The 114404-nt window shown below is 58.8% G+C and carries 107 protein-coding genes, 1 tRNA gene, 1 pseudogene and 1 riboswitch (2 of these 110 cut by a window edge); of the genes and pseudogenes, 38 read left to right on the top strand and 71 right to left on the bottom strand.

Translation table 11 applies throughout. The features are described from left to right. Window positions 1–33: the end of a hypothetical protein gene (locus BLR72_RS01055; protein ID WP_091946418.1), read on the top strand. Its footprint begins 2043 nt before the window's first position; only the last 33 of its 2076 coding nucleotides appear in the window; the start codon falls outside the window, past its left edge; it ends in the stop codon at window positions 31–33. Between the two features lie 2 nt (window positions 34–35). Here the strand turns inward: BLR72_RS01055 and BLR72_RS01050 are convergent, their stop codons facing one another. Then, window positions 36–548 (bottom strand): GNAT family N-acetyltransferase, encoded by a 513-nt coding sequence (locus BLR72_RS01050; protein ID WP_091946415.1) that lies wholly within the window; start codon window positions 546–548, stop codon window positions 36–38. Window positions 549–835: 287 nt separating this feature from the next. Between BLR72_RS01050 and BLR72_RS01045 the strand changes: the two genes are divergently transcribed. Beyond that, a complete protein-coding gene (locus tag BLR72_RS01045) occupies window positions 836–1831 on the top strand; it encodes a glutathione S-transferase family protein (protein WP_091944236.1) in 996 nt (331 codons plus the stop codon). A 5-nt stretch (window positions 1832–1836) separates the two neighbouring features. Here BLR72_RS01045 and BLR72_RS01040 read toward each other — a convergent pair whose 3' ends face one another. Then, window positions 1837–2307 carry an NUDIX domain-containing protein gene (locus BLR72_RS01040; protein WP_091944233.1) on the bottom strand — a complete coding sequence of 157 codons (471 nt, stop codon included), beginning with the start codon at window positions 2305–2307 and terminating at the stop codon, window positions 1837–1839. A 117-nt stretch (window positions 2308–2424) separates the two neighbouring features. On the opposite strand from BLR72_RS01040, the gene BLR72_RS01035 reads away from it, so the two are divergent. Further along, the gene (locus tag BLR72_RS01035) at window positions 2425–3366 is read left to right on the top strand and encodes a metallophosphoesterase family protein (RefSeq protein WP_091944230.1); all 942 of its coding nucleotides are present in this window, start codon (window positions 2425–2427) and stop codon (window positions 3364–3366) included. Here the strand turns inward: BLR72_RS01035 and BLR72_RS01030 are convergent. From BLR72_RS01030 to putA, 8 genes are all read right to left on the bottom strand, one after another. Next, window positions 3360–3974 carry a hypothetical protein gene (locus BLR72_RS01030; RefSeq protein ID WP_091944227.1) on the bottom strand — a complete coding sequence of 205 codons (615 nt, stop codon included), beginning with the start codon at window positions 3972–3974 and terminating at the stop codon, window positions 3360–3362. The genes BLR72_RS01035 and BLR72_RS01030 overlap by 7 nt on opposite strands. 127 nt (window positions 3975–4101) lie before the next feature. Then, window positions 4102–5808, bottom strand: coding sequence for a 2-isopropylmalate synthase (gene leuA / locus BLR72_RS01025; RefSeq protein WP_244506590.1), 1707 nt, complete (start codon window positions 5806–5808; stop codon window positions 4102–4104). 302 nt (window positions 5809–6110) lie between these two features. Continuing rightward, window positions 6111–7058, bottom strand: coding sequence for an alpha/beta hydrolase (locus BLR72_RS01015; RefSeq protein ID WP_244506589.1), 948 nt, complete (start codon window positions 7056–7058; stop codon window positions 6111–6113). Window positions 7059–7345: 287 nt separating this feature from the next. Continuing rightward, window positions 7346–7927 carry an NUDIX domain-containing protein gene (locus tag BLR72_RS01010; protein ID WP_091944224.1) on the bottom strand — a complete coding sequence of 194 codons (582 nt, stop codon included), beginning with the start codon at window positions 7925–7927 and terminating at the stop codon, window positions 7346–7348. Window positions 7928–7955: 28 nt separating this feature from the next. After that, window positions 7956–8864: a cation diffusion facilitator family transporter gene (locus BLR72_RS01005; protein ID WP_027233464.1), complete on the bottom strand. Its 909-nt coding sequence runs from the start codon at window positions 8862–8864 to the stop codon at window positions 7956–7958. A gap of 31 nt (window positions 8865–8895) precedes the next feature. Further along, window positions 8896–11079 (bottom strand): anthranilate synthase, encoded by a 2184-nt coding sequence (locus BLR72_RS01000; protein WP_091944222.1) that lies wholly within the window; start codon window positions 11077–11079, stop codon window positions 8896–8898. A gap of 231 nt (window positions 11080–11310) precedes the next feature. Further along, on the bottom strand, window positions 11311–12990 hold the full coding sequence (locus BLR72_RS00995) for a formate--tetrahydrofolate ligase (protein WP_091944217.1): 1680 nt from the start codon (window positions 12988–12990) through the stop codon (window positions 11311–11313). Between the two features lie 98 nt (window positions 12991–13088). Further along, window positions 13089–16208, bottom strand: coding sequence for a bifunctional proline dehydrogenase/L-glutamate gamma-semialdehyde dehydrogenase PutA (gene putA / locus BLR72_RS00990; RefSeq protein WP_244506588.1), 3120 nt, complete (start codon window positions 16206–16208; stop codon window positions 13089–13091). Between the two features lie 82 nt (window positions 16209–16290). Here putA and BLR72_RS00985 point away from each other — a divergent pair, with 82 nt between their 5' ends. After that, a complete protein-coding gene (locus BLR72_RS00985) occupies window positions 16291–16752 on the top strand; it encodes an Lrp/AsnC ligand binding domain-containing protein (RefSeq protein WP_027233468.1) in 462 nt (153 codons plus the stop codon). Window positions 16753–17090: 338 nt separating this feature from the next. Here the strand turns inward: BLR72_RS00985 and BLR72_RS00980 are convergent, their stop codons facing one another. The 5 genes from BLR72_RS00980 to BLR72_RS00960 all read right to left on the bottom strand — a co-directional run bounded on the left by BLR72_RS00980 (window position 17091) and on the right by BLR72_RS00960 (window position 23920). Continuing rightward, window positions 17091–18212 carry a DUF2333 family protein gene (locus BLR72_RS00980; protein ID WP_027233469.1) on the bottom strand — a complete coding sequence of 374 codons (1122 nt, stop codon included), beginning with the start codon at window positions 18210–18212 and terminating at the stop codon, window positions 17091–17093. A gap of 146 nt (window positions 18213–18358) precedes the next feature. Further along, a complete protein-coding gene (locus BLR72_RS00975; protein ID WP_091944214.1) occupies window positions 18359–19642 on the bottom strand; it encodes a DUF6638 family protein in 1284 nt (427 codons plus the stop codon). 76 nt (window positions 19643–19718) lie between these two features. Next, the gene (locus tag BLR72_RS00970; protein WP_091946404.1) at window positions 19719–21629 is read right to left on the bottom strand and encodes an AAA family ATPase; all 1911 of its coding nucleotides are present in this window, start codon (window positions 21627–21629) and stop codon (window positions 19719–19721) included. 47 nt (window positions 21630–21676) lie between these two features. Further along, window positions 21677–22828 carry a hypothetical protein gene (locus tag BLR72_RS00965; protein ID WP_091944211.1) on the bottom strand — a complete coding sequence of 384 codons (1152 nt, stop codon included), beginning with the start codon at window positions 22826–22828 and terminating at the stop codon, window positions 21677–21679. 3 nt (window positions 22829–22831) lie between these two features. After that, window positions 22832–23920 (bottom strand): coiled-coil domain-containing protein, encoded by a 1089-nt coding sequence (locus BLR72_RS00960; RefSeq protein WP_091944208.1) that lies wholly within the window; start codon window positions 23918–23920, stop codon window positions 22832–22834. 184 nt (window positions 23921–24104) lie between these two features. On the opposite strand from BLR72_RS00960, the gene BLR72_RS00955 reads away from it, so the two are divergent. Further along, a complete protein-coding gene (locus BLR72_RS00955; RefSeq protein WP_091944205.1) occupies window positions 24105–24488 on the top strand; it encodes a winged helix-turn-helix domain-containing protein in 384 nt (127 codons plus the stop codon). On the opposite strand, the gene modC is transcribed toward BLR72_RS00955, so the two are convergent. The 3 genes from modC to modA all read right to left on the bottom strand — a co-directional run bounded on the left by modC (window position 24482) and on the right by modA (window position 27111). Further along, window positions 24482–25558, bottom strand: a complete 1077-nt coding sequence (modC, locus tag BLR72_RS00950; RefSeq protein ID WP_091944202.1) for a molybdenum ABC transporter ATP-binding protein — start codon at window positions 25556–25558, stop codon at window positions 24482–24484. The genes BLR72_RS00955 and modC overlap by 7 nt on opposite strands. Continuing rightward, on the bottom strand, window positions 25555–26256 hold the full coding sequence (modB, locus tag BLR72_RS00945; protein WP_091944199.1) for a molybdate ABC transporter permease subunit: 702 nt from the start codon (window positions 26254–26256) through the stop codon (window positions 25555–25557). Before modB ends, modC begins: the two co-directional genes overlap by 4 nt. Window positions 26257–26322: 66 nt before the next feature. Next, a complete protein-coding gene (gene modA, locus BLR72_RS00940; RefSeq protein WP_175492288.1) occupies window positions 26323–27111 on the bottom strand; it encodes a molybdate ABC transporter substrate-binding protein in 789 nt (262 codons plus the stop codon). Between the two features lie 136 nt (window positions 27112–27247). Here modA and BLR72_RS22635 point away from each other — a divergent pair, with 136 nt between their 5' ends. Genes BLR72_RS22635 through tsaA form a run of 3 tightly spaced genes read left to right on the top strand, consistent with a single transcriptional unit; the run spans window position 27248 to window position 28782 of the window. Next, entirely contained in the window at window positions 27248–27466 is a 219-nt protein-coding gene (locus BLR72_RS22635; protein WP_244506587.1) for a hypothetical protein, read from the top strand. 2 nt (window positions 27467–27468) lie between these two features. Then, window positions 27469–28248 (top strand): ABC transporter substrate-binding protein, encoded by a 780-nt coding sequence (locus BLR72_RS00935; protein ID WP_244506586.1) that lies wholly within the window; start codon window positions 27469–27471, stop codon window positions 28246–28248. Between the two features lie 9 nt (window positions 28249–28257). Then, window positions 28258–28782 (top strand): tRNA (N6-threonylcarbamoyladenosine(37)-N6)-methyltransferase TrmO, encoded by a 525-nt coding sequence (gene tsaA / locus BLR72_RS00930; RefSeq protein ID WP_091944193.1) that lies wholly within the window; start codon window positions 28258–28260, stop codon window positions 28780–28782. A 6-nt stretch (window positions 28783–28788) separates the two neighbouring features. Here tsaA and BLR72_RS00925 read toward each other — a convergent pair whose 3' ends face one another. Both BLR72_RS00925 and BLR72_RS00920 read right to left on the bottom strand, forming a co-directional pair. After that, window positions 28789–28995, bottom strand: coding sequence for a TOBE domain-containing protein (locus BLR72_RS00925; RefSeq protein ID WP_027233480.1), 207 nt, complete (start codon window positions 28993–28995; stop codon window positions 28789–28791). Between the two features lie 81 nt (window positions 28996–29076). After that, entirely contained in the window at window positions 29077–29679 is a 603-nt protein-coding gene (locus tag BLR72_RS00920; RefSeq protein WP_091944190.1) for a thymidine kinase, read from the bottom strand. A 189-nt stretch (window positions 29680–29868) separates the two neighbouring features. On the opposite strand from BLR72_RS00920, the gene BLR72_RS00915 reads away from it, so the two are divergent. The 3 genes from BLR72_RS00915 to choV all read left to right on the top strand — a co-directional run bounded on the left by BLR72_RS00915 (window position 29869) and on the right by choV (window position 32807). After that, on the top strand, window positions 29869–30810 hold the full coding sequence (locus tag BLR72_RS00915; protein ID WP_027233482.1) for a choline ABC transporter substrate-binding protein: 942 nt from the start codon (window positions 29869–29871) through the stop codon (window positions 30808–30810). A 114-nt stretch (window positions 30811–30924) separates the two neighbouring features. Beyond that, window positions 30925–31767, top strand: a complete 843-nt coding sequence (gene choW, locus BLR72_RS00910; RefSeq protein ID WP_091944188.1) for a choline ABC transporter permease subunit — start codon at window positions 30925–30927, stop codon at window positions 31765–31767. After that, window positions 31764–32807, top strand: coding sequence for a choline ABC transporter ATP-binding protein (gene choV, locus BLR72_RS00905; RefSeq protein WP_091944185.1), 1044 nt, complete (start codon window positions 31764–31766; stop codon window positions 32805–32807). The genes choW and choV overlap by 4 nt, the downstream gene beginning before the upstream one ends. Window positions 32808–32810: 3 nt before the next feature. Here the strand turns inward: choV and BLR72_RS00900 are convergent, their stop codons facing one another. The 6 genes from BLR72_RS00900 to BLR72_RS00875 form a co-directional block, all read right to left on the bottom strand. After that, complete coding sequence (locus BLR72_RS00900) at window positions 32811–33077, bottom strand: hypothetical protein (protein WP_091944182.1); 267 nt, start codon at window positions 33075–33077, stop codon at window positions 32811–32813. 103 nt (window positions 33078–33180) lie between these two features. Continuing rightward, entirely contained in the window at window positions 33181–34014 is an 834-nt protein-coding gene (locus BLR72_RS00895) for a dipeptide ABC transporter ATP-binding protein (RefSeq protein WP_027233486.1), read from the bottom strand. Continuing rightward, window positions 34011–34865 carry an ABC transporter ATP-binding protein gene (locus BLR72_RS00890; protein ID WP_051615418.1) on the bottom strand — a complete coding sequence of 285 codons (855 nt, stop codon included), beginning with the start codon at window positions 34863–34865 and terminating at the stop codon, window positions 34011–34013. The genes BLR72_RS00895 and BLR72_RS00890 overlap by 4 nt, the downstream gene beginning before the upstream one ends. Window positions 34866–34867: 2 nt before the next feature. Then, window positions 34868–35728 (bottom strand): ABC transporter permease subunit, encoded by an 861-nt coding sequence (locus BLR72_RS00885; protein ID WP_051615420.1) that lies wholly within the window; start codon window positions 35726–35728, stop codon window positions 34868–34870. A 64-nt stretch (window positions 35729–35792) separates the two neighbouring features. Then, a complete protein-coding gene (locus tag BLR72_RS00880) occupies window positions 35793–36800 on the bottom strand; it encodes an ABC transporter permease subunit (protein ID WP_027233488.1) in 1008 nt (335 codons plus the stop codon). A gap of 53 nt (window positions 36801–36853) precedes the next feature. Next, the gene (locus BLR72_RS00875; RefSeq protein WP_027233489.1) at window positions 36854–38458 is read right to left on the bottom strand and encodes an ABC transporter substrate-binding protein; all 1605 of its coding nucleotides are present in this window, start codon (window positions 38456–38458) and stop codon (window positions 36854–36856) included. A 335-nt stretch (window positions 38459–38793) separates the two neighbouring features. Between BLR72_RS00875 and BLR72_RS00870 the strand changes: the two genes are divergently transcribed. After that, complete coding sequence (locus tag BLR72_RS00870; RefSeq protein ID WP_091944180.1) at window positions 38794–39555, top strand: 3-hydroxyacyl-CoA dehydrogenase; 762 nt, start codon at window positions 38794–38796, stop codon at window positions 39553–39555. 170 nt (window positions 39556–39725) lie between these two features. Then, window positions 39726–40115 (top strand): DUF930 domain-containing protein, encoded by a 390-nt coding sequence (locus tag BLR72_RS00865; protein ID WP_091946402.1) that lies wholly within the window; start codon window positions 39726–39728, stop codon window positions 40113–40115. A gap of 52 nt (window positions 40116–40167) precedes the next feature. Here BLR72_RS00865 and BLR72_RS00860 read toward each other — a convergent pair whose 3' ends face one another. Continuing rightward, window positions 40168–41133, bottom strand: a complete 966-nt coding sequence (locus tag BLR72_RS00860; protein WP_244506631.1) for a cell wall hydrolase — start codon at window positions 41131–41133, stop codon at window positions 40168–40170. A gap of 242 nt (window positions 41134–41375) precedes the next feature. Between BLR72_RS00860 and BLR72_RS00855 the strand changes: the two genes are divergently transcribed. The 3 genes from BLR72_RS00855 to BLR72_RS00845 all read left to right on the top strand — a co-directional run bounded on the left by BLR72_RS00855 (window position 41376) and on the right by BLR72_RS00845 (window position 43243). Beyond that, window positions 41376–41567 (top strand): hypothetical protein, encoded by a 192-nt coding sequence (locus BLR72_RS00855; protein WP_027233493.1) that lies wholly within the window; start codon window positions 41376–41378, stop codon window positions 41565–41567. Between the two features lie 75 nt (window positions 41568–41642). Next, the gene (locus BLR72_RS00850; protein WP_091944178.1) at window positions 41643–42422 is read left to right on the top strand and encodes a HugZ family pyridoxamine 5'-phosphate oxidase; all 780 of its coding nucleotides are present in this window, start codon (window positions 41643–41645) and stop codon (window positions 42420–42422) included. Next, the gene (locus BLR72_RS00845; RefSeq protein WP_091944176.1) at window positions 42419–43243 is read left to right on the top strand and encodes a TrmH family RNA methyltransferase; all 825 of its coding nucleotides are present in this window, start codon (window positions 42419–42421) and stop codon (window positions 43241–43243) included. Before BLR72_RS00850 ends, BLR72_RS00845 begins: the two co-directional genes overlap by 4 nt. On the opposite strand, the gene BLR72_RS00840 is transcribed toward BLR72_RS00845, so the two are convergent. Together BLR72_RS00840 and BLR72_RS00835 are read right to left on the bottom strand one after the other, a co-directional pair. Next, window positions 43199–44260: a coiled-coil domain-containing protein gene (locus tag BLR72_RS00840; RefSeq protein ID WP_091944173.1), complete on the bottom strand. Its 1062-nt coding sequence runs from the start codon at window positions 44258–44260 to the stop codon at window positions 43199–43201. The two genes, BLR72_RS00845 and BLR72_RS00840, sit on opposite strands and share 45 nt — an antisense overlap. Before the next feature lie 110 nt (window positions 44261–44370). Then, the gene (locus BLR72_RS00835; RefSeq protein WP_228019372.1) at window positions 44371–44928 is read right to left on the bottom strand and encodes a DUF1134 domain-containing protein; all 558 of its coding nucleotides are present in this window, start codon (window positions 44926–44928) and stop codon (window positions 44371–44373) included. A gap of 335 nt (window positions 44929–45263) precedes the next feature. On the opposite strand from BLR72_RS00835, the gene BLR72_RS00830 reads away from it, so the two are divergent. The 3 genes from BLR72_RS00830 (at window position 45264) to BLR72_RS00820 (ending at window position 46969) form a co-directional block, all read left to right on the top strand. Then, the gene (locus BLR72_RS00830; protein ID WP_091944170.1) at window positions 45264–45893 is read left to right on the top strand and encodes a histidine phosphotransferase ChpT; all 630 of its coding nucleotides are present in this window, start codon (window positions 45264–45266) and stop codon (window positions 45891–45893) included. Window positions 45894–46019: 126 nt separating this feature from the next. Then, complete coding sequence (locus tag BLR72_RS00825; protein WP_228017854.1) at window positions 46020–46376, top strand: response regulator; 357 nt, start codon at window positions 46020–46022, stop codon at window positions 46374–46376. Beyond that, on the top strand, window positions 46376–46969 hold the full coding sequence (locus tag BLR72_RS00820) for a YdeI/OmpD-associated family protein (RefSeq protein WP_091944167.1): 594 nt from the start codon (window positions 46376–46378) through the stop codon (window positions 46967–46969). Before BLR72_RS00825 ends, BLR72_RS00820 begins: the two co-directional genes overlap by 1 nt. 58 nt (window positions 46970–47027) lie before the next feature. Here BLR72_RS00820 and BLR72_RS00815 read toward each other — a convergent pair whose 3' ends face one another. Beyond that, window positions 47028–47729 carry a response regulator transcription factor CtrA gene (locus BLR72_RS00815; RefSeq protein ID WP_027233501.1) on the bottom strand — a complete coding sequence of 234 codons (702 nt, stop codon included), beginning with the start codon at window positions 47727–47729 and terminating at the stop codon, window positions 47028–47030. A 477-nt stretch (window positions 47730–48206) separates the two neighbouring features. On the opposite strand from BLR72_RS00815, the gene BLR72_RS00810 reads away from it, so the two are divergent. Next, window positions 48207–48590, top strand: a complete 384-nt coding sequence (locus BLR72_RS00810) for a flagellar export protein FliJ (protein ID WP_091946396.1) — start codon at window positions 48207–48209, stop codon at window positions 48588–48590. A gap of 12 nt (window positions 48591–48602) precedes the next feature. Here BLR72_RS00810 and BLR72_RS00805 read toward each other — a convergent pair whose 3' ends face one another. Continuing rightward, window positions 48603–48887 carry a GNAT family N-acetyltransferase gene (locus BLR72_RS00805; RefSeq protein ID WP_175492287.1) on the bottom strand — a complete coding sequence of 95 codons (285 nt, stop codon included), beginning with the start codon at window positions 48885–48887 and terminating at the stop codon, window positions 48603–48605. A 74-nt stretch (window positions 48888–48961) separates the two neighbouring features. Further along, window positions 48962–51073, bottom strand: a complete 2112-nt coding sequence (locus BLR72_RS00800) for a carboxy terminal-processing peptidase (RefSeq protein WP_091944162.1) — start codon at window positions 51071–51073, stop codon at window positions 48962–48964. 285 nt (window positions 51074–51358) lie between these two features. Here BLR72_RS00800 and BLR72_RS00795 point away from each other — a divergent pair, with 285 nt between their 5' ends. Then, complete coding sequence (locus BLR72_RS00795) at window positions 51359–51820, top strand: paraquat-inducible protein A (protein WP_091944160.1); 462 nt, start codon at window positions 51359–51361, stop codon at window positions 51818–51820. A gap of 70 nt (window positions 51821–51890) precedes the next feature. Here the strand turns inward: BLR72_RS00795 and BLR72_RS00790 are convergent, their stop codons facing one another. Continuing rightward, a complete protein-coding gene (locus BLR72_RS00790; protein WP_081816000.1) occupies window positions 51891–52166 on the bottom strand; it encodes a CtrA inhibitor SciP in 276 nt (91 codons plus the stop codon). Window positions 52167–52467: 301 nt separating this feature from the next. Here BLR72_RS00790 and mnmA point away from each other — a divergent pair, with 301 nt between their 5' ends. Next, on the top strand, window positions 52468–53658 hold the full coding sequence (gene mnmA, locus BLR72_RS00785; protein ID WP_175492248.1) for a tRNA 2-thiouridine(34) synthase MnmA: 1191 nt from the start codon (window positions 52468–52470) through the stop codon (window positions 53656–53658). A 73-nt stretch (window positions 53659–53731) separates the two neighbouring features. Here the strand turns inward: mnmA and BLR72_RS00780 are convergent, their stop codons facing one another. Beyond that, the gene (locus BLR72_RS00780) at window positions 53732–54853 is read right to left on the bottom strand and encodes a DegT/DnrJ/EryC1/StrS family aminotransferase (RefSeq protein WP_091946390.1); all 1122 of its coding nucleotides are present in this window, start codon (window positions 54851–54853) and stop codon (window positions 53732–53734) included. 154 nt (window positions 54854–55007) lie between these two features. Then, on the bottom strand, window positions 55008–55991 hold the full coding sequence (locus BLR72_RS00775) for a Gfo/Idh/MocA family protein (RefSeq protein WP_027233509.1): 984 nt from the start codon (window positions 55989–55991) through the stop codon (window positions 55008–55010). Between the two features lie 568 nt (window positions 55992–56559). Here BLR72_RS00775 and BLR72_RS00770 point away from each other — a divergent pair. Further along, a tRNA-Met gene (locus tag BLR72_RS00770) sits at window positions 56560–56636 on the top strand. Window positions 56637–56866: 230 nt separating this feature from the next. Here BLR72_RS00770 and BLR72_RS00765 read toward each other — a convergent pair. Then, on the bottom strand, window positions 56867–58531 hold the full coding sequence (locus BLR72_RS00765) for an arylsulfatase (protein WP_091923916.1): 1665 nt from the start codon (window positions 58529–58531) through the stop codon (window positions 56867–56869). 170 nt (window positions 58532–58701) lie between these two features. Here BLR72_RS00765 and BLR72_RS00760 point away from each other — a divergent pair. After that, window positions 58702–58881, top strand: a pseudogene (locus tag BLR72_RS00760) (sulfatase-like hydrolase/transferase); the annotation flags it as partial. A 36-nt stretch (window positions 58882–58917) separates the two neighbouring features. On the opposite strand, the gene BLR72_RS00755 reads toward BLR72_RS00760, so the two are convergent. After that, window positions 58918–59193, bottom strand: a complete 276-nt coding sequence (locus tag BLR72_RS00755) for a hypothetical protein (RefSeq protein WP_091944156.1) — start codon at window positions 59191–59193, stop codon at window positions 58918–58920. Window positions 59194–59359: 166 nt separating this feature from the next. Between BLR72_RS00755 and BLR72_RS00750 the strand changes: the two genes are divergently transcribed. Further along, complete coding sequence (locus tag BLR72_RS00750; RefSeq protein WP_091944153.1) at window positions 59360–59989, top strand: LysE family translocator; 630 nt, start codon at window positions 59360–59362, stop codon at window positions 59987–59989. On the opposite strand, the gene BLR72_RS00745 is transcribed toward BLR72_RS00750, so the two are convergent. Both BLR72_RS00745 and BLR72_RS00740 read right to left on the bottom strand, forming a co-directional pair. Further along, entirely contained in the window at window positions 59986–60564 is a 579-nt protein-coding gene (locus BLR72_RS00745; RefSeq protein ID WP_091944150.1) for an alpha/beta fold hydrolase, read from the bottom strand. The two genes, BLR72_RS00750 and BLR72_RS00745, sit on opposite strands and share 4 nt — an antisense overlap. Window positions 60565–60613: 49 nt before the next feature. Beyond that, window positions 60614–61534, bottom strand: a complete 921-nt coding sequence (locus tag BLR72_RS00740) for a LysR family transcriptional regulator (RefSeq protein ID WP_091946387.1) — start codon at window positions 61532–61534, stop codon at window positions 60614–60616. Between the two features lie 104 nt (window positions 61535–61638). Here BLR72_RS00740 and BLR72_RS00735 point away from each other — a divergent pair, with 104 nt between their 5' ends. Together BLR72_RS00735 and BLR72_RS00730 are read left to right on the top strand one after the other, a co-directional pair. Continuing rightward, on the top strand, window positions 61639–62262 hold the full coding sequence (locus tag BLR72_RS00735; RefSeq protein WP_091946384.1) for a pyridoxamine 5'-phosphate oxidase family protein: 624 nt from the start codon (window positions 61639–61641) through the stop codon (window positions 62260–62262). A 160-nt stretch (window positions 62263–62422) separates the two neighbouring features. Next, a complete protein-coding gene (locus BLR72_RS00730) occupies window positions 62423–64996 on the top strand; it encodes a DNA translocase FtsK (protein ID WP_091944147.1) in 2574 nt (857 codons plus the stop codon). Between the two features lie 62 nt (window positions 64997–65058). Here BLR72_RS00730 and BLR72_RS00725 read toward each other — a convergent pair whose 3' ends face one another. The 4 genes from BLR72_RS00725 to BLR72_RS00710 all read right to left on the bottom strand — a co-directional run bounded on the left by BLR72_RS00725 (window position 65059) and on the right by BLR72_RS00710 (window position 68552). After that, window positions 65059–66081, bottom strand: a complete 1023-nt coding sequence (locus BLR72_RS00725) for a Tim44 domain-containing protein (RefSeq protein WP_091944144.1) — start codon at window positions 66079–66081, stop codon at window positions 65059–65061. 485 nt (window positions 66082–66566) lie between these two features. Continuing rightward, window positions 66567–67340, bottom strand: coding sequence for a molybdopterin-binding protein (locus BLR72_RS00720; protein WP_091944141.1), 774 nt, complete (start codon window positions 67338–67340; stop codon window positions 66567–66569). After that, a complete protein-coding gene (locus BLR72_RS00715) occupies window positions 67337–68203 on the bottom strand; it encodes a cytochrome b/b6 domain-containing protein (protein WP_091944138.1) in 867 nt (288 codons plus the stop codon). The genes BLR72_RS00720 and BLR72_RS00715 overlap by 4 nt, the downstream gene beginning before the upstream one ends. A 70-nt stretch (window positions 68204–68273) precedes the next feature. Further along, window positions 68274–68552 carry a hypothetical protein gene (locus BLR72_RS00710; RefSeq protein WP_051614385.1) on the bottom strand — a complete coding sequence of 93 codons (279 nt, stop codon included), beginning with the start codon at window positions 68550–68552 and terminating at the stop codon, window positions 68274–68276. A gap of 288 nt (window positions 68553–68840) precedes the next feature. Between BLR72_RS00710 and BLR72_RS00705 the strand changes: the two genes are divergently transcribed. Further along, complete coding sequence (locus tag BLR72_RS00705; protein WP_091944135.1) at window positions 68841–69398, top strand: sigma-70 family RNA polymerase sigma factor; 558 nt, start codon at window positions 68841–68843, stop codon at window positions 69396–69398. After that, entirely contained in the window at window positions 69385–70026 is a 642-nt protein-coding gene (locus BLR72_RS00700; protein WP_091944132.1) for an NrsF family protein, read from the top strand. Before BLR72_RS00705 ends, BLR72_RS00700 begins: the two co-directional genes overlap by 14 nt. A gap of 23 nt (window positions 70027–70049) precedes the next feature. Here the strand turns inward: BLR72_RS00700 and iolB are convergent, their stop codons facing one another. The 6 genes from iolB to BLR72_RS00670 form a co-directional block, all read right to left on the bottom strand. Next, window positions 70050–70847, bottom strand: a complete 798-nt coding sequence (iolB, locus tag BLR72_RS00695) for a 5-deoxy-glucuronate isomerase (protein WP_091944129.1) — start codon at window positions 70845–70847, stop codon at window positions 70050–70052. 3 nt (window positions 70848–70850) lie between these two features. Continuing rightward, window positions 70851–71063, bottom strand: coding sequence for a hypothetical protein (locus tag BLR72_RS00690; protein WP_091946381.1), 213 nt, complete (start codon window positions 71061–71063; stop codon window positions 70851–70853). Beyond that, on the bottom strand, window positions 71063–71947 hold the full coding sequence (gene iolE / locus BLR72_RS00685) for a myo-inosose-2 dehydratase (protein WP_091944126.1): 885 nt from the start codon (window positions 71945–71947) through the stop codon (window positions 71063–71065). Before iolE ends, BLR72_RS00690 begins: the two co-directional genes overlap by 1 nt. 105 nt (window positions 71948–72052) lie before the next feature. Continuing rightward, window positions 72053–73903, bottom strand: coding sequence for a 3D-(3,5/4)-trihydroxycyclohexane-1,2-dione acylhydrolase (decyclizing) (gene iolD / locus BLR72_RS00680; protein ID WP_091944124.1), 1851 nt, complete (start codon window positions 73901–73903; stop codon window positions 72053–72055). Window positions 73904–73953: 50 nt separating this feature from the next. Then, window positions 73954–75882 carry a bifunctional 5-dehydro-2-deoxygluconokinase/5-dehydro-2-deoxyphosphogluconate aldolase gene (gene iolC / locus BLR72_RS00675; protein ID WP_091944121.1) on the bottom strand — a complete coding sequence of 643 codons (1929 nt, stop codon included), beginning with the start codon at window positions 75880–75882 and terminating at the stop codon, window positions 73954–73956. Between the two features lie 176 nt (window positions 75883–76058). After that, the gene (locus tag BLR72_RS00670) at window positions 76059–76892 is read right to left on the bottom strand and encodes a MurR/RpiR family transcriptional regulator (protein WP_091944118.1); all 834 of its coding nucleotides are present in this window, start codon (window positions 76890–76892) and stop codon (window positions 76059–76061) included. Between the two features lie 133 nt (window positions 76893–77025). Here BLR72_RS00670 and BLR72_RS00665 point away from each other — a divergent pair, with 133 nt between their 5' ends. Continuing rightward, window positions 77026–78135: a Gfo/Idh/MocA family protein gene (locus BLR72_RS00665; RefSeq protein WP_091944115.1), complete on the top strand. Its 1110-nt coding sequence runs from the start codon at window positions 77026–77028 to the stop codon at window positions 78133–78135. Window positions 78136–78201: 66 nt separating this feature from the next. On the opposite strand, the gene iolG is transcribed toward BLR72_RS00665, so the two are convergent. The 4 genes from iolG to BLR72_RS00645 all read right to left on the bottom strand — a co-directional run bounded on the left by iolG (window position 78202) and on the right by BLR72_RS00645 (window position 82979). After that, on the bottom strand, window positions 78202–79191 hold the full coding sequence (gene iolG / locus BLR72_RS00660; protein ID WP_091944113.1) for an inositol 2-dehydrogenase: 990 nt from the start codon (window positions 79189–79191) through the stop codon (window positions 78202–78204). A 182-nt stretch (window positions 79192–79373) separates the two neighbouring features. Beyond that, on the bottom strand, window positions 79374–80402 hold the full coding sequence (locus tag BLR72_RS00655) for an ABC transporter permease (RefSeq protein WP_091944111.1): 1029 nt from the start codon (window positions 80400–80402) through the stop codon (window positions 79374–79376). Between the two features lie 22 nt (window positions 80403–80424). After that, window positions 80425–81966, bottom strand: coding sequence for a sugar ABC transporter ATP-binding protein (locus tag BLR72_RS00650; protein WP_091924049.1), 1542 nt, complete (start codon window positions 81964–81966; stop codon window positions 80425–80427). 83 nt (window positions 81967–82049) lie between these two features. Next, window positions 82050–82979: a sugar ABC transporter substrate-binding protein gene (locus BLR72_RS00645; protein ID WP_027229569.1), complete on the bottom strand. Its 930-nt coding sequence runs from the start codon at window positions 82977–82979 to the stop codon at window positions 82050–82052. A 503-nt stretch (window positions 82980–83482) separates the two neighbouring features. On the opposite strand from BLR72_RS00645, the gene BLR72_RS00640 reads away from it, so the two are divergent. Continuing rightward, window positions 83483–87331 carry a GH92 family glycosyl hydrolase gene (locus BLR72_RS00640; RefSeq protein ID WP_091944108.1) on the top strand — a complete coding sequence of 1283 codons (3849 nt, stop codon included), beginning with the start codon at window positions 83483–83485 and terminating at the stop codon, window positions 87329–87331. Between the two features lie 128 nt (window positions 87332–87459). Here BLR72_RS00640 and BLR72_RS00635 read toward each other — a convergent pair whose 3' ends face one another. The 5 genes from BLR72_RS00635 to BLR72_RS00615 all read right to left on the bottom strand — a co-directional run bounded on the left by BLR72_RS00635 (window position 87460) and on the right by BLR72_RS00615 (window position 94073). Then, complete coding sequence (locus BLR72_RS00635; RefSeq protein WP_091944105.1) at window positions 87460–89478, bottom strand: S10 family serine carboxypeptidase-like protein; 2019 nt, start codon at window positions 89476–89478, stop codon at window positions 87460–87462. 291 nt (window positions 89479–89769) lie between these two features. Continuing rightward, on the bottom strand, window positions 89770–90249 hold the full coding sequence (locus BLR72_RS00630; protein WP_091944102.1) for a hypothetical protein: 480 nt from the start codon (window positions 90247–90249) through the stop codon (window positions 89770–89772). 1 nt (window position 90250) lies between these two features. Then, complete coding sequence (locus BLR72_RS00625) at window positions 90251–91603, bottom strand: S10 family serine carboxypeptidase-like protein (RefSeq protein ID WP_175492247.1); 1353 nt, start codon at window positions 91601–91603, stop codon at window positions 90251–90253. A gap of 472 nt (window positions 91604–92075) precedes the next feature. After that, complete coding sequence (locus BLR72_RS00620; RefSeq protein WP_091946379.1) at window positions 92076–92891, bottom strand: TIM barrel protein; 816 nt, start codon at window positions 92889–92891, stop codon at window positions 92076–92078. Between the two features lie 150 nt (window positions 92892–93041). Beyond that, a complete protein-coding gene (locus BLR72_RS00615) occupies window positions 93042–94073 on the bottom strand; it encodes a LacI family DNA-binding transcriptional regulator (protein WP_091944096.1) in 1032 nt (343 codons plus the stop codon). Between the two features lie 153 nt (window positions 94074–94226). On the opposite strand from BLR72_RS00615, the gene BLR72_RS00610 reads away from it, so the two are divergent. From BLR72_RS00610 to BLR72_RS00595, 4 genes are read left to right on the top strand one after another with little or no spacing between them, the layout of a single operon-like run. After that, entirely contained in the window at window positions 94227–95330 is a 1104-nt protein-coding gene (locus tag BLR72_RS00610; RefSeq protein WP_091944095.1) for a fatty acid desaturase family protein, read from the top strand. A gap of 39 nt (window positions 95331–95369) precedes the next feature. After that, complete coding sequence (locus BLR72_RS00605) at window positions 95370–95684, top strand: MocE family 2Fe-2S type ferredoxin (protein WP_091944092.1); 315 nt, start codon at window positions 95370–95372, stop codon at window positions 95682–95684. Window positions 95685–95689: 5 nt separating this feature from the next. Continuing rightward, the gene (locus BLR72_RS00600) at window positions 95690–96922 is read left to right on the top strand and encodes an NAD(P)/FAD-dependent oxidoreductase (RefSeq protein WP_091944090.1); all 1233 of its coding nucleotides are present in this window, start codon (window positions 95690–95692) and stop codon (window positions 96920–96922) included. A gap of 12 nt (window positions 96923–96934) precedes the next feature. Further along, window positions 96935–97732, top strand: coding sequence for a 3-methyl-2-oxobutanoate hydroxymethyltransferase (locus tag BLR72_RS00595; protein WP_091944088.1), 798 nt, complete (start codon window positions 96935–96937; stop codon window positions 97730–97732). A gap of 18 nt (window positions 97733–97750) precedes the next feature. Here the strand turns inward: BLR72_RS00595 and BLR72_RS00590 are convergent, their stop codons facing one another. The 13 genes from BLR72_RS00590 to BLR72_RS00530 all read right to left on the bottom strand — a co-directional run bounded on the left by BLR72_RS00590 (window position 97751) and on the right by BLR72_RS00530 (window position 110841). Beyond that, window positions 97751–98842: an FAD-binding oxidoreductase gene (locus BLR72_RS00590; RefSeq protein ID WP_175492246.1), complete on the bottom strand. Its 1092-nt coding sequence runs from the start codon at window positions 98840–98842 to the stop codon at window positions 97751–97753. Then, window positions 98843–100084 carry an aromatic ring-hydroxylating oxygenase subunit alpha gene (locus tag BLR72_RS00585; RefSeq protein WP_091944085.1) on the bottom strand — a complete coding sequence of 414 codons (1242 nt, stop codon included), beginning with the start codon at window positions 100082–100084 and terminating at the stop codon, window positions 98843–98845. A gap of 116 nt (window positions 100085–100200) precedes the next feature. After that, window positions 100201–100400, bottom strand: a riboswitch (cobalamin riboswitch). Window positions 100401–100532: 132 nt separating this feature from the next. Beyond that, window positions 100533–101816, bottom strand: a complete 1284-nt coding sequence (locus BLR72_RS00580; protein WP_091944082.1) for an L-fuconate dehydratase — start codon at window positions 101814–101816, stop codon at window positions 100533–100535. Between the two features lie 58 nt (window positions 101817–101874). Further along, window positions 101875–102720, bottom strand: coding sequence for a fumarylacetoacetate hydrolase family protein (locus BLR72_RS00575; protein WP_091944079.1), 846 nt, complete (start codon window positions 102718–102720; stop codon window positions 101875–101877). Between the two features lie 15 nt (window positions 102721–102735). Further along, window positions 102736–103470 (bottom strand): SDR family oxidoreductase, encoded by a 735-nt coding sequence (locus BLR72_RS00570; RefSeq protein WP_091944074.1) that lies wholly within the window; start codon window positions 103468–103470, stop codon window positions 102736–102738. Between the two features lie 33 nt (window positions 103471–103503). Next, window positions 103504–103959, bottom strand: coding sequence for a MaoC/PaaZ C-terminal domain-containing protein (locus BLR72_RS00565; RefSeq protein ID WP_091944071.1), 456 nt, complete (start codon window positions 103957–103959; stop codon window positions 103504–103506). Next, window positions 103960–105039, bottom strand: coding sequence for a Gfo/Idh/MocA family protein (locus tag BLR72_RS00560; RefSeq protein WP_175492286.1), 1080 nt, complete (start codon window positions 105037–105039; stop codon window positions 103960–103962). A 6-nt stretch (window positions 105040–105045) separates the two neighbouring features. Further along, on the bottom strand, window positions 105046–105375 hold the full coding sequence (locus BLR72_RS00555; RefSeq protein WP_091944065.1) for an L-rhamnose mutarotase: 330 nt from the start codon (window positions 105373–105375) through the stop codon (window positions 105046–105048). Between the two features lie 2 nt (window positions 105376–105377). Next, window positions 105378–106490, bottom strand: coding sequence for a mandelate racemase/muconate lactonizing enzyme family protein (locus BLR72_RS00550; RefSeq protein ID WP_091944062.1), 1113 nt, complete (start codon window positions 106488–106490; stop codon window positions 105378–105380). Between the two features lie 4 nt (window positions 106491–106494). After that, window positions 106495–107592, bottom strand: a complete 1098-nt coding sequence (ugpC, locus tag BLR72_RS00545; protein ID WP_091944059.1) for an ABC transporter ATP-binding protein — start codon at window positions 107590–107592, stop codon at window positions 106495–106497. A 5-nt stretch (window positions 107593–107597) separates the two neighbouring features. Next, a complete protein-coding gene (locus BLR72_RS00540; RefSeq protein ID WP_091944057.1) occupies window positions 107598–108464 on the bottom strand; it encodes a carbohydrate ABC transporter permease in 867 nt (288 codons plus the stop codon). 1 nt (window position 108465) lies between these two features. Next, window positions 108466–109362 carry a carbohydrate ABC transporter permease gene (locus tag BLR72_RS00535; RefSeq protein WP_027229551.1) on the bottom strand — a complete coding sequence of 299 codons (897 nt, stop codon included), beginning with the start codon at window positions 109360–109362 and terminating at the stop codon, window positions 108466–108468. A gap of 162 nt (window positions 109363–109524) precedes the next feature. Beyond that, on the bottom strand, window positions 109525–110841 hold the full coding sequence (locus tag BLR72_RS00530; protein WP_027229550.1) for a type 2 periplasmic-binding domain-containing protein: 1317 nt from the start codon (window positions 110839–110841) through the stop codon (window positions 109525–109527). A 171-nt stretch (window positions 110842–111012) separates the two neighbouring features. On the opposite strand from BLR72_RS00530, the gene BLR72_RS00525 reads away from it, so the two are divergent. The 3 genes from BLR72_RS00525 to BLR72_RS00515 all read left to right on the top strand — a co-directional run. Beyond that, window positions 111013–111816, top strand: a complete 804-nt coding sequence (locus tag BLR72_RS00525) for an IclR family transcriptional regulator (RefSeq protein WP_027229549.1) — start codon at window positions 111013–111015, stop codon at window positions 111814–111816. Between the two features lie 19 nt (window positions 111817–111835). Then, window positions 111836–112687, top strand: a complete 852-nt coding sequence (locus BLR72_RS00520; protein WP_244506585.1) for an amidohydrolase family protein — start codon at window positions 111836–111838, stop codon at window positions 112685–112687. Window positions 112688–112774: 87 nt separating this feature from the next. Further along, window positions 112775–114404 carry the 5' portion of a monovalent cation:proton antiporter-2 (CPA2) family protein gene (locus tag BLR72_RS00515; protein WP_027229547.1) on the top strand. 203 nt of this gene lie beyond the right edge of the window, so 1630 of the gene's 1833 nt are visible here — the first part of the coding sequence; the start codon lies at window positions 112775–112777; its stop codon lies beyond the right edge, outside the window.

Here is a 114404-nt window from a genome sequence, read left to right as displayed (position 1 = left end):
CTCGGCGGCATGTGGTACCGCGAAGGCAGGTAAAGCTACTGGCCTGCCATCGCGGCGTGGATGACCTTGCCTTCGACATCCTGCAAAGCCCGTGGTGCGAGTTCACAAGCGAGGAACCGCGCCGGATCAACCGGCGCCGGCAATACGATCCGGTGGCCTGGTATCTGGCGGAAGCCGAAAGGAGCGTAATAGGGCTCGTCGCCAACGAGGATGACGAGCTTGTGTCCGGCCACGCGCGCGGCTTCCATGCTGGTGCGCATAAGCGCAGCGCCGATGCCCTGTTTCTTCCATGCCGGGCGCACGGCGAGTGGGCCGAGAAGCATCGCCGGGGTAGTGCCGATGCGGATGGGCGTCAGCCGGACCGACGCGATGACGTGTTCGCCATTGAGCGCTACGAAGGAAAGGCTGCGATCATGCGGTCCGCCCTCGCGAATGCGATAGGCCGCCCGGGCAAACCGCCCCGGCCCGAAAGCTTCCCGGTTGATGTCTTCGATTGCAGCATCGTGCACCGGTTCTTCCGGCGCGTAGGTCACGACATGGTTCAGCATGTTGGATTTCTTTGAAGAGAGTGGTCGTTCGCCTCGGCAAATATCGCCATTGGCCAGCACAGGAGCTTCCGTCGCACGAGGCGCCGGTTCAGGTTTCATCGTCGGATGATCAGAAGTCCTGCCACAAATCTCTCCTTTTTCGTTCGCCTAACATCAATCTGTCGCGACGTAAACCAAAATCTAAACAGACATTGTCGAAGAGTTACGCTCTGTTCACCACCCGGGGGCTGAATTAACAATCCTGCAGCGCCAGCTATAGGCTCAGTAACCAATGGAGATTTGAAACGATGGGTTTGTTGATCGACGGCGTATGGCAGGACAAGTGGTACGACACCAAGGAGAGCGGCGGGCGCTTTATTCGCACTGAATCGCAATTTCGCAACTGGGTGACAGCCGATGGAAGCGCCGGACCGTCCGGCCGCGGCGGCTTCAAGGCGGAGCCGGGACGCTACCATCTATATGTATCCTTTGCCTGTCCCTGGGCGCATCGCACGCTGATCTTCCGCGCGCTGAAGCAGCTTGAGGATGTCATTTCCGTATCGGTGGTCGACCACTTCATGGGTGCTGAAGGCTGGACATTCCTCGAACGGGATGGCGCGACCGGTGACCAGCTTTTCGGCTACGACTATCTGCATCAGGTCTACACGCGGGCCGATCCCAAATATTCAGGCCGGGTGACCGTGCCGGTGCTTTGGGACAAGAAGCAGGACACGATTGTCTCGAACGAATCGTCGGAGATCATCCGCATGTTGAATTCGGCATTCGATGCCTTCGGCGATCACGCCCTGGATTTCTACCCGGAGGCGTTGCGACAGGAAATCGATGCTGTAAACGCCCTCGTCTATCCCAACATCAACAATGGCGTCTATCGCGCCGGTTTCGCCACCACGCAGGAGGCCTATGAGGAAGCCTTCACCCAGCTTTTCGGCGCGCTCGATCAAATCGAGGCGAAGCTCGCAAAACAGCGCTATCTCACCGGCGACCGCCTGACTGAAGCTGACTGGCGCCTGTTCACGACGCTGCTGCGCTTCGATCCGGTCTATGTCGGGCATTTCAAATGCAATCGCCAACGCATCGCGGACTATCCGAACCTGTCGAACTATACGCGCGAACTCTATCAGGTGCCGGGCGTCGCGCCGACGGTCAATCTCCTGCATATCAAGGCGCATTATTATGGCAGCCACCGGACAATCAATCCAACCGGTATCATCCCTGTCGGCCCGGCTCTCGATTATGGCGCGCCGCACGATCGCGACCGGTTGAAAGCGTCAGCGTCTAACTGAGCCCGCTACCAGGCGGTCGGAATCTCCGCGCCGTCGAATATTTCGGCAAGGCGCTGCCGGGTTGAAGGCGTCGTGTCCTTGGGCAGGTCGTCGAGGCTGAAGAATCGAGCCTCGGCGATCTCGCGGTTGGGGAGGAAGGGCGCTGTCTGGCGGAACGACCGGCATATGTAGAGCGCAACATGATCGCGTTTCGACGCATGAGCATTGTGATATATCGCAAAGAGCTCTGGCCGGCCGGTCAGTTCGATGTTGCCCTCTTCCATGAGTTCCTTCTCCAGTGTCTCTTCCATTGTGTGACCAGTCTCTACCCCCCCGCCCGGAAACTGCCAGCCATGCACATATGTGTGGCGGATGAGGAAGACCGTACGCGCTTTTTCATCGATGATGACCCCGCGGGCGCCGAGGGTCATGGGGCGCTGCAGCAGGAAATAGGCATGGAGCACACGGTGGCGCCAGGTGGAACGCTTGTCGGTCATTCTTTCCTTCTTCAGGTGGAACAGTCTAACCTCGCGACTGTTTTGTTATCGGGTGCGCCATTCGCGCGAAACGTTCTACCACTGGATTTAGCTGTCATACTCTCCTAAAGCTGAAAAATGTTCCGTCTTGCCCACATCTCAGACATACATTTATCGCCGCTTCCTGCACCGAACTTGCGGGAACTGATCTCCAAGCGCATCACCGGCTATATTAACTGGCGTTCCAACCGCAAGGGAACGATGACCGGCAGCACGCTCGATACGCTCGTTGCCGATATCAAGGCGCACACGCCCGATCACATTGCGGTGACCGGCGACCTCGTCAATCTGGCGCTCGATGAGGAACTGGAGACGGCAGAACGCTGGCTGAGGACTCTGGGCGACCCGGCCAATGTGTCGGTCGTTCCCGGCAATCACGATGCCTATGTGCCCGGCGCGCTGAAGAAGGCACGGCGCCTTTGGCAGCCGTGGATGCGCGGCGATATCGAAGCCGCCGAAAACAAGCCTGTCGAATTTCCGTATCTTCGCGTACGCGGCGACGTGGCGCTCATTGGCGTCTCCTCAGCCCGCGCGACCGCCCCCTTCATGGCGACGGGCGACATTCGCGAACGCCAGGCGCGCAAGCTCGGCGAGGTTCTTGATGAGACCGGCAAGCGCGGGCTCTTCCGCGTGATCATGATTCATCACCCGCCGGTTCGCGGTGCGGCGCCCTCGCACAAGCGCCTTCTCGGGATCGGTCTCTTTCAGCGAACGGTTGCGGAATACGGCGCTGAACTCGTCCTCCACGGCCATACGCATCTTGCGACGCGCTACACGATCAACGGACCGGACTGGGAAATCCCCGTAGTCTGCGTGCCGGCCGCAAGCCAGGGTTTCGAGCTTGGACAGCACAAACCACCAGCGGGCTTCAATCTTTTCACGATCTCGAAGACCAATGCCGGATGGGAGTGCACCATGGTGGAGCGTGGCATCGTCGACGCGCAAACGACGATCCGTACGATCCGCGAGCACAATCTTAAGGTAGGCACAAGGTGCTCGCCGGGATCTGAGGCTCAGTAAGTTGGCTTGATGATGCTCCAGAGGTGGGCAAGCATGCCGCTTGCGCCGATTGTCGCGCCTATAGCAAGGCAGACAATCGCGATCAAGAAAACGGTCAACCCGGCAGTCCTCGGCGCGGCGGCAGCCGTAATCTCAGCTGGTCGCGCGATTGCATTTCCGGGGTCGATACTCGATTCCGAACGCAAAGAAACCCGCTCGCCTTCCATCAGGCGCTGCCGCTCGACGATACGCTCGGCGATATAGGTCGTGACCGCTTCGGAGACGGGCTTCACTTCGGGTGATTCTGCGAGCACGATCCGGCCAAGGCGCGTATCGCGCACGAAACGATAGGTGCGCCGATCGCGCGCCATCATCACATGGGCGGTAGCATCGATCCAGAGCCGCGGCTGCACTCCCCTGAAAATGGCAAAGTCCCACTGCGGATCGTCGGCAGGCACATCAGCGAAGACCGGCTTCAGATCTTCGGCAAGAATTTCGATGCGCGCCAGATCGGCTTCCTTCATGTCGACGACGACATCGCCGCGATCCGCGGCCGCAATCTGAACACCCCGAATTGCTTCGGCGAGCCGGCGTTCGTCGGTCGTTCTCTTCTCGCGCATTTCATTCATCGGCGTTTTCCGGCAACGAGGCGATTTTACCAATCCTTAACGACAAGTCGCGGCAATTGCATCAAAAACGTACCCTTGCCTCATCGCGTGCCCAGAAATGGGTGAAGGGCCCGAGGGGCCCTTCCATTTATTTGCCGATGATGCGGTTGGCGGCAGAAATGATCCCTTCAAGGGATGCCGTCACGATGTTCTTGTTGATCCCCGCGCCGAAGAGCTTGCCGCCCGGATATTCGATTTCCATATAGCTGATTGCGGCTGCGTCGGACCCGTGCTGCAGCGAGTGTTCGGAATAATTCACCACCGACAGCTTGATTCCGAGATAGTGGGACAGTGCATCGATAAAGCCATCCACCGGCCCCGTTCCACGCCCCTCGATCCGTTTCGTTTCGCCGCGATCCGTGATTTCGGCCGAAAGAATCCGCATGCCCTTGCGCTCCGTATCGGGATAGGTGTGGTGGTCGACAAACTTCAAACGCGCGTCCGACTGCTCGACGTAGAGTTCCTGGAAGCGGTCATAGATCCGCTTCGAGGCCATTTCCTTGCCTTCCTCGTCGGTGATGTGCTGAATGTCCTCGCGGAACTCCACCTGCATGCCGCGCGGCAGATTGAGGCCGTAATCAGCCTGAAGGATATAGGCGATGCCACCCTTGCCCGACTGGGAATTGATGCGGATGATCGCCTCATAGCTGCGGCCCACATCCTGCGGATCGATCGGCAGGTAAGGCACCTCCCACAGGGTCTTGTTGGCCTGCTTGATCGCCTTCATGCCCTTGTTGATCGCGTCCTGATGCGATCCGGAGAAAGCCGTGTAGACCAGTTCGCCGACATAGGGGTGACGCTCGGGGATGACGAGCTGGTTGGAATATTCGTAGACTTCCTTCATACGGTTGATGTCCGAGCAGTCGATCTCCGGGTCGACGCCTTGCGTGAACATGTTCAAGGCCAGGGTGACGATGTCGACATTGCCCGTGCGCTCGCCATTGCCGAAGAGCGTACCTTCGACGCGGTCAGCGCCAGCCATCAGGCCGAGTTCCGTAGCAGCAATGCCCGTACCGCGATCATTATGCGGATGCAGTGAAATGATCAGGTTCTCGCGATTGTCGAGCTGGCGGCACATCCATTCGATCCGGTCGGCATAGATGTTCGGCGTCGACATTTCCACCGTCGAAGGCAGGTTGATGATGAGTTTGTTATCCGGCGTCGGCCTGACGATCTCGGTCACCGCATTGCATATTTCCAGTGCGACATCGAGTTCGGTCCCGGTGAAGCTCTCCGGCGAATATTCAAAACGGTAGCCGCCACCGGCTTTGGCAGCCATGTCGGTGATCATCTTGGCAGCATCGGTCGCGATCGACTTGATGCCGTGGACATCCTTGTTGAAGACGACGCGGCGCTGCAATTCGCTGGTCGAATTGTAGAAATGGACGATCGGCTTGTGCGCGCCCTCTAGGGATTCAAACGTACGCGTTATGAGTTCGGGGCGGCACTGGACCAGCACCTGCAGCGATACATCGTCGGAAGCATTGCCCTCCTCGACACACCAGCGGGCAAAATCAAAGTCGGTCTGGGACGCGGAGGGGAACCCGATTTCGATTTCCTTGAAGCCCATGTCGAGCAACAGCGCGAACATACGCACCTTGCGATCATGGCCCATGGGGTCGACCAGCGCCTGGTTGCCGTCGCGCAGATCGACAGAGCACCAGATCGGCGCCTTTTCAATACGTTTCGACGGCCACTGCCTGTTGGTGAGTTCAACGAACGGATAGGGTTCGTACTTGTTGCCGGCATTGGGCATGCCGGCGGTCGGTTTCCTCGGAGCGATCATATCGGTCATTGTGCTTCTCGTTTCCGGCCGGATACGCGACAGTTTCAAGCGATCTCGGCACTTTTTTAAGCGTTACATCGGACTTGTAAAGGGTAAGGAGCAGAAGCCTGGCGGCACTTTCGACCGCCGGACGCTCCTCTCAACGAGCCCGGCGGTCGCCGATAAGGTCGAGGAGAAGCGGAAGGAGGAAGGCGCGATTCGTCAAGCCCGCAAAAGCGGACAAGGCGAAGGACTTGTGGGTCGGGCGCGTTCTCATGGGCCAGACAAATAAACGACTGTCTGGCCAGATGCAAGGATGAGTTTCGAGCGGATCAGTTCTTTTTAAGCTGGGCCGTCATGCCGGACAGCCATTCGCTGACGACTTTGACGTCTTCCTTGCCGAGGCCATGATCGGACTTGATCGACCGGGCCTCGACGCGGGCGCCGTGCGAGCGCAGCATGTCTTCGAGCGCCGGCGCATAAGGCGCATAAAGCTGGTCCGTGGCGCCCGAAACCGTCAGGACGCGGGCGTTGGTAAGGTTCGCCTCGGTCGATCCAGTCAGCACCGGCATCGAGCGCAAAAGCACGGCCTGCTTGACGAGGTCCGGATAAAGCATCATCACCGCGTTGACGAGGTTCGCGCCGTTGGAATAGCCGAGGAAGGTCGTGCGCTTCGGATCGATCTTGTATTGCAGCGCGGCCTGCTTGAAGAAATCGGCAAAGGCCTTCGCCTCGGAACGGATATCCTTCTGGTCGAAGCTGATCGGGGTTAGACGGCGATACCATCGGTTCGAACCGTCCTGCACCACACGCCCGCGCACGGCGAGGAGCAAAGCATTCGGCGCGATCTTGGCGCCGAAGGAAACCAGGCTCGTTTCATCTTGCCCAGAACCATGGAGAAGCACAAGCGTATCGCCGTTGGGCGCGTCGGGGCGGTAGATGCGGTATTTGAATGGAAGATCGGCGTGAATCATGCCGTCGCTTTGCGGAATGATTTCACCCTTGATCGCCTTGTTCAAGATCGTGGCCCCACCTGTTGTGAGCGTATTGACCGGCGTCGCCTTGATCTGCATCGCTGGCATGGCCTTGCCTTTTTGCGAGCAGGCATCGGCAGCGGTATTCTTATCGATGTCGGGCGTCGGATCAACCGCGTTCGAACGCACCTCGGCCTTGCCGGATTGCGGTTTCTCACAATCCGCTATCCCGATTGCGTGCGCCGATTGGGCCGCAGCAACAAGTGAAAGGCCTGCGATGAGTGCGTAGAGATACGGTTTACCCATAAGTTAATCCTAAAAGTTAAAGGTTAACCAAGATTGTAAACAGCCGCGGTCGTCCGCTGGGCGCTGCCATGCCTATTGGCGCTCGATTCTCAGAAACTGGAATTGATGCGTCCCGCCAATTTATGTTCCCTGACGTACGCCCCCTGCGTCGCATCAAGATGAATTCGCATTGCTGGGCAATCACTCGCCCAAGCACCTGCTCTATGTCAACATAATTGTAACGAAATCATGACGAACTGAAACAGTCCGTTACATTTTGTTGCGGTCGTGCATCGGTTTCCGGCAATTCAGCCGATCACGCCCCTGAGCTTGACATGCTGGAGCAGCATGACGGTCTTGGCGTCGACGATCTCATGGCGCTCCACCCGGGCAAGCGCATCATCGAGGGTCATCTCCAGAACTTCGATGTCCTCCCCTTCGCCCTCGTGCCCGCCGCCATCGGAGATGCGGTCCGAAGCGTCGTAGACGGCGACGAAGAAGACCAGCCGCTCAGTAACGCTGCCAGGGCTCATGAACACGTCGAAGACACGCTCGATGTCGCGCAGGCGATAGCCGAGTTCCTCTTCGGTTTCCTTGCGCGCGGTCGTCTCAGCATCATTGTCGTCGAGAAGCCCGGCGCAGGCTTCGATCAGCATCGGATCGTGTCCCGTCACATAGGCTGGCAGGCGAAACTGCCGGGTGAGCAGCACCGTCCCACGCGATGGATCATAGGGCAGCACCACCGCGCCGTTGCCGCGATCATAGACTTCGCGCTTGTGCTCTTCGATGCGCCCGTCGCGTCGCGCCATGTCGTAGGTATATTTTTTCAGCGTGCCCCAATTATCAGAAAGGAGTTCGACCGACTTCATGCGCACGGGACTGTCGTTCATCGAAACGCTCCTGGAAAGGATGGAAATATCAGGCAAAGGGAACGGCGGCCGTTCCGATTGGCAGCTTGGCTTCGTCCTCGGGTTCAACATGAATGACGACGCTGGCCTCGGGGATCTGTTCCATCAGGGCATTCTCGATCCGGTCGCAGATCACGTGGGCGTCGCCGACGCTCATCTTGGCATCGACCACGAGATGAAACTCGATGAACGTTACCCGGCCGGCAACGCGGGTCTTCAGGTCGTGTACTTCGAGTGCGCCGCCGGCATTGGCAGAAATGACGTCGCGGATCTGGATCGTCTCTTCGGTCGCAACACCCATATCCATAAGCCCCTGCACCGAATTGCCGATGACATTCCAGCCTTGAAACAGGATATTGACAGCAACGATTACGGCAAGGAGCGGGTCGAGGATCGTCCAGCCGGTAAGAACTGCACCCACCAGGCCAGCGAAAACACCGACCGACGTGACGACGTCGGTCATCAGATGCTTGCCATCGGCAAGGAGCGCCGGCGACTTCGCGATACGTCCGCGATTGATGAGAACGGTCGCCCAAATGGCGTTGATGGCAGACGCGCCGCCGTTGATGGCAAGACCGAGCCACGGCTGGTCGAGCGTCTTCGGCGTCTGCCATGCGAACCAGACCTCGCGCAGGATCAAGAGTGCAGCCACGATGATCAGTGCGCCTTCGAGCACAGCCGAGAAATACTCGGCCTTGTGATGACCGTAAGGGTGATTCCGGTCGGCAGGGATATGGCTGACGCGGATCGCCCACCAGGCCGCCAGGGCCGCAACGACGTTTACGATCGATTCGAGCGCATCGGAATAAAGCGCGACAGAGCCGGTCACGTGGTAAGCGACGTACTTCAACGCCAGCACAGTGCAGCCGATGATGATCGACCAGAACGCCAGTCGCTGAACTGTAGTTTCTTGGCTCATGCTCAAGCTGCTCGTTGCTTCGCTGCCCGTATCAGGCAGCGCGTTCCTTGGCGCGTCGCGGCAGATGCGCCACGACATTCTCGATCATGCGCATACCAGCATTGTGGCCGAGTGTCATGATGGATTCGGGATGGAATTGCACCGCTGCAATGGGTTCGCTCTTGTGCTCGAACGCCATGATAACACCATCCTCCGTTTCCGCCGTGACGACGAATTCGTCCGGAAGCCGGACCGGATCGGCAAAGATCGAATGATAACGGCCGACCGTCACTTCCTTCGGAAGGCCCGAGAACACCTTGCCCGGCTTGGTAATGCGAATGCGCGAGGGCTTGCCATGCATCGGCACGTGCAACTGTCGCAACGTACCGCCATAGGCTTCTGCCAACGCCTGAAGGCCTAGGCAGACGCCGAAAATCGGCAGCTCACGTTTGCGCGCCTTCTTGATCGTCGCCTTGCAGTCGAAATCCTCCGGCGTGCCAGGCCCGGGCGAGAGCACGACGAGATCAGGCTTGATCCGGTCGAAAATCTCATCCGGAACCGGGGTTCGCACCGTGGTCACGGTTGCCCCGGTTTGGCGGAAATAATTCGCCAATGTGTGCACGAAGGAATCCTCGTGATCGACGAGCAGGATCTGCAGGCCCTCGCCCACGCGCGCCACGGCGCGCTCTTCGGCAAGAATGTTGGTCTTGTGCGCATCCCGCACCGCGGCGATCATTGCCGAGGCCTTGAGTTCGGTCTCGGCCTCCTCTTCCTCGGGAATGGAATCGAAAAGCAGGGTTGCGCCGGCGCGAACCTGCGCAATGCCATCCTTGATGCGAATAGTGCGCAGCGTCAGGCCCGTATTCATATCGCCGTTGAAGCTGACCATGCCGATGGCGCCGCCGTACCACGCGCGCGGGCTGCGCTCGTTTTCTTCGATAAAGCGCATTGCCCAGAGTTTTGGCGCTCCGGTAACAGTTACCGCCCAGGCATGCGACAGGAACCCGTCGAACGCATCCATATCCTCGCGCAGACGACCCTCAATGTGGTCGACCGTATGAATGAGGCGGGAATACATCTCGATCTGGCGACGGCCTATGACACGGACCGACCCCGGCTCGCACACGCGGCTCTTGTCGTTACGGTCGACGTCCGAACACATGGTCAGCTCGGACTCGTCCTTCTTCGAGTTGAGCAACTTGATGATCTGCTCGGAATCGGCAATCGCATCCTCGCCGCGCTTTATCGTACCCGATATCGGGCAGGTCTCGATGCGGCGACCAACGACGCGCACGAACATTTCGGGCGAAGCACCGACCAGATACTCGTTGTCGCCGAGGTTGATATAGAACGAATAGGGCGACGGGTTGATGGCCTTCAGACGCCGCGAAATGACCGACGGCGAGGTTTCGCAGCGTTCATAGAATGTCTGGCCCGGCACCACCTCGAAGAGGTCGCCGCGCTTGAAGCTCTCCTTGGCCTTTTTTACGAGTTCGGCATAGTCGCCCGGATTGTGATCGCCCCGGCCCGGTATCGTGGCGGTCGGCTTGAACGGCTTTGACTCGGTTTCGCGGGACAAGCCTTCGGTCGAAAGGTCGTCAAAGGCGTAGTCGTAACGATCGAGCCATGCCTTGGCCGCATGGTGGTCGACAACCAGAATCTCGTCCGGAAGATAAAGCACGATGTCGCGCTGGTCGTCAGGCCGTTTCAGCTTGTACTGGACCGGATCGAACTGGAAGGCGAGATCATAGCCGAAAGCGCCGTAAAGTCCGAGGCTTGCGTCATCCTCGGTGAAGAAGAGGCCGACGATGGCACGCAGCACCGTAAAGACTGACGGAATGCGCGAGCGCTCTTCCTCCGTGAAGTGACGGGTCGGCGGCGCTATCTCAAGTTCTATCTTTGTGGCACTTGTGGCAGCGACCGATACCTCTTCCAGTGCCGCAACGGTCTTGCCGATGGCAACGAGCAGGACCTCGCCGCGCTTGTTCAGCGCCTCGATGGTCATATGCCGGCCATTCGAGGTGATGACAACGGGCGGATCGACGATCGCCGTATCCCAACGTGTGTAGCGCCCGGGATACTCGTAGTTGGAAGAAAACACCGCGCCGCGGCGCTCGTCCAGGGCATCCACGTAGCTATCGATGGCGCTGGCGTAGGCCGTGCCGATGCGCTGGCGCGAAATTGTTATGCCGCCTTTGGTGTCGAAGATTTCGACGTCGCCCTCAATTCTATGCATCTTGTTCTCCGTCTCGTTGCATTTGGCCTTGGGGGCTTCTGGCGATAAACAAAAAGGCCGCCCGGAAAACCCGTTGCGGCCCTGTTCCCTTTACGCATGCAAAAGGCTGTGCGGCCGCTAAGAGCGGAGCCACCACCAACCAGTGCTGTTAACGTGCGTATTCATGCGCTGATTGTTAGCGGCAGCCGAGGCTGCTTGCAACTGCAAAAACGCGAGGGCTTTCGCGGATTATCAGAAGAGCCCCTCGATCAATCCGTCTTCATTGAGATGGATACGTTCGGCGGAGGGCGATTTCGGCAATCCCGGCATGGTCATGATCTCACCGCAGATGGCGACGACGAAGCCGGCGCCGGCAGCAAGGCGGACCTCGCGCACATGCACCACGTGATTGACCGGCGCGCCCCTGAGATGGGGATTGGTCGAAAAGGAGTATTGGGTCTTGGCCATGCACACCGGCAGATTGCCATAGCCCGCGTCTTCCCATTGCCGGAGTTGGTCGCGCACGCTCGAATCGGCATCGGCCTCGGCACCCCGGTAAATGCGTTTGACGATGGTTTCGATCTTGTCGAAAAGCGGGAGTTCATCCTCATAGAGCGGCGAGAACTGCGCCGATCCGCTTTCTGCAAGTGCGACGACCTTGTGCGCGAGTTCCTCGATGCCGGCCGAGCCTTCGGCCCAGTGGCGGCAAAGCACGGCTTCAGCGCCGTGGGCGGCGACGAAGGCCTTCAGCGCATCGATTTCGCCTTGCGTATCGGCGGTGAAATGATTGATGGCGACAACGACGGGCACACCGAATTGCCTGACATTCTCCATATGCCGGCCGAGATTGGCACATCCCGCCTTGACGGCTGAGATGTTTTCCCGGCCGAGATCCTCGCGGGCAATGCCGCCATGCATTTTCATCGCCCGGACGGTTGCGACAATGACGGCGGCAGCAGGTTTCAAGCCGGCCTTGCGGCACTTGATATCAAAGAATTTCTCGGCCCCGAGATCGGCACCAAAACCGGCTTCGGTCACCACATAATCGGCAAGCTTCAAGGCCGTCGTCGTCGCGACCACTGAATTGCAGCCATGGGCGATATTGGCAAAGGGACCGCCATGCACGAAAGCGGGGTTGTTCTCCAGGGTCTGCACGAGGTTCGGCTGCATCGCGTCTTTCAGAAGCACGGCCATGGCCTTGTCCGCCTGGAGATCGCGTGCATAGACCGGCGTCTTGTTGAAGCGATAGCCGATGATGATCTCGCCGAGGCGCTGTTCGAGGTCAGCAAGGTCGGTGGCGAGGCAGAGAATGGCCATGACCTCCGAGGCGACGGTGATATCGAAGCCGGACTCGCGCGGAAACCCGTTGGCGACACCGCCGAGCGACGTCGCAATGTCGCGCAAGGCGCGGTCGTTCATGTCCATCACCCGACGCCAGGTGATGCGGCGAGTATCAAGATTAAGCTCGTTGCCCCAATAAACATGATTATCGATCATCGCCGCGAGGAGGTTATGCGCGGCGGTGATCGCATGGAAATCGCCGGTAAAGTGCAGGTTTATGTCTTCCATCGGAATGACCTGCGCATAGCCGCCGCCAGCCGCACCTCCCTTCGTGCCAAAACAAGGGCCCAGCGACGCTTCGCGGATACAGACGATCGCCTTCTTGCCGACGCGGTTCAAACCGTCGCCGAGCCCGACTGTCGTCGTGGTCTTGCCCTCGCCTGCTGGTGTCGGGCTGACGGCCGTCACAAGAATGAGCTTGCCATTCTTGTCCCCCCGCTTGGAGCGAATGAACTCTGCTGAAAGCTTGGCCTTGTCATAGCCGTAGGGAGCGAGGTGCTCGGGTGGAATGCCGATCTTCGCACCGATTTCCACGACCGGCTTTTTTGCCGCGTGACGGGCAATCTCAATATCGGATTTGACGACAGTCATCGCATTCCCCCCATATTGCTATTCATCAAATAGCATTCCGGGAAGAAAATGGGGATAGTCCGATCGTACTATCCCCATTGGCATCGGTTTTGCGCTGACTATTCGCCCATGGCGATCAGGCTGGCATTGCCGCCGGCCGCGGCAGTATTGACGGAAACGACCTGCTCAAGCGCAAAACGTGCGAGATAGGCGGGCCCGCCAGCCTTTGGCCCGGTACCGGAGAGACCCGACCCACCGAAGGGCTGCGTACCGACGACGGCGCCGATCGTGTTGCGATTCACGTAGACGTTGCCGACGTCGAGCCGGTCCACGACCTTGTTCACGGTGGATTCGATGCGGGTGTGCAAGCCGAAGGTCAGGCCATAGCCGGTCGATGCAATCTGGTCGAGCACCTTGTCGAGGTCCTTGGCCTTCCAGCGCACGACGTGGAGCACAGGTCCGAAAACCTCGCGCTCCAGCACTTCCGGCCGATCGAGCTCGACAATATGCGGCGCAAAGAACAGCCCGTCATTCGGGGCGTCGCCGGCATAATGCACCTTCTGGCTCTTGCGCATGGCCGCTATGTGATCGCGCAGCATCTTGCGCTGGTCGTCGTCGATAATCGGCCCGATATCCGTCGAAGGCAAAGACGGATCGCCAACGGTAAGCTCCTTGGCTGCACCCTCGATCATCTCCAGCATATTGTCGGCGATGTCCTCCTGGAGATAGAGGATGCGAAGTGCCGAACACCGCTGGCCGGCCGACCGGAAAGCCGACATCACCACATCGTCCGTGACCTGCTCCGACAGGGCCGTGGCGTCGACGATCATGGCATTGAGCCCGCCGGTCTCGGCGATGAGCGGAACGATCGGTCCCTTCTTCGCAGCAAGGGCACGGTTGATTGCCCAGGCTGTATCGGTCGAACCCGTAAACGCAACGCCGGCAATCTCGGCGTGCGACGTCAAGGCCGCGCCGACCGAGCCATCGCCCGGCACATAGAGCACGGCGTCCTTTGGCACGCCGGCTTCGTGCAGGATGCGAACTGCCTCATAGGCGATCAGCGGCGTCTGCTCGGCAGGCTTGGCAATGACAGTATTGCCCGCAGCCAGCGCTGCGGTTACCTGGCCGAGGAAGATCGCCAGCGGGAAATTCCACGGGCTGATGCACACGAACGCGCCCCGGCCGCGATGACGAAGCTTGTTGTCTTCGCCGGTCGGTCCCGGCATGACCTTGTCGGCACCGAATTGCCGGCGCGCCTCGGCGGCATAGTAGCGGCAGAAATCCACTGCCTCGCGAATTTCGGCAATGCCGTCATCGATCGTCTTGCCTGCCTCGCGCGAAAGCAGATCGAGCAGGTGATCCCGGTTGTCCTCAAGCAGGTCGCCGGCCCGCTCCAGCATCTTCGCGCGTGTATCGACAGCAACTCGCGACCATGCGGAAAAACCCTTGCGCGCAATCGTAACAGCTTTTCCGGCCTCTTCTGCGGTGGCAAACACGACCGAGCCGACCTTCGCGCCGTTGACGGGCGAGATCACATCCTGCGGCTTGCCCGAAGGCTTCAACCCAACGATCAGCGGAACGGCGTTTACCGGGCGCGATGCCTTCGCGATCCCGCCGAGAAGCGCCGCAAGTTCCGTGCGCACGCCGAGTTCGACGCCGGCCGAATTGGCGCGCTTGCCATAGATTTTCGGCGGCAACGGAATGTTGGGATGCCGGTAGCCCTTGCCGTCATTAAGCTTTTCGGCCGGACGGACGAGAAGATCGGCAATTGGAATGTCATTGTCGCCCACGACCGAAACGAAGGAAGAGTTGGCACCATTCTCGAGGAGGCGGCGCACAAGATAGGCAAGGAGATCGCGATAGCCACCAACCGGCGCGTAGATCCGGCAGGCGATCTTGTCGCCCTTTTCGGTTATCTGCTTGTAAAGGCTTTCACCCATTCCGTGCAGGCGCTGGAACTCGAAACCGGTCTTGTCGTCACCGGCCATTTCCAGAATCATCGCGACCGTCAGTGCATTATGGGTAGCAAATTGCGGGAAGAGCCGCGGTCGCGCGGCCAGCATCCGCTTGGCGCAGGCAAGATAAGACGCATCTGTCGCCGGCTTGCGCGTAAACACCGGATAGTCGGCGAGCCCGCGTTCCTGCGCACGCTTGACCTCCGTATCCCAATAGGCGCCCTTGACCAGGCGCACCATCATCTTGCGGCCGTGCCGGGCCGCGAGGCGGTCTACATGCTCGATAACGTCGAGCGCCCGCTTCTGGTAGGCCTGGATGGCGAGCCCGAATCCGTCCCAGCCTGCGAGAGAGGGATCCCCGAAAACCCGGTCGATCACATCGAGCGAAAGTTCGAGCCGGTCAGCTTCTTCGGCGTCGACAGTGAAATTCAGATCGTAGGATTTCGCCTTTTGCGCCAGCGCCAGCAGGTCAGGCACGAGTTCGGCCATGACCTGGTCGTGATGGGTGGCAAGGTAGCGCGGGTGTAGCGCCGAAAGCTTGACCGAGATGCCCATGCGGTCGGGAAGCCGCTTGTTGCCAGTCGCGCGGCCGATGGCGTCAATCGCATCGGCATAGGACTTGAAATAGCCGCGTGCGTCTTTCCGGGTGCGTGCGCCCTCGCCCAGCATGTCGAACGAGTGGCGGTAGCCCTTCGCCTCGTTGGTGCTGGCGCGTTTGAGGGCATCCTTGATGGTCTCGCCGAGAACGAAGTGGTGGCCGAGATAGCGCATCGCCTGCTTGGTTGCGGTACGAACAGTCGGCAGGCCGATGCGCTTGACCAGCGATGAGATGACGCCTTCCGGCGTCTCACCCGGCTTGATGACCTTGGCGGAGAGACCCAGCGCCCAGGCGGACGCCGAGACAAACCAGGTGTCGCCGCTCGGCTCGTGTTCGGACCAATGGCCCTGCTTGAGCTTGTCCTCGATCAGCTTGTCCTGCGTCGCAGCGTCTGGAACCCTCAGCAGCGCTTCGGCGAGCACCATCAATGCCAGCCCCTCGCGGGTCGACAGGCCGTATTCGCGCAGGAAATCCTCGACGCCGCCAATGCCGCGCGCTTCCTTGCGGATGGTGGCGATGTATCTGCTGGCGCGTGCGTCGATACGGCGGTTAACATCCTCGGGCAGCGCAATAGTCTTCAGAAGCCTGGCGACAAGTTCCTGGTCGTCGACCGCATAAGGCGCGGAAAAATCATTGGTTGTGGGCATTTGAACGGTCATCATGGTCCCCTTATTGATTTTTCCCATATAATCTATTCTACTTGGTCATTCTCACCAATGAGTGACACATATTTGATTAAAAAGACCAAAAACGAGGTATAATTTAGTGATGAAGAATCTGGATAGCCTGGATCGCAGGATCTTGCGCGAGTTGCAGAAGGACGGCCGCCTTTCCAACACTGAACTTTCCGAGCGTATCAGCCTTTCGCAAACGGCCACAACCGAACGGGTAAAGCGCCTGACTCGCGATGGCTATATCCTTGGCTATACGGCAAAATTGTCGCCCAAAAAGCTCGACCGCGCAATGCTGGTCTTTGTCGAAATCAAGCTCGACCGCACGACGCCGGACGTATTTGCTACCTTTGCCGCAGCCACGCGCCGCAACCCCGATGTAATGGAGTGCCATATGGTCGCCGGCGGCTTCGATTATTTGATCAAGGCCCGCGTCGCCGACATGGAGCACTACCGGCGGTTTCTGTCCGATGCCCTTCTTTCCTTGCCTGGAGTGCGCGAAACGCACACCTACGCGGTCATGGAAGAGGTGAAGGAATCATCGGCCTTGCCAGTCTGACCCCTCAACTGCCTACCTCACGACGCACAACCGTGCATGCGTGGTGAACGCGGACGATTTGCTCCATGACTTGAGAGTTGAAGGCAGAAGCACCCGCGCCGGGCCAGCGGTGTATCGGACAGGATAGGCTTTTCCGACTGAGGCAACAGCCTTGCCATCAAACTTGGAGGTGTATGCTCATGCGGAGTTTGCCGTTTAGCATCACCCTGGTCGTGAAAAGGATCCGGAATCGCTGGCAAGTGACCATCCGGATCCAATTCAACTAACCAGGAAAGAGGGTGGGCGAAAGCTCGCCCTCACTCCAGCATCAAATATAGCAATTTACCAAGCCAAGTCCACTACTGCTGCAGCACCTGCTTTATGTCGATAAGGTTTGAACGCACCCGCAGGATGTAGAAGCCCATCGTCGTCAGATGGTTCGGCAACAGCCAGCCGCCCTCGCTTCCATTGGCGATGATCCACGGCTTGATGTTGAGCGCCGAACGCAATTGTCCGTCCATGCCGTCCCAAAGCGGTGCCAGATGCTTTTCCTGCAGAACCTGGTTGAAGTCGACCTGCGCCGCGTTCATGAGACCGTAATAGGCATAGAGCTGCCCGTAGGCGAACCAGAAGCGGTCGTCGGCGCGGAAATCGAACCAGCCGTAATTATTGTTTTCGGATCTGTCCTTGAGAATGGCGGAAGTTCCGCCGATGTCGTTGGCGATGCGGTCGATGAACTGGATAAGATTGTCGGCGCGGGCATCGAAGATGGCGTTGCAACTCTCAAGCTTGGCGTTGAACGTGCGCAGGTCGCGCACGGCCGAGCGATAATAGCTCGGCGTCGGCGTCTTCGGACCGAATGGATTGAGGCCGAAGTACCAGGAATCTTCCGCAAACTGCAGGTTGCCGCGTGCCTTCTGCAGGTCTGCATCGATCTGCGACGTGCCGCGGATACGGCCGAGCGTATCGACGAGTTCGACTGCGGTACGCCGCACCGCATTGTTGATGCCGCGCTGGAACGAAGCCTTGTTGTCCATGAAGGGCGTGTCGTCCCAATCCTTGCCGAAAAAGCCGAGCTTATAGAGCAGCATGGATGATATCCATCCATTCTGGTTCACGTTGAAGTCGGTCAGATCGGCCGTCACTTCGACGATGGCCGAACGTGCGCATGTCTTTGCGCCGGTTGCAGCCGCCTGCGCTATCGGCTCGCCCGCGGGGACGTTGCGGCTCTTGAAATCATAGACATTGACGTAGTCGGGATTGAAATTGGTCCAGACCTGCGTGTTGTAGAAGAAATAGCCGTAGAGCCCCAGCCAGACCAGGACCAGAACGCCAAGCACTGCCTTTAGAATGAGTCCGCGCTGGCCATACCATTTGCCGATCCAGATGAAGGGCCAGAGGATAAGACCGATCAGAAAACCGATCCCGCGCCCGATATAATAAAACAAACGGCTGAAAAAATTGATCACGGGCTCGAGCATCCTGTTTCCTCGTTACTGTTCAAGTCCATAGAGCCGTTTGTGCAGCCCCTCAGGCTTCTCACATAGGCGGTTTTGAAGGTGCGGACAATGTTGCGTTGCGAATTAACACCGCTGCCATGAGACGGGTAATCGTCTAATGTACAAAACTACGACAACCCGTACATCTTCTTTCGCAACCCTTCCTTGTCCTTGAGATACTTCGCCTTGAGTATGTCGACGACGTGCTCCTGATAGGCCGGGTTCCACGTCTGGTAATCGGTATAGAACCCGGGCTTGTTGAAGACATAGCGGGCGAGGAAATCGAAGGGGACGAAATCGCTGATCAATTGATTGACGAGCCAGGCGTCGGCGTGGCGTGGTGCGGCACGTACGACGAGGAACCGTCGCTTCGGCTCGATCTCCGCCATGTTGAGCTGGCCGGTCTGGCTGATCTCGCGCTTGGCGGCATTGAGGAACGGCCAGGTGCCGTCATGATTGATTGAAGCGGCATTGGCGTGGATCCAGGTCTGCAGCCAGATATGGTCGATGTTGCGCAAATCGCGGTCGGGTTCCAGCGTCTGGATGAGATGGCGGATGACCATCTCACCGCGATTTTCGAGGTATCCGGACTGTTCGATCCAGGATGCGCGCGGCAGTTCTAGCCGTGAGGTCGTTGCGAGAAACTGGAAAACCGCTTCGGCATCCCGGATCGAGATATAGTTCACTTGCCACGGGCGCGAACGGCGAAAGCCGGGGGCTGACGGATCGCCGATGACGGTCGTGGTGTTGTCATCGACGAAGATATATGTGCCGCCGAAATGGCTGGTCCAATAGGCACGGTGGCGGAAGATCACCTTGTCGGGCACGAGCGAGTTCTCGCGTATGTCGCCTGTGACCTTGGCAAGCGCTACCATGCGCGTGATCATGGCATCGTCGCGCCATGCGTCCGGTTCGTTCTGCAGCCGGTCGACGAGGAGCCGCAGTTCCGCTGCCTGGCCCATGACATTTTCGGCCGAAAGCACGCGGAATTCCACCTGATTGATCGAAAGCAAATCCTCGATATCGTTGACCACCGACACCGAGTCTTCGATCTCCCCGTAGATGACGTCCTTGATCGTCAGCGCATTGATGGCGCGGGCATTGTTCGAAAAGAATTCGTACATCAATTGCGATGTGTTGGAGAACTGCGTGTGGACCACAGGAAGGTCGGCCTGCGCCGGCGTAAGGATGATGAACCGGCGATTGACACCGTTCGGATCGAGATAGGACGGATCCTTCAGTTCAGCGGCAATTTCCGGCGAGAACCCGGTGCGGTCGATATTGAAGGCACTGAGCTGCGTTGCGGCAAAACCAAAGGCTGCGAGCGCGCGATTGTAGCGTTCGATCAGATGCGGCTGATCGACCTGGAGCAGGCGGCCATAGATCAGTTCGTTTTCGTAGAGCAGATCCACCGATCACACCCCTCTGCGCTGCCGCGCATCTTCCCCACAAGTGGGAAGATCGGCTTTGCCTGAAAGCGACGCGAGATTAAACATCCCACTGTCCTTTCGCCTTCAAGGTCTCGACTTCGCGCACCGCTCGCTCGCGCAGCCTCGCGTCGCGGACCATTTTTTCCACGGCAGCATCATCGGACTTGTCGGCGTAGCGGAATTCGGAATCCGCATAGCGGTTGGTTTCCTGCAGCACCATTTCCATCGTGAACGGCTTGCGCAATTCCTCGATCATCGCTTTCTTCTCGTCATAACCCTTGTGCATGAAGGTTTCGGGTTTCTCGAACCATTCGTCAGGTAACTCGACATCCATCGCCCGCATCTTGATGGCATCGGTGACATTCTTAATGGCGCGGCCGGTAAATCGCGGTTCGCGCTCCTTGATCATATGCAGGTAGGTGCCGATATCGGCGAGCGTCTCCGGCGCACCGTTTTCGGCAATGAAGCGGTCATATACAGAGCGAAGCCCGTCCTCCTGTGGCTCCGAAAGTTGATCATAGGCGGTCTCGACAGCGCGTTCGATCTGCTGTGCCTCAAAGAGCTTGTGGTCGCCTAGCGGAATCTTATGATTCTTGCCGGCGAGCAGCGCAAAAATGTCGATATAGTCGTCGCGGGATTGTGGGCCGTCCACGAGCCAACGGGCACCTGCCCGCTGGCGCAGGGCATCGTCGACATTCTCCGGGTAGTTGGAAAACATGCCGAACGCGCAATTGCCGCGCACAACGGTCGAGGCGCCGGAAAATGCCTCCATCAAAACACCGGTGATTTCGTGCTGGCCGGACGAGGCGCGATCATCGGAGCGCTTTGCCGCCACTTGGTCGATATCATCGATCGTCCCGAAGCCGATGGCGCGTGGGTTGAGCACGTTGGTGACGAACTGCTTGCAGTTCTGCCCTGACTTGCCCTGATAGGACGAAATCTGGTCGACGCCGAAATTCTCATAATGGAAGGGATAGCCCGCGACCTGGCAGTAATCATTGACGAGGCCGGCGATCATCTGGATTAGCGTCGTCTTGCCCGTTCCCGGCGCGCCGTCGCCGATGAAAGTGAAGAGAAATCCGCCAAGCTCGACAAAGGGATTGAGCTGCCGGTCGAAATCATAGGCCATCAGCATTTTTGACAGTTTCAGGGCCTGGAACTTGGCGATGTGATTACCGACGACTTCATCGGGTTTCTTGAAAGTCATCGTCAGCGGCGTGCGCTTCTTCGATGGCGCAACGTCGAAACCGTCCAGCGTGAAATCATCGCTGTCCAGCCGCAAATGTGTGTTTTCGAAATTGCCCAGCCCATCGAAGCGCGCCTTGCGACGCAGCAGCCCTTCGATCGACTGCGCAGCGAACGCCTTGGCTCGCGAGAGCATGGCCTGTTCGTCACTGGCGCCGGAGATCGTCCCGTCGAGCCCGGCAATTACCGATTTCAGCGCATCCTGCGCCGTATCGAAATTGAAATCGGGTTCGGCAATATCGCTGACGGGTTCCGCATCGGATTCGACAAACTGCGCAAGGTAGGCCGCAAGTGTAAAAGCCGCAACGTAAGCCGCAGCCGACAAAAGCCGCTTGAAGTGGCTTGCATCCTCACCCTGCAGCGGTGCTGACGCATTGCGGGCACCAAGGCTCTCAAGGTCGCTCTGACGCCCGAAAATATCGGCAACCGCAAGCGCGACGGCGACACCCCGGCGGGCGCGAAACAGCAATGTATGCTGCGCGATCGACAGCATCTGGTCGTCGGGTCGCACGGACTGGATCGACTTTGCCAATTCGACTTCGCGCGTCTTCCGTAAACCACCGGTCGAAATGGTAGGAACGAAACGTCGGCCGGTTCCTGCGATTTCGGTGCCGGCTTTGCCCTCGCCGGTCTCAAGAGAGACAAAACGCGTCACCATCGCCTGCGCCACCGCCAGATGCCGGGCAATGTCCTGTTCGCTGATGGTCGTCAGACCGATATCCATGGCCGTCTCCTCAAATGCGGCATCGCCTGCCGGCAAAACCCGGGCATCTAGATGCCGCTTATCACCTGGCCGTTGGACAGGATATGCGTCTGGAACCCCGTGAAGATGCGCGATGCTTCGCCGGACGCGTAAAGCGCCTGATATGCTTCGTGCGGCACCAGCGCATGCTGCTCATAATGGCTGACGCCCTGGCGCGTGGCTTCCAGATCGTCGGTATTGATGTGGAATTCCTCACGCGCCGGCTCCGACGACCAGAGCCCGCGTTTGCCCGGCTTCTCAGCAACCGAAAATACTTCCTGCAATGTCCAGGTGAGAAGCCACGCGTCTTCCGGACGGCGCACGCTGCCCAGCACATCGGCAACCTTCTGATTGTGCTCGGTAATACCGGCCGTATAAAACGGGCCGAGCACGAAACGGCGCAACTGCTTGGGGTGAAGCTCGGGAAAGTCCTGATCGAGGCTGGTCGCAATCGTCACCGGCGAAAGCGAATAAGCGGAATTCCTGGCCGCGAAATCATCGAAGCGGCGCGCCAGGACCGGATTAAGCAGGCCGCCGACAGGAAGCGGAATTTTCACAGCAGGATTGAGCTTGCCGTCCTTTCCGACCAGCGCCTCGACCATATCCTCTGAGGAATCCTCGATAACCGCCATATAGACGAGCGGCAGGTTTGAAGCACCGTCGAAGGCGCCCCAATGCACGACGTAGAACGGGCGCATCGTTTTCGGATTGACGGAAACTCGGATGGTTTCGGGCAAAAGGAAGGGTGAGAAAACTTCGCCCCTTTCGACGGTCTCAAAATAAACGCGCTCCGCCATCGAACGCTGTAGGTCGTGGGGAAAGTCGCGACTGCGCAGAATGAAATCGGCCATTTCACTTCGCAGCGCCTCGGCCGGTGGTATTGCCGCAAGCCTTGCCTTGGCGTCCTTCTTGTCATTCTCAAGTTCAAGAACGTTCTGAAACACCGGAAATCCGCTATCTGCGCGCGATATGCGGAACCGTTCGGCAAAGCCGAGCCGGTTGCGCCAGCAGTCGAACGAGGCGCTCAGCCGCTGCAGGTATTGCGCGACGGTCTGGGCCACCAGGCCATGCTTGTAGAGCGGGGAATCCTGCTGGTTCAAGAATATGCCGAGCCCGTCCAGCGCAGAGCGAATGGCGCCAAAATAGCGCTCGGCCACCCCGATGTCCGCTTTATCGTCCATAGACTAGCTCTTCACGTAGTCAGCGGTGTTGTGCTTCTTGAGTACTTCAGAGAACCGGCGCGAGAATGCGTCGTCGGCGAGCTTCTTGCGCCGCTGTATGTCCTGCGAACTCACCATGTTCTTTTCATGCATTTCGAGAAGGTCGCCAATGTGCTTTTGTGCAGCGGCCCCCACACCGGCCATCGTCTCTTCGGCCGCCGTGTCGACCTTGCTGCCGAGTGTATTGATCTTGTGCGCAACGTCCTGCTGCGCCGCCGTCTTCAACGAGTCCTCGAGCGCCTTGTAAAGGACGATGCGCTGTTCGGTATCGATCGACAACTTGTTGATCAGTGTGCTTTGCGCGGCGATCTGATTGTTGAGCGAATCGACGAAGGTCTGGAACATTGAGGTGTAGCGCTCCAGAGTCTGGCTTTCGGCGAGCAGTTCCTGCTCCTTTGCCTGACGCTCATTGTACTCGGTCGCAAGCTTTGAGCGCTCGCCTTCGAGCGCGGCCCGTGCGCCCTGATCCGTTGACGCCGCGATGCGGTTTTCGATGTCGAGCAGTTGCGGGTTCAGTTCCTCTATTCGCTTCTGCGTGGCTTCGAGATTGGCGATCGTCGTCTTGCGCCGTTCGATGACCGAGGCGAGGCTCGTCTCAGACGTCTTGTAGCGCTGGTCGAGGACACCCTTCTGCTCCTTCAGGATACCGACGATGCGATCGGACTTGGCAAGAAGCTCCTGCAGGTTGCCAGCAAGCGACATGTTGCGGACGCGGTCGGAACGCATGCGCTGCATCTTCTGTTTCGAAAACACGCCGATGAATTTTTCCCAGCCGGAATAGCCCTTCATGCTCTCGAATTCGGAGCCGAAGACGTTGGTGGCATCCTCAAGACCGATGATGAGTTCAGCGATATTGCCTTCCATCACCTTCTGCTGCCGCAGCACATCGTCAATGCGGGCATTTTCGATATCGAAGTCTGATGCGCCGATCTTTTCATCTGCCTTGGCGAACTTGTCGAGAACGACGGTCGACTGGTCGATCTTGGTCCGCATGTCGTTGACCATGGACCGCGTCTTTTCGATTTCAGCATCGAAATTCTGCAAACTCGCCATTAGAATATTTCCTTTGTTTCCCAATAATAATTTCCGCCTCGAGCAGCGAATATAGACACGCCACACTGTGAATAAAACCCTACCAATGTACGACGACGCACAAGTAATCTATCACACTGGTGTTCTGGCCATGCGCCTTGCTATAGAACGGCGGGCATAGCGGCATGGGCGCGGTAGCAATCAAATGGGTTCGACTTCCAAAACGACGCTGAAAACGGTGTTCCGCATCGACTTTCCGAATAAGGACCGGCTCGGTCGCGGGAAGATGCAATTGCTCGAGCGCATTGCCGCCACCGGTTCGATCTCGGCTGCTGGCCGGTCGATGGATATGTCCTACAGGCGGGCCTGGCTGCTGGTCAGCGAAATGAACAAAATGTTTGCGGCCCCGGTTGTCGATTCGCAGCGAGGCGGCAAGCAAGGCGGCGGCGCGGTCGTCACCGCCTTCGGCGAAGAGCTTCTCAAGCATTTCCATGCCATGGAGGCGAAAATCGCTGCGGCAATTGCCGAGGACATCGATTGGCTGGACGCCAACCGCAGCAAGACGACGACGCCGCCGGACGATCAGTAGGGCTCCAGCGCCACTGTCTTGATGATGGCGTAGACGGGAAGCCCCAGCTTCAAACCGAGCCTCTCGCAGGATAGCTGCGTGATGCGCGCGAGGATCGGCGCACCGTCGCATTCGATGCGGATGTCGGCAGAGCCGGCTGCGTCGAGGCTGATCGCCTCGACGGTTCCCTCGATGATGTTCAGCGCACTGAGATGCTCCGGCCGCATGGTCGACAGCATGACATCCTTGGCGAGGATATGAACGCGGACAGATCGGCCTTCGGCAATTTCCGTACCCGAAACATAGAGGCGGGAAGAGTTGAACCCAATGATGGCAAGCCGGTGAACAGCGTCGTATGTCACGACCTTGCCTTGGACAACCGCGCCGGCTTCGCGCCTTGAGGCTGCAACCGAGACGGAGGTTGCATTGAGAACGTCTGTTGCGGCGCCTGCCATGGCGACCTTGCCCTCGCTCAGCGCGATCACCCTGTCGGCAAGCCGCGCCACTTCCGCGACCGAATGGCTGACATAGATGATCGGAATATTCATCTCATCACGCAACGCCTCGAGATAGGGCAGGATCTCGGCTTTGCGGGTGTCGTCCAGCGCGGCAAGCGGCTCATCCATCAAGAGCAGGCGCGGCGACGACAAAAGCGCCCTGCCGATGGCGACGCGCTGCTTTTCGCCGCCCGACAGCTTTCCTGGCCGACGGTCGAGAAGTCCGCCAATGCCAAGGAGGTCGACGATCTTCGCAAGATTGTCCGCTCGATCCTGCTTCGGCGTGAACCAGCGGCCGTAGTTGAGGTTTTGCAGCACCGAAAGGTGCGGAAAGAGCCTTCCTTCCTGGAACACCGTCGCGAAGCGGCGCTTGTGCTTCGCCACGAAGATGCCGCGTTGCGTATCGAGCAGAACATCGCCATCGAAAACGATCCTGCCCTCGGTGGGACGCGCCAGGCCCGCAATGATACGGATCACCGAGGTCTTGCCCGACCCCGAACGTCCGAACAGGGCAGTGACGCCGCTTTCCGAAACGAAGGCCACGTCGAGATCGAAGACGCCAAGCCGTTGTCTCGCCTCAAACTGCAGCCTCATTCGAATTCCACCCGACGTCCGACGAGATATGCCATGAATTCCGATGCCATCAGCGCGGCCATGGATATGACGACGGAGATCATCGTCAGCCGGAATGCGGCGGCGTCGCCCCCCGGCACCTGTGTGAACGTATAGATCGCCGCGGAAAGCGTCTGCGTTTCGCCAGGGATATTTGAAACGAAGGTGATTGTCGCGCCGAATTCACCCATTGCCTTGGCAAAGGAAAGGATCATGCCGGCAATAATTCCGGGCAGGATCAGCGGCAGCGTTACGGTGAGGAACACCCAGGCCGGGCTTGCGCCGAGCGTGGCCGCGGCATCCTCCAGGCGCCGGTCGACCGCCTCGACTGACAGGCGGATGCTGCGCACCATCAAGGGAAACCCCATTACGCCGCAGGCAAGCGCGGCGCCAGTCCAGCGGAAGGAAAGGACGATGCCAAGGTATTCGGCCAGGAATGCGCCGAGCGGGCCGCGCCTGCCGAACAGGATCAGAAGAATGAAGCCGGTAACGACCGGCGGCAGGATGAGCGGCAGATGAACGATGCCGTTGAGGATCGATTTGCCCCAGAATTTTCCGCGGGCGAGCAGGATGCCGACGAAGATGCCGGGAATGAGGCTGGCAAGCATCGCAACTGAAGCAATCCGCAGCGTAAGGTGGACCGCAGTCCACTCTTCATTGCTTAATGGCAACCAGTCCAATGCATGCCCCTCGCCCGTTCAAATTGCAGGACTATCCAAACGCAAGGTCCGGATAGTCCGAGGATGTTACTTCAATACGGTAAATCCTTGCTTTTCAAAGAATGGCGTTGCCTTGTCCGATTTGATGTAGTCGAGCAGCGACGCAGCATCCGGGTTCTTGCTTTCAGCGAGGAGGGCGATCGGGTAGATGATCGGCTTATGGCTGTCTTCGGGGAACGTGCCGACAATCTTCACTTCCTTGTCGGCAGCTGCATCGGTCTGGTAGACGATGCCGTAAGGCGCCTCGCCGCGCGATACGAGCAGGAGAGCGGCACGCACGCTTTCCGCGCCGGCAACCTTCTTTTCAACCGACGACCACACGCCAAGCGACTCAAGCGCCTCCTTGCCGTATTTGCCGGCCGGAACGGAATCGACTGCACCCATTGCAAGGCGGCCATCGCCAAGAAGCTTTGCAAGATCAAAGCCTTTCTTGATTTCGACAGGTTCGGCCCTGTCCTTGCCAGCGACGAGGACGATGCGGTTACCCAGAAGGTTCTTGCGCGTATCCGCCTTGATCAGGTTCTTCTTGGCGACATAATCCATCCAGTCGAGATCGGCCGAAACGAAGATATCGGCCGGCGCACCGGATTCGATCTGCTTGGCGAGCGCCGAACTCGCCGCATAGGAAATCGCCGTTTCCTTGCCGGACTCTTTCGTCCAGGCGGCGGCGATATCGTCAAGGGCGTTCTTCAGGCTTGCCGCAGCAAATACCGTGACCTTCTCCTGCGCCTGTGCCGTTGCAACCGGCCCTGCCAAGCCAAGCCACGCCGCCGCACATGCGGCCGCTGCCAATTTCAACCATTGCCGACGTTGAATGCCCATTTAACCCTCCAGTTCAGGCGTTCGAGATATTTTTCTGAATATATCGGTGGGCATCAGATAGCCAGTGTTATATTTCTTGAAACATATTGCTCGGTGACCGGAGGATCGGCGCATGCAAAGGATAGCGTTTTTGACATTGCTTTTCCTGAGCTTCGCGCTTGCGGCACGGGCAGAAACCCTCACCGACGCAGCTGGTCGCACCGTCGAACTTCCGGCCCGCGTCGAACGCATTATGGCGGCAGGGCCGCCCGCCTCGGTTCTCCTATATGTGCTGGCCCCGCAGAAGCTCGCAGGCTGGGTACACGCCCCTCGCCCGAGGAGGGCAAGCTCCTTCTCCCGGATGCACTGAAATTGCCAGAACTGGGGCGGCTGACCGGCAAAGGGAATGCGATCCGCGCCGACATCGTGACGAAGGCCAAGCCGGATTTGATTATCGATGTGGGCGATGTCAGCGAGGAATATGCAGCTCTCGCATCGCGTATCCAGAACGAGACCGGCGTGCCCTATATACTCCTCGACGGAAGCCTCGCGAAGACGCCCGAGGTTTTCGAGACGTTGGGGAAGGTCGTCGGAGAACCTGAACGCGGCAGGGAACTTGCGCGATACGCCAGGATGACACTGGACAAGGTTAACGCCGGTCTCGCCAAGATTCCCGCCGACCACCGTCCCCGGGTCTATTACGGGCGGGGCGCCGATGGACTGCAGACCGGGCTCGCCCGTTCCATCAATCTCGAGTTGCTCGACGCCCTCGGCGCGGTCAATGTTGCCGCCGAAAAGTGGCAAGGCGGGTTGACGAAAGTGACGCCGGAAGAGGTCGCCAAATGGAATCCCGACATTATCATTGCAGCGGACCCGAAGTTCGCTGCCCTGGCGCGATCCGACCCTGCCTGGAGCGGCATCAATGCAGTGAAAAGCGGCCGTGTCTTCGTCCAGCCGGCACTGCCCTTCGGCTGGTTCGACGGGCCGCCGGGCGTCAACCGCCTGATGGGCATAATCTGGCTGGAACAATTGCTCTATTCCGATGTATTCCCGACCGACCTGCGCAAGGAAGCGAAAGCGCTTTACAAGGCCTTCTATCAGGTCGATCTAAGTGACGCGCAATTTGACCGATTATTGCAGGAAAAGCCCTAGGAGCGAAAAATGGTACGGGAGAATGAAATTCGCGCCAATGAAGTAGCGGTCAGAGCGCCCGAGCCGGCTGATGCCGCCCTCACTTTCATCGGCCGGATCTCAACGCCGTGGACTTCTCGCCTCACATGTCCACGTCAGGGCCGCCACGATGGGCCGCTCTGCACTATCGAAGTATTCGAGCCCTGGGCGGCCGGACTTGAAGGCGTTGCAGCGTTCGAGCGGCTCGAAGTCCTCTACTGGCTCGACCGGTCGCGCCGCGATCTCGTCCTGCAAAGCCCTGGCAATAATGGCGTGGTTCACGGCACATTCTCGTTGCGCTCGCCGGTCCGGCCGAATCCTATCGGCACGGCCATCGTCAAGCTCGAAGCTGTTAACGGGTCAATCCTGTCAGTGCGCGGGCTCGATTGCCTCGACGGCACACCGCTTCTCGATATCAAGCCGGATAGGACGCTGTTCAAGCCGATTGCACCGCCACAGCCCGGCGATTTCGAAGCCGATCCGGCCGCGACGGCAACCTATTGTCAGAAGCGGTAGAGAATTCTAGTCGATTGCGACCATCACGTCGGAGGCCTTGACCACTGCATAGGCGTTGTCGCCGACCTTGAGGCCGAGCTCATCGACGGCCTCATTGGTGATCGAGGCCGTGACGACCGATCCACCAACGTCGATGCGGACATGGGCGGTCGTCGCGCCCTTGGTGACCTCTACGACCTTGCCTTTCAGACGGTTGCGTGCGCTGATTTTCATGAGTGTCCTCCGTTATCGCGCCTGCCGCGCTTGTTGAGTGTGCGACCATACCTTGCCTTGCCGGTACTGGCCATTGAAGACTTATAGAGCCTTGAAATCGCCCAGCGAGACGCGCCCCGTCTCTTCCTCCCAATGCTTGCGGCACAGCGAAACATAAAGGGATTTCTCGATCGCCACCTGGTCGCCCTCGGTCAGCGCATGACCCTCGGGATCGCGACGGATAACCATCGTCGCCTTGGCGCCGCAATGGCAGATGGTGCGGATTTCACGCAAGCTGTCGGCTATGGCGAGAAGTTCCGACGAGCCCGGAAACAGCTTGCCCTGAAAATCCGTGCGAAGCCCGAAGCACATGACCGGAATGTTGAGCCGGTCGGCAACGCGCGCGAGCTGCCATACCTGATCCTTCGTCAGGAATTGCGCTTCATCGACAAATACGCAGCTGATGGCACTAACCTTGTGCGCGACGGCAATTCGTTCGAACAGCCTGTCGTTTTCGCGATAAAGCTCTGCAGCGGCGCTGACGCCGAGGCGCGACGTTATTTTTCCAACGCCGTTTTCGGCATAGTGCGCGGCGGTAAACAGCATCGTGCGCATGCCACGCTCTTGATAATTATAGGAAGCCTGCAGCAGCAGCGTCGATTTGCCGGCATTCATTGCCGAATAGCTGAAATAGAGTTTTGCCATGACCTGCTTTAACCGGAATGAGCGGTGGCATGCACCCCTCACACAAGCTTGTCCGCAACTTTTGTCGGATTTTTAACAACTGTCGCGATTTGACCGGATTTATGCGCGCCTATGCTTGAATGGCCGCCGATTTGGTGCTTGGTTCTTGCAAGTATCAACCGGGAGAAACCCGGAGAGGGAGAACTACCAATGAACGTACTATCCAAACTCACCGTTTCGCTGGCTCTTGTTTTGTCTGCTGGCACCGCGTTTGCCGCCGAGCCCGATTCCTGCAAGGCCGTTCGTTTCGCCGACGTCGGCTGGACCGACATTACCGCAACCACCGCAGCGACGAGCGAAGTGCTCAAGGCGCTTGGTTATTCCACGGACACGAAGGTTCTTTCCGTTCCTGTCACTTACGCCTCGCTCGGCAAGAAGGACATGGACGTCTTCCTCGGCAACTGGATGCCGACAATGGCTGCCGACATCAAGCCATACCTAGAAAACAAGACCGTCGAGGATCTGGGCCCGAACCTCACCGGCGCGAAATATACCCTCGCCGTGCCGCAATATCTCTATGACGAGGGTCTCAAGGATTTCAAGGACATCGCCAAGTTCAAGGACAAGCTGGGCGGCAAGATCTACGGCATCGAACCCGGCAATGACGGCAATCGCCTCATTCTCGGCATGATCTCCAAGGACCAGTTCGGATTGAAGGATTTCGAGCTCGCGGAATCATCCGAGCAAGGCATGCTGGCGCAGGTTGCCAAGGACACGAAGGGCAAGAAGCCGATCGTCTTCCTTGGCTGGGAACCGCATCCCATGAATACGAACTTCAAGCTCGCCTATCTTTCCGGTGGTGATGACGTATTCGGTCCTGATTTTGGCGGCGCCGTCGTCCACACCAACGTCCGTGCGGGCTATACGACCGAATGCCCGAATGTTGGCAAGCTGCTGACCAATCTCAAATTCAATCTTGAGATGGAAAACCAGATCATGGGCAAGATCCTCGACGATGGCGAGGATGCACCCAAGGCTGCATCGGAATGGCTCAAGGCCAATCCCGCCGTTCTCGATACCTGGCTGGCTGGCGTTACCACCGTCGACGGCAAGGAAGGTCTGCCCGCCGTCAAGTCGGCTCTGGGACTCTAACAGGCGATCCCGACGGGGGAACGGCTGTAACAACGAAAAGAAGCTAGGCCGCCCGGCACATCCGCCGGACGGCTCCTTTCATCCATTCGTTTCGCGACAGAGGGATATTTCCGCTTGGACTGGTTAACGCAAGATAAGATTCCGGTTGGCAGGACTGCCAAGCAAATCGTCGATTGGCTGACGAACAATTTCGCCTGGTTCTTCGACGGTCTCGCGATCCTGATGCAGGGCTTCATCGACGCTCTCATGTTCGTCCTCAAATACCCGCATCCTCTCATCATGATCGCGATCTTTTCGGCGATCGCCTATGCGCTGCGCCGTTCTATTGGCGTTACTATCCTGACTGCGCTTGGCTTCCTTTTCATCCTCAACCAGGGCTACTGGCAAGAGACGATGGAGACCCTGACGCTCGTCCTTTCATCCTGCATCCTGTGCATGGGCATCGGCGTGCCGATCGGCATCATCGCCGCCCATCGCCCCAAATTCTATGCGGCGATCCGGCCGATTCTCGACCTCATGCAGACCTTGCCGACCTTCGTCTACCTCATTCCGGCCATCGTCTTCTTCGGCATCGGCATGGTACCGGGCCTGCTTGCGACCGCCATTTTCGTTCTCCCAGCGCCGATTCGCCTGACCCATCTCGGCGTCTCTTCGACGCCGACGCATCTGATCGAGGCTGGCGAAGCCTTCGGCGCCTCGTCGCGCCAACTCCTGTGGAAGATCGAACTGCCCTATGCCATGCCGCAGATACTGGCCGGCCTCACCCAGACGATCATGCTCTCGTTGTCGATGGTCGTCATTGCCGCGCTCGTCGGCGCCGATGGGCTAGGCGTTCCGGTCGTCCGCGCGCTCAACTCGGTCAATACCGCGCTCGGCTTTGAAGCAGGGCTTGTCATCGTGGTCGTCGCCATCGTGCTTGACCGCATCTTCCGTCCCGGCAAGGAGGCAGGGGAATGACCGCGATTACGCTCGACAATGTCTGCATTATCTTCGGCAAGAAGACGGACGGTTCGCTCGCGCTTGCCGATAAGGGCAAGAGCCGTTCGGATATCCAGGCCGAGACCGGCCACGTGCTCGGCGTGCATAATTGCTCGATCACGATAGAGGAAGGTGAAATCGTCGTGCTCATGGGGTTATCCGGCTCCGGCAAATCCACGCTTCTGCGGGCGATCAACCGACTTAACCCGATCTCCCGCGGTTCCGTCGTCGTTCATAACAATGGCCGTTCCATCGATGTCGGCAAAGCCGACAAGGGTACGCTGCGGGATCTGCGCAAGCATCTCGTTTCAATGGTGTTCCAGCAATTCGGCCTGCTCCCCTGGCGCACGGTCGAGGAAAATGTCGGGTTTGGCCTGGAGCTTTCCGGCGTTCCCAAGGAAGAGCGGGCCAAGGCCGTCCAGCAGCAGCTCGAACTGGTGAACCTCAAGGATTGGGCAAAGCGCAAGGTCGGCGAACTTTCCGGTGGCATGCAGCAGCGCGTCGGCCTCGCCCGTGCCTTCGCCACCGGCGCGCCTATCCTGCTCATGGATGAACCCTTCTCGGCGCTCGACCCGCTGATTCGCACGAGGCTCCAGGATGAGCTTTTGAGCCTGCAGGCGCGCCTGAAGAAGACCATCGTTTTTGTCAGCCACGACCTTGATGAGGCGATGAAAATCGGCAATCGCATTGCCATCATGGAGGGCGGCCGCATCATCCAGTGCGGCACGGCGCAGGACATCCTGCTCAACCCGGCAGATGACTATGTGGCGGATTTCGTCGCCAACATGAACCCGCTTGGGGTGCTGACGGCGGCGGATATTATGGTGCCGCTCGACCGGACCCGGCCGGCCAGCCGGCCTTTTGCCGCAACGGCGCGTCCGGAAACCCCGGTACGTGAAATAATGCAGGCTGTCGCCAAGAACAGCGGCGACGTCGGCGTCGTCGACAAGGGCACCATACTCGGCATGATTTCGGCCGACGACATTGTCCGCGGTCTGCTACGACACCAGAAGCACTAGCCTTTACTCGGCCTCGGATTGATCCTCGTCATCGCGGGATTTGCCGGCTGGCTGCCAGGATTGCGGCGAGACCTTTTTTTGCGTGCTGGAATCAGTAAAGATCCACCAACCGGCATCGGTCTCGTCCCACTGTCCTCCCGTCGCCTTCAGCCGCTCGAGCGAGCGATACTGGCCGATCGATTCGTTTTCCTGGCCATCTTCGTCGGTCCAGAAAACCGTGACCTTGCTTCCGTCCTTGGGCGCCGTGGAAATTGGCTGTTTGCCGGCCATGCGTATCGCTCCCTGCTTCATATGCGTTGTTAAGTCACCATGAAGCAGGCATCGAATGCAAGCGGTCACGCGCGTTTTCCGCAATGACCGCCTATAGGCTGGATCAGGCGGCCGCTTTCTTCTTCTCGATACGGGCGCGAATGCTTTCGACATCGGCCTTCGGCGTCGCCGCAAACAGCGTCTTCGTATAGCTGTGCTGCGGGTTGGCGAAGACCTCGTCGCGCGTACCGTACTCGACGACCTCGCCGTAATACATCACCATCACCTCGTCGGCGATGTAGCGCACCACCGAAAGGTCGTGGCTGATGAAGACGTAGGTGAGGTTGAACTCGTCCTGCAGGTCGGCGAGGAGATTGAGCACCTGCGCCTGCACAGAAAGGTCGAGCGCGGAGACGGGCTCATCGAGGACAAGCAGGCTCGGGCTCAGCATCAGCGCGCGGGCGATGGCAATGCGCTGGCGCTGTCCGCCGGAAAACATGTGCGGATAGCGGTTATAGTGCTCGGGGCCAAGACCGACCTTAATCAGCATCTGCATGGCAAGGTCACGACGTTCCGCCGCCGTCTTCTTCGTGTTGAGGAGCAGCGGTTCGCCCAGCACCTCACCGATCTTCTGGCGCGGATTGAGCGAGCCATAGGGGTTCTGGAAAATGATCTGCACCTTGCGGCGCAGTTCGGGCGTCACGGTATCCTTGGCGATATTGATCGGCTTGCCTTCGATCAGAAGTTCGCCCGACGTCTGCGGATCGATCAGCGTCAGGATGCGCCCGAGCGTTGACTTGCCGCAACCGCTCTCGCCCACAATCGCGAGTGTCTTGCCGCGTTCGAGCGTGAAACTGACGCCCTTGACGGCCCGCACGGATTTGTCCTTGCCGAACAGGCCCCCGCCGACGTGATAGTCACGGATGATATTGCGGCCTTCGAGCACGATCTCGCTCATGGTGCCACTCCTGCATTGGCCGCTTCGTTCTTCATGAAATCCGCAACGGTCGACAACCGGTCGCCGGTGGCATTTTCCGGCAGGGCTGAAAGCAGCGCGCGCGTATAGGCATTCTTGGGCGATTCGAAGAGCGTCAGCACATCCGCCTCTTCCATCTTGCGCCCCTTATATTGAACGATGACGCGATCGGCGGTTTCCGCAACGACGCCCATGTCGTGGGTGATCATGATGAGCCCCATGCCGTGCTTGGCCTGCAGGCCGACGAGCAGATCGAGAATCTGCTTCTGGATGGTCACATCAAGCGCAGTCGTCGGCTCGTCGGCGATCAGGAGCTTGGGGTTGCAGGCGATTGCGATGGCAATCATCACGCGCTGGCACTGGCCGCCCGACATCTGGTGCGGAAACGAATTCAATCGTTCTTCCGGCGTTGGAATGCCGACCTGCTTGAGCAGTTCGATCGCCCGCTGGCGGCGCGCCTTTCCATCCATTTTCATGTGGACGCGCAAGACTTCCTCAAGCTGGAAGCCGACGGTAAAGCACGGATTGAGGCTGGCAACCGGCTCCTGGAAGATCATGGCGACGTCGCGGCCGACGATCTCGCGCCGTTGATTGGACGACATCGCGAGAAGATCGTGTCCGTCGAAGGTCATGCTGTCGGCGGTCACCGTAGCGGTCTTCGGAAGAAGCCCCATGACCGCGAGCATGGCCACCGACTTGCCCGAGCCGGATTCACCGACGATCGCGAGCACCTCGCGCGCATTAACATGCAGGTCGATGCCCTGTACCGCCATGAAGAGACCGCTGCTGGTATCGAAGCCGACCGACAGATTCTTGATTTCTAGAAGCGCCATGCTCAGCTCCTCTTCAGTTTCGGATCGAGAGCATCGCGCAGCCCGTCGCCTACGAGATTGATGGCAAGGACGGTAATGAGGATGGCGAGGCCGGGGAAGGTGACAACCCACCAGGCGCGCAGGATGAATTCACGTGCTTCAGCAAGCATCGTACCCCATTCCGGCGTCGGCGGCTGGGCGCCCATGCCGAGAAAGCCGAGAGCGGCCGCTTCGAGGATGGCGTTCGAGAAGGAAAGTGTCCCCTGCACGATCAGCGGTGCGAGACAGTTCGGCAGGATAGTCTTGAACATCAGCCGCAAGTGGCCTGCCCCGGCGAGCTTCGAGGCGACCACATATTCGCGGTTCTTTTCGCTCATCACCGCCGCGCGTGTCAGGCGGGCAAAATGCGGCTGCAGGACCAGAGCGATTGCGATCATCGCGTTGAAGAGCCCAGGTCCGAGGATTGCAACAAGCACGAGGGCGAGGAGCAGCGGCGGGAATGCGAGAATGATATCCATGATGCGCATGATCAGCGCATCGACCCAGCCACGGAAATAGCCGGCGAGCACGCCAAGGATCACACCGGTTACCATCGAGATCGTCACGACGATAAGGCCGATGAACAGCGAGAAGCGTGCGCCGTAGATGAGGCGCGAGAGCAGGTCACGGCCGACCGCGTCCGTTCCGAGCAGGAACATCGAATTGCCGCCGGTCTGCCAGGATGGCGGCGTCAGCAGCGCTTCGCGGTATTGCTGGTAGGGCGCGTGGGGCGCGAGCACCGGCGCGAAAATGGCGACGAGCATGAGGAAGACGAGGACGCCAAAGCCGATCACAGCGCCCTTGTTGACGCTGAAATAGAACCAGAATTCCGAGAGTCGTGCCATCCGCCCCGCGGACTTGGGCGCGGCGAGCGGTACGGGAGGGGAAACTTCGTTAGTCAAGACTTCCTCACTTTACGCGGATGCGCGGATTGACGACTGCATAGAGCAGATCGACAATCAAATTTACGGTCATGACGATGAGCGCGACGAGCATGAGGCCACCTTGCACGACAACATAGTCGCGCTTGGCAATTGCGTCGATCATCCATTTACCGATGCCCGGCCAAGAGAAGATCGTCTCAGTCAGAATCGCGCCCGCCATCAACAGGCCCATCTGCAAACCGATCGTCGTAATGACGGGGATCATGGCATTGCGCAGGGCGTGAACGCCGATGACCCGGCGGGGTGCGAGGCCCTTGGCGCGCGCCGTGCGCACATAGTCTTCGCCCAGCACTTCGAGCATGGCCGAACGCGTTTGCCGCGCAATGACGGCGAGCGGGATCGTACCGAGCACGATCGTTGGTAGAACGAGATGCGAGAATGCCGATTTGAAGGCGCCCTTCGGCCCCGAAATCAGGCTGTCGATCAGCATGAAACCAGTGGTGGGTTTGAAGAAATAGATGAGATCCATGCGGCCGGAAACCGGTGTCCAATGCAGGATGCCGGCAAAAAGAATGATCAGCAGGATGCCCCACCAGAAGATCGGCATCGAATAACCGACAAGCGCGATGCCCATGCTGAGCTGGTCGAACACCGAGCCGCGCTTCACGGCGGCAAAAATACCGGCGGGAATTCCGATGATGGTCGCAAAGAGCATCGCACAGATGCTGAGCTCAAGCGTCGCCGGAAAGAGCGTCAGGAAGTCGGTGAGAACTGCGCGCTTGCTGGCAATGGATGTTCCAAAATCCCCGTGGAATATGTTCCAGACGAACGAGAAATATTGTTCCCAAATCGGCCTGTTGAAACCGAACTGCTCCATGAGCAGTTGATGCCGCTCGGGCGTCATGCCGCGTTCACCGGCAAGCGCGATGACCGGATCACCAGGAAGCAGGCGGATGAAGATAAAGGCAATGAAGCTGATGCCGATGAATGTCGGGATCAGCAGCAGCACTCGGGAAGCGATATAACGGAACATGGCAACCTGAAAAAATGCGGTACCGGCCGAAGCCGGTACCGCGAGGAGTTTGATTACTCGGCGATGTCAACGCTTTCGAAATTGTGGACACCGAAAGCGCTCGGCACGTAGCCGGTGACGTTCTTGGTCATTGCCGTCGTAACGAGCGAATGAGCAAGCGTTGCCCACGGAGCTTCGCGCTTGAACACGACCTGCGCCTGTTCGTAGAGCTTGGTGCGCTCGGCAACGTCGGAAACCACGGCGGCCTTGTCGATCAGGTCGGTGAATTCCTTGTTGCACCATGCGGCGCGGTTCGAGCTGCCTACGGCCTGGCAAGAAAGAAGCGTTGCAAGGAAGTTGTCCGGATCGCCATTGTCACCGGTCCAGCCGATGATGACGGCACCATCATGCTTCGGATCCGAAGCGCGCTTCAGATATTCCTGCCAATCGTAGCTGACGATCTCGACCTTTACGCCAACCTTGGCAAAGTCCGACTGCAGCAGTTCCGCGGTACGGCGGCCGTTCGGCATGTATGGGCGAACAACCGGCATTGCCCAGATCTTCATCGAAAGATCCTTGACGCCAGCCTTTTCGAGAGCTGCCTTTGCCGCTTCAGGATTGTACTCGTCATCCTTGATCGACTTGTCGTAGGACCACATCGTTGGCGGGATCGGGTTGATCGCCGGCGTGCCCTGACCGAGATAGACGGCATCGACGATAGCCTTCTTGTCGATTGCCATGTTGAGCGCCTTGCGCACTTCCGGCTTGTCGAACGGCGCCTGCGTCGTGTTGTAGGCGAGCGTCGAAACGTTGAGGCCGCTTTCCTGCAGGACAGTGAGGTTCGAGTCGGCCTTCAGGCCTTCGACGTCAGCCGGATCCGGATAGATCGTCAGCTGGCATTCGCCGGCCTTAAGCTTCTGTACGCGAACGGCAGCATCCGGCGTAACAGCGAAGATCAGGTTGTCGAGCTTGACCTTGCCCTTCCAGAAAGTCGGATTGGCTTCGTAGCGGATGGCGGTATTGAGCTGATAGTCGACGAACTGGAACGGGCCCGTGCCGACCGGCTGCTCGTTGAACTTCTGCTGGGTGCCGTCAGCCTGCAGCTTGTCGGCATATTCCTTGGAGACGATGGACGAGAAGTCCATGGCAAGGTTGGCGATCATCGGCGCATTCGGCTTGGTCAGCGTGATCTTGACGGTCAGGTCGTCGACCTTCTCAACCGACTTGATCAGCTTGGGGAAATCCATGCCTTCGAAATATTCATAGGAAGCACCGTCGACATATTTCGCCCAGGGGCTGCCTTCCTTCTGACGCTCGAAGGAGAAAACGACGTCGTCGGCATTGAGGTCACGCGTCGGCGTGAAATAGCTAGTGGTCTGGAACTTGACGCCCGGACGCAGCTTGAACGTGTACTGCAGGCCATCGTCGGAGATCGTCCAGCTTTCAGCAAGCGCGGCCTCGACTTCGGACTTGCCCGGCTTGAACTCGACCAGCTTGTTGAAAACGGCCTGTCCCGTAGCGTCGAGCGTCTCGCCGCCGGTATAGAGCGCAGGGTCGAAGCCGCCCGGTGCAGCTTCCGAACAATAGACCAACGTCTTGGCCGAGGCTCCACCTGCCATCAGCCCACCCGTCAGCATTGCGAGCGCGCTCGCCGCAAGGAGTTTCTTGTAGGTATTCATCTTTTCCACCTTCAGAGGTTTTTTGTGTTGCAGGCCCCCATGCCTACAACGAAAGTCGCATGGAAGCCTTTGCCATGTCGCAATGCAAGCAGATTCATTCGCAGTCAACCCGTCCCGGAAGGCATAATTGTCGATTCTGGAGAAAATCGCCCCATTTAATCAATTAACGGTGAAATCGACTAACAATCCGTCCACTAACTTTTGGTATGCGGGGTAGCAGCGTTTACCAGTTTGACGCAAACGTGGCGTATTTCGCGCCAAGAGGGTACATTTCAGTCTAGTTCAGCACCAAAACCCGTGCAACAACGCCTAAAGTGCAACAGGAGTGGTCTATTTTGGACGCAAACGGGCAAACAGCAATCGTTACAGGCGCCGGATCGGGGCTCGGGGCCGCCACGGCGCGCGCCCTCGCACAAAAAGGCGCGAGGGTTGCCATCATCGATATCAATCTCGAAGCGGCCGAAAAGGTCGCCGCTGAGATCGGCGGAATTGCCCTTGCCTGCAACGTAGCCAATGCCGCCGAGGGGGAAATGGCGGTCGCCCGCGTGGCGGATGAACTTGGGACGCCGCGCATTCTTGTCAATTGTGCCGGCATCGCCAATGCCGGCCGTATCGTCGGCCGCGATGGTCCGCACGATCTCGAATTGTATCGCCGCGTCATCGAGGTCAACCTCATCGGTTCGTTCAACATGTTGCGTCTGGTGAGCGACCGCGCGGCAAAGCTTGAACCGCTTGCGACCGGCGAGCGCGGTGTCGTGATTTCAACCGCATCGGTTGCTGCCTTCGATGGCCAGATCGGACAGGCCGCCTATGCCTCGTCGAAAGCGGGAATTGCCGGCCTCACCCTTCCTGCGGCACGCGAACTCGCACGCTTCGGCATCCGTGTGATGGCGATTGCGCCTGGAATCTTCGGCACTCCCATGCTGCTTGCCATGCCGCAGGAGGTGCAGGATTCGCTGGCAGCCTCGATCCCCTTCCCCTCAAGACTGGGCAAACCGGAGGAATATGCTGCTCTCGCGCTGCATATCATTGAAAATCCCATGCTGAACGGCGAAACGATCCGGCTCGACGGTGCCATTCGCATGGCACCAAAATAGCCGGGTGCGATTGCAGCACGTGGATGGGCTGGGACGGCTCACGAACGTTTCATAATTTGGTCCCAATCGGCGGAGTATCTAGGGCAATTCTTGTTACTCTAGCGCTTTGAGCTTCGGCCGGCCTGTTGCCGGTCCCCGCTTCGATATCCTGCAATTTGAAAGCCGAAATGATGAAACGAATTAGCGCCATGCTGTTGCTGCCGCTGGCTTTGGCGGCGCCGGCCCGGGCCATGGATAGCGGTGCAACGGAAGAGTTGCAGCGGCTTGATCCCGAAACCAGGCTGGAACAGCGCTGCGACGTCGAGGCGATGGACCGCATACATAAGGACCCGGCCAAGCTGGTGCCTGACGAACTCGTTGCCTATGCTTTTGAAGAGCCGAAGATCAAGGGCGATAAAATCCGTTCGGCCGGGGCGGCCTTTCGCAGCAAGGGAGAGTGGTATCACCTCTCCTACACCTGCTCGACCTCACCCGATCACATGACGATCCTGACGTTCCAATATGCGATCGGCCAGGTGGTGCCGCACGATCAGTGGGCCCACCACTACCTCGTCCCCTAAAAATTCGAGGCGCACAAGGCGCCTCGAATGATCTCTCTGAAATGAAAATCGGTCAGTTGAACGTCGGTCGATCCTGCGCGAGCAGCATTTGTCCGATCGCATCGACCTTCTTGGCGTTCGGCGCCTCATAGGCGAGCAAGCTCGGATCGGTTGCCGGCGCTGAAGCTGGCTGTGCCACGCGAACGGTCGGCTCGCTGGTCCGGTAATCCATCGCCTGCGGCGGCGGATCCATCGGCACGGCAACCTTCGCCGGATTGGCGATGACCGGAGTTATGTCAGCCTGTGCCATGAGGATCGGCTGCTGGTTGGCAGTGACACGACCCGCTGTCGCGGTCGAGGTCGTCGTCGCCGGCGCTGCGGCTACCGAAGTCGTTACGCCCGGCACATTGCTCGCGACCATAGTCGGGGCAGTTGCGATTGTCGGTCTGCCGCCCATGCGCAGGCTGGCGATATAGGCATTGGCGATGGCTGCGCTTGCATCCTTGGACGCGATGTCTGCCGTATTATAGCGGTCGCGCTTTTCATAAAACGCGTTGCCACCGGCAACGACCGTATAGTGCATGTTCTTATAGGGGAAGCGAAGACCCGCCGTGTGGAAATACATGGCATTCTTCACCTTGGTATTGCGCTCGCCGCGTAGCACCGCGTCGGCGGCAGCCTGCACATCCGGGAGGGCAACGGACTTCATCGGGCGAGAAAGCACGCCTGGAGCAAACTGCCCCTTTTGTCCGACCACGCCACAGATGGAGTCGCCCCATTTGCCGGAATCGAGGCGGTTCATCACGACCGTGCCAACCGCAACCAGTCCGTCCTGGCTCGAACGGTTGGATTCGAAGAACATCGCCCGCTCAAGACACTCTTTGTCCTTCGGCGTATAGGCGTAGCTTTTGCTGGTGCCCTTATTCGTCAGATTGGCTGAAATTTTCGAGTGCTGTCCGGTCTGCGTGCAACCACTGACAAGCCCCGCGGCCGCTATGATGCCCGCAATTGAATGGATCTTCCACTTAGCGAAGCCGATCACGAAGCAATTCTCATCGCTGTTGTTCCTGCTGGTGAAGGTGCTCACAGAATGATCTCATTTAGGGCCAAACAATGGCAAAGATGACGTTAACGTTACCATGCCTATTCATCCTTTTGAAATCATGAACTTATTTTATTCACCCGCACAGCAAAAAAATTTCAAAAATGGCAAAATTAAGAATTCGTTTACCGTAATTGCCTTAATGTTTTGGCCAGTAACCACGCTCAAAGGCACGGCCGATGCACAAGCGCTCCCACCGGTATGACACGCGCGAATCACTGATGGAAGCGCTGAAAGAACTTGTGGCGCTGCAGGTTCCGGCGGAGGACGTGGCGCCGGTCCTGTGCACGATCGGCCCGGTTGATCTCGATCTCCTCGATGATTGCATGGATGCGATCGGATTCAACGACAACCAATCAGTCGCCGCTTGAGCCCACGCATACCAAACAGCTTGTTCCCCTGCCCGTCACGCACTATCAATCGGCCAACAGATCGAGAGGTATCCCGTGGCCGAAAAGAAAGATGTATTGCGTGAAATCGATGAAGGCGCCGTTCGCCTGGCGCGTACATTGCTGCGCACCGCGCGATATGCGGCGCTGGCGACGCTCGAGCCTGGCTCCGGCCATCCTATCGCGACGCGGGTAGGCCTTGCCACCGACCACGACGGCACCCCTGTCATTCTTGCATCGGCACTGGCCGCGCATACGCCGGCGCTCCTTGCCGACCCCCGCTGTTCCTTGCTGGTGGGGGAGCCTGGAAAGGGCGACCCTCTGGCCCATCCCCGCATGACCGTTACGGCGAAAGCGCGCCAGATCGCACGCAACACGCCGGAACATGAGCGGATCGAGTGGCGCTATCTTTCGCACCTTCCAAAAGCCAAGCTCTATGCAGGCCTTGCCGATTTTAGTTTCTTTCGGCTCGAACCGGACAATGCCCGCCTGAACGCCGGTTTCGGGCGCGCCTATCAGCTGCCGCCAGCCGAATGGCTCAGTCTCAATGCGGCCAATGACGCGCTTGCGGCGGCGGAAAAATCGGCGGTCGAACACATGAACGAGGATCATGCGGCGGCGATTGCCCTTTATGCCCGGTATTTCGCCAAGGCGGATGACGGCAACTGGCGGATCACCGGCATCGACGCCGACGGCTTCGATATCGCGGATGGCGATGCGATTGAACGGGTCTTTTTTGCTTCGCCGATCACATCGGCTGAGGACATGCACAAGACGCTCGTCCGCATGGCGGGAGAAGCGCGCGCCGGCCTGCAGTCGTCCCAATCTCCGGCATGACGGCGTCGCCCGATCAAAGGGTCATCCGTATCGACGACCCTCGCGATGAACGACTTGCACCCTATCGCGACGTGCGCGAGCGCGATCTCGTCGGCCGCGAGGGTCGATTCATTGCCGAGGGCAAGGTTGTCCTGAACGTTCTGCTGACAAGCCCGCATTTTGCCACCGACTCGCTCCTAGTGCTGGAGAACCGGCTTTCGGGCCTGTCCGAACAGCTGAAACTGTGTCCGCCCAACGTACCGGTCTATTGCGTCAGCCGGGAGACGATGGATGCGATCGCCGGCTTTCCCATGCATCGCGGCATTCTGGCAATAGGACGGCGCAGCGGACCGCACACCGTCGACACATTGCTTGCCTCCGTGCCGAAACACGGGCTGGCCATTGCCCTGTGCGGGCTTTCAAACCACGACAATATGGGCTCGATCTTCCGCAATGCCGCGGCATTCGAGGCTGACTGCATTCTCATGGACGAGACGAGTTGCGATCCGCTCTACCGCAAGGCGATCCGCGTTTCTGTTGGCGCGGCGCTCAAGGTTCCCTTCGCCCGGGAGGGATCGATCGAAGCCCTTGTCAGTAAACTGCAGAGCGCAGGCTATACGATTTTTGCCTTGAGTCCCTCGGGCAGGACGAGCATCAACGCGGCTGAACCGGTCCAGCGCACCGCACTTCTCCTTGGAACGGAAGGGGAAGGTCTGCCAAAGGCGCTGCTGGACCGCCTTCAGACGGTGCGCATACCTATGTCGAAGAGCTTCGATAGTCTAAACGTTGCAACCGCCTCAGGCATCGCTCTCGCGCGGTTCAGCCGACTTGGCAGGCTTTGAGGCGGCCTGCAGGGCGCGCACCCGGTCGGCAATGCTGACGATGGCCTCGCCATTTTCATCATAGACCGCCGGCACCTGCCTTTTGGCCTTGGCAAGAATTTCGTTGACGGGGGACTTCTCGCCTTCAAGCTTCGCCACCATCGCCACGACCTGTGCGGCAAGCGTATTCATCTCGTCGCGCATAAGTCGGGTTTCGTCGGCTTGGATCAGCGCTTGCTTGCCACGCGGCGTATCGACAACGGAAGTGCCCTGCTTGCGGCCGTCAGCGAGGACCTTGCGTAGTCTCTCGTTCAGCCTTTCCATGTCTTTTTCGCGACGGGCGAGTTTCGCCTCTGCGTCTGACAACTTGGTCAAAAGCCCGGTCGCCTGCTTTTCGAACTCGGTACGCTGCGCCGTTTCCTGCTCCAGTCTATGTTGCAAAGCCTTGTGCTCGGTCTCGATTTTCCGCCGCTGCTCGTCGCTGTCGCGCTTTTCGCGCCGCGCGCCGTTCAATTCGTCGAGGAGGTTTTCGACGCGCGCGGATTGGGCAGCGAGTTCAATCTGCAGGCTATCGGCGTCGATCGAGAGTTTAGAAAGACGCCGGTTCAGCTGCTCAACCTCGTTGGTGCGCTCTTCTAGCGTCTTCGCCGTGCCGCTGAGATTTTGTGACGATCGTTCGAGCGTGTCTTCATTGGAACTCAGTGACGTTGAAAGACCGGCAATGCTGGTTTCCCGCTCGCCGAGATCCGCCGTGAGCTTGCGAATGAGCCGTTCCTTTTCGCCGATCTCGGTCAGGTGCAGCGCCGCCTTGTTGCGCGCGCTTTCGAGTGCAAGTTCGAGCTTGCGCTCCGCCATCGCGTGTTCGGCGCGCAATCCATCCCTTTGCGCCTGAATTTCATTGAGCGTCAGGGGTGTCTCGGCCTCGACATGCTTGCGGGTCAAAAGCATGGCCCTGCGCCAGATCGGCGGCGCGACCAGCAAGACCAGAAGCACGGCACTCAAGAACCCAAGGGCAAAATAGATTACGGACTGGATCAAGATCGGGGTCCTGTTGGCGTTTCTTTAAAGGGAGTCTTAGCAGCGGGGGCGCCGAAAACAAAGACGCGGACCGCATGGGTCCGCGCCGGGCAGAGTTAAATCCTGATCTGTCAGAACGGATTCCATGTCGGGGTCTGGGTCAGCTTCAAGTAACCGACATTGACGCCAAGACGCGCGCCGACACCCGTGCGGATGGGAACGAGCAATACCTGGTTGCGCTTGAGAACATTGAAGCCAACGCCGGCAAAAAGGTAGGCGGAACCAGCAACCCCAACAAAGCGCCCGTAAAGATTTTGAACGTCGTCGAGGTTATAAACCAGCATCATCACGCGGGAGCCCTGTCCGCCAAAATCCCAGCCGATCGACGGGCCCTGCCAGTAGGTCTTGTGATCGCCGGCGTTCTTCGTATAGAGCGTGCCCTCCCCGTAGGTCAGGCCGCCGATGAGAGCGCCCGATCCTTCCTCGCCAAGGACATAGCCGTTAGGAAGGCCGTAACTCGCGAACACCTTCTCGACAGCTGTAGCCAATCCGCCTGAGGTTGATCCGAAGAACCGCTGACCGGAATTGACGATCTCTTCCATCGTATAGGTTTCTTGCGCGCGGGCCGCCTGGGCTTGGGCAAAAACAAGTGACACGAGTGTCAGGACGAGAAGAAGACCACGGTTCATAGACAAGAGTAGAGACGCCATCGTAATTCCTTTTGGCTGTTCGCTTCTTTGCCTGACGCCTGATACGGGAAATTTGCAGATCTTGCGCCTGCCTAATGATTTGGTGCTCAATTTAAGACGCTAAACCTTGTATAAAAGTTTATGAATCGATCTTGGCATTTCAATGACTTGCAAAGATCGGCCAAAATGCCGGAAATTCAGCATTCACAGGCTTTCGCCACGAGCTTCTTGCCGATCCGGACGCGTCTATGTATCCAAATAGCGCTGAAATTCGAAGTGATTCGCTTGCCAGTGATTCGCGAAAACCCACTCGACCACCTCCAGGAGAAGCCCTCATGACATTGCCCGTAATTCTCTCGGCAACGGACCTCGGAGCGCTCCTGAGCAGCCGCATCTGCCATGACATCATTTCGCCGGTTGGCGCCATCAACAACGGCCTCGAACTGCTCGAGGAGGGCGGCGCCGACGAAGATGCGATGAACCTCATCAAGTCGAGCGCCCGCAGCGCCTCGGCCCGCCTGCAATTTGCCCGCATTGCCTTCGGCGCGGCAGGATCCGCTGGCGTCCAGATCGATACCGGCGACGCGCAGAACGTCGCCAACGAATATATGAAAGGCGAGAAAGCACAGTTCAACTGGGAGGGCACCCGCGTCCTTTTGCCGAAGAACAAGGTGAAGCTATTACTCAACCTCGTCCTGATCGCCAATGCCGCCCTTCCCCGTGGCGGCACGCTCGCAGTCAAGCTTGAGGGCGGGGACACCGAGCCGCGTTTCAGCCTCACCTCGCGGGGGCCGATGCTGCGCGTACCGCCGAAGTTCCTCGAACTTCACAGCGGCAGGGTACCGGAAGAACCGATCGACGCCCACGCGGTACAGCCCTACTATACCCTGCTGCTTGCGCAGGAAGCCGGCATGACCATCTCGATCCATGCGACACCGGAAGAGATCGTTTTCGCCGCAGCCTGATCGCCGCGCAAAAGTTGCACTAATATTTACCATCAACCTTGGGTATTTGTTCACCCAGGCCCGCTAGTCTTCTTACCCGGAACGGTATGTTTCTGGCCTGCCGGGGGTATTGTATTGCTGCGTTGCATGATCATTGATGGCTCGCCGGTCGTGCGGAAGGTCGCCCGCCGACTCATCGCGAGCGAAACGACCGTCGTCACGACCGCCGACACCGGCTTCCAGACGGTTGCGGCTTGCAGCGTCGAGATGCCCGATATCATCATTCTCGATAGCGCCATCGCCGACATGCCGGCTGCCGATGTCATCGCACAGGTAAAATCGCTTCCCGGCGGCGCCAACAGCAAGATTTACCTCTGCCTTCCCGAGATCGACCTTGCCAAGATCATGCGCGCCAAGCGCGCTGGTGCTGCCGGCTATCTACTCAAGCCTTTCAACCGGGCATCGATCGCCGAAATCCTGCCGCAGGTTCCAGTGGCGGGCTGATGCCGAAGAGCGATCTTCCTGTGAGGTTCTTTGCGTCGGCAAGGGAGCTTGACGCTTTTCTCACCGCTGAACCGATCACTTCGCAGGGGATTTGGCTGAAGCTCACGAAGAAGAATGCCCCGATCAAAGGCGTGTCTCGCGAGGAAGCGATCGAATGTGGGCTCTGCCATGGCTGGATCGATGGCCAGCTCGACAAACTCGACGAGCACCACTGGCTTATCCGCTTCACGCCGCGTCGGCCTACCAGCAAGTGGTCAGAGAAAAATCGAGACAAGGCGATCGAACTGATGGCGCAGGGCCGGATGCAACCGGCAGGCTTTGCCGAAGTCGAAAAAGCCAAGGCCGACGGGCGTTGGGATGCCGCCTATGCCCGGCAGAGCACCGCGACAGTTCCGGACGATTTGCAACGGGCCCTGGATGCCAATCCGGAGGCGCTGACGTTCTTCAACCAGCTTGATAGCCACAACCGGTTTGCGATTCTCTACCGTGTTCATGGCGCGAAACAGGCGAAAACAAGGGCAGCGCACATAGAGAAATATATCGCCATGCTTGCCCAGGGTGAGACCATTTACCCGCTCAAACGCAAACGCTGACTCCAAAAGCAAAAGGCTCCGCGCTAACGGAGCCCCTTGAAATTCTTGCGCAATGCTATCAGGCGATTTCGCGCAGTTCGGTCGAGTCCGGCTCGCGCAGCACATAGCCGCGGCCCCATACGGTTTCGATGTAATTCACACCGTCGGAAGCCGAGTCGAGCTTCTTGCGCAGCTTGCAAATAAATACATCGATGATCTTGAGTTCAGGCTCGTCCATGCCGCCATAGAGGTGGTTGAGGAACATTTCCTTGGTCAGCGTCGTGCCCTTGCGCAGCGAGAGCAGTTCCAGCATCTGGTATTCCTTGCCGGTCAGATGCACGCGCTGTCCGCTGACTTCCACCGTCTTGGCATCGAGATTGACGATGAGATCGCCCGTTGTGATGACCGACTGGGCGTGGCCCTTCGAGCGGCGAACAATCGCATGGATGCGGGCGACGAGTTCATCTTTGTGGAAGGGCTTCGTCATATAGTCGTCGGCGCCGAAACCTAGACCGCGAACCTTGTCCTCGATGCCGGCCATGCCGGAGAGGATAAGGATCGGTGTCTTCACCTTGGACAGGCGAAGCGTCCGTAGCACTTCGTAGCCGGACATGTCCGGCAGATTCAGGTCGAGAAGGATGATATCATAGTCGTAGAGCTTGCCGAGATCGACACCCTCCTCGCCCAGATCAGTCGTATAAACATTGAAGCTTTCCGACTTGAGCATCAGTTCGATGCTCTGGGCCGTTGCACTATCGTCTTCGATTAAAAGAACCCGCATATCATTCCCCTTTTCCCGCCGCTGAAATGGGTTGCCGTGCAATCCCGAAGCCAGGTCGCGAACAAGCCGTTTCCATAACGTTAAGATTGCCACCGAATGGTTAACAAAATCTGATTCCGCTTTGCAAGTGCCCTCGACTCTTAATTTAGAGATCGCAGGCACCGCATTGATTCATAAGGTCAACTCGCCTGCCAAAAACCATTAGATGGTGCTTCAGGTTCAAAGGCTAAGCGATTCATTCGACTCAATAAAATCTCTGCCTAGAAACTTCAGGATTCGATTTACCGAGCTTTAAGTCTTAAGGCGTATGATTAATGCTGAACGTAAAGGAAAGGTTACCAGACGGGGCCGCCTTTAAGTTTTTGTTTCATTTTCCCGAGGTGATTCGGGTGGAATACCGGCTGGATGGACCGCCGCCTTGCATTTGGCGGCATACGCGTACCGGCCCGAGAGTATGGCGTTGAGGGGGTAGTGAGCATGAAGTCGCATGAGGGTTTGGTTCGGCTGAAACTCTTTCAGGTCAAGGAAAAGCGCCGCCAGCTCGGTCAACTCGATCTGATGATGGGCGAATTCGAACGCATGGCCGCTGAACTGGACGCCCAGATCCTTTCAGAGGAAAAGAAGGCCGGCATCACCGACACGACGCACTTTGCCTATCCCACCTTCGCCAAGGCCGCGCGCCAGCGCCGCGACAATCTTTTTGACTCGATCCGTGACCTGAAGGCGCAAAAGGACGAGGCGGAAGCCGCCCTTGCCGAATCGGAAGCCGAGCTTGCCAAGGCCGAGGCGCTTGAGCAGCGTGACGGCAAGCCGCGCGAGGAAGAGACCCCCCCGACCGACAAGCGCGCCATGATTGGCTGACGGACTGCCGCCCTATCGCTGCTGGATTACGTCCGACCATTCGCTGTGACGCAGCGATTGCGCCCGCATGAACGGGCAAAGCGGAATTATCTTCCAGCCACCCGCCCGCGCGTCTTCCACCGCATTCAAGGCGAGCGCCTGGCCGACGCCCTGCCCCCGAAGCGCGTCAGGCACCGCGGTGTGGTCGATGATGATGAGATGCGGGCTGGCGCGCGAAAAGGTCATCTCGGCTTCCTGGCCGGATACAACGGCTACGTAGCGGCCGCCCTTGCCCGTTTCCTGCTTTTCGATACTGATCTGATCACTCATTCTACACCATCGTTATTACGGCGCGCGGTACCCGATGCCGGGTGCCCATCAACTGCCATTGATCAATTGTTTTTCGCCGACGTGACTTTGCCGAGGTCGGACGCATCGCTGAGAATGTGCACCGTCTCGTCGAGAAGCACGTCTTTTGCATCCTTGAGCGCTTTTTCGCTCGCAATATCCGCACTCATGCTGCGCTCGTCGGCCTGCAGACCATCCTCCTGAAATACAAGATCTGTGGTCGACGCTGAGCCCTTGCCATCGGCTGCTTCACGGGCCTTCAGGCGGCCAATCTGGCGATCCCTTTCGGCACGTCGCTCGGTTTCATTGAGGGATATGACCCGCTTGTCACGCAAGTCCTTGAGCTCGTTCACGTCTTCGACGAGTCTTTTGAAATCCCTGTCCTCCTTGGCACGCGCGTCGTGGCGGCTTTGAAGTTCCGGCAGGATCGCCTTGATATCCCCGAGCGGCTTGTACCTGGCTGGCTTGATCTGCAACCATGGCAACGCGTTGTCGTAACTCGACTCCCCAAGCGTCTCCTCATCCGAAAACCCGGGCAGGATGATGTCCGGCGTCACGCCGCGAAGCTGCGTGGTCCCGCCATTGATGCGGAAGAACTGCGCGACCGTCATCTTCAATTCGCCGAATTCCGGCTTTGGGTTGCGCGCTTGCTCGTCGAGATCGACCACAGTTTGCACGGTGCCCTTGCCGAAGCTTGGTTCGCCGATAACAAGCCCTCGGCCATAGTCCTGTATTGCCGCGGCAAAAATCTCGGAAGCCGAGGCCGATCCGCGATTGATAAGGACTGCAAGCGGCCCCGTCCATTTCGCCTGGCCACGATCATTGCCATCGACCTTGATGTCGCCCTCGCCATTGCGCTGTTGCAGGACGGGTCCCTTCCCAACAAACAGGCCGGTCAGTTCGATCGCCTGAGGCAAGGAGCCCCCGCCATTGTTGCGCAGGTCGATAACGACGCCGTCAACTTTTTCGTCTTCGAGTTCCGCCAACAGCTTGGCAACATCGCGGCTTGCGCTGCGATAGTTCTTGTCACCCCGTCGCCGCCCCTCGAAGTCGTCATAGAATGTAGGCAAATCGATCACGCCGATTTTGCGCGTGAGATCACCATCCTTCACAATCCTGATGCTTTTCTTGGCGGCCTGTTTTTCCAGGCTGATATTATCCCGCACCAGAGTAATGAGCCGGTGCTTGCCGTCGGGGCCCGCGTCGGATGGCATGATATCCAGCCGCACGACCGTATCCTTTTCTCCGCGTATGAGCTTTACAACCTCGTTCAATCGAGTGCCGACGACGTCCACCATTGGACCGTCCTTGCCTTGTGCCACTCCGACAATTCTGTCGCCGGCATTAAGCTGGCCTGACAGTTGGGCAGGTCCGCCGGCCACCAGTTCCCGTATGGTCGTATACTCATCGCGCTCCTGAAGAACGGCGCCGATGCCGACCAGCGAGAGTTTCATTGAAATGTCGAACTCCGAAGCGGCGGCGACGCCAAAATAGTCTGTATGGGGTTCGACGGCATTGGTATAGGCGGTCATGAACGTCTGAAATACATCGTCGCTCTTGTATTTATAGGCGCGGGCCTGCGAGTTCTCATAACGCTTGCCGAGTGTCTCGCGTATCTTTGCATCGGACGTACCGGCCAATTTCAGGCGCAGCCAGTCGTTCTTGACGCGCTTGCGCCATATATCCTGGCTTTCCGCTTCGGTTTTCGGCCAAGGCTCCTTGTCCCGTCGGATCGTAAAGTCTTCTTTTTGGTTGAAATCGAACCCATCCTTGAGAAGTCCGCGTGCGTAACTCATACGCTCCACGAAGCGCTGGTCATAAACGTTGAAAATCCCAAACGGGATAGTGAGATCTTCGCCATAGATGGCATCGTCCAGTTTGTCCTTGCTGGCCATGAACGTGTCGATATCGGACTGAAGGAAAAAGGATCGGTCCGGGTCCAGCAATTCTATGTAGCGATCGGTGATTTTCGCGGACAAAGCGTCGTCCAGCGGCACTTTCTTGTAGTGATAATAGGTCAATACCTGCGCACTCAAATGCGCAGCCTTGCCTTGATCCTCCTCAGGCGCGAGCACCGGAGGTGAGGCGGTTTCCAACGCCTGAGCAGAGGAAACGACCGTCAGGAAAGCAAGCAACAAGCCAAATCTGGTACGCATAAGGTGCACGAATCCAATGCTCTGTGTGGATTAAACCATCAAATATTACCGCCGGCGGACTGCCGGCCGCATCTAAACTTACTATGGCGATCCATCATGTGAAGCGTCAATCGGTAACAAGTGAATGTGATCCAGTCTGTCTAGTGCAAATCTTGTTTAAATTGAGCCGATCCTGTCATCGCGAAGGGCAAACTCTTGCCGTGGGCGCAAATTGTCTTCGCCGTCCTTGACGGGCCCCATGCATTTCCTTCATGCATGGGCTGTCAGCCTCGGTCGGATATCAGCATGTCGACAAGATTTATCATTCCGATCCTGCTTTTCGTCGCGACATTCACCCTCGCATTGGGGCTGACCATGCCGCTGATGAATGTGAGCAAGCTCTATTTCTTCGACGAAAGCCCGTCGCTTCTCGACATCATCGGCTCGCTGTGGCGCAGCGGTGACTGGTTCCTCGCACTCACCGTCCTTCTCTTTTCGGTTATCCTGCCGGTCGCAAAGCTCGGCGTCGCGCAGATGGCGGCGGCGCAGGTACCGGCCGCGTCCCGCGCCCTTCATCGCTGGGTCGGGCTATTGTCTAAGTGGTCGATGCTCGACGTCCTTCTGGTCGCCCTCGTGATTTTCGGCGCCAAGACCAGCGGGCTTGCTACCGCGATCGCACAGCCGGGCCTCTGGTTCTTCACCGCCTCGGCAATACTTTCGGCGGTCGCAGCTCACCTAATCGTTGCCAGAGAAAAGCAGGCAGATTAATCGCGGCATGGGACAAAAGGAAAAAGGCTGATCTTGCGACCAGCCTCTCCCAACTTTCTTGCACCATCATCTAATGACGATATTGCTGTATCCGGGTTGTTCTAAGGCCAGCCAGCCCGTGATCGGAGATCGAGGACTGCCAGGACAGGAACTCCTCCACCGTCAAAGTGTAGCGCTGGCATGCTTCCTCAAGACTAAGAAGACCACCGCGCACAGCGGCAACCACCTCAGCCTTGCGGCGAATGACCCAACGCCGCGTATTCGCGGGTGGAAGATCGGCGATGGTCAGTGGACTGCCATCCGGGCCGATAACATATTTTACTCTCGGTCGAACAAGATCGGTCATTGTACTCTCTACACTAAACTTCAAGACCTATCGCAGCAGACATTACAGAGAGGGCTTTAATAATTGCCTAAACGCCGAGTCATTGTCTGGTAACCTCGGTTAATGGAGGCGTAGGGATTTCATTAAACTTTTGTCTAACTGCAAATATTTCACCGGGCGCTCATCGGCATTGTTCAGAAAACTTTGAACGAGAAAGACTTATCTTGGCGCACTTCCTGTTGGCAGAACCGGTCAATTCACCTATATAGAGCCCGACAATAGCGCTGCGCCTTTATGCCGCTGCCAAGAACCGGATCCGCTTATGACCTTGAATAGCCTCGATCTGCCGGGAAAGCCGGAAGACACCCGTATCGTCGTTGCCATGTCTGGCGGCGTGGATTCTTCTGTCGTCGCGGGCATCCTGAAACGCGAAGGCTATGATGTCGTCGGCGTGACATTGCAGCTTTACGATCATGGCGCCTCGACCCATCGCGCAGGCTCCTGCTGCGCCGGCCAGGACATCGAGGACGCGCGCCGGGTATCCGAGCTTCTCGGTATCCCGCATTACGTGCTCGATTACGAGGCGCGTTTCCGTGAAGCGGTGATCGACCCGTTCGCTGCAAGCTATGTCAGCGGCGAAACGCCGATCCCTTGCGTTTCCTGCAACCAGACGGTCAAGTTCGCCGACCTGTTGCAGACGGCGCGCGATCTCGGCGCCGATGCCCTGGCGACCGGTCATTATATCCGCAGCCACGCCAATGGTGCCCACCGTGCCCTCTACCGGCCGGTTGATACCGACAAGGACCAGAGCTATTTTCTGTTTGCGACGACGCAGGAACAGATCGACTATCTGCGCTTTCCGCTCGGCGGCATGACCAAGACCGAAACCCGCGCCATCGCCGAGGAACTCGGCCTCACCGTCGCCAACAAGCAGGATAGCCAGGACATCTGCTTCGTGCCGCAGGGCAAATATTCCGACATCATCTCGAAGCTGAAGCCTGAGGCCGCCAACCCGGGCGATATCGTTCACATCGACGGGCGCGTGCTCGGCCGGCACGAGGGTATCGTCCACTATACGATCGGCCAGCGCCGCGGCATTGGCGTCGCGACGGGCGATCCGCTCTACGTCATCCATCTCGATGCCAAGAATGCGCGGGTCGTCGTCGGCCCACGCGAGGCGCTGGAAACGCACAAGGTGTTTCTGCGCAACATCAACTGGCTCGGCGATGGCCTGCTTTCGGCAATTCCCGAGGGCGGTGTCGAAGTCTACGCCAAGGTCCGGTCCACCCGTCCGCCGCGCCCGGCACTCCTGCACCATCGCGACGGCGAGACCTTCGTCGAACTCGTCGATGGCGAAAGCGGCATTGCTCCCGGCCAGGCCTGCGTGCTCTATTCCGACAATAGCAATACGGCCCGCGTCTATGGCGGCGGCTTTATCGGCCGCTCGGAGCGCGCTCCAAAGGCCGAAGCCATGCTGAAGCGGCTCGCCCAGCAGGGCCACGCCGCCGCGTGAGGCGGTTTGCTTGTCTCATGCCTGATGGCCTCGGGACATAGCCCGAGGAGCCACCCTCCGGAGCGCCCTACTCTCAGGCTTTCTCGTGAAACGCGCGAATGGTACCGATAATACGGTCCTGATCGGCTTCGCTGAGGTAGGGGTGCATCGGCAGGCAGAGGATATTCTTCGGCAAGGTCTCCGATACCGGTAGCCCGCCCGGCGCACGCATATAGTGCTCATAAGCCTTCTGCAGATGCAGAGGCTTCACGTAGTAAATCACCGAAGGAATGCCGTTTGCCTGAAGATGCGCCTTCAAGGCATCGCGCTTGTCCGTCTCGATCGCGTACTGTGCCCAGGCCGAGCGCGAGCCGGCCGGCATGTGCGCAACCTTGACGACGTCCTTCAGGCCATTGGCGTAGCGCTTCGCCACTACCTGACGCGTTTCCATCTCGTCCTCGAGAATGGCGAGCTTTTCGATGAGCACCGCCGCCTGGATCGTGTCGAGGCGCGAGTTGAGCCCGATACGGACATTGTCATACTGAGTCTCGCCCTTGCCGTGGAACAGCACAGACCGCAAGACCTCGGCGAGCGAAGCGTCATTAGTGAACATCGCCCCGCCATCGCCATAGCATCCGAGCGGCTTGGCCGGGTAGAAGCTGGTTGCCGCGACATCGCCGAACGCGCCGCACATGGCATTGTCACGTTTGCCGCCGATCGATTGGGCCGCGTCCTCGATAACGAAGAGGCCTTCCTTGGCGGCAATGGCGGAAAGCGAGGTGTAATCGGCGGCAAGACCGAAAAGGTCGACCGGAATGATCGCCTTGGGCTCGAGGCGCCCTTCGGCGCGCACGGCGGCAATTGCCGCCTGCAACTGCTCGACATTGATGTTGTAGGTCTCGGGATCGACATCGATGAATACCGGCTCGGCCCCGGCAAGCGCCACGACTTCGGCGGTTGCAGCAAAGGTGAAACTCGGGACGAACACCGCGTGGCCCGGACCGATGCCCTTCGCCATCAGCGGCATCAGCAGCGCATCGGTGCCGTTGGCGCAGGCGATCACATGTTCGACGCCGACATATTCGGCGAGACGCTTTTCGAATTCGGCAACTTCAGGCCCGAGGATGTATTTGCCTTCGCGGACGACCTTGGCAATCGCCGCGTCGAGTTTGCCGTTAATCCGTTCACGCTGTGCGCCGAGATCGATGAACTGCATCATTGCTCCAATATCAAATATGCTCGCGCAATCGCCGCGAGCAACAGTCAAGGCGATTGTTTAGATGGGCAGCAAACGGACCGCCAGATGTCGCCATTCAAAGTTTGTGCGGCCTTGTAACAACGCTTTATGCCGAGTGCAATCTTTGCGCGCGTCAACCGTAGGCTGGTGTATCGCGCTTGGGCTCGGTATGCGCCACGGTGCCGGCTGTCAGGATGCGCAGCACGCGGATTGCTTCCTCGCCATCGGTGCGCGGTTCTTCGCGCGTTTCTATGCACGATATGAAATTCTGCAGTTCGCGCGTCAGCGGCATGCCCTGCGCAATCTTGACGTAGGTCGGCTCTTCCGTGGTCGATGCCCAGGCGCCATTATCCTGCCAGATCGAGTGCTTGTAGACCGCGAGTTTCTTGTCCCATTGCTCCATGTCATCGAAGACGGCCATGGCCTTGGTGCCGACGACGGTCAGGCGACGCTCGCGATAGGGATTGAGGCGCGAAGCAAAGAGATGCCCGCGCACATTGTCGGGAAAGCGAAGGTGGAGGTGCGCAAAATCGCTGAGGTGGTCGAGCACCGCGGCGCCCTCGCCGCGCACTTCGATCGGCTCGGTCCCAGTAATCGCCAGGATCATCGACAAATCATGCGGAGCCAGATCCCAGAGCGCATCGTTCTCCGTGTGAAACTTGCCAAGGCCAAGCCGGTGCGAATGGATATATCGCACCTTTCCGAGATGGCCGGCCTTGATCAGGTCGAGCAGCTTTTCGAAAGCCGGATGAAAGCGCAGCACATGGCCGACCATGAAGATGCGGCCATTATCGTGCGCAGCTTTCACCGCAGCTTCGGCGTCGGGCACAGTCAGCGCGATCGGCTTTTCGACGAGCACGTCCTTGCCGTTGCGAACGGCCTTGATTGCAGCCTGCGCGTGAAACTGCGGCGGCAGCGCCATGACGATCGCGTCGACGTCGGGATGCGTGTAGATTTCGTCGGCAGCAATATGCAGGACGCCTTGCTCGGCGGCAAAGCCCGCGGCACGATCGCTGTTCTGGTCCGAGACGGCATAAAGGGCGCCAAGGCTCTTCAGGGTACGGATATGGTTGCTGCCCCAATAGCCGCAACCAAGCACTGCAATCCGTGGAGCCATCTTTTCAGCCTTCTTCATGTCGGCATCCAATATCTGGAGCAAGAAACGATGACAAGACCTCGAACCCGGCAATTCCATGTCGAGGTTTTAAAGCCGGTGCACAATTCCTCGAGATTCAAGCGCGGTACAACGGCAAGATCGCGTCAGTTGCAGTGAGAGTAACGCCTCGGGACGGACCCGGTCCTCGGGTTGAAACACGAGAATGACGGCAACGGTGGATCAGGGTGGCGGCACTTGTGGGTTAGGTTGACTGCAGGGGTGGACAGGGAAGACTGCAATGCTGGTGGATAAGGGGGCACCTATTGATGCGCTGACAAGGGGAGATCGCGTTGTCGCAATTCAAATGATCTTGGACCGGCCATATCGGGTGCGGAAACGCGTTTCTTCAATTTTCCCACCTTCTCGGTCATCCGTGTGCTTTGACCGAGGAGCCATTCGCAACTTGGCCGAGTCATCCACTTGACAGGCAGTTTCTACGCACATATACCCCGCCCGTCCCTGTCGATTGACAGCGCGTTCCCCGGTACAGCTTTAAAGGCAAGCCATTGACGGAACGCTTGGCATATGGGGCGAAGTAGCTCAGTAGGTTAGAGCAGAGGAATCATAATCCTTGTGTCGGGGGTTCGAATCCCTCCTTCGCTACCATTTCTTTTCTCGATAGAATCAACCAGAAACCAAGTTGACGGATGTCCTAGAACATGCAGATGAGTGTCGCATCATGCTGCAACTGGCTGCTATTGATTTCCAACGATTTTCTTGGAAAGGCGGCGAATCCATGCAACCTAAAGGGCGATATTTGCAAAGTTTTGGTCGCTTTTCGACGGTTGTCGATCACGTCGTGGGAGGCCAAGTGGCCTCCCACGACGTGGCGACACTTATTGAGGCCGCAGCGCTTCTAAATCGTTAAGCCGTTTAAGCGCGTCCTGCTGGCGCAGCATCCCGTAGTTGATGCCGCTTGCATTGAGCGAACTGCCTTCCTGATAAGGAAACTGAGTAAAATCAGAGAAAAATTCCTTGATCTTGCCTTGGACTGGCACAAGCAACCACATGTTGCGAGCGAGGAATTCGAGCGCACCGCCTCCATCCTCCATACCACGCTCATACGGATCCATACGCAAGTTCGCGATAAGAGCCCAACTCGGCACTTCCCTGGTGGCCGTTGCAATGTTGCCGTGGCTGGCGACTGCAAAGCTCAACTTCCAGTCGTTCCAACGTATGGCATTGAGGTTGCCGCCTTGATCGAAGTAATACACCGCGTCACGCGGGCCCGTTTGTGTATCCCCTTTGAGTAACGGCATGAGATCATAGCCATCCAGGTGGACTTTGAAATCCTTCGAGCCGGATTTGAATCCGGTTTTCATTTGGTCCTTGAGATCGGGGATGCCCGCCGCGCTCGCGAATGTCGGCATCCAATCCATGAGCGTAACAATGTCGTTAACCTCTGTCCCAGGTTTGACGACTCCTGGCCAGCGGACCATCATCGGAATACGGAAACCGCCCTCCCACGTCGTTCCCTTTTCGCCATGGAACATTGTCTGGGCGCCATCCGGCCAAAGCGCGAGTTCAGCGCCATTGTCGGTCGTGTAAAGGACAATGGTATTTTCGGCGATTCCGAGTTCATCTAACTGATCGAGAAGCTGTCCGACGTGTCCATCATGTTCGACCATGCCGTCAGCATGAATTCCTTTGCCTGTTTTTCCCATCGAGTCAGGCTTAAGGTGCGTGAAGACGTGCATCCGCGTGGAATTGAACCAGACGAAAAACGGCTTGTCTGCCTTATGCTGGCGATCGATATAGTCCTTGGCAGCAGCAAGGAATTCCTCGTCGATGGTTTCCATCCGCTTGGTATTGAGCGCGCCCGTATCTTCGATCTTTCCATCCGCACTCGACTTGATCACACCGCGCGGGCCGAACTGCTTTCGGAACGACGGATCCTTCGGATAAAAATATCCCTCGGGCTCTTCCTCAGCATTCAGGTGATAGAGATTGCCGAAAAATTCGTCAAAGCCATGATTTGTCGGCAGGTGTTGATCCTGATCTCCGAGGTGGTTCTTCCCGAACTGGCCTGTGGCGTATCCTTTCGACTTCATTACATCGGCAATGGTTGGCATCCAATCCTGGATACCGTGCGGATCGCCCGGCATGCCTATAGTAAGAAGTCCGGTGCGAAAGGGCTCCTGACCGAGAATGAAGGACGCACGTCCCGCAGTGCAACTTTGCTGACCATAGGAATCGGTAAAGATCGCGCCTTCTTTTGCGATGCGGTCGATATTCGGAGTACGATACCCCATCAACCCCATTGTGTAGGCGCTGATCTGTGGAATACCAATATCGTCGCCAAATATGACGAGAATGTTCGGCGGCTTACCTGACCCGCCGGATTGGGCTTCGGCGGCGGGCTGTTGAGTTTGTGCGTTACTTCGATCCACGGTGGAGGCCACAGCAAGGGCCGCGACGGCAAGGGAACTGCCGCCAAGCAAAAGTTCGCGGCGGCTGACGGAAGGTGCTCCGTCCGACTTTCCGGTCTTTGTATCCTTCATCGGAAATTCTCCTCAAGAGATTACAATGCGATTGCAATTCAGGCGTGAAAATTCATAGGTGGAAGTACGTTACGGTAAATCCGCGCGTAAATATGTGCTTGTCCGAATTTCAGGCGATGCAACTTTACTCCCCAAGAGCATAGTAAAGACTAGGAAAATATTGTGCCTCCTATGGAGGCACTGGTCCCTATCTTGGGGGTGCAGCCAGAGGCATACCCACGCCTAACATTGATCAGCTTGCGAAGGACGGAATCATGTTCACGTCCTTTTATGCTCAACCGAGCTGCACTCCCGGACGGGCTGCGATTCAAACCGGTCGGATTCCAAAGCGATCAGAGATGACAACGGTGCTCAGACAGCAGTACGCGAGCGACGAGTCCATGGTGCTATTTTGACCTGTTATTATCGCCCTGCTTTATCGTATTGAACCGTTGCAGCGTGTTGTAGCGCAAGTTCCTGATTTCAACGACGCCGCCTTCCAGAACCGTGTAGACAACTTCCCCGTTCTTGGCTGTCGCGGTTTCGCCGGGCTTGCCCTCGCCTCTTATGATCTTGTTTATGGTTGCAAGCTGAGATGTGCTGTCGTCCTCGGCAAATGCGGGCGGGGAATGCAGGCCGATGGTTAAGACCAAGGAAAGAAGAGCCGTTACTGGTCTGATCATGACTATCCTCAGCAAGGTGAGCGCAAAGCAAAGCGTCGCAACTTAACTCAATTTGTGCCTTGATGGCGAACGTCATTCTTGGCCATCCTTGATGACTTTTGCAGCCCTTGCCAGTATTGAATGCTTGGGCCCAGTCAGGGCGAACCTCCCGCACCGGAGCAGAGAAATGCCATCGAGCGAATTGTTGATCGCGTTCCTGATAACGACGGCGATCTTCGCCTATATTCCGGGGCCAGCCATGCTCTACGCCGCCGCCCAGACGATCGCGCGCGGACGCCGTGCGGGCTTGATGGCATCCCTCGGCATTCATCTTGGTTGCTATGTCCATGTCATTGCCGCCGCGGCGGGCCTGTCGATGCTCTTTCACGCCGTGCCAATGCTCTACATGCTGGTGAAGCTTGCCGGCGCTGCCTATCTTGTCTGGCTCGGCATCTCGTTGTTTCGTGCCAGGGTCGAGGATCTCGCGCTGCCCGGGATCGAGGCAAAGTCCGGCCGCCGCGCATTCCTTGAGAGTATCAGCGTCGAAGTGCTCAACCCCAAGACCGCCATTTTCTTCATGGCGTTCCTGCCGCAATTCATTGATGCTTCGGCGGCATTCCCCATCTGGGTACAGTTCCTGATCCTTGGAACAATCGTCAACCTGATGTTTTCATCCGCCGACATCGTCTGCGTCTTTCTCGCTGGGGCAATTGTCACGCGGCTCCGGCGCTCAAGCCACGCCCGCAGGCTCATGCAGCGGGCCGGCGGCGCCCTGCTCGTCGGACTCGGCACCCATCTCGCCTTGCAGCGCAGCTAGCCTCCTGTCAGCTCCTCACCCCGTCCGCTCACCGCCCGAATATCGCGCGCGACGTCGCGCATATCATTGTTGAGCTGATGGTTCCGGCCTTCGAGCGTGCACATCACCGCGTGCGGCAGAGCTTTCATATAATGGTCCGTGTGCGCGGCGGGCACCACATCGTCGGCCGTTCCGCGATAAAGATAGATGGGAATGCCGCGCGGAAGGCGATCCGCAAGGTCGTCGCACGCCGCGATGTCATCGTCCGCCCACCCGCCTTCGCCGATGAAAGGCGGTGCTATCAGGAAGAGCCCGCCTAAGGCGCGTGGTAAGGCCGATTCGGCGAGGACGTGCAGCAGGATTGTGGCCCCGACCGAGTGGCCGACAAGTATAACACCGTCGTCCAGGCTATCGAACGCGCTGAGCAGCGCAGCTTTCCAGGCGGCATACTTCGGATCATCCTCATCGGGCATGCGCGGATAGTGGACCTGATAGGCGGCACCGAGTTCCTGTCGGAGGCTCTCCGCAAGCTTGTCATCCCAGTGATCGTGGGTACCTTCCCCGGCGCCTTGAACGAAGAGGACATCTGTGGCCATTTTCCGATTTTATGCCACTGCACTGAGGGGTCAAGACCAGCCCCACCGCTCAGGCGGCTCCGGTGGTCAGGGACAAAACCGCCATTCTCTCCCGTAGCAATGGAACGGCAAAATCCACGAATGCGCGAAGTTTCAGTGGAGTCCGCCCTTGCGCGACATAGACCGCGCTTACCGGCCATGCCGGCGGTTCAAAGTCTTCAAGCAGGAGGACAAGTTTTCCAGCGAAGACAGCGCCTTGCGCCTGGTAGGAGAGCAATCGCGTAACGCCGAGCTCGGCTGCCGCCGCGTCGGCCGCCGCTTCGGCGGTCGTCACGCTGAGCCGCGATTGCACAGGAACGTCGACCTCGCGCTTTCCCTCGACAAAGGTCCATATCCTGGGCGAGTTGAATCCCTCGAAGGTGATGCAGTCATGGGTCGCGAGTTCTTCCGGGCGCGCGGGCGTACCACGTCTTGACAGATAGGCGGGGCTTGCATAGGCCGCCCGTCGGATCATCCCGACCTTCGTCGCCACAAGATTGCTGTCCGGCAGATTGCCAATGCGGATGGCAAGGTCGATGTGATCCTCGATCAGATTGACCTGCCGATCGCTAAGGCTCAATCGCAGATTGATCTGCGGATAGGCCTTGAGGAATTCGGTCACCACCGGCAGCACATGCAAACGGCCGAAAACGATGGGCGCGGTGACGGTCAGGTCGCCCTTTGGCGCTACAAACTCCCCGGCAGCTATCCGCTCCGCTTCTTCGACCTGCTGCAGAATCATTTTGCTCGCCTCAACATAGGCGCGCCCGGCGTCGGTGAGCTCGAACTGCCGGCTCGAGCGTATCAGGAGACGCGTATCGAGGTAGGCCTCGAGTTCGGCCACTTTTCGACTTACCGTTGCAAGCGGTATGTCTAGTCGTCGGGAAGCCGAAGACAGACTGCCCGCGTCCACGGCAGCCAGAAGCACGGCCATTGCATCAAGACGATCCATCAAGCCTTCCATATTTTGGTAGGATAACTCCCGATTTCCCTTTCTACTGCGATTTGATGAAAGAAGCTATATATGCGTCACGTTCAACGCACGAGGTCACAGTCATGTCGTCCGCCCCTGCCTATTCAAGCGATGTAGCCTTCACGCCGACGGTAAAATCGATCCAGGCGCGCAAGGGTTCGCGCGCCGGTTATGCCAGCATGGAAGAGCGTGGCTCGTGGCGGACGGGGTTCACTCCCGATCTCGTCGCCTTTATCGAGAGCCAGACCAGTGTTTTCCTTGCCACCGCCAATGCGGAAGGCCAGCCCTATATCCAGCATCGCGGCGGCCCGCCGGGGTTCATGCACGTTGTCGATGACCATACGATCGCCTTCGCCGACTTTGCCGGCAATCGACAGTACATCACGCAAGGCAATCTGGAAGACAATTCAAAGGCCTACCTTTTTCTCATCGACTACCGTACGCGCCAGCGCGTGAAGCTTTGGGGCGAGGCCGAGGTCGTCGAAGACGCTGAACTCACCACAAAACTCATGCCGGAGAACTATCGCGCCCGCCTGGAACAGGTGATCGTTTTCAAAGTTGCTGCCTGGGATACGAACTGCCCGCAACATATACCCCTGCGATTCGAGGCTGCGGAGGTGGAAGCAATCGTCGCAGGGCGTGACGCAAGGATCAAGGAGCTCGAGGCCGAGGTAGCACGCCTGCGTAAAGCGCAATCCTCGCAGTAACCCAATCGATTTTCAGGCAGGATTTGCAGGCTGTTGCCCTGCTGCCACGCGGGCGAAATAGGCGGTCTGCAACCGGCAAAAGTAGCGAGTTGTTAACCTTGGTTTTCTATTCAAATAGGAGCCCATCGGGTAACACCACACCATTCCGTTTGCAGGCATCATGCGCATCCCAAGAACAAATTTTCCAATTAAAACAGAAGAATATGAGTTCGAGACCGAATTGGAGCGGGTGCCGAATCGCGTCCCTCCATATGAGGCACCGGTCGCTGCGCCCGCGCCGGCACAAGCGCCGCTACGCGCCGCTGAGCCGCCCCGCCGTGTGAGCGCCCAATATGAACCTGTCGACGTGCGCCGCAGCATCACGCCTGCGGCGCCGGCCCGTCCGGTATCACCGGCCATACGCCCGCAGCGGGTAAATCCAATGAACGCTGCCGACCCGTCCCTGCCGATCTCCAAACGCATGTTTTCGCTTTCCGAGAACGTCCGGTTTACCCGCACGCCCGACAGCGAACTCCTGAAGGGCAAGGTGCCGGAGATCAAGCCGGCGCCTCGGCCGGCCGCGTCCACGGTCAAGGCAACTCCGATCGCTGTGCCGCAAACACCCGCTCTTCCGCAACCGCCACACGTCGCGGCAGCGCCACGCCCGGCGCCCGCACGTATACAGAAGGTATCCGCGCCCATTCGGGCCGCAGACGTGGGGCAAGCGTCGCTACCGCCGGTAAGCGCCTCGCCCCTCGCCTATGTCTCTGATTTTGCCTTCTTTGATTCGATGGATATTTCCCTCGATACAGCGCCGAAAATTGTCGCGCCGGCCCGGCCGAACCCGAAGCCGGCCTTCAGCCTTGATGAAATCACCGCCCGGTTTCGCATCGTCGAGTGCACGCCGGCAGGTGCCCTGGAGGCAGCGCCGAAGCGTCGGCTTGTGGCACCGCCACTGGATTCCGAGCCGGTTGAAGAAAGGCTCATCGAAACGTCCGCGCCGATCGTCGCGGAAGTGATCGAGGCCGAGATCGTTATGGACACCATCGAGCCCATGGTCGTGATCGAAGCCGAGCCGGCCCCGGTCGTCATTGAACCGACCCAAGCGCCAAAGCGCCGCGACATCGTACGCTCCGCACAGCCGCTCGCCCCGCGCCCGTTCGCGCTTGCACCGGCTGCGGACCGTGCGATTGCAGCCACGCATTCGGGCGGATATGAGAAGCCGCCGGTGACGCTGCTCCAGGAGGCGGTGACGCAGGATGCGGTCACGATCTCGCAGGAGACGCTGGAGCAGAATGCCGGCCTCCTTGAGAGCGTGCTTGAGGATTTCGGCGTGCGCGGCGAGATCATCCACGTTCGGCCGGGGCCGGTCGTGACGCTGTATGAATTCGAACCCGCGCCCGGCGTAAAATCGTCCCGCGTCATCAACCTTGCGGACGACATTGCGCGCTCGATGTCGGCGCTCTCGGCCCGCGTCGCGGTCGTCCCAGGCCGCAACGTGATCGGCATCGAATTGCCCAATGCGACGCGCGAGACGGTTTATCTGTGCGAAATGGTTGCCTCGGACAATTTCGACAAGACCAAGTTCAAGCTTGCGCTTTGCCTCGGCAAGACCATCGGCGGCGAGCCTGTGATTGCCGAACTCGCCAAGATGCCGCATCTCCTGGTTGCAGGCACGACAGGCTCCGGCAAATCCGTTGCCATCAACACCATGATCCTCTCGCTCCTCTACCGGCTGACGCCGGACGAGTGCCGGCTGATCATGGTCGATCCGAAAATGCTTGAACTGTCGATTTACGACGGCATTCCCCACCTTCTCACTCCCGTCGTCACCGACCCGAAAAAGGCGGTCATGGCGCTGAAGTGGGCGGTGCGCGAGATGGAAGATCGCTACCGCAAAATGTCGAAGCTCGGCGTGCGCAACATCGACGGTTTCAATGCGCGCGTAACCGGCGCGGCGGAGAAGGGCGAGACGGTCACGTGCACTGTGCAGACCGGCTTCGACAAGGGCACCGGCGAGCCGATCTACGAGCAGGAAGCCATCGATCTGAAGCCGATGCCGTTCATCGTCATCATAGTCGATGAAATGGCCGATCTGATGATGGTCGCCGGCAAGGAAATCGAAGGCGCCATCCAGCGCCTGGCGCAGATGGCGCGCGCCGCCGGCATCCATCTGATTATGGCGACGCAGCGCCCGTCCGTGGACGTCATCACCGGCACTATCAAGGCGAATTTCCCAACCCGCATCTCTTTCCAGGTCACCTCCAAGATCGACAGCCGCACCATCCTTGGCGAACAGGGCGCCGAACAACTTCTCGGCCAGGGCGATATGCTGCACATGATCGGCGGCGGGCGTATCTCCCGCGTCCACGGTCCCTTCGTTTCCGACGAGGAAGTCGAGAAGATCGTCGCGCATCTGAAGGCGCAGGGCCAGCCCGATTATCTCGACACCGTGACGGCGGACGAGACCGAAGAAGAAGAGCCGGAAGCCGAGGACAGCGCTGTGTTCGACAAGAGCGCCATGGCAGCCGAGGATGGCAACGAACTCTACGACCAGGCGGTCAAGGTGATGCTGCGCGACAAGAAGTGCTCGACCTCCTATATCCAGCGCCGCCTCGGCATCGGCTACAACCGCGCGGCATCATTGGTCGAGCGGATGGAAAAGGAAGGTCTGGTCGGGCCCGCCAACCATGTCGGCAAGCGTGAAATCCTGCATGGCCGCAGGGAAAGTGCCATGATGGACGATGTGGACTAACGACCCATTTAAACGCAAAAGGCCCGCGCCGGTAAAGCGCGGGCCTTTTGTTTGTGAATGAATTAAGCGGCGTCCTGAATCGCTGAAAGCTTCCAGTCCGCATTGGGCTTGCGCACGAAGGTCCAGACTTCCGTGGTCTGGCTCGGCTCCTTCTCGTCGCCGTTGACGATACGGCCAGTCTCGCGGTCGACCATGGAATCGATGCTCGAATAGCGCATGGCGGTCGTCGCATATTCCGTATCGCCTTCGGCCCAGGCTTCGGCAATATCCGCCTGCAGCAGCTTTACGCTGGAAACGCTGTTGCGCAGGCCATCGGTTGCGTTCTGGCCGAGTTCCTCGGCGAGATAGGACATGGCTTCCGGCGTCGTCAGCTTGCGCAACGTAGCGTAATCTTCCTTGCCATAGGCAGTCTGCACTTCCGTCAAAAGCTGCTCGAAACGATCGAGATCATCCTGTTTCAGGCCGATCTCATCGCCGCCCGAAGAAGCTGCCGTCGCCTGATAGCCGCCACCATTGCTGTAGTTGGCATTTCCCGCCGCACCTGAACCCGAACCGATCGTCGGAATTCTGAAGGATGCGTTTGAGGGCGCATTGCCTTCGGCGCTGCGGCCGAATGCCGGCCCGCCTGCCGGCGCCATGGTCGTCTGGCGCGAGCGGAAGAAGCGCATCGCAAGCATCACCACGCCAATAAGGAGCCCGATCTGCAGCAACATGCCGAGGAACCCGGCTGCACCGCCGAAGCCGTGGCCAAGCAAGGTGCCGATCAGGCCGCCGACCAGCAGACCGCCGATGAGTGAGCGGCCCATGCCGCCGAAAAGACCCGGACGCTGCTGCTGGCCCAATTGCGGCTGTGCGGCAGAGGGCTGGGCCGCATCGGGCCGCGGGCTCATGCTGCGCTCGATAGGCGCTGCCGGAGCCGGCGCCGTGCGCGTCGGCGCGGGCGCCTGAAACGTGCGGGCGCCGCGGCTGCCAAACCCGCCGCCACCACGCCGGGCGTCAGCGTCATGGACAACGCTGAATGACACCGCCATGCCCAGGGCAAGAATAGCGGCAATCCGGCTGAAGCGGTTTAGAACGGGAAGCATGCAACAGTCTCCTCAACATGTTACGAAACATCTGTTGCGCCGCATATGGTGAAAGCCGGCGGGCTTTTGAAGGATCGGCGGCAAGTTTTTCGCTGGCGTCGTGTTGAAAGCGTGCTTCCTTGGGCTCTCGTCCCGAGCAAGCACTCTTGCGGCAACCAGCGAAGCGGCGCCTGTAAATAACACCATCCCGGGCATCGTCGTATTCTCGCCACATCAACCGCTAGGCTTGATGCCTGCTGTTGCGATGGCGCGGCACTTAAGGGGAATGGGTTCTCTTCTACGATCAGCCGACGTTGTGGATCAGGTCTGCAGCGAGACACGAATCTCCAGATGAGGGACCGAACTATTGGTTCATCAATGCGTCGTAATACTCGTGCTCTTGACGTTTTTCGCCTTGCTGGGAGCGCTTGCGCTGTTTTCAGACAATAACGGTCCCCTGCGACAGTCGCCACAGACGACCGTGGAGTCGCCCCTTTAGGCAGGTCTCAAATACCCGCATACCATTCATAGCCTCGGTCCTCCCAAAAGCCGCCCTTCCCGCCCCAAATACCCTTGAAATTGTCTGTGAGCTCGATGCGCATCACATATTTGGCGTGCTTGTAGCCGAGTTGGCGTTCAACGCGCAGCCGTAGTGGCGCGCCGTGCGCCACTTCGAGTTCCTTGCCGTTCATGGCATAGGCGAGGATCGTCTGCGGGTGCCAGGCGTCGACGAGATCGATGCTCTCGTAATATTTGCCGCTGCCATCGAGGGTCTGCTCCAATTCGTCTGCGCAATAGAACACCGCGTAGCGCGCGCCGGGAGCAAGCCCCGCCTTTTCGAGTACCAGGCCAAGCGGGACACCTGTCCATTTGCCGATTGCGCTCCAGCCTTCGACGCAATCGTGCCGGGTGATCTGCGTCCGTGACGGCATGGCTTTGAGGTCAGCCAGCGAGAGCTCCAATGGCCGCTGCACCATTCCGTTCACGATGAGTTTCCAGTCGGCGAAGTTGGTTTCCCTGAGCTGGGCATACTCCTCGCTGCCCGGTTCCGAGGTGCCATTCGGCTTGAACACCGGTGAAAGGTCGGCTTCGCTGAATTCGCGCGCCAGGGGCTGGTGCCCCATCAAGAGTCGCTGGGCTCCCATCGTCAGCGATTCTGCCCGTTGCAGTATATCGTTGACGGTTGTGCTCTGGACGAGCGCGTCGCAGCCGGTCAAAAGCCCGGTCGCCGCAACGCTGGAGCCGATGAGGAAGCGGCGGCGGGTCAGGTCGATGCTCATGTCGACTTTTCCTTTTTAGGCTCGACGCGCAGCACATAATAGCCGGTGATCATCGAGCGCAAATTGTTCCAGACGCCTGAAACCAGCGCCATCACGATATGGACGATGACAAAGGCGACGAGGAGCGAGGCGGTAATGAAATGGATGGTCCGCGCCGACTGGCGGCCGCCGAAGAGATCGAGCAGCCATGGAAAGATCGCGTTGAACCCCGGCGACATCGTCAGCCCCGTGAGGACCATGAGCGGCAGCAGGACGAAGATCACGCCGACATAGGCAAGCTTTTGCAGGGCGTTGTAATGGCGGGCCGCTTCGCCTTTTGGAAAGCGCAGCCGCGCATGTTCGGCAACCTCTTGGGCAAGATGGCCCGGCGTCAGTTCGGTTCGGGTCGGCGCAAGATCGCGGCGAAAATGCCCGGCGAGAAGGCCATAGAGGAGATAAACGAAACCATTGATGACGAAGAACCAGGCGAAGAAGAAATGCCAGCGCCGGCCGGTCGCAAGGTCCTGATAGCTCGGAATCGTGATCCAGGACGGGAAGGCGCGCGGTGCAAGTTCGCCATCGACCATCGATGCACCGAGGACCCCGGTCGTCGGAAGAGAGATGGAGCCGATACGGGTAACGCCCTTGATCGTATCGCCATCCTCGACCGCGCCGATTGAAATGAACGATGGATCGGGTCTCGCATCGGCGCCGTATTGCCCCCAGTAAAGCGCCGGATGGGCGTTGAAGATTTGCAGGCCGCTCATCAAAAGAAAACTCAGGCAGAGGACGTTGAGCCAATGCGTGATACGCACGAGCACCGAATGCCGATAGAAGAGCACCTTGCGCGACTTCGCCGTTTCGGATTGTGCAATGCTTGTCATGGACGGCCTCCAAAGCCGAAGCGGCTGCAATTATGCGTGGCGAACTCACCCGCCACGCACGATCTCCATGTTACTTTTTCTTGGGCGCCATCGTGCCCATGGCATCTGAGGTGCCGCTCTTCTTCATCATTGTATCGGATTTCATTGTATCCTTTTTCATCGCCATCTGGTCGCATTCCTTCATCATGGAATCCTTCTTCATGGCGTCCTTCTCCATGCCCGCATGCTTCATGCAATCGGATTTGGTCATCGGCTTCATTGCCTCCGCGGCCGATGCCGCGTTTGCCCCGGCAATGCCGGCGCCAGCAATGAGAGCCGAAACGGCGATGCGGCGAATGAGAGTGTTCATGGGTGTTCTCCTTTGGTTTGAAGTAGATACGGTGGGACGCGTCCTTTAGTTTCGGGACACATTCCGCATCCTTGCCTTCCGGTCGTTGCCGGGAATTCTCTGCTCTCGCTGTCACGCCGGCTGTGCGCCGGTCACATGAAGCAGTTCGCGGCGAGGCACGGATCGGTTACAGCATCACGCATTGGTGATCATTCTTTAGTGGAATACGGCGCAAGCCATTGACGCGCCGGCGGCTTGGCTCTCATCTGTAACCTTTTCGCCATGCCTGCGAATAAAGGATGAATGAGAGTGCTTTCGCTCGAAACGCGATTGAAGGAACTCATGCTCGCCAGCCTTGCCGGCGATGCGCGCAGCTATGGAGTCCTTCTCAACGAGGTGGCGAGGCATCTGCGCTTTTATTTTTTGCGGCGGCTGTCCGATGCGCACAAGGGCGATGCCGACGACCTGGTGCAGGAGACGCTGATGGCGCTGCACACGCGGCGGGCGACATATGAGATCGACAGGCCCTTTACGGCCTGGCTGCATGCGATTGCGCGTTACAAGCTGATCGACCATTTCCGCCGCAACCGCATCCGGGCCACTGTGCCCCTCGACGATGTGGAAGACCTGTTTGCGACGGATTTATCCGACGCTGCAAGCGACCGCATGGATGTCGAGCGGCTGCTTGAAGCGGCGCCGGAAAGAACGCGCGATCTGATCCGCCGCACCAGGATCGAAGGACAATCCATCGCCGAGGTGGCGGAAAGCACTGGCCTCACCGAAACGACGGTCAAGGTCAGCATACACAGAGGAATAAAGGCCATAGCGACGAAGCTCAAAGGGCGGGCTGCCAATGACGACAAATGACCTGATTGCGCGTCTGACGGGCGAGTTGAAGCCTGTGTCACCCATGGCCGTCTTCGGCCGCGTCGCTGCGGGGCTCGGCCTTGGCTCCATCGCCTCGGCGCTTCTCATGTATTTCTGGCTCGGCCTGAGGCCTGACATGGCAACAGCCATGGGCACGACGCCGTTCTGGGTCAAGTTCGCCTATACGCTTGCGCTTGCCGCCGCTGGCGGCTGGGCGGTAAAGCGCATCGCCCATCCGCTCGGCAGCATCCGCGTCAGTCTTGCCTTGATGGCGGTAGCAATCATCGTGATCAGTTTCCTCGCCTTTGCCGAGCTCGCGGCAACGCCCCCCGAACAATATATGGCAATGATGAAGGGCCGTTCGATCAGCGTGTGCACGTTCAACATCGTCATGCTCTCGCTGCCCCTGCTCATTGCAGCATTCTGGGTGCTGCGCGGCCTTGCTCCAACGCGGCTGACAATTGCGGGCGCCGCTGCCGGCCTGGCGGCCGGGGCTATCGCCTCATTCGTCTATTCGTTTCATTGCACTGAAAGCGGCATGCCATTCATCGCCATGTGGTACACGCTGGGCGTGCTCGTGACTGGCCTCATCGGGGCGATCGTGGGGCGATATGCTCTGCGGTGGTGAGTCCCTGGGCGTAGTGTGACGCGCTACGCCTTCATCAGCCACTCGTGCTCGGCAGCATTGTGGAACTTCCAGGTGCGCTTCGGTCCCGCCATGACATTGAGATAGTAAAGGTCGTAACCATGACAGGCGGCGCAGGGATGGTAACCCTTTGGCACCATCACCACGTCGCCATCCTCGATCGCCATAGCCTCGTCGAGCGAGCGATCATCCGTGTAGACCCGCTGGAAACCGAAACCCTGCGGCGGGTTGAAGCGATGGTAGTAGGTTTCTTCCAGATAGGATTCGGCCGGCAGATTGTCCTGATCGTGCTTGTGCGGCGGATAGCTGGATGTATGCCCGCCGGGCGTGATGACCTCGACCACCAACAGCGAATCCGCTGGCTCGTTCTCCGGCAGGATGTTGGTGACATAGCGCGTATTGGTGCCCTTGCCCCGCGTTTCCTGGCCGAGATCGTCGGGGGAAATCACTCGCACCGGCAGTCCGCCGCCAAGGCCCGGCGCCGAACATACCGCAAGCTCGACCGCCGTCTCGGCGACGATCGACCACTCCTTGCCTTGCGGAAGATAGACGGACCAGGGCTTGCCATCAAACGGCGACATGCGGGTTCCAAGGATGCCGAGATCTTCGCCATCGACGACCACCCTGCCCTTGCCGGTCACGAAGACGAGGCACACTTCCTTGTCGCCCGTGGTGCCGCTCGCAGATTGGCCCTCGTCCAGTTTGTGCAGGTCGAAGCCGACATAGGTCCAGCCCGCGCTTTCCGGCGTCACATGCGCAACACGTCCCTTGCCGGGCGCTGCCTTGATGAGCAATTTCGACATGCCCTACTCCTTCTTGTTCTCAGGGTCCGGCTGCTGCTCCGACGCATCGTAGATGATGAAGAACTGCCAGACGCCGTAGGCGGCAAATCCGAGCGCGATGACACCCCAGAACGGCGTGCCGGTGGCGAACTCGAAGATCGCCCAGGCAACACAGAAGGCAACCACGGCAATACGGCGCCACAGCGGACGGAAAAACGGATGGTTCGAGTCCTTGATCAAGCGAGACCTGCTTCCTTGATGAAGCGGCTGAGATTGGCGTATCCAAGCTTCGAATAGACGGCCGGATCGGCTTTCTCCGGATCCTGCTCAGCCTCGACCACAACCCAGCCGCTGTACCCTTTCAGTTCTTTCAGAACCCGAACATAGTCGATCATGCCGTCGCCAGGAACCGTGTAAACGCCTGCAAGGACGGAATCGAGAAACGACCAGTCCTCGCGGTTCGAGCGCCACATGACGTCCTCACGAATATCCTTACAATGGACATGGCTGATGCGCGCCTTGTAGTGGCGTGCAAGCCGCGCCGGATCGGCGCCGCCCCACGTCGCATGGCCGGTATCGAGAAGAAGGTGCACCGGTGCGCCGGTGGCTTCCATGAACCGGTCGATCTCGCACTCGGCCTGAACCACTGTGCCCATATGGTGATGGTAGACGAGTTGCAGGCCGTAAGTCTGCTGGATCGCCTCGGCAAAACGCGTGTAGCGCTCGCCAAACACCGTCCAGGAGGCCTTCTGCAGGACGGGGCGCGCCGAGAGCGGCATATCCTTGTTGGAGTGGATGGCATTGGACGTCTCAGCGGCGATCAGCACCGAGCACCCCATATCCTTGAGCAAGGTCGCATGTGCCTTTGCGGCTTCGAGTTCCGCATCGACATCGCGCAGCAGGAGTTCTGTGGAATACCAGCCGCTGACGAGGCTATGGCCGTAAGATTCGAGAATGGGCCGCAGTTTGTCGGCGGTGCGCGGAAACTTGTTGCCGAGTTCCATGCCGGTGAAGCCGGCCGCCTGCGCCTGCTCGAGGCAGGTCTCCAGCGGTATGTCCCCGCCGATCTCTAGCATATCGTCATTGGACCAGCCGATTGGGTTCGCCCCGATGCGGATCATTTTTTCATTCCTTTGGTTCTGGGTGGATTTGAGATTGTAAATCGGCGCCGTCGCTTCGCTTCGACCCTGCCCACAAGTGGAGGGTAAGAGCAGCGACTTGCCTGATCAATCACCAACCCGTTGCAGTTTCTGTTTTGCTTCGTAGTTCCGCCGCGCATCGTTCACCTGGCTGCGCGCACTGACCTCCGGTACGGCGACATCCCACCAGAAACCGCCGTCCTCGGTCGAGATCAGCGGATCGGTATCGATAACCACCACCGTCGTTCGATCGTTCTGCTTGGCGCGTGCCAGGGCACTTTCGAGCTCCGCGATGGAGGCGACCTTTTCGGAAATGGCGCCAAGACTGCGCGCGTGAGCGGCAAAGTCGATCTCGGGCAGAACCTCGTGCTTCGTGTCCTTGAGAAGATTGTTGAAATTCGCGCCACCGGTGCCCATCTGCAGCCGGTTGATACAGCCATAGCCGCGATTGTCGAGCAGCACGATGTTGATCTTGTGGCCGAGCATGACCGAAGTCGCGATCTCCGAATTCAGCATCAGATACGAGCCGTCACCGATCATCACCACGACCTCGTCGTTGGGCTTCGCCATCTTCGCGCCGAGACCGCCAGCGATCTCGTAGCCCATGCAGGAAAAGCCGTATTCTGCGTGGTAGGAACCGGGAGCGCCCGCCTGCCAGAGTTTGTGCATTTCCCCCGGTAATCCGCCCGCAGCGTGCAAAACGGTCGCCTGCGCGCCCATGGCGCGTTGCACGGCGCCAATCACCTGCGCGTCGGAAGGCAGGGACGCATTGGTCGGTCCCGTCACCTTGGCCGCCGCCCGCTGCCATTCTTCCTTCCCGTCTTTCGCATTGCCGGTCCAGTCTGCCGGGGCGCGGTAATCCTTGAGGGCGGCCGCAAGCTCGGCGAGCCCTTCCCTGGCGTCGGCGACAAGCGGCAGCGCCCGATGTTTTGTCGCGTCAAAGGGCTGGACGTTCAGTCCGATGAAGGTCTTCTCCGCGTTCTGGAACAATGCCCAGGACCCTGTAGTGAAGTCCTGAAGCCGCGTTCCGACGGCGAGAATGACATCCGCCTCCTGCGCGAGCCGGTTAGCCGCCGAGGTGCCCGTCACGCCGACCGCGGCCATGTTGAGAGGATGCACGTCCGGTAACGAGGACTTGCCGCCTTGTGTTTCGCAAACGGGTATGCCTGCCGCTTCGACGAATGACGCAAGTTCGTTCGATGCCTGCGAATAGATAACCCCGCCGCCCGCGATGACAAGCGGTTTCTTGGCCGATTTCAGCGCGGCAACCGCCGCAGCAAGCTCGTCGCGATCCGGCCGCTGCCGGCGTTGCGTCCAGACGCGTTCCTCGAAAAAGCTTTCGGGATAATCGTATGCCTCGGCCTGCACATCCTGGCACAGTGCAAGCGTCACTGGTCCGCACTCCGCCGGATCGGTCAGGACGGCCATGGTGCGGGCGAGCGCCGGGATGATCTGTTCGGGGCGGGTGATGCGGTCGAAATAGCGTGAGACCGGACGGAAGCAATCATTGGCCGAAACAGTTCCGTCGCCAAAGGACTCGACCTGCTGCAGAACGGGATCGGGCACCCGGTTTGCGAATACGTCGCCGGGCAGCAGCAGGAGCGGCAGGCGATTGACATGCGCCAGTGCCGCCGCAGTCACCATGTTGGTGGCGCCGGGTCCAACCGAACTCGTCACCGCCATCATGCGCTGGCGGAAGCTCGCCTTGGCAAAAGCGATGGCGGCATGCGCCATCGCCTGTTCGTTGTGGGCGCGATAGGTCGGAAGCTCCTCCCTGACCTGATAGAGCGCCTCGCCGAGGCCCGCGACGTTGCCATGGCCGAAAATCGCCCAGACCCCGGCAAAGACAGGTGCCTTCTTGCCATCGACCATCGTCATCTGGCGGTAAAGGAAACGCGTCAGGGCCTGCGCCATGGTCAGGCGTATCGTCTTGGTCATCTCAGTCTCCTCCCGGGAAGTTCGCTATCCCGACGCTGGCAATACTAGTCCTATGCCGCCTGCCGGTCGCGGCTGGCAAGCCAGGCCTTGGTCAATTTTTCGAAACGGCCGGCCATATCGTCGATCGCAGCCTCGTCCGAGATCCGTCCCGCGAGCCAATTCTCTGCCGCATCCATGAACAATGTCCGCCCGACGGCAAAGCCCTTGACGATCGGGGCACCAGCTGTGGCAACGAAAGCCGCCTCAAGTTCGTCATGTGGCGCTTCAAGTCCGAGGAGTACGACACCACGGCACCACGGATCGTTCTTTTCGATCACCGCTTCAATTTTCTTCCAGGCGCCAGCCGATGCCTGCGGTTCGAGCTTCCACCAGTCCGGCTTTATCCCGAGCGCATAGAGTTCCTCAAGCGCCTGCGGAATAGTGTTGTCATCAACCTCGCCATGCTTGCCGGCGATGATTTCGATCAAGAGCTCGCGGCCGACCTTGCGAGCGGCCTCGAAGAGTGACCGCAGCTTCGCCTGCTGCTCTTCCTTCAGCGCCGCCGGATCATCCGGCCGGTAGAAACACAGGCACTTGATGCAATGATCGACCGGCCATTCCGCCAGTTGCGAACCGATGTCCTGTGAAAACTCGAAGCGCAGCGGGCGCGAACCCGGCAGTTCGACCGGACGCCCGAGCCAATCGAAATTGTGGCGGGCGAATTCGAACATCGCCTCGCGGCCGAACTTCTCGTCTATAAGCATACCGTAGCCGCTGCGCGAATCTGCAACCTTGGCGGCTGCCTTCACCGCCAGCTCCTTGAAGGCCTCGATTTTATCAGCCCCCGCGCCGAGCTTCTCTGCCAACGCCTCGAGCTGGACGCGGTGATCGATCGCAAAAGCCATCATTGCCGGAATATCGCGGCGGCGCGTCGTTGCCCAATGGACGTGGTTTATCGCCTCGTCCTTGCGCAGCGCATGGTAGCGGCTGCCATGTTCGAGGAAATATTGCAGTTCCTCGTAAGTCGGAATTTCCGGGGCGCATAGCAGCCTCGACACGGCAAAGGCGCCGCAGGCATTCGCCCAGGTCGCGGCGGTGGCAAGGCTTTCGCCGCCGAGCCAGCCGCGCAGGAAACCGGACATGAAAGCATCGCCAGCGCCGAGCACGTTAAAAACCTCGATCGGAAAGCCCTTGCCGACGATCCCGTCCTCGAGGTCATCGGATATGGCGCCTTCATAGACGATACAACCCATGGGACCGCGCTTGAGCACGATGGTCCCGCTGGAAAGGGCGCGGATCGCCTTGAGGGCGCTCAAAAGATCGGCTTCGCCGGAGGCGATCAGCACTTCTTCCTCGGTGCCGACAATGAGGTCGCAATCGGCGAGAACCGTCTTCAGATGGTTGGAGACCTTGTCTGAGGCGATGTAACGGCTGTCGCCAGCCCCATGACCGGCAAGGCCCCAGAGATTTGGACGGTAGTCGATATCAAAGACGACCTTGCCGCCGGCTTCCTTGATCAGGCGAATTGCCTTGCGCTGCGCTGCATCGGTATTGGGCTTGGAAAAGTGCGTGCCGGTCACGACCACGGCGCGCGCCGACCGGATGAATTCCGGATCGACATCGCTTTCATCGATGGCCATGTCGGCACAATTCTCGCGATAGAAGATGAGCGGAAAGCTCTTGTCGTTTTCCACCGAGAGGATGACGAGCGCCGAAAGCCGTTCCGGATCGGTGATGACGCCTTGCGTCGCAACGCCTTCGCGCTGCAGTTGCTCACGGATAAAACGCCCCATCTGTTCGTCGCCGACTCGTGTCAAAAGCGCCGAGCGCAGTCCGAGCCGCGCCGTACCGACAGCGATATTGGTGGGACAGCCGCCGACGGACTTGGCAAACGAGGCAATGTCCTCAAGCCGCGAGCCGATCTGCTGGCCGTAAAGGTCAACCGAGGAACGACCGATCGTTATGACATCAAGCAGCTTGCTCGTATCAGCTCCGTCCATGATGGTCCTCCCGATATGCTGATTGTCCCGCTCGCTGAGCCTGGGAATTTTGCCATATGAAATAATAATTCTATCAAATCGTCAATATGGAATGTCTGTTCTTTTTGTAATCGAGCCAGAGTGAACGCGCATTTCATGCGTCAAGCCTGGCTATGAATGAGGACGAGATTGCACCGCTAGGTATTTCGGCGCTTCTCTGCGACACTGACAGTCAGCGCCATCGCCAGTGCCATGGTGCCGGAGAGGGAGCGGAAGCCGGAGAAATCGCCCTCCGCCGCCTCGAACCATACGCTTGCAGATTGGGCAAGTGGTGAGAAGGCGCTGTCGGTAATGGCGACGACCGGGACATTTCGGGCCGATAAAGCCGCAGCATGTTCGATCGTGGCAGAAGCATATGGCGAGAAGCTGATGGCGATAGCGGCATCGCGGGGCCCGGCAAAAGAAATGATCTCAGGGTCGATACCGGCGGTCGATTCGATCAGCTGGTTGCGAATTTTCAGTTTGCCGAATGCATATGCCATGTAGGCGGTTATCGGATAGGAGCGGCGGCGCGCCAGGAGATAGATCGTCTCGGCAGCCGATAAAATGTCGACCGCCCGTTCGAGAACATCCTCTTCCACATTGTGGGAAATCGTCTCGATCGAATGCGTCGCCGCCGTAAGGAAGCCATTCAATATCGTGCGGTTCTTCGAAAGCCCGTGCGTGTCACCTCGCAGGGCCGATAGCCGTTCTTCGTACGACGTTTGCCGCTCACGCAGACGTTCACGAAACACCGCCTGAAGGCTGGTAAAGCCGTCGAAGCCGAGATGCTGGGCAAAGCGGATGAGCGTCGACGGCTGCACGCCCGCTGTCTGGGCGATACTTGCGGCGGTGCCGAAGGCGATCTCATCGGGATTGCTCAATGCGTAAGCCGCGATCTGCGCGAGGCGTTTGGGCAGCACTTCGCGGCGATCGAGGATCATCGTGCGCAGCGCATCGAAATCCCGCGGCAGGGCCGCCTCGTTGTCCATGCTCGCCACCCCTATCCTTTCCCGCAACTGGTGCCCGCCGCGACAAAATATTTATATCGAGACGGATCAGTTATTCCATTTACTCCACTTATAGATTATTTCAATCAGGAACTGCAAGCGATGGGAGAGAGCGATGCTGGGTGTTGGGCTGATCGGAACCGGCTTCATGGGCAAATGCCATGCGCTGGCGTGGAACTCGGTTCGCGCCGTCTTCGGCGACGTGGGGCCGGTGCGGCTTGTGCACCTCGGTGAAGCCAACGCCGAACTCGCAGTGCGCCGCGCTGGCGAATTCGGCTTTCAGAAGGGCTCCGGCGACTGGCGCTCCGTGATCGAGGACACGGAGGTCAATGTCGTTTCGACCACGACGCCAAATCAGTTTCATCCCGAAATGGCAATCGCCGCGTTGGAAGCCGGCAAGCACGTCTGGTGCGAGAAGCCCATGGCACCGCTTTTCGCCGACGCCGAAGCCATGCTTGCGGCAGCGAAGCGAAGCGGCAAAGTGGCCGCACTCGGGTACAACTACATCCAGGGACCAGCAATCCGCCACATCCGCAGGCTCCTGGCCGAAAGGATTATCGGCGAGGTCAATCATCTGCGCATCGAGATGGACGAAGATTTCATGGCCGACCCCGATGCGCTGTTCAACTGGAAACACGCATCATCATCAGGCTACGGTGCACTCGACGATTTTGCGGTGCATCCCCTGTCGCTGCTGTTTACGCTATTCGGCCGCGTGTCGCGCGTGATGTGCGACATGTCCAGGCCCTATCCAACGCGCAAGACGGAGGATGGCAGCGATCGCGCCGTCGAGACCTTCGACAGCGCCAGCGTGCTCATGCACATGGAAAACGGCGTCGCCGGAACGTTGCAGGTCAACCGCTCGGCATGGGGCCGCAAGGGGCGTATCTCACTGCAGATTTTCGGCTCAAAAGGCTCGATCCTGTTCGACCAGGAGCGCGCAAATGAGTTCCAGCTCTACGTGACCTCGGATCGGAAGACTGAACAGGGTTATCGTACAATCCTCACTGCGCCGCATCACGAGCCCTATGACCGCTTTATCCCCGCGCCCGGCCATGGACTTGGTTTCAACGACCTGAAGATCATCGAGTGCCACGAACTTATCAAGCGCATCAATGGCGCGCCCGCGCATTTGATCGAATTTGCCGATGGGCTCGAGATCGAGCGGACTGTTCACGCCATGGCCCGCTCCTACCAGGAACAGCGCTGGGTGGACGTCCGATAGCTGACGAACTTGTTCAATGGGCAACGAAATACCCTCCCCGCGCCGGGGAGGGTTCGCCAAGCATGGCTATACAATGATGGTTCGACCTTCCTTTACCGAGCGCAGAGCTGCATCTGCAAGCGCCAATGCCTTGAGACCATCGTCGCCGCCTGGCGCGGCCTTTGATCCCTTGGCGATGGCGTCAATGAATGCCGCGATCTCATTGGCGTAAGCTTCGGTGTAGCGTGTCATGAAGAAGTCGTGCAGCGGCGGGCGGGTATAGCCGCTGCCGTTCGCCACTTCGATCGAGACCGGCCGCTGGTTCTCCGCCGAAACCATGCCCTTCGAGCCATGCACTTCGATGCGCTGGTCATAGCCATAGGTGGCGCGGCGCGAATTCGAGATCACGCACTGCTTGCCCGAAGCCGTCGATAGAATGACGCTGACGCTGTCATAGTCGCCAAGTTCGCCGATCTTCTTGTCGACGAGCACCGCAGCATGCGCGGTGACGGCGACCGGCTCCTCGCCGAGGAGGAAACGGGCCATATCGAAATCGTGGATCGTCATGTCGCGGAAAATGCCGCCCGAGCGCGTGATATATTCCGCCGGCGGCGCACCCGGATCACGCGAGGTGATCGTAACCATCTCGACATCGCCTATCGCGCCATCGTCAATCGCCTTGCGCACCGCCGCAAAGTGCGGATCAAAGCGACGGTTGAAGCCTACCATCAGCGTTGCGCCGGTTTCCTGAACAACGTTCAGACACTGTTTGACGCGCTCGACGTCGAGGTCGATCGGCTTTTCGCAGAAGATCGCCTTGCCGGCGCGCGCAAAGCGCTCGATCAGGTCGGCGTGCGTGTCGGTCGGCGTGCAGATGATCACCGCGTCGATGTCCGCGGCCTTTTCAATATCGTCGATGCTGCGGATTTCGCAGTCATGCGCCGTGGCAAGGTCCTTGGCGGCCTGTTCGAAAGCATCCGCAACGGCGACGAGTTTCGCCTGCGGGTTCGATGTGACGGCCTTCGCGTGGACCTTGCCGATGCGGCCCGCCCCGAGCAGGCCAAAGCGTACAGTCATTTTCAATACCTCTTTAAAGAAGCCCGGAACAAACCCGGGCGTTGTTATCCGCCCCCTGCGTTGATCCCCCGGGCTAGACCCGAGGACTCAAAGGACGCAGAGCGCGTATTTGCTTGGATCCTGGGGGGCAAGCCCGATCCTCGGGTCAGGCCCGAGGATCGCAGTTCAACAGTCGTTATCCTTTATACCTTGCGCTTCTTCTGGCGGTACACGTCAACGATAACCGCCGCAACGATAATCACGCCCTTGATGATTTCCTGGTAGTAGGCATCGACCCTGAGGAAGGTGAAGCCGGAAATCATCACGCCGAGGATGATGGCGCCAATGACCGTACCGGTGATACGGCCAATACCGCCCGTCAGGGATGTGCCCCCGATAACCGCAGCGGCAATCGCGTCAAGTTCGTAGGTAACGCCCATGCCGGCCTGTGCAGTCTGGGCACGTGCGGCGGTGACGATGCCGGCAAGCCCCGCCAGAAGACCGGCAATGGCATAGACCTTGATGAGATGGCTCTCAATATTGATACCGGAAACGCGCGCAGCCTGGGCATTCGCGCCGATCGCATAGGTGAACTTGCCGTAGCGCGTATAGCGCAGCGCAATGTGAAAGACGAGCGCAACGACGAGGAAGACGACGACCGGCCAGATGCTGGTGCCGATGAAATTGAACTGATCGGTCAGCCCTGAAACCGGCGAGCCTTTTGTATACCACTTGGCCACGCCGCGCGCCGATACCATCATGCCGAGCGTCGCGATGAAGGGCGGTATCTTGGTATAGGAGATCAGCCAGCCATTGATGATGCCGGCGAGGAGACCAATACCAAGGCCAACGCCGATCGGGATAAAAAACGGCAGGTCTGTCAACGCAGGATAGACCGGCCGTGCCCATGTGGAGGATTGGGCAAAACTTGCGGCGATCATCGCCGTCATGCCGACCACGGAGCCGGATGAAAGATCGATGCCGCCGGTAATGATGACCTGGGTAACGCCGACGGCGATAATGCCGATCACCGAAACCTGCAGAATGATGATGCGCAGCCGCTGGACATTCATCAGAAAGCTCTGACCGGCAAAAATCCAGCCCAGAATCTCGAAAATCAGCGCAATACCGATAAGGACGAGGAGGATATTGACCTCAGGCGGCAGGCGCCTGCGGCTTCGCGGCGTTAAAGGGGGTGTCGTTGCCTTGGCGGTTACAGGTTCGCTTGTCATTGTTCGTTCCTCCCCGGCGCGCTCACTTGGAAGCGAGCTCCATCACCTTGACCTGGGTTGCTTCGTCTCGATCGAGAAATCCGGTTACGCGACCTTCGTGCATCACCATGATGCGGTCGCTCATGCCGAGCACTTCCGGCATTTCCGACGAGATCATGATGACGGCGACGCCCTGTTTGGCGAGTTGTGAAACAAGGCGATGAATCTCCGCCTTGGCGCCAACGTCGATGCCGCGGGTCGGCTCGTCGAGAATGAGAATTTTCGGGTTCGTCAGGAGCCAACGGCCGATCAGCACCTTTTGCTGGTTGCCGCCTGAAAGGTTTTCGACCTTCTCTTCAAGGCTCGGCGTCTTTACCCGCAGCGTATCGCTCATTGTTTTGCACGCCTTGGAAATCTGCCTTTCCGCAACGAAGCCATATTTGACGAAGCGGTCCTGAAGCACGGCGATCTGCATGTTCTCAAGCACATCGAGAATGAGCAGGCAGCCGGTTTCCTTGCGGTCTTCGGTGATGAACGCCATGCCATGGGCGATCGCCTTGTGGGGCGTATCGATCTTTACGTCCTTGCCGTTGATGGCGATGGTGCCTGTCGTTGCCGGCGTCACCCCGAAGACCGTCTCCGCCACATTCGAGCGGCCCGAGCCGACCAGTCCGGCAATGCCGAGAATCTCGCCCGCGCGCACATCGAACGAGATATCGTGGAAGACGTTTTTCAGTGAAAGGTCCTTTACCGAAAGCACCACATCGCCGATCGGCACCGTTTCCTTCGGAAACATCTGCGTAATTTCGCGCCCGACCATCATCTTGATGATGTCGTCGCGGGTAACGTCCGTCGACGCATGTGTGCCGATGAAGCGACCGTCGCGGAACACCGAAAACTCGTCGGCAATCTCGAAGAGTTCGTTCATCTTGTGTGTGATGTAGACGATGCCGATACCCTGCGACCGCAGATCGCGAATGATGGCAAAGAGATGCTCCACTTCGCGCTCTGTCAGCGCCGAAGTCGGCTCATCCATGATAAGGACGTCGGATTCGTAGGAGACCGCCTTGGCGATTTCGACCATCTGCCGGTTCGCGACGGATAGGTCGCGCACCTGGCTGTCGGGATCAAGGTTGATATTGAGCCGCTGGAACAGCTCTGCGGTCATGTCGTGCATCTTGCCATGATCGACGAAGCCGAACCCGTTCTTGGGCTCGCGCCGGATCCAGATGTTCTCCGCCACGGTCATGAACGGCATCAGGTTGAGTTCCTGATGGATCATGGCGATGCCGTTTTCGAGCGCATCGAGCGGCGATTTCAGGCGGATCGGCACCCCTTTGAGGAAGACTTCGCCCTGATCTGGAATATATATTCCAGCGAGGATCTTCATCAGGGTGGATTTGCCGGCGCCGTTTTCGCCCATGAGCGCATGCACCGTCCCCCGCTTCAACCGGAACTGGACATTGTCCAGCGCGAGGACGCCCGGAAACTCCTTGCGGACGTTTTCCGCATTCAGGAGATATTCGGCCTGCGGTATGGCGCCACTGGCGCGCACCGCCGCCATGGTCGAGGGACTGACTGCCATGATCATCTCCTCCCAGAGAGGCTCCATTATAGACCGGAACGCAAAACGATGCGTTCCGGATCGTCAAAAGGCGTTGAACGGCCTTAGTTCGACTTCTGGTACTTCGAGAGGTTCTCCGGTGTTACCAGTTCGAACGGAACGTACACCTTGGCCTCGACCTTCTCGCCCTTGGCAAGTTTCAGCGCCGCATCAACAGCGCCCTGTCCCTGGCCGGCGGCGTTCTGGAACACCGTTACGTCGAGATCGCCCGCAGCCATGGCGGCAAGCGCGTCCTGCGTCGCATCGACACCGCCGATCACGACGGAATCCATCGTGCGGCCGGCAGCCTTCAGGGCCTGGATCGCGCCGATGGCCATTTCATCATTGTTGGAGATGACCGCATCGAACTTGAGACCGGCGGAAAGCCAGTTCGTCATGAGGTCGGCGCCCTGCGTACGGGACCAGTTAGCAGTCTGTTCTTCAACGATTTTAAGGCCCTTGCATTCATCCGTGGCGATCACATCGTGAATGTCCTTGGTGCGCTGGCGCGCGGCCTGGTTGGAGAGTTCGCCCATCATGACGACGACGTCGCCCTTGCCCTTCAGCAGACGGCAGACTTCCTTGGTCTCGAGGGTACCGGACTCAACCTCGTTCGACGCCACGAATGCCTGCTTCTCGGGCAGTTCATTGACATTGACGGGTTCGCGGTTGACGTAAACCAGCGGAATGCCGGCGTCGGCGGCGATCTTCGACATGGCCGCAGTCGCGTCCGTATCGACAGGGTTCACAATGATCGCATCCACCTTGGAAGCGATGAAATTCTGGATCTGGCTCTGCTGCTTGGCGACGTCGTTCTGCGCGTCTTCAACCTGAAGGGTCACTCCATCGAGCGTCTTGGCATAGTCCTGCATGCCATTGCGCAAAACGGTCAGGAAGTTGTCATCGAACAGAGCCATCGACACGCCGATATTGGCGGCGAAGGCCGAACTGCTCATCAGGGCTGAAACAGCCACGGTCATCAGTAACTTTTTCATTTCATCTCCTCCACAAATGGTGCCCGGCCACACCCGCTTTAATCCGGATTGTCCCCACACCTTGGTACACGCAGCCAACCTACCCCTGGATGCGAGATTGCGGCGAGGAGAGTGCGCGAAGTTTCGCGCAAACCTGATCCTGAGCCTCCTAGAACGGAATATACGAACCGTCGCACTCAGTTTCTGAAATATTTATTCCATTTTATCGTTCAAGCGTCAAGCAAGATTCAATTTGAAGCGGTAATAATTGCCGGTCTAATTTTGCACGGCTGTGCAACTGGAAGTGGTTGCTGACGATGCTGATAGGCGAAACGATAGATGCATCGTGTACGACTTTGGTCCGATTGACACCTTTTGCACCAACTCGAAATATGCAGCGTTTTGTTTAATCGGTTTAGGTTGGCATTTTGGGAGGAATGCGACATTCGACGCCAGTCGATATTTGAAGGCAGCGCCCATTTGCGCATCAACACATTTTTCAAGAATTCATTTGGGAGGAGACGATGATGATTAGACGCACCTTGGTGGCGTCCCTGCTTGGTTGCACGATATTGACAGGTTGCGACGGCAAGGACGAAGCGCCAGCACCAACCAGTACGTTTGCAGCGGATATTGAAACGCTCAAGCACGACAATGCCGCGCTCAAGGACGATAACGCTTCCCTGAAAGCAGCGGGCGAGGCGGCCAGCTCACAAATCGCCCTATTGCAGTCACAGGTTGCGGAGAGCAAAACCACCGACAGTGTTGCGACAACGGCTATGTCGGATGCCATCAACCGCCTGCAAAGCCAGTTCGACGCCCTGCAGCAGTCTGCGACTGACACCAAACAGTCGGACGACGCGTTCAAAGCCAGCCTGCAAGCCGGCCTGGACAAACTGGCCGAGCTTTCGAAAAATCCGCAACTGACCCCAGCCGACCGCATCGCGCTTGACGGGTTGACCGGCACGCTCAAAACGATGGGCGACGGCATTGCCGCCGCCGCAAATGTCAAGGATTTGGAAGCTGTAAAGGCCAAACTGGCAGAGCTGCAAAAGAGCCCGCAGCTCACGGCCTCCGACCGTACAGCCCTTGATGAACTTGGCGGCAAGCTCAAGGGCCTGAGCGACGATATTGCCACGGCGGTCAAGACCGCAGGCGACGACAGAACGAAACTCACAGCCGCCAGCGACAGCATCAAGCAGTTGCTTGAGGCGATGAAATCCAAGGCGGACACTACGACCGTTGCCGCTCTCGGCGAGCAGCTGGCCAAACTGCAGAGCGCCTTCGACGTTTCCGCCAAATCCAGCGCCGAGACCGCAAGCAAAATCGCCGCTCAACTGGCCGCGATCGAAGGTTCGATGGCCAAGCTGGTTCCGGACGATTTGACCGCCTACGTCAACCAGTTTGTCGGCACCGCCGACGCCAAGATGGCCGAAGGCGCGGTTGCCGCCGCCGCCGGCAAAGGCGGATCGCTTTCGCCAGGCGCGGGCGTACCATTCGGCATGGTCTTCTGGGCGCCGGAAAATCATTACAATTGGGAGTCGAAGACCTGGCCTTCCGGTTATTACTGGAGCAATAATGGGACAACAAAGGGCATAAAGGGTTTCAGCCTTACCCATATGAACGGCGCAGGCTGCGCCGGCAATGGGGGTGAGTTTCCCATGATGCCGCTGACCGGCGCCTCCTTCGACCTTTCCAAGGGTATTACTTTTTCCCACGCCAATGAGTCGGCGGCGGCGGGATACTACCAGGTCAAGCTCGACTCAAACGTCAATGTCGAACTCACCGCGACTGCGCGCACGGGTTTCGGCCGTTTCGTCTATCCCGCCGACGGAAAAGCCTTTCTTTTGATCGATCCGACGCGCACGAATGTACGCAAAGGGCAGTCCGGTGAAATCAAGGTTGCCCCGGACTCGCCCCGCGCCCTAGTTGGCAGAGCGCAGACCGGCGCGTTCTGTGTTCCGTACAATGGTGACGATAAGCCTGATGCCTTTATCTATGCCGAGTTCAATCAGGACTTCGTCCTGACGACGATTGCCGGCGCGCCGGCATTGGAGTTTACAACGGTACCCGGCAAGCCAATCGATATCATGATGAAGGTCGGTGTTTCATTCGTCAGCCAGGACAACGCCAAGCTCAACCTTCAGCAGGAAAGCGTCAAGGAATGGAATTTCGACGCCGCAAGAGCGGTGAATCGAAAGCAGTGGAATGACAAGCTTGGAACGATCAAGGTCGATTGGGACAAGGCGAAGAACAACGATTATTTCATCCATCAGAAGCAGAAGCTCTACACTTTTTTCTTCAGGTCATTACTTGCGCCGACGATCGCAAGCGACGTCGATGGCAGCTATATGGGTTTTGACCGTCAGATCAAAAAGGCTGAGGCGGGACGCGTTCAATACACCAACTTCTCTGGCTGGGATATCTACCGGCAGCTTACGCCCCTTCACGCCCTGTTCTTCCCGAAAGAGGCCGCCGATATGGCCCAGTCCATGGTCAATATGGGCAAGGTGTGCGGCGCACTGCCCCGTTGGGTCAACTACAGCAACGACAAGGGTGTCATGTCCGGGGATTCCGGGCCTATGATTGTGGCTCAGGCACATGCCTTCGGCGCCACGAATTTCGATACGGAATCGGCGAGACAACTTATGGTCAATGCCGCCGATGATCCGGTCGCGCACTGCCAGGGCAAATCGATTGCGGATGTGCGGCTCGGCTATCTTTCCCGCGGCTATATTTTCAGTGCTGATTGGAACGGGTACATCTCGACGAGCCTCGAACTCGCCGCCAGCGACTACGCTGTCGGAAAATTCGCCAGCAAGCTTGGCGACACCGCTAATGGCGACCGGCTGATTAACCAATCCGCGAGCTGGAAAAACTCGCTGAACAAAACGGGTGCCAAACCGGTGATGGCGCAAAAGGGTCGTGACGGCAAATGGGGCGGCTCCTGCGCGCCAAACGGCTGCTTCATGGAAGGTTCGGACGAACAATATCTATGGATGGTGCTGCACGATCTCGGCGGGTTGGTCGATGAACTCGGCGGTGCGAAAGCGACATCCGACAGGCTTGACGCGTTTTTCACAGAATTGAACGCTGGTGAAAAGAGCAACCATGCCTACCTTGGCAATGAACCGTCATTCGGTTCGCCCTGGGTCTATAATTGGGCGCAGAACCCGGCCGGAACGCAGCGTGTGGTTCGCCGAATGGTCGGGACAGTCGAGGACTTCCAAAACAAAAAAGACGCCGTCTTCGAACTCAATCCGGCGGGGCTCCCAGGCAACGACGATCTCGGTTCGATCTCAGCGATGTATGTGTGGGGCGCACTTGGCTTCTATCCGGAAATTCCAGGAGAAGGCGGCATAAGCCTCCACTCGCCGCTGTTCCCGACGACGCAACTGCGTCTTGCTGACGGTAAGGCCGACGTGGCCATCAGAGCTGCGAATGCGCCAGCAACCTATACCCAAGGCCTCCGCCTCAACGGCGTGCTGTACGATTCCACCTGGATCCCGGTGGAAAAGCTGATCGCCAACAGCCTGGCGACTCTTGACTTCACCCTTGGCGACGAACCGTCGCAATGGGCAACGCTGGCAACGCCGGCAATTCTCCCGCCCTCACCCGCCAAGGGAAAGATCTGGGAAAAGGCTTCGTACAAGGGCCTGGCTGCCGCGTTCAATAATTGCGGCATCGGCGGCCTCGCGACATCGTGCATTACGACCTCGATGATGGTGCCAACGCCCAATGACAGTGTCTATTCAACTGGCGGCGTCCCTGGATCGAGCATCGATGGGACGACGCTCAAACTCGCCGATGTTAATTCGGAGGGATTGAAACTCATTGCCGGACTTTTCGATGCGCTACCGACCCAAACAAGACTGCATCCGCTGGGCCGCGACAACGTCATTTCCTACGGGCAGATTGTAAAATTCGACAAGCCATTGAAGGGAAATACGCTTTTCGTTCTTGGTGCAGGGTCGAGCGGCACCGGTAGCGGCAAGGCGATCTTGACTTTTGGCGATGGCACGACAGAAACCGTAAGCATATCCTTGCCGGATTGGACGGACGCCACCGCATATTCGCTGCCAGCAATAGCCGCGACAGGCAGCACTGATGCACAAAAGCTTGCTGCCTATAGCGCCGACTCGACCAAAGGAAACGGCTACAGGATCGTGTATGAAGCGGATGGACGCCTCAAATGGGCCGGTGGTAAAACCACGACGAAGGCAAGGCTCTACTACCAGGCCATCAAGCTGTCGGGGACAAAGGAGATTGCCCAGATTGAACTGCCCGACATGGCAAGCAGTTCCAGCACGTCTCCTCCTTCCAACCTGCTTCATATCTTCGGCATCAACGCCGCGGATGTGAGCTACCCATGATCCCGCAAAGGCGCGATTGATGTAGAAATGGCCACCGCAAGGTGGCCATTTTATTGCGAGATGTTGGTAAGTATGCCCTTTGCATCCTGCGGCCGGGCTGTTTCCTGCCCCGCCACTCGACACGTCGCTCAATTGAGGGATGCTTCCTTCGCGGCCGAGCCGCTATAAGGCGGCGCATCGTAGAATTTATCCAGCGCCGCTTTCAACGGTTTGCGCGCTTCCTCCGAATAGTGGGTCGAGTGCCCGCCCTCGAACAGCTTCACCGGTACGCGCTGCCCCAGCCCCGCGCCCTTTAGATCGAGCTCGGTCTGATAGAAGGGTGTAACCGCATCATAGTAGCCGTGGATTACAAGCGTCTTTATCGAAGGATCCTTGCCGATCACTGCCTTAAGATCCGGCAGGCTGCTGCGTGCCGAAGACCCAGGCGCGGAGCGTTCGAAATTCCAGGCATCGAACGCAGGATCGGAAGAGCTTATATACTCCGCCTGCGCCTTGTAGTTCAGCGTATCGGGCAGGTAACGGTCCATTTCGTAGCCCAATGCATAGCCGGCATAGCCCTCCGGGTCATACGGGGTCGCCACCTTGTAGCCATCGGCATCTTTCACCCACTGACCCTTGATATGAACCCGGGCGTCGTACTGGCTTTTAAGATAGTCCGTTCTGAAAAGCTGCTTCAGGAAGTACCCGGGAAACATGTTCACACCGTCCTTCCAGTATATCTGCTTCGCCGTCGTGATTTTTTCCAGATATTGAGTAAGGTCTTTCCCCTCCTTTGAGGCGAGATAACTCGTCCATTCTTTGGACGCGAAGTTCATCGTATTTTCGTTCGGCGTGCCGGCATAATAAATCTTGTCGGCAGCTGCGAACTTCGTCTTCATGAAGGTCCGGATCGTATCCAGGTAGGATTCGACCGAGGTCCCGCTCGCCCTGGCTTTCGATTCCTTGTACCAATCGGCGATCATGGCGTAGGTCGGCACATAGCCGGCACAAGAAATAGGCTTCTTCCAGTCGTCGCCATGGGCCGAGCAAAGCGAATCATAGTCGAGCGCGGGTGAATTGAGGATGACACCCGACAGGACAATTGGATCCTTGCCGGATTTGTCGGGTTCGAACTGGCTCTTGCCCGCATCTTCCATGAGATTCGCAAGTATTGGCGTGCGAACGCCGCTGTAGGAAATACCGTAGAGATATTTGGGTGAAAGCTGGCGGGTGTTGAGGTTGACGTAACGCCGGATGAAATCTCGCAAAACCGGCGGATCTTCGTCCAGGCCCCAGAAGTCGGCATTTTTCTTCGGCGCGATTGCCTGTGAGTAGCCCGTGCCGACGGGATCGACGAAAACGAGATCGGTCTTGTCCAACAATGTCTCGGCATTGCTGATAAATGGAAGCCGGTCGGGCTCCGACGTCTGGTATTGCTCGGGTATATCCGGATAGCCTGCCTTCAGGCGCTTCGGGCCCCATGAACCCATCTGCAACGACAGCGATGCGCCGCCTGGACCGCCATTGAAGAGGAAGGTAACGGGCCGCTTACCCTTGGGCAGTCCGTCCCTGGTATAGGCCATAAAAAATATCGTCGCCTGCGGCTTGTTGGTCTTGAGGTCGTAGGCCGTTAGGTGACCCGCAGACGCGGTAAACTGCACCGTTTTGCCGCCGATCTTCATGGAACTGCGCTTGACGGAGACCACCTCGTCAACTTTATCGAGCGCCAGCGACCCAGCGTCGCTGCCGTCATAGACGCGCTTGTCGTCGACGACCTTGTCTTTAGGCGCGAGAATCTCGAAAGCCTCGTCCTCGTGGCCGGCATTGGCGAGCATTTCCCCAGCTTCACTGGGAAGCCCCGCCCCCTTCAAGGTATTGACTGCCTTTGTGAGGTTGCCTTTCTTTAGGTAGTCGTCAGCGGCTTTCTTGGCTGAAGCTGCGTCCATCTCGGCCTTCGGCATTTCATTCTCTTGGCCTTTTACCTCCTTGACCGCAGAAGCAGGGGCGGCTTGGGCGCTTCCTTCACCGCCTGGCGCCGGTTCGGCGGGCAGCGTCGGCTGGACTTCGGCGAGCGCAACGCCCGCGCCATTCTGGGACGAGGGCGAGGTGGAGCCGTCGCAGGCGGTTAACAGGAGAAGCGGGGCAAGTGCATAAAACTGAAATTTCATCGACGCCAAATCTCTGTGCTGAATGAATTTATAACGTTCAACTCTTTGCAATCAGAAATATCTGGGTCAATTCGTCTAAAGTATAATGGCGAATGTATTCGAAAAATTATTCAAGTATTCAACTCGAACGCCCATCCGCATTTGCGGTTAATTACTACTTTTCAATCTATACTTGTGGAAATGCACCCAAACTTCGATATCCCTCGAAGCGTCTAAACCGAAACGGCCATCGGGCGACCGTTTCGGTTTCCCCGACACCGCCCCTGCATCGAAAAACTGTCGTACGGGGAATTATGCAAAAGGCGCGACCGAGGCCGCGCCTTGCCTTCGTCTATTGCATCGACACGGCCCTAGCCGCGGAAGTCCGGGGCCGGCATACGGCGGGGCGTAGAACTTGTTCAACATCTCCTTCAGTGGCTTGCGGGCCTCTTCGGACGAGTAGGTCATATGACCGCCTTCAAAGAGCCCCACCGGCATGCGGTCTTTCAGGCCGGCCCCCTCAATGTCCAGTTCGGTCTGATAAAAGGGGGTCACAACGTCGTAGTAGCCATGGAACACCAGCGTTTTGATCGATGGGTCCTTGAGGACGATCGCTTGCAGGTCGGGCAGGCTGGTTGCCTGCTTGCTTGCCGTTGCAGTCCGCTCCCACTTCCAGCCGTCAAATGCCGCGTCGGAGGATTTGATATACGTCGCTTTCACATTGTAATTGGTGAAGTTCGGCAGGTACGTCTTGATTTCATTCTGGAACGCCACATCCTCGTAGTCGCTCATATTATAGGGCTCTTCGTGACCCGGCACATCCCCGACGCGCTTGACCCACTTGCCAGGAATGACCATTCGGGCGTCGTACCAGTTCTTCAGATAAGCCTCCATAAATATGGTATCCATGAATAACACTGGCCCGACATTCAGCCCGTGCATCCACGTGCCCTTCTTGGCGGTCGTAATATCCCTTAGATACGAGGTCAGTGTATGGCGTCTCGACGAAGGCTGACCACTCAGGCGAGTCGAAATATTCCGTATCCTCGTTCGGGACGCCCTTGTAGTAAATTGCATCGGCCGGCGCGAAGCGCTCCACCATGAATTTTCTGATCGTCGACAGGTAGCTTTCAACTGACGTTCCCGCCGGTCTGGCTTTCGATACCTTGTGCCAATCCGCGACCATGGCATAGGTCGGTATCAACCCCGCACAGGAGAGGGGCTTCTTCCACTCATCGGCATAGTCGGAACACGTCACATCGTAGGCAAGAACCGGCGAATTCAGGATGACGCCGGAAAGGACGACGGGATCCTTACCGGATTTGTCCGGCTCGAACTGGCTCTTGCCGGCGTCTTCCATAAGGTTCGCTACGATCGGCGTGCGAATGCCGCCGTAAGATTCGCCATAGACGTACTTCGGCGAAAGCTGACGATTGTTGACGTTGACGTAGCGCCGGATGAAATCGCGGATGACGGGCGGATCCTGGTCGACACCCCAGAAATCCGAATTCGTGTGCGGCGCGATCGCCTGGGAATAGCTGGCGCCCGGAGGATCGATGAATACGAGATCCGACTTGTCGAGAAGCGTTTCGACGTTGGGAACCAGCGGAAAGTGCTGCGGCTGTGCGGTTTTGTATTCCTCCGGAATGACCGGCGCGCCCGTCTTGAGGCGCCGGGGCGCCCACGATCCGAGATGAAGCCAGATCGATGCCGACTCAGGGCCGCCGTTCCAGAAAAAGGTAACGGGCCGCTTCTCCTTCGGCAGGCCGTTACGCGTATACGCGGTATAGAATAGCGAGGCCTGTGGCTCCTTGGTCTTCAGATCGTAGGCGATAAAGTGACCGGCGGATGCCGTGTAGGGAACGGACTTGCCGTTGACCTCAGCGACATCGCGCTTTGCCGAGGCAACTTCGACAGCGTCCTTGAGCGCAAGCGATCCGGTTGCACTGCCATCATATTGATAAGTGTCGTTGACAACCTTGTCCTTGGGCGCGAGCAGGGCGAAAGCTTCGTCTTCCCTGCCTGCATTGGCGAGCAGTTCGCCCGCCTCCCGGTCGACATCGAGGAGGGAATTGGCATTGGCGCTATTAGCGTCTTTGTTTGCATCCGCTTCGGCTTTTTCGGTGATGGCAGAAGCGTCGCCCACCGCCTTTGCCTGCTTGTCAATAAAAGTTCCGATTGTTTCATTCCGCGTGGACGAGGAGTTGGAGCCGTCGCACGCCGCAAGAAAAAGCAGCGCCGCGAGCGATGAATACCGCAAGTTATTTTTTGTCTAAATCCTTGAATTTATACGATAATATTAAAACACGCAGAAATGCCTTCGACCTGCCGATCAGAAGGCATCGCCGCTGAAAACTATTCAATTATGCCATCGGGAATGACAGCTAAAGGCAAGGATGGAAGGCATGGAATTGAACCTCTCGATACATGGAAGGTTGTGAAACCTGAGTTTTGTCCATGAGACCGCCCGGGGTCAATTCGCCTAAAGTTTAACCGAATAAAGAATCAGGCGATTCTTTAGCCGTTTGTTTTCAATAAGATCTCATAGTTGCAACGACAGCTGCTTCGATCAATTTTAGCGTGCAGCCCCCATGCATGTGCACCTGACTGGAGCGGTATTAGACCAGCCCGGCCTTGATTCCGTCCATGCTGTCCCGGACTGCCGCGGCGGGATTCTCGAGTTGCTGAACTTCCTCGGCAAAAGGCTCGAAGGAGAAGGCGCCGTCATACCCCTGATCGATGAGCGCGCGCATCTGCTCGATATTGCCGAGCCGGTCCTTGTCGTCGACCAGCACCCGATGCGGATCGAGCATGGCGCTTACCGTGACGTCCGGATCGGTCACCCCGGAAATATGGACGAGGCCGGTCATCGCCGGGAAAAGTTCCGGCTCGCCGGCAAGATGATGGTGGAACGTGTCATGCACGAGCTTGAACCGCTTCTCCCCGCCGACCGCCTGAATGGCCTCGACGGCCTCGCGCTTGGAGCGCAGGGAGCAAACCTCGAAGCCGAGCGGCTCGACATAGCCGATCAAGCCACGCTGTTCGAGAATGGGCTTTAGCCCCTTCAGTGCCGAACGCAGGTTCGCCTGGCGCTCACCATCCCTTTGCCCGGTGCCGTCATTGACGGGAACGAGCACCAGTGCCTTGGCGCCGACGTCCCTTGCATAGTCCGCAAGTTCTATTGCCTCTTTCTCGCGCTCCGGTGTCCAGTCGTTGAAGCGCTGCAGCGCGTTGATCGTTGCGATTCTCACGCCGACCTCGTCGGCCAATGCCTTTACTTCGCTCGCGTCCGTGCCGTCCATGATGGCGTTGCCGCCAAGATCATTGCGGATCTCGACATCCTTGAGGCCAAGCGACTTTGCCAGTTCAAAGAATTTGCGCGGCGAAAGCCCGGGAGCGACCATATGATTAAGAGCAAAAACTGGATGCGAAATTGTGTCGGTCATGTGATTTCCTCCCGAAGATCCCAACGTCGCGCAAGGACGTTGCCGTTGGGCGTGAACATCTGTCGTGATCGCCTCGTCGTCAATCACCATGATGAGCGAAAAACTATCATTCCTGATAGATTCGGTGGTGACGAGACGTCAGATATTCTCCGGCAGGTAGATGTCGAAGGGCAGGAAGGTCTGGCCCGGTACATTGGCCGCGCCCCGCTCGATCGCATGGCCCATGAGGTCGACGAGTTCGCGGCAAAGCCGCTGCAGCGGCGTGGAAATCGCCATTGTAACGATGTTGTCGGCAAGCGCGGCGCGCGATTCCGGCGTGATCTCATTGACGATCATCACCGGCGGCGGTTGGATGCCCGTTTCCCGCAGCGCGGCGATTGCCCCCTCCATGCCGCCACCCGCCACATAGCAGCCCGCAAGGTCGGGATGGCGGCGCATCAGGTCGAGCATGGCCTCATGGGTGATCTGCCGGGTTTCAAGGTTTACCATCGTATCGAGAACGGTGAACTCCTGCGCCTCTTCGCGGAAAAATGCCCGAAAGCCGATCTCGCGCAGTTCGTGACCGTGATAGCGATGGCTTCCAACGAAGATGACGACCTTTCCGGGCTTGCGCGCCGCCTTGGCAATCATCCACGCCGCAGTCCGCCCGACCTTGCGATTGTTGACGCCGATATAGCCTTCGCGCACCCCGGCGGCGAAATCGGAAAGCAGTGAGAAGACCGGAATATCCTTCTGCTTCAATTCCTCGACGGCAGCGGTGATGGCCGGATGATCCGGCGCAACCAGGCCGACCGCCCGGCACCGGCCAGCAAGCGGCCGCAGCTTGGCGACGATATCTTCGGGCGATTGCGAAGCGCAGAATTCAACCTGGGCAATGCCGCGAAAATGCGCGGCTTGCACAACGGCGTTTTCGATCTCGCGTGCAAAGCTTTGATAGAATTGATGCCCGGGCTTGCTGAGCAGGAATCCAACCTTGTATTCCGGGAGTTCCTGACGCATGCGCTGGCGAATAAGACCGGCGGCGTGATAGCCGATCGTGTTGGCCGCCTCATAAACGCGCCGCGCCGTCTCTTCACGCACCGGCAACCGATTGTTGAGCACCCTGTCGACTGTGGCAACGCTGACACCAGATACGCGCGCAAGATCAGCAATAGTCGGTCGGTTCGCCATGTCTTCTTCGCCTGATAGATTCTATCATCGTTTCCTACCATGACATGAGGGCAAATGATAGAATTTCCTCATCTTCCATTGAGGCGTGGCCGCTCTACTCATAGTATCCAGGCCGACACGGAATTCCGTTGCATCGATCTGGGAGGTCACGCAATGAACACAGCCACCTTGGCGGCGCCGACAAAAAGGGATTACAGCCTCATCGGCCGGGATTCCCGCCTCGCCGTGGAATCCGGTCTCGCCGCCGCCGAGTGGTATCATACGGACATTCCGCGCAAGCAGATGAAGGAACTGATGAAGCGCAGCGATGGCCCCGCCATTCGCGATACGATCATCTGGCTCGGAAGCATGATCGTCCTTGCCGGTCTTGGCGTCTACTTCTGGGGCAGTTGGCTATGCGTGCCCTTCTTCCTCGCCTACGGCGTGCTCTACGGTTCCGCATCGGATAGCCGCTGGCACGAATGCGGACATGGCACCGCATTCAAGAAGCGCTGGATGAACGACGCGGTCTATGAAATCGCCTGTTTCATGATCATGCGCAACCCGATCACCTGGCGCTGGAGCCACACGCGCCATCACACGGACACCGTTATTGTCGGCCGTGATCCCGAGATCGCCGTCATGCGCCCGCCCGACCTCTTGCGCCTCATCCTCAACTTCTTCGGCATTCTCGATGCCTGGCACGCGATGACCGATCTTGTCCGCAATGCGTCGGGCATTGTCAGCGCCGAGGAGAAGACCTTCATTCCCGAACAGGAACAGCCCAAGGTCATCCTTGTCGCGCGGATCTGGGCGGCGATCTACCTCGCGACCATTGCGCTTTCCCTATACATGGGCTCGATCCTGCCGCTGATGATCATCGGCCTGCCCCGCCTTTACGGCGCCTGGCATCATGTCATGACCGGGCTTCTGCAGCATGGCGGCCTTGCCGACAATGTCATCGACCACAGGCTGAACAGCCGCACGGTTTACATGAATCCGGTCAGCCGCTTCATCTACTGGAACATGAATTATCACGTCGAGCATCACATGTTCCCGATGGTGCCCTACCATGCGCTGCCGCAGCTCCACGCCATGACCAAGCACGACCTGCCCGCGCCGAACCCATCCATTCTCAGCGGCTACCGCGAAATGATCCCCGCCTTCATTCGCCAATTGCGCAACGAGGACTACTTCCTGAAGCGTGAACTGCCGGCAACGGCAAAGCCCTACCGCGAGGCGTTTCACAACGAAGCTTTGGCGTCCGCGGCGGAATAGTCGGGTCTGTATCCAGGACAATATTCGGGAGGAATGAATATGAGCAATTGGGTTGAGGCCTGCACCTCCGACGATATCGACGAGGAGGACGTCATGCGCTTTGATCACGACGGGCGCACCTTCGCGATCTATCGCAGCCCCGAGGACGAGTTCTTCGCCACCGACGGCTTGTGTACGCATGAGCATATCCATCTTGCCGACGGCCTGGTCATGGATGAGATTATCGAATGCCCGAAGCACAACGGCCGCTTCAACTACAAGACCGGCCAGGCCAAAGGCGCGCCGGTCTGCGTCAATCTCAGGACATATCCGGTCAAGGTCGAGTCCGGCAAAGTCCTCATTCAGCTCGGGTGACGGTCATGGAACACGGCATGGTCATCATCGGCGCTGGCGAATGCGGGGTGCGCGCGGCATTCGCCCTGCGTGAAAACGGCTATGGAGGGACGATCGCGTTGATCGGCACCGAACCCCACCTTCCATATGAACGTCCGCCCCTTTCGAAAGAGGCGATGGTCTCGGACGATCATCCTTTACCGAGAACCATCGCCAGTATCGAACAGTTCGCTGAGCAGCGGATCGACTTCATCGGCAATTCAACTGCTGCGTCAATCGACCGGCCCGCGAAGTCGGTCGTCCTTCACGACGGCCGAAAAATTCCATACCAGCGGCTGTTGATTGCGACAGGCGCGCTGCCGCGCGCCCTGCCGCTGGCCGCAGGCAGCAAGCATTGCGTGACCTTGCGCAGCTATGACGACGCGCTGCGCATCCGTGCGCGCTTCGGTCCGGCGGCACGCATTGCTATCATCGGCGGTGGGTTCATTGGCCTCGAACTTGCCGCAAGCGCACGCAAGCGCGGCGCGGCGGTGACGGTCATCGAGGCGCAGCCGCGTATCCTGATGCGGGGCGTGCCGCAAGAGATCGCCGAGGTCATCGCCGCCCGCCATCGCCATGAAGGCGTCAGTCTGCGCTGCGGAACAGGCATCGCATCGATCACCGACACGGACGACAGCGTCGACATCACCCTTGCTGACGGCACGGAAATCGCCGCCGATCTTGCGGTGATCGGGATTGGCGCCGTCCCTGTTACGGACCTGGCTGAAGCGGCCGGTCTCGAAACCGCCAACGGCATTCTGGTAAACGATTGGTTGCAGACAAGCGACCCTGACATATTTGCTGCCGGGGATTGCTGCGCTTTTCCACTCGCGATCTATGGCGGACGGCGCGTGCGCCTGGAAGCCTGGCGCAATGCGCAGGAACAAGGTTCCCTCGCCGCACGCAACATGCTCGGCGGCAAGGAGCCACACGAATCCGTGCCGTGGTTCTGGTCCGATCAATACGAACTCGGCCTGCAGGTTGCGGGACTTGCCGACGAAGCGACGCAGACAATCCGCCGTGACCTTGGCGACGATGCCTTTATCCTCTTTCATCTTGCCGCCGATGGCCGGCTTGTCGCGGCAAGCGGCATCGGACCCGGCAATGCTGTCGCCAAAGATATTCGCCTCGCCGAGATGTTGATCCAACGCGGCGCGCGGCCGGTTCCGGCGCAGCTTCAATCGAGCCATGTCAAACTCAAATCGCTGCTCGCGGCCTAATGCGGATAAACCATGCGAAACCTGCGCCCCACCGTCGCCGACATTCTTGCACTTAAGGGCCGCCGCCAGCTAACCATGCTGCGGGTTGAAACGCTGGAGGAAGCCGAGGCCGCCGAACGCGCCCGCGTCGACATGCTTTCCGTACCGCCGGCGCTGCTTACGCCGGAATTTCGCGACGCTGCGCCCTCTGCCTTTACCGTGCCGGGGCTCGAATACGGCGATTTTATCACCGCGGAAGATTACCTGCGGGGCGCGTTCACGGCACGCAAGGGGGGCGCTGACGCCGTCTATTGCGCCGCGAGCCTTGCCACGGTGCGCCGGCTTCGCGACGAAGGTATCCCCGTATGCGGACATGTGGGGCTTATCCCCTCCAAGGCGACATGGACGGGCGGATTCAAGGCGGTAGGCAAGACCGCGACGAGCGCGCTCGAAATCTGGTGGCAGACCAGGGCGCTTGAAGAGGCAGGCGCCTTCGCCGCCGAAATAGAGGTCGTGCCCGTTGAAGTCGCCTCCGCCATCAGCGAGCGAACATCGCTCTTCATGATCTCGATGGGCGCCGGCGCGGGCTGCGATGCGCAGTATCTTTTCGCAGCCGACGTGCTCGGTTCAAATCGCGGCCATTATCCGCGCCATGCCAAGGTCTATCGCAACTTCACGGCTGAACTCGACCGCCTGCAGCAGGAAAGAATCGCGGCCTTTTCCGAGTTCGTCGCCGACGTCAGTGCCAGGACATATCCGGGACCAGAACATGTCGTCGGCATGCCGCACAATGAACTGGACCGGTTCTTGCGCGAACTGTCCTCTCTTTGATCTTCGATCGCCGTTGCCTCAAGCCTCGACCTCGACATTGCCGAGCGGCTTGGAGCAGCAGGCGAGGATATAGCCCTCGTCGATCTCCTCATCGAGGATGCCGCCATTGTGGTCCATGTCGACATCGCCGGCGAGCTTCATGACCTTGCACGTCCCGCAGAGACCCGACTCGCAGGCGGCGGCAATGCGGATGCCGGCACCGCGCGCCGCCTTGAGGATTGTTTCTCCGGCCGCGCATGGCACCTCCATGCCCGACATCGAGAACGTCACCGTCGCGCTCGCGGCGGCCGGCTCCGTGGCGATCCCGTCGAGCATCGGCAGAACAGGCTCGGGCGCCGGGCCGAAGCATTCCTGATGGTAGTAGGCCATGTCGAATTCGGACGCTTCGAGCATATTGCGCACATCGCGCATGAAGCTTTCCGGACCGCAGCAGAAAATGGTCCTGTCCTTGAAGTCCGGTGCGAGCAGCGGCAGCTTCGGCGTTTCGAGCCTGCCGCGTATGCCGGTCCAGACCTGCCCCATTTCGTGCTCCTTGATGAGGAAGGTCAATTTCAGGTTCGGCATGCAACTCGTCAGATATTCGAGTTCCTTGCGGAAAATGATATCGCTCGGCCGCCGCGCGCAGGTAACGAAATTGATATCGCTCTGCGGCGCGCAATCATTCATCCAGCGCGTCATCGACATCATCGGCGTGATGCCTGACCCGGCTGATATGAAGAGATACTTGCTGCCGGGATGCTTGCGCATCGAAAAGTCGCCGAGCGGGCCAAAGGCTTTGAGACGCACGCCCGGCATGAGATGATCGAGCATCCAGCGCGTGCCGATGCTACCTTCCTGCGCCTTGACCGTCACGGCGACGGTGAAGGGCCGGGAGGGGCTTGATGACAATGTAAAGGTGCGCAAAACCGCTTCCGGTTGCACGGGCAGCTCGAAGGTCATGAACTGGCCAGGCTCATAACGAAACCAGTTATGATTATCCGAACGGAAGGTGAAGGTCTTCACATTGGGCGCTTCCTCGACGACCGAAAGACATTCGAGAAGATGCAGCCGGTCGTTCCACGGCTGCATCTGGTCGAGGTGCGGATAATTCTGGGAAACGCCAATGTTCATTCAAGCAACCCTGCTGAGTTTCGTATCGCCGGAAAGCCGCGCTTCCATGGCATTGCTGTACCATTCGAGGAATTGAAGGACGCCGCCTTCATGCTCGACCGAATAGGGACCAGGTTCATAGGCCGGCGAGCGAATGCCGAACGCGTTTTCTTCGACGATGCGACGGTCCTGATCGTTGGTTTCCAGCCAGACATGCGTCAGCTCTTCGAGATTATAATCGACGCCCTCAACCGCATCCTTGTGAACCAGCCACTTGGTCGTGACTTGCGTCTCGTTCGGACCGAGTGGCAGGACACGGAAAGAGATCGCATGGTCGCCAAGGATATGATTCCACGTCGTTGGATAATGGTAGAGCAGGAGCGAACCTATGCTCCTGGCGTTGACGTCGTCGCTGAGCTGACGGCCGACGGCGCGCTTGCCCGATAGAGTATAGCTCTCGGCATTGTTGATGAGCGGAACACGGGTCGCCCGATACTGCCCATCTTCAGCGATGCGGAATACGCTTGGCAAACCGGCAGCCTCGCACTTGTCCCAGTGCGATACCATTTCCGGATCTTCCTTCGAATCCTGAATTCCGGTGGCGCTCGGCGCCTCCGGGAAGGTCTTGCAAAGCTCAGGATGGTTGCCGGCACAATGGTAGCACTCGCGGTTATTCTCCCAGACGAGTTTCCAGTTGCCTTTTTCGACGATCGAACTCTGGAAGGCGACCTTGGTTTCCGTCAGCCGGTGTGGCGCAAGGTACGGCTCGAGCAGGGTTCGTGTCGGGGTGAAATCGGGCGCGATCTGCGCAAGGCAGATGAAGATGTAGCCACCGACGCTCTCGCAATGCACCGTTTTCAGACTGAACTGGCTCGCGTCGAAATCGTCACCCATCTGGCGGGCAAAAAGTAGACGTCCGTCGAGCTCATACGTCCACTGGTGATAGGGGCAGACGAGTTTTGCCGAGCTCCCCTTCTCACCCGCGCAAATGCGCGAGCCACGATGACGGCAGGAATTGTGGAAGGCGCGAATCTGTCCCTGGCGGTCGCGCACGATGACGACGGGGTAGTCGCCGACCTGCAAGGTGAAATAATTGCCGGGTTTGGCGACTTCGCAATCATGGCCGATGAACAGCCAGTCGCGATAATAGATCGTCTCCATGTCGAGACGGTAATAGTCTGGGTCTGAGTAGAAAGCCTGTTCCAGTCCGTAGCCCGGTTTCCGGTTTCTGAGATTCCGGAGAAGTTCATTGCGAATGTCCATGTCGCGTCCTCGCCTTAAGCCTGCAAAGAACTGACTGGTGGTGACGGAGAAGAACGTCCGTACAGCCAACGTTTGTCGACCGCACAAAGCCATGCTCCTTGATCGCCCACCGCGATCAGTCGGTTTTCCCTCAAGGCTGGTTTCCGGGCTCTGGAGTTGCCTTTTCAGACTTCACGGCGCCTTCCCGGGGTGCACTCCCAGTGGCTGTTTTGCCGCGTTTTACTCCACTACCGTTGCGGGGGCAGCGCCGGGTTTTAACCGGCTTCCCAATTCTCCGCCTTCCCTAGAAAGCGGCACCTCAAGTGGTCACGATAAAAGCATCGGGCTTTGGAAAAGGATAGGTGCGGAAACGACATCGCATTTACGAACGGCGACACGCAGCATTTCGGTCAAATGGTGCGCCGCACCCTTGAACCCGGGCGCTGTCGATTTGTGGCGCCTTCGCCGATCATACCATTGGGCGATGCAGATATTGCCTGATCGATTCCGGCTTCATCTCGATCGAGAATCCCGGCATCGAAGGCGGCATATAGGCGGCATTGCGAATATCGCAGGGATCGACGAAATGCTCGTGCAGATGATCGACATATTCGATGACCCGCCCTTCCTTGATGCCCGATACTGCGATGTAGTCGATCATCGACAAATGCTGCACATATTCGCAGAGGCCAACCCCACCCGCATGCGGCCAGACCGGCAGATTGTATTTCGCCGCGATCAGCAGCACCGCCAGCACCTCGTTGAGCCCGCCCATGCGGCAGGAATCGATCTGGACCACATCGATCGCACCTTCAGCGATGAACTGCTTGAACATGATCCGGTTCTGGCACATCTCGCCGGTCGCCACCTTGACCGGCTTGATCGCCTGGCGAATCTTGCGATGCCCGGCGACATCATCCGGGCTCGTCGGTTCCTCGATGAAGAACGGCTTGACGAAGGTAAGCTTCTTCACCCAGTCGATAGCCTCGTTGACCTCCCAGACCTGGTTGGCATCGATCATCAGGATACGGTCTGGCCCGATCACCTCGCGGGCGATCGTCAGCCGGCGGATGTCATCCTCGAGATCGCGCCCGACCTTCATCTTGACGTGGTTGAAGCCGGCATCGACAGCCTCCTGGCAAAGTCGGCGCAGCTTTTCGTCGGAATAGCCTAGCCAACCGGCGGAGGTCGTATAGCAAGGATAGCCTTCGGCCTTGAGGGCAGCGATGCGTTCGGCCTTGCCGGCATCGGCTTTCCGCAGAATGTTGAGTGCCTCGTCGCGGGTCAGAACATCGGTCAGGTAGCGGAAATCGACAATGTTGACGATTTCCTCCGGCGTCATCTCGCCGACCAGCTGCCAGACTGGTTTGCCGGCTTCCTTGGCCAGCAAGTCCCAGACGGCGTTGACGACGGCGCCGGTGGCAAGATGCATGGCGCCCTTGTCCGGCCCGATCCACCGCAATTGGCTGTCGCCGGTGATGAAATGCCAAAAGCGTCCCGGATTTTCCTTCACCCAGTCGAGTTCAAGTCCGATGACGAGATGCTTCATCGCTTCGATGGCGAGGCAGCAAATCTCGTTGCCACGCCCGATGGTGAATGTGAGGCCGTGCCCGGCAAGACCATCCTTGTCCGTATCAAGAACGACATAGGCCGCCGAATAATCCGGATCCGAGTTCATCGCGTCGGAACCGTCAAGCCCCTGCGACGTAGGGAAACGGATGTCGAAAACCCGAAGATCGGTGATGCGGGTCATGTCTTGCTCCTGAAATTGCCCAGTAATCTCGTTTTCAATTTTGGTTTGTCGCAAATGATCAGGTGTCGGCGCGCGCCACCTGCTTCTGGTTGCCAAGGCCTTCAATTCCAAGCTCGATGACGTCGCCCGCCTTGAGATAGCGCGGCGGCTTCATGCCCATCCCGACACCGGGCGGCGTACCAGTCGAGATGATGTCGCCGGGCTGCAGGCTCATGAACTGGCTCAGATAGGAGACGAGGAAGGCAACGCCGTAAACCATGGTCTTTGTCGAGCCGTTCTGCATCGTCTCGCCATTGACGGTGAGCCACATCTTGAGGTTTTGCGGGTCGGCGATCTCGTCCTTCGTCACCAGCCACGGGCCGGTCGGCCCGAACGTGTCGCAGCTCTTGCCCTTGGTCCATTGCCCAGCACGCTCGATCTGGAACGCGCGCTCGCTGACGTCATGGACGGTGCAATAGCCGGCGACGTAGTCGAGCGCGTCGGCTTCGCTGACATATTTTGCGGTACGGCCGATGACGACGCCGAGTTCCACTTCCCAGTCGGTCTTTTCCGAACCGCGCGGTATGAGCAGGTCGTCATTCGGCCCAACAATGGCGGAGGTCGCCTTCATGAAGATGACGGGTTCCAGTGGCACGGCCATCCCGGATTCTGCAGCATGGTCGGCATAGTTGAGGCCGATGCAGATGAACTTTCCGGTACCGGCAACGCAGGGACCAAGACGCGGGGTGCCCTCGACGAGCGGAAGGCCATCCATATCGAGATCGGCCAGCTTTGCCAGCGCTGCTGGATCGAGTACGGCGCCCGAAAGGTCGCTGACTTTCCCCGAGAGATCGCGAATCTGGCCCTTAGTGTCGAGTATGCCGGGCTTTTCCTGTCCGGGGGCGCCATAGCGTAGAAATTTCATCGTTTATTCCTTTGGTTAGACCGTCCAGCCGCCATCGATATTGTAGGCTTGACCGGTCGTGTAGGTCGCGCCGGCGAGATAGACGGCAAGATCGGCAATCTCTTCCGGCAAGCCGAGGCGTCCCATGGGCTGGCGCGCGATGAATGCAGCACGCGTCGTCTCATAGTCGCCCCCGGCGCGCATGCGCTGCTCGAGCGATGGGCTTTCGACCGTGCCCGGGCATATCGCGTTGCAGCGAATACCTTGCGTGATGTAGTCGGCGGCCACCGCCTTGGTCAGACCGAGCACCGCAGCCTTGGTCACGCCGTAGGCGAAGCGGTTCGGCACGCCTTTCACGCTGCTTGCAACGGAAGACATGTTGACGATCGCGCCATCCTTTCGCTCGATCATTCCGGGCAGCACCGCCCTGATCGTACGGATCATCGCGCGAACGTTGAGGTCGAGGGCAAAGTCGAGATCGGCATCCGGCATTTCGAGGATCGAGCCGCCGTGCACGAAACCGGCGCAATTGAACAAGATGTCGATCGCCCCGATCTCGCCGATCACCCTGTTGACCTCGTCGGTTTTCAGCACATCGAGCTTGCGCGGATGGATAACGGATTCCTTGGGCAAGGCATCGAGGAGTTGCTCGTTGATATCCGTCGCATGGACGATCGCGCCTTCGCGGGCGAATGCGAGCACGGATGCCCGCCCGATGCCCTGCCCTGCCGCCGTGATGAGAACGCGCTTGCCCGCGAGCTTGCCTGTCATTTCAAACCTCCATTTCGACACATATCGTGCCTGTCATGCACCCGATGCCCTGCGCTCGGCAATCAGGATGTGATCTGCGGCGAGAACCACCTCGTCGCGCTGGTTCATAACTTCGCAGCGTTCGACCACGCGACCGCTGCCGGTGCGCTTCGGATCATCTTCCTTGGCGCTGATGGTCACGCGGGTCCGGATCGTATCGCCGATGAACACCGGGCGCACAAAGCGCAGCCGGTCGTAGCCATAGGAAAAAGCCACGGGATTTATCAGGCTCGCCGTGAGCCCGACGCCGATTGAAAAGATCATGGTGCCGTGCGCCACACGCTGGCCGAACGGTGTCGTCTTGGCAAATTCCGCGTCCATGTGGTGCGGGAAGAAATCGCCGGTATGGCCGGCATGCACCACGAAATCGGTCTCGGTGATCGTCCTCCCGGACGTGACGCGTACATGGCCGAGTTCATAGTCTTCGAAATAGATTGCCTGTTCGGCCATTCACGCCTCCGCCAGTTTCGCCAGCGGCGTTGCCGGCGTTGCGCTCGATTGATAAGCCGCCTCGACCAGCGCCATCGTCTGCCAGCCATCTTCGACCGAACTGACCAAGGTCTCGTCTTCCCCGCTCGCGAAACGCTGCAGATTGGCCATGCGCCCAACGAAGGCATCCGGGAACCAGGCCCCTTTCAGGGGAACGTCGATCCAGTCCGAACCGCCCTTCGGGTAGATCATCAGCACGTCCGGCTCGCCGCGCGGATAGTCGAGATTAACCCCGAGCTTCACGTAGGCAGCGCCTTCAGTGCCGCAGATACGGAACTCGCAGGCCTGGAACTTGCGGCCGAATTTGTGGTCATGGTTGATGGAGAGCGCACAGCGCACTGTATCGCCGTAATCGAGAATGGCGCTCGTCCGCGTCTGCGCGACCCCGTGGTTCGGATGCCCCAGCGTCTTGGCATGAACGCCCAGCGGATTGCCGAGAATCTGCCGGATGAGATCAATATAGTGGATCGAATGCATGGCGATTTCGACCCGGGGCAGGCCAGCGAGGAACGGCCAGAGCGACCACGGCGTGTCAAGCGCCAGCCAGGCATCGAAATCGATGACGTCGCCAAGCCAACCTTGCGCAATCGCATCTTTCAGGGCGAGCATCATCGGCGCAAAGCGCAGCTGGAAGTTGACGGCGGCCGTGATATTGCGCTCGCGGCAAATCTCCACGATCTCGGAGGCTTCTCCAAGGTCGCTGCCCATAGGCTTCTGAATAAGGGCGAACGATCCCTGCGGCAGCGCCCGCAACACATCCGCATGGCGCGAAGGCGGCGTCGCCAGATCGAAGATCGCATCCTCCACCGCAGCGGCTTCGGCCAGCGACGCGTAAGCGGTCACGTCCCACTGATCGGCGAGCTTGCGCGCCTTGTCGAGATCGGGGTCGTACAGCCCGGCAATCGGAAAGCCGCCCTTCCGATAGGCGGGGTAGTGCGCATCGCCGACGATGCTGCCGGCGCCGAAGGTCACGATGGGCCCGGGCTTTTCGGGCAATGGCCAATTCTGCTGCAGGGCCGTAGGGTCAAAACGCATCACTATTCCTCATCAGTCGAGATGGAACACTTCTTCCATCGTCGCCCACCACTCGCCTTCGGCCCGGGTTTCGAGCGGAACCTGGCATGGCATGCACTCGGCCCACCATTCCTGATTCCTGGGGTCCGCCGCCATCTTCGCCATATCGGCGGCAAAATCCGTTCCGTGATATTCGAAGGTGCCGAACAGGACGTTTTCCGGCTCGCGTAGAAAGATCGTGTGGTTGCGGATATTGCAGCTCGAAATAAGCGCGAGAATCTCCGGCCAGACAGCAGCATGCAGGCGCTTGTATTCGGCGACCTTATCCGGGTTGACCCCGATCATCATGCCCATGCGCTGCATCGTCAGACCCTTATCTCGGTGGTGAATTCCTCGACGCTCCGGCCTTTGACCGCATCCCAGTCCCAATCGATGCCGATACCGGGTTCGGAGGGCGCCACAGCATGGCCATTCTCGATCCGCATCTGCGTATGGGTGAGATCGTCGAGCTGCGGAATGTATTCGACATATTTGCCATTCGGGATGGCGCAGGTAAGGCTCACATGCAGTTCCATGAGGAAGTGCGGGCAGACCGGCATGTCGAAGGCTTCCGCCGTGTGCGCGACCTTCAGCCATGGCGTGATACCGCCGATACGACCGACATCGACCTGCACGATCGAGCAGGCACGCTTCTGCATATATTCGCGGAAGTGGCGGATCGAATAGAGCGATTCGCCGACAGCCACCGGTATTGCCGTGCCGGATGAAAGGCGCACATGCCCGTCGATGTCATCCGCCGGCAGCGGCTCTTCCAGCCAGGCAAGATCGACATCGCCCAGCACATGCGAACGACGAATGGCCTCGTCGAGGGCAAAGCCCTGGTTGGCATCCGTCATGATTTCGAAGCCGGGACCGACAGCATCGCGCACGGCGGAAAGGCGGTCGAGATCCTCCGAGCCATGCGGCCGGCCAATCTTGACCTTGGCGCCGCGGAACCCCTTGGCCTGCGCCTGCAGCGCATCGTCAACCAGCGCCTGCTTTTCAATGTGCAGCCATCCACCCTCGGTTGTATAGAGGGGACAGCGATCCTTGGCGCCGCCTGCAAGTTTCCATAGTGGCAGGCCCTGCTTCTTCGCCCGCAAATCCCAGAGCGCCGTATCGACGGCCGCCAGCGCTATCGCCGTGATTGCACCAATAGTCGTCGCGTGCGTTGCGAATTCGAGATCACGCCAGATGGCTTCGATCTGGTCGGCATCCTTGCCGAGTATGCGCGGAACAAGGTGATCGGAAAGGAGCCGCATGACCGAGGAGCCGCCTGTGCCGATCGTATAGCTGTAGCCGGTGCCGGTTGCGCCATCGCTGTCGGTGATGGTGACGATAGGCGTTTCCTGGCTGACGAAACTCTGGATAGCGTCAGTCCGCAGGACCTTCGGGGGCAGATCCACCATACGCAGTTCGACGCGTTCGATCTTTGCCATCGTATCAGCTCCGCAAGGTTTTGCCGGTTTCGGGCGAGAAGAGATGCGCCTGCGACAGGTCGAAACTGAACTTTACCACCTCACCGCTGGCAATGGCGCGCGGATTGAGCATGCGCGAAACCCATTCGCGCTCTGCCATGGTGACAAAGAGCAGCGTTTCATTGCCGAGCGGCTCGGTGATCGACACCGGCAGCTCCAGTTCGTGAACATCGGTGGCTTCACCGGAATTGAGGCCGTGCCCGGTCGGGTAGATATCATCAGGACGCAAGCCGAAAATCACCTTGTCGCCGGCCGCGACCTTGTTGCGGAATTCGGCCGGCAGCGGCAGGCTCTGGCCGCCCTCGAAAATAAGCTTTCCGTCCGCGACGCTGGCTTCGTTGAGGTTCATCGGCGGCGAACCGATGAAGCCGGCGACAAAGCGCGTGGCCGGACGCTTGAATACCTCGTCTGGCGTGCCGACCTGTTCGATATAACCGTCGCGCATGATGACGATGCGATCTGAGAGCGTCATCGCCTCGACCTGATCGTGCGTCACATAGATCATGGTGGATTGCACCTTGTTGTGCAGGCGCTTGATCTCCGTTCGCACCTGTGTGCGCAGCTTCGCATCGAGATTGGAGAGCGGTTCGTCGAAGAGGAAGACATCGGGCTGGCGCACGATGGCCCGCCCCATCGCGACACGCTGGCGCTGGCCGCCGGAAAGTTGCGACGGCCGACGGTCCATATATTTGCCGAGATCGAGAATCTGTGCCGCTTCGTTGACGCGGGCGTCGATCTCGCTCTGCGCAACTTTGCCGATCTTAAGTGAAAATCCCATATTCTCCCGCACGGTCATATGCGGGTAGAGCGCGTAGGATTGGAACACCATCGAGATATTGCGGGCGCGCGGCGGCAGATCGTTGACGGGCTTGCCGCCGATCTCGATCACCCCGTCGCTGATATCCTCGAGCCCGGCGATCATCCGCAGCGTCGTCGACTTGCCGCAGCCGGAAGGACCGACCAGCGCGATGAACTCGCGATCCTTGACCTCAAGATCGATGCCATGCACGACATCGACATTGCCGTAGCGCTTGACCAGCTTTTTGAGTGTGACGGGAGCCATACGAACTAACCTTTCACCGCGCCGAACGTCAGTCCGGATACGAGATGCTTTTGAATGATGAACGTCAGGGTGAGCGCCGGAATGATCATGACGACAGCGAGCGCGCACATGCCGCGCCAGTCGATGGTAAATTCCGACGTATAATCGAGAAGGCCGACGGGCAGCGTCTTCGAATTAACCGAGCGGGTGATCTGCGAGGCGAGCGCATACTCGTTCCACGAGGTGAGGAACGCGAAGATGCCGGCGGAAGCAATGCCGGGCCCAGCAAGCGGAAATTCCACCTGCCAGAACGCCTGCCAGCGCGTGCAGCCGTCGATCTGCGCGGCCTCCGCAAGGTCCTTCGGCACCTGGCGGAAGAAGCCGTCGATCAGCCAGATCGTAAAGGGCACATTCAGCGCCACGTAGACCAGGATCATCGCAAAGTGCGTATCGATGATGCCGAGGCGCGCGAAGATCATAAAGAGGGGCAGCGACAGCGCAATGCCGGGCACCGCACGGGTCAGCATGAATCCGAGGAAGATACCTGACTTGCCCTTGAACTTGTAGCGGGCAAAGGCGTAGCCGCCGGCGGTGCCGACGACCAGCGCAATGATCGTCGACGTAATCGAGATGATCAGCGAATTGCGGAAATAGTCGATGACCGGAATGCCGCCTTGGCCGGCCCCGCCGAACATGGCGCGATAGGCGTCGAATGAGAGTTCCTGGGGAATCCAGACCGGTGGCTTCGCCATGATCTCGACGGTGGGGCGCAGCGAACTCAGGACGATCCAGAGGCCCGGCAGGCAAATCACCAGCATCGCGAGGAACAGGCCGACGAGGTGGGCGCACTTCAGCGCGCGGCGCTTGAATTTATGGGATGTATTCAGATCCATCTTACCACTCCGCTCCAATCTGCTGGCGCGCAGCCGCAAGTTTCCTGAAGAAATAGACCGTGAAAAGGATCGAAAGCAGGATCGAGATATAGGCCATGGCATTGGCAAACCCCATGCGGCCATCGCTATAGGCGGTGCGCCCGATGAGGGTCCACAGGAGTTCGGTGCGCTTGGCCGGCCCGCCATCGGTCATGATCTTGACGATGTCATAGGCGCGCGCAACGTCAAGCGAGCGGATCGTCATGGCGATGAACGCGAACGGCATCAGGTACGGCCATGTGACGAAACGAAAAGTCTGCCAGGGCGTGCAGCCGTCGACCCGCGCCGCTTCGATGGGCTCCTGCGGCATGGCGAGAAGTCCGGCAAGGATCAGGATGGCGAAGACCGAGGTCGACGACCAGATCTCGGCGACGATGATCGAGAACAGGGCAAGGTTGCCGTCGATCAGCCACGGTATGGCATTGGTGGCAAGACCGAGCGATTGCAGGGCGTTGTTGATGAAGCCCACATTGTCATTGAAGAGGAACTTGAACTGGAAGCCAACTAGCACCGGCGAGAACATCATCGGGAACATCATCAGCGTGCGCAGGAGCCGCTGACCGTGCGTTGCCTTGTTGACGAGCATGGCAAGTCCGAGGCCGAGCATCATTTCCGCGTTGAGCGCAATCGTCAAAAGCAGAACGGTGCGTCCGAACGCCGTCCAGAATTCGTAGCTGGTGAGTGCCGTGACGTAGTTCCGGAAGCCGATGAGAACCCAGATCGTCTCGGGCTTGGTCAGACGGAACGGCGTAAAACTCGAATAGAGCGAGAAAAGCAGCGGCAGGACGATCACGGCGGCAAGAACGATGATCGCGGGCAGTAGCAAGAGTGTCGGCGCGGATAGTTTGAGAGATTTCATCTGATGCCTTGTTCTGACGTCACCTGGACAGCGAGCCAGCGCAATAATCACTGACCTTAAAGGTAAAACTTCCAGCTCAGGGCAAGGTCATTGCCCCGCGCCGGATGAATTGGACGATCGGGACAGCACCGCGTACTGCACCGTCCCGAAAGTGAAATCAGATCAGAGCTTGCCGGCGTCCTTCAGGATGTCGGTTGCCTTCTGGGCTGCGGTATCAAGCGCTTCCTTTGACGTCTTGTCGCCAAGGATCGCCGCCTGCAGTTCCGGATAGACCGCATTGGAAATTTCGATCCATTCGGCAAGTGGCGGAACGGGGAAAGCGCTCTTTGCCTCTTCCTGGAACGCATTTAGCACTTCCGACTTGTACGGATCGGATTTCGACTGCTCGATATCCCATTCCCATACCTTGGTGCGTGTCGGCAGCGGGCCATTCTTGGCTTCGAGCTTCTGGCTGTCTTCGTTGGTCAGCCACCAGACCAGAGAAGCAGCGGCATCCTTGTGGGCGCAGTTTTCCGTGACCGAGAAGCCGTGATGGCCGGACCAGCCGGTGCGCTTGCCGGAAGAACCCTTAGGCGCCACCTTGATGCCGACATTGCCCGCGACCTTCGACGACTTCGGGTCGTTGAAGAAGCTGGCCCAGCCCGGCCAATCGAGGTTGATGGCGATCGAACCTGAAGCGAAGCCCTGGCCGAGATCATCCCACAGATAGTTGGTCGTGCCAGCAGGCACAGCCTTTGCCTTGTAGAGGTTGACGAACCAGTCGAGCGCCTTGACGCCGGCTTCCGAATTGAAGGCCGGCTTGCCTTGCGCGTCGATATATTCGCCGCCTTCGGCAATGACCATTTCATAGAAGCGGCCGTTGATCGCCTCTTCCTTGCCGGCGAACTGCGTGCCGTAGAAATCCGGGGCCTTGGTGAAGAACTGCGCCTGATCCGAAACCTGCTGCCAGGTATCCGGCGGCGTCAGGTCGTAGCCGTACTTTTCCTTGAACGCCTTCTTGTTGGCGTCGTCCTCGTAAAGGCTCTTCTGGTAATAGAGCGCCGATACGTCGAACTGCGCGCGTGGCAGCATGACGAGCTTGCCGTCAAGCGTCGAGGCCTTGATGTTGTTGGGGACGAATTCCGCGATTTCTTCCGCCGGAAGCAGCTTGTTCAGGTCGGTATAGATGCCTGGATACTGCGGCGCGAACGACGAGTGGTTCGATCCGACACACCAGTTCAGGCTGCCCGAGGCGATGTCCGACTTGATCTCCTTGTCGAGCTCGAAATGGTTCTTCTTCGACAGGATGTTGACCTTGGCGCCCGTCAGCTTTTCCCACTCGCCGATACGCTCGTAGAGAGGCTCGTACTGCTGGCCGCCGATAAGCTTGGCGTCGATCGTCACGCCGTCGAATTTTCCAGGCAAGTCTGCCGCAACGGCTCCCTGCGCTGCCAACAACGCGATAGCCCCAGCTGAAACGCTGGCCAAAAGATACTTCATCGAAATTCCTCCCAAAGCGGGACCGCTCCCCGGCTCCCGCACAGTTAAACACCCATATATGGGCGCTTCATTCATATACAAACATTAATTGGGCTCTATCGTCAAGCAAGGAATTCGCTTTCCTACGAATATCCTCTTCGTATATGCATACTCTCAATGGGGAGATTTTTTATGACGGACGAAGACGACAGCGACCGGTATCGGGCGCCTGCGCTCGACAAGGGGCTAGATATTCTCGAACTGCTTTCTGGGATTGATGGAGGGCTCACCCAGGCGGAAATCGCCAAGTTTCTCGGGCGAAGCCCCAATGAATTTTATCGCATGCTCGACCGGCTGGTGCGGCGCGGCTATGTTACACGGCTGGAGGGCGACCGCTACTCTTTGACCCTTAAACTCTTCGGCCTTGCGCAGCTCCATGCGCCGGTGCGCCGCCTCGTATCCTATGCGACGCCCTTGATGCGCGACCTTGCCGTCAATTCTAAGCAGGCCAACCAGCTCAGCGTCTTCGATCGTGGCGCGGCGGTGGTCATCGCCCAACAGGAAGCCCCGGAATACTGGGGCATCTCGATCCGCGTAGGCTCGCACATCAGCCTGTTCAACACCGGCTCCGGTCACGTGCTTCTTGCCTTCAGGTCGGATGATGAGCGGGCCCTGATGATTGCCGAATACGAAAAGCACGCGGACGATATTGCCCAGCCTGCGGACTTTCTCGAGCGCCTCAACCAGATTCGCGAACGTGGATATGAGGTCATGCCGAGCGCTCAGACCGCAGGCGTCTACAACGTTTCAGCGCCGGTGCTTGGACCCGACGGGCGCGCCATTGCCGCCCTCACCTGTCCCTATATTCAGCTCCTGAACATTGCGAATGCTCCGGCCATCGACGATGCCCGCAAGATGCTGGTAGCGACGGCCCAGAAATTATCGGCACTCGCCGGGGCCGACGTCATTCATTCAAGCGTGCCCCGGCACGCCTGACCGAAAGAGGAATCCCCCCATGTCAGTCATGCCCTTGATCGATACTCACCTTCACATTATCGATCAGTCCGCCCTCTCTTATCCCTGGGTTGCCGGCGCAGAAGCTCTCAACCGCGACTTCAGCTACGAGGAATATGCTGTGCAGGCGCGCCGCGCCGGCATTGCACAGGCGCTACACATGGAAGTGGATGTCGCCGCGCACGAGATCGAGACGGAAACGGCCTACATTGCGAGCCTTGCCCGCCGCAAGGACAGCCTTATTGCCGGAGCCATATCCTCCTGCCGTCCGGAAGACGGGGATTTTCCGGCCTTCCTCGAACGTCAGATTGCCAACCCCCTGGTGAAGGGTTTTCGCCGCGTGCTCCATGTGATGCCAGACGCGCTTTCGGAAAGCCCGACGTTTCGCGACAATATCAAGAGCCTCGGCAAGACGAAGCTCACTTTCGACCTCTGTGTCCTGCCGCGTCAGATCGACAAGGCGATTGCGCTCGTTGACCTTGCACCGGATGTCACCTTTATCCTCGATCACTGCGGCGTGCCGGATATCAAGGGCGAAAAGTTCGACGAATGGAGCGGAAAGATTGCCGAGATCGCCAAGCGCAGCAACGTCATCGCCAAGATATCGGGGGTGGTTGCCTATGCGGACGCCGACGCTTGGCAAGTAGATACGCTCAAGCCCTATGTTCATCACGTGATCGACAGTTTCGGCTTTGACCGGCTCGTCTGGGGCAGCGATTGGCCCGTTTGCACGCTTGGCGGCGGGCTTGCTACCTGGGTCGCGGCAACCCATTCGCTCGTTTCCGGCTGCAGCAACGAGGAGCGGGGCAAGCTTTTCTCCCAGAACGCCCGCCGCATCTGGAATCTCGGCTGAATCTGCTATCGGTTCAAATAGGCTTGCCTGCTGCCGCCTGCCGCTTTACCCATGGTAAAATCAACGGCAGAAATGGCAGGGGCGACAATGGCGGTAGAGACAAGCGGACCGGATCTTTTAAGCGTCGTGGTCCTGCTCGGCGCTGGCGTCGTCGCTGTGCCCTTGTTCAAGCGCCTCGGCCTCGGCTCCATCCTCGGCTATCTCGCGGCCGGGGTCGTCATCGGCCCGTTCGGCCTTAAGTTCTTTTCCGATCCCGAAACGATCCTGCATGTGGCGGAACTCGGCGTCGTGATGTTTCTTTTCATCATTGGCCTCGAGATGCAGCCTTCCCGGTTATGGGGGTTGCGCAAGGACATCTTCGGACTTGGCGCGCTTCAGGTCGGTGTCTGCGCCCTCCTTCTGACCGGCGTCGGCATCGCCACCGGCTTTCCTGTGGCGCATTCCTTTGTCGCCGGCGCCGGCTTCGTTCTGACGTCGACCGCCATTGTCATGCAACTTCTCGAGGAGCGCGGCGAGACGGCGACGCCTCAGGGTCAGCGCATGGTGTCGATCCTTCTTCTTGAAGATCTGGCCATCGTCCCCCTGCTCGCGATCGTCGCTTTTCTCGCCCCGATGAGCGTGGAAGCCGCAGGCGGCATGCACTGGGTTCCGATCGGCATAGGGATCGGGGCCATTGTCGGTCTCGTTCTCGCCGGCAAGTACCTGCTCAATCCGCTTTTCGGATTTCTTGCGCAGTCGCGCGCCCGCGAGGTCATGACGGCGGCGGCGCTGCTCGTCGTCCTTGGATCGGCGTTGCTGATGCAGGTGAGCGGGCTCTCCATGGCCATGGGCGCGTTCCTTGCCGGCGTGCTCCTTTCCGAATCGACGTTCCGCCACCAGCTCGAAGCCGATATCGAGCCTTTCCGTGGCATCTTGCTCGGCCTGTTCTTCCTAGCGGTCGGCATGTCGCTCGACTTGAGCGTTGTCGCTGCCAACTGGAAAACGGTCATTTTCTACGTCGTCGCCTTCAAGGTCGTGAAAGCGACCGGGATCTATGCCGTTGCACGGCTGCTGAAATCTTCCAACCGCGAGGCAATCGAACGCGCCGTCATCATGGCCCAGGGGGGCGAATTCGCTTTCGTGCTCTATGCGACAGCGACGGCCGTGGGCATTCTCGACGGCCAGGCGAATGCAATTCTTACAGCCGTGATCATCTTCTCGATGTTCCTGACGCCCCTGCTTCTCGTTGCCCTGCGTTTTCTCATGCCAGAAGAAAAACAGGACCTGGAAGCGGTCGAGGTGGCGGAAGGCCTTTCGGGCAACGTGCTGATCATCGGCTTCGGCCGGTTCGGACAGATTTCCTGCCAGCCGCTGTTGCTGCGCGGCGTCGATATCTCAATCATCGACAACGACGTTGAAATGATCCAGGCGGCATCGCAATTCGGCTTCAAGGTCTATTACGGCGATGGCACGCGGCTTGATATTCTGCACGCCGCCGGCGCCGGTCGGGCCCAGGCCGTTCTCATTTGCGTCGACAAGGCTGAGACAATCCTTTCGATCGCCAACCTGCTCAAATCAGAATTCCCGCTCGTGCAAATCTATGCGCGCGCCTACGACCGCGGCAATACGATCGAACTGATCAAGATCGGCGTCGATTACCAGATGCGCGAGACCTTCGAATCGGCGCTGATCTTCGGCGAGAATACGCTCGTCGGGCTCGGCGTCGACAGGCGCGAGG

This window comes from Phyllobacterium sp. YR620, assembly GCF_900104165.1.
GTDB classification, from domain to species: Bacteria; Pseudomonadota; Alphaproteobacteria; order Rhizobiales; family Rhizobiaceae; genus Phyllobacterium; species Phyllobacterium pellucidum.
Note: the sequence above shows the minus strand (reverse complement) of the source record. Positions and strands in the feature narration are given on the sequence as shown.

What these genes read in the sequence shown, in the direction of transcription:
- BLR72_RS01050 (WP_091946415.1), bottom strand. Translation starts at nt 548, where the DNA reads ATGCTGAACCATGTCGTGACCTACGCGCCGGAAGAACCGGTGCACGAT.
- BLR72_RS01045 (WP_091944236.1), top strand. Translation starts at nt 836, where the DNA reads ATGGGTTTGTTGATCGACGGCGTATGGCAGGACAAGTGGTACGACACC.
- BLR72_RS01040 (WP_091944233.1), bottom strand. Translation starts at nt 2,307, where the DNA reads ATGACCGACAAGCGTTCCACCTGGCGCCACCGTGTGCTCCATGCCTAT.
- BLR72_RS01035 (WP_091944230.1), top strand. Translation starts at nt 2,425, where the DNA reads ATGTTCCGTCTTGCCCACATCTCAGACATACATTTATCGCCGCTTCCT.
- BLR72_RS01030 (WP_091944227.1), bottom strand. Translation starts at nt 3,974, where the DNA reads ATGAATGAAATGCGCGAGAAGAGAACGACCGACGAACGCCGGCTCGCC.
- leuA (WP_244506590.1), bottom strand. Translation starts at nt 5,808, where the DNA reads ATGACCGATATGATCGCTCCGAGGAAACCGACCGCCGGCATGCCCAAT.
- BLR72_RS01015 (WP_244506589.1), bottom strand. Translation starts at nt 7,058, where the DNA reads ATGGGTAAACCGTATCTCTACGCACTCATCGCAGGCCTTTCACTTGTT.
- BLR72_RS01010 (WP_091944224.1), bottom strand. Translation starts at nt 7,927, where the DNA reads ATGAACGACAGTCCCGTGCGCATGAAGTCGGTCGAACTCCTTTCTGAT.
- BLR72_RS01005 (WP_027233464.1), bottom strand. Translation starts at nt 8,864, where the DNA reads ATGAGCCAAGAAACTACAGTTCAGCGACTGGCGTTCTGGTCGATCATC.
- BLR72_RS01000 (WP_091944222.1), bottom strand. Translation starts at nt 11,079, where the DNA reads ATGCATAGAATTGAGGGCGACGTCGAAATCTTCGACACCAAAGGCGGC.
- BLR72_RS00995 (WP_091944217.1), bottom strand. Translation starts at nt 12,990, where the DNA reads ATGACTGTCGTCAAATCCGATATTGAGATTGCCCGTCACGCGGCAAAA.
- putA (WP_244506588.1), bottom strand. Translation starts at nt 16,208, where the DNA reads ATGGGAAAAATCAATAAGGGGACCATGATGACCGTTCAAATGCCCACA.
- BLR72_RS00985 (WP_027233468.1), top strand. Translation starts at nt 16,291, where the DNA reads ATGAAGAATCTGGATAGCCTGGATCGCAGGATCTTGCGCGAGTTGCAG.
- BLR72_RS00980 (WP_027233469.1), bottom strand. Translation starts at nt 18,212, where the DNA reads ATGCTCGAGCCCGTGATCAATTTTTTCAGCCGTTTGTTTTATTATATC.
- BLR72_RS00970 (WP_091946404.1), bottom strand. Translation starts at nt 21,629, where the DNA reads ATGGATATCGGTCTGACGACCATCAGCGAACAGGACATTGCCCGGCAT.
- BLR72_RS00965 (WP_091944211.1), bottom strand. Translation starts at nt 22,828, where the DNA reads ATGGACGATAAAGCGGACATCGGGGTGGCCGAGCGCTATTTTGGCGCC.
- BLR72_RS00960 (WP_091944208.1), bottom strand. Translation starts at nt 23,920, where the DNA reads ATGGCGAGTTTGCAGAATTTCGATGCTGAAATCGAAAAGACGCGGTCC.
- BLR72_RS00955 (WP_091944205.1), top strand. Translation starts at nt 24,105, where the DNA reads ATGGGTTCGACTTCCAAAACGACGCTGAAAACGGTGTTCCGCATCGAC.
- modC (WP_091944202.1), bottom strand. Translation starts at nt 25,558, where the DNA reads ATGAGGCTGCAGTTTGAGGCGAGACAACGGCTTGGCGTCTTCGATCTC.
- tsaA (WP_091944193.1), top strand. Translation starts at nt 28,258, where the DNA reads ATGGTACGGGAGAATGAAATTCGCGCCAATGAAGTAGCGGTCAGAGCG.
- BLR72_RS00925 (WP_027233480.1), bottom strand. Translation starts at nt 28,995, where the DNA reads ATGAAAATCAGCGCACGCAACCGTCTGAAAGGCAAGGTCGTAGAGGTC.
- BLR72_RS00920 (WP_091944190.1), bottom strand. Translation starts at nt 29,679, where the DNA reads ATGGCAAAACTCTATTTCAGCTATTCGGCAATGAATGCCGGCAAATCG.
- BLR72_RS00915 (WP_027233482.1), top strand. Translation starts at nt 29,869, where the DNA reads ATGAACGTACTATCCAAACTCACCGTTTCGCTGGCTCTTGTTTTGTCT.
- choV (WP_091944185.1), top strand. Translation starts at nt 31,764, where the DNA reads ATGACCGCGATTACGCTCGACAATGTCTGCATTATCTTCGGCAAGAAG.
- BLR72_RS00900 (WP_091944182.1), bottom strand. Translation starts at nt 33,077, where the DNA reads ATGGCCGGCAAACAGCCAATTTCCACGGCGCCCAAGGACGGAAGCAAG.
- BLR72_RS00895 (WP_027233486.1), bottom strand. Translation starts at nt 34,014, where the DNA reads ATGAGCGAGATCGTGCTCGAAGGCCGCAATATCATCCGTGACTATCAC.
- BLR72_RS00890 (WP_051615418.1), bottom strand. Translation starts at nt 34,865, where the DNA reads ATGGCGCTTCTAGAAATCAAGAATCTGTCGGTCGGCTTCGATACCAGC.
- BLR72_RS00885 (WP_051615420.1), bottom strand. Translation starts at nt 35,728, where the DNA reads ATGGCACGACTCTCGGAATTCTGGTTCTATTTCAGCGTCAACAAGGGC.
- BLR72_RS00880 (WP_027233488.1), bottom strand. Translation starts at nt 36,800, where the DNA reads ATGTTCCGTTATATCGCTTCCCGAGTGCTGCTGCTGATCCCGACATTC.
- BLR72_RS00875 (WP_027233489.1), bottom strand. Translation starts at nt 38,458, where the DNA reads ATGAATACCTACAAGAAACTCCTTGCGGCGAGCGCGCTCGCAATGCTG.
- BLR72_RS00865 (WP_091946402.1), top strand. Translation starts at nt 39,726, where the DNA reads ATGAAACGAATTAGCGCCATGCTGTTGCTGCCGCTGGCTTTGGCGGCG.
- BLR72_RS00855 (WP_027233493.1), top strand. Translation starts at nt 41,376, where the DNA reads ATGCACAAGCGCTCCCACCGGTATGACACGCGCGAATCACTGATGGAA.
- BLR72_RS00845 (WP_091944176.1), top strand. Translation starts at nt 42,419, where the DNA reads ATGACGGCGTCGCCCGATCAAAGGGTCATCCGTATCGACGACCCTCGC.
- BLR72_RS00835 (WP_228019372.1), bottom strand. Translation starts at nt 44,928, where the DNA reads ATGAACCGTGGTCTTCTTCTCGTCCTGACACTCGTGTCACTTGTTTTT.
- BLR72_RS00830 (WP_091944170.1), top strand. Translation starts at nt 45,264, where the DNA reads ATGACATTGCCCGTAATTCTCTCGGCAACGGACCTCGGAGCGCTCCTG.
- BLR72_RS00825 (WP_228017854.1), top strand. Translation starts at nt 46,020, where the DNA reads ATGATCATTGATGGCTCGCCGGTCGTGCGGAAGGTCGCCCGCCGACTC.
- BLR72_RS00820 (WP_091944167.1), top strand. Translation starts at nt 46,376, where the DNA reads ATGCCGAAGAGCGATCTTCCTGTGAGGTTCTTTGCGTCGGCAAGGGAG.
- BLR72_RS00815 (WP_027233501.1), bottom strand. Translation starts at nt 47,729, where the DNA reads ATGCGGGTTCTTTTAATCGAAGACGATAGTGCAACGGCCCAGAGCATC.
- BLR72_RS00810 (WP_091946396.1), top strand. Translation starts at nt 48,207, where the DNA reads ATGAAGTCGCATGAGGGTTTGGTTCGGCTGAAACTCTTTCAGGTCAAG.
- BLR72_RS00800 (WP_091944162.1), bottom strand. Translation starts at nt 51,073, where the DNA reads ATGCGTACCAGATTTGGCTTGTTGCTTGCTTTCCTGACGGTCGTTTCC.
- BLR72_RS00795 (WP_091944160.1), top strand. Translation starts at nt 51,359, where the DNA reads ATGTCGACAAGATTTATCATTCCGATCCTGCTTTTCGTCGCGACATTC.
- BLR72_RS00790 (WP_081816000.1), bottom strand. Translation starts at nt 52,166, where the DNA reads ATGACCGATCTTGTTCGACCGAGAGTAAAATATGTTATCGGCCCGGAT.
- mnmA (WP_175492248.1), top strand. Translation starts at nt 52,468, where the DNA reads ATGACCTTGAATAGCCTCGATCTGCCGGGAAAGCCGGAAGACACCCGT.
- BLR72_RS00780 (WP_091946390.1), bottom strand. Translation starts at nt 54,853, where the DNA reads ATGCAGTTCATCGATCTCGGCGCACAGCGTGAACGGATTAACGGCAAA.
- BLR72_RS00775 (WP_027233509.1), bottom strand. Translation starts at nt 55,991, where the DNA reads ATGGCTCCACGGATTGCAGTGCTTGGTTGCGGCTATTGGGGCAGCAAC.
- BLR72_RS00765 (WP_091923916.1), bottom strand. Translation starts at nt 58,531, where the DNA reads ATGAAGGATACAAAGACCGGAAAGTCGGACGGAGCACCTTCCGTCAGC.
- BLR72_RS00755 (WP_091944156.1), bottom strand. Translation starts at nt 59,193, where the DNA reads ATGATCAGACCAGTAACGGCTCTTCTTTCCTTGGTCTTAACCATCGGC.
- BLR72_RS00750 (WP_091944153.1), top strand. Translation starts at nt 59,360, where the DNA reads ATGCCATCGAGCGAATTGTTGATCGCGTTCCTGATAACGACGGCGATC.
- BLR72_RS00745 (WP_091944150.1), bottom strand. Translation starts at nt 60,564, where the DNA reads ATGGCCACAGATGTCCTCTTCGTTCAAGGCGCCGGGGAAGGTACCCAC.
- BLR72_RS00740 (WP_091946387.1), bottom strand. Translation starts at nt 61,534, where the DNA reads ATGGATCGTCTTGATGCAATGGCCGTGCTTCTGGCTGCCGTGGACGCG.
- BLR72_RS00735 (WP_091946384.1), top strand. Translation starts at nt 61,639, where the DNA reads ATGTCGTCCGCCCCTGCCTATTCAAGCGATGTAGCCTTCACGCCGACG.
- BLR72_RS00730 (WP_091944147.1), top strand. Translation starts at nt 62,423, where the DNA reads ATGCGCATCCCAAGAACAAATTTTCCAATTAAAACAGAAGAATATGAG.
- BLR72_RS00725 (WP_091944144.1), bottom strand. Translation starts at nt 66,081, where the DNA reads ATGCTTCCCGTTCTAAACCGCTTCAGCCGGATTGCCGCTATTCTTGCC.
- BLR72_RS00720 (WP_091944141.1), bottom strand. Translation starts at nt 67,340, where the DNA reads ATGAGCATCGACCTGACCCGCCGCCGCTTCCTCATCGGCTCCAGCGTT.
- BLR72_RS00715 (WP_091944138.1), bottom strand. Translation starts at nt 68,203, where the DNA reads ATGACAAGCATTGCACAATCCGAAACGGCGAAGTCGCGCAAGGTGCTC.
- BLR72_RS00710 (WP_051614385.1), bottom strand. Translation starts at nt 68,552, where the DNA reads ATGAACACTCTCATTCGCCGCATCGCCGTTTCGGCTCTCATTGCTGGC.
- BLR72_RS00700 (WP_091944132.1), top strand. Translation starts at nt 69,385, where the DNA reads ATGACGACAAATGACCTGATTGCGCGTCTGACGGGCGAGTTGAAGCCT.
- iolB (WP_091944129.1), bottom strand. Translation starts at nt 70,847, where the DNA reads ATGTCGAAATTGCTCATCAAGGCAGCGCCCGGCAAGGGACGTGTTGCG.
- iolE (WP_091944126.1), bottom strand. Translation starts at nt 71,947, where the DNA reads ATGATCCGCATCGGGGCGAACCCAATCGGCTGGTCCAATGACGATATG.
- iolD (WP_091944124.1), bottom strand. Translation starts at nt 73,903, where the DNA reads ATGACCAAGACGATACGCCTGACCATGGCGCAGGCCCTGACGCGTTTC.
- iolC (WP_091944121.1), bottom strand. Translation starts at nt 75,882, where the DNA reads ATGGACGGAGCTGATACGAGCAAGCTGCTTGATGTCATAACGATCGGT.
- BLR72_RS00670 (WP_091944118.1), bottom strand. Translation starts at nt 76,892, where the DNA reads ATGGACAACGAGGCGGCCCTGCCGCGGGATTTCGATGCGCTGCGCACG.
- BLR72_RS00665 (WP_091944115.1), top strand. Translation starts at nt 77,026, where the DNA reads ATGCTGGGTGTTGGGCTGATCGGAACCGGCTTCATGGGCAAATGCCAT.
- iolG (WP_091944113.1), bottom strand. Translation starts at nt 79,191, where the DNA reads ATGACTGTACGCTTTGGCCTGCTCGGGGCGGGCCGCATCGGCAAGGTC.
- BLR72_RS00655 (WP_091944111.1), bottom strand. Translation starts at nt 80,402, where the DNA reads ATGACAAGCGAACCTGTAACCGCCAAGGCAACGACACCCCCTTTAACG.
- BLR72_RS00650 (WP_091924049.1), bottom strand. Translation starts at nt 81,966, where the DNA reads ATGGCAGTCAGTCCCTCGACCATGGCGGCGGTGCGCGCCAGTGGCGCC.
- BLR72_RS00645 (WP_027229569.1), bottom strand. Translation starts at nt 82,979, where the DNA reads ATGAAAAAGTTACTGATGACCGTGGCTGTTTCAGCCCTGATGAGCAGT.
- BLR72_RS00640 (WP_091944108.1), top strand. Translation starts at nt 83,483, where the DNA reads ATGATGATTAGACGCACCTTGGTGGCGTCCCTGCTTGGTTGCACGATA.
- BLR72_RS00635 (WP_091944105.1), bottom strand. Translation starts at nt 89,478, where the DNA reads ATGAAATTTCAGTTTTATGCACTTGCCCCGCTTCTCCTGTTAACCGCC.
- BLR72_RS00630 (WP_091944102.1), bottom strand. Translation starts at nt 90,249, where the DNA reads ATGAGCGACTACGAGGATGTGGCGTTCCAGAATGAAATCAAGACGTAC.
- BLR72_RS00615 (WP_091944096.1), bottom strand. Translation starts at nt 94,073, where the DNA reads ATGGCGAACCGACCGACTATTGCTGATCTTGCGCGCGTATCTGGTGTC.
- BLR72_RS00610 (WP_091944095.1), top strand. Translation starts at nt 94,227, where the DNA reads ATGAACACAGCCACCTTGGCGGCGCCGACAAAAAGGGATTACAGCCTC.
- BLR72_RS00605 (WP_091944092.1), top strand. Translation starts at nt 95,370, where the DNA reads ATGAGCAATTGGGTTGAGGCCTGCACCTCCGACGATATCGACGAGGAG.
- BLR72_RS00600 (WP_091944090.1), top strand. Translation starts at nt 95,690, where the DNA reads ATGGAACACGGCATGGTCATCATCGGCGCTGGCGAATGCGGGGTGCGC.
- BLR72_RS00595 (WP_091944088.1), top strand. Translation starts at nt 96,935, where the DNA reads ATGCGAAACCTGCGCCCCACCGTCGCCGACATTCTTGCACTTAAGGGC.
- BLR72_RS00590 (WP_175492246.1), bottom strand. Translation starts at nt 98,842, where the DNA reads ATGAACATTGGCGTTTCCCAGAATTATCCGCACCTCGACCAGATGCAG.
- BLR72_RS00585 (WP_091944085.1), bottom strand. Translation starts at nt 100,084, where the DNA reads ATGGACATTCGCAATGAACTTCTCCGGAATCTCAGAAACCGGAAACCG.
- BLR72_RS00580 (WP_091944082.1), bottom strand. Translation starts at nt 101,816, where the DNA reads ATGACCCGCATCACCGATCTTCGGGTTTTCGACATCCGTTTCCCTACG.
- BLR72_RS00575 (WP_091944079.1), bottom strand. Translation starts at nt 102,720, where the DNA reads ATGAAATTTCTACGCTATGGCGCCCCCGGACAGGAAAAGCCCGGCATA.
- BLR72_RS00570 (WP_091944074.1), bottom strand. Translation starts at nt 103,470, where the DNA reads ATGACAGGCAAGCTCGCGGGCAAGCGCGTTCTCATCACGGCGGCAGGG.
- BLR72_RS00565 (WP_091944071.1), bottom strand. Translation starts at nt 103,959, where the DNA reads ATGGCCGAACAGGCAATCTATTTCGAAGACTATGAACTCGGCCATGTA.
- BLR72_RS00555 (WP_091944065.1), bottom strand. Translation starts at nt 105,375, where the DNA reads ATGCAGCGCATGGGCATGATGATCGGGGTCAACCCGGATAAGGTCGCC.
- BLR72_RS00550 (WP_091944062.1), bottom strand. Translation starts at nt 106,490, where the DNA reads ATGGCAAAGATCGAACGCGTCGAACTGCGTATGGTGGATCTGCCCCCG.
- ugpC (WP_091944059.1), bottom strand. Translation starts at nt 107,592, where the DNA reads ATGGCTCCCGTCACACTCAAAAAGCTGGTCAAGCGCTACGGCAATGTC.
- BLR72_RS00540 (WP_091944057.1), bottom strand. Translation starts at nt 108,464, where the DNA reads ATGGATCTGAATACATCCCATAAATTCAAGCGCCGCGCGCTGAAGTGC.
- BLR72_RS00535 (WP_027229551.1), bottom strand. Translation starts at nt 109,362, where the DNA reads ATGAAATCTCTCAAACTATCCGCGCCGACACTCTTGCTACTGCCCGCG.
- BLR72_RS00530 (WP_027229550.1), bottom strand. Translation starts at nt 110,841, where the DNA reads ATGAAGTATCTTTTGGCCAGCGTTTCAGCTGGGGCTATCGCGTTGTTG.
- BLR72_RS00525 (WP_027229549.1), top strand. Translation starts at nt 111,013, where the DNA reads ATGACGGACGAAGACGACAGCGACCGGTATCGGGCGCCTGCGCTCGAC.
- BLR72_RS00520 (WP_244506585.1), top strand. Translation starts at nt 111,836, where the DNA reads ATGTCAGTCATGCCCTTGATCGATACTCACCTTCACATTATCGATCAG.